Origin of the sequence: Rhodococcus sp. 06-1474-1B, from assembly GCF_002258885.1 — a bacterium.
GTDB classification, from domain to species: Bacteria; Actinomycetota; Actinomycetes; order Mycobacteriales; family Mycobacteriaceae; genus Rhodococcoides; species Rhodococcoides fascians.
This window is the reverse complement of the sequence record NZ_NOYR01000034.1, coordinates 1-112,206: the sequence shown is the minus strand read 5'-3', so window position 1 is coordinate 112,206 and position 112,206 is coordinate 1. Positions and strand designations below refer to the sequence as shown.

124 protein-coding genes and 3 pseudogenes (1 of these 127 only partly in view) are annotated in these 112,206 nt (G+C 64.0%); 64 read left to right on the top strand and 63 right to left on the bottom strand.

The genetic code is table 11. From position 1 onward, the window contains the following. The 3 genes in view from CH266_RS22340 to CH266_RS22330 are tightly spaced (at most 60 nt apart) and all read right to left on the bottom strand, a layout consistent with a single transcriptional unit that may run on beyond the window. Positions 1-950: the 5' portion of an endonuclease/exonuclease/phosphatase family protein gene (locus CH266_RS22340; RefSeq protein ID WP_094716224.1), read on the bottom strand. It extends 31 nt beyond the left edge of the window; 950 of the gene's 981 nt are visible here — the first part of the coding sequence; its start codon is at positions 948-950; the stop codon falls past the left edge of the window. A 14-nt stretch (positions 951-964) separates the two neighbouring features. Further along, positions 965-2,263 carry a lipase family protein gene (locus CH266_RS22335; RefSeq protein ID WP_094716223.1) on the bottom strand — a complete coding sequence of 433 codons (1,299 nt, stop codon included), beginning with the start codon at positions 2,261-2,263 and terminating at the stop codon, positions 965-967. A gap of 60 nt (positions 2,264-2,323) precedes the next feature. Next, complete coding sequence (locus tag CH266_RS22330; protein ID WP_176457181.1) at positions 2,324-3,571, bottom strand: HNH endonuclease signature motif containing protein; 1,248 nt, start codon at positions 3,569-3,571, stop codon at positions 2,324-2,326. Between the two features lie 172 nt (positions 3,572-3,743). Here CH266_RS22330 and CH266_RS22325 point away from each other — a divergent pair, with 172 nt between their 5' ends. The 4 genes from CH266_RS22325 (at position 3,744) to lppU (ending at position 7,729) form a co-directional block, all read left to right on the top strand. After that, complete coding sequence (locus CH266_RS22325; protein ID WP_094716363.1) at positions 3,744-4,646, top strand: TIGR04222 domain-containing membrane protein; 903 nt, start codon at positions 3,744-3,746, stop codon at positions 4,644-4,646. Beyond that, positions 4,619-5,482: a DUF692 domain-containing protein gene (locus tag CH266_RS22320; RefSeq protein WP_094716221.1), complete on the top strand. Its 864-nt coding sequence runs from the start codon at positions 4,619-4,621 to the stop codon at positions 5,480-5,482. Before CH266_RS22325 ends, CH266_RS22320 begins: the two co-directional genes overlap by 28 nt. A 311-nt stretch (positions 5,483-5,793) precedes the next feature. Next, positions 5,794-7,023, top strand: coding sequence for a molybdopterin-dependent oxidoreductase (locus CH266_RS22315; RefSeq protein ID WP_094716362.1), 1,230 nt, complete (start codon positions 5,794-5,796; stop codon positions 7,021-7,023). Between the two features lie 106 nt (positions 7,024-7,129). Beyond that, on the top strand, positions 7,130-7,729 hold the full coding sequence (gene lppU / locus CH266_RS22310; RefSeq protein WP_032367706.1) for an LppU family putative lipoprotein: 600 nt from the start codon (positions 7,130-7,132) through the stop codon (positions 7,727-7,729). Here the strand turns inward: lppU and CH266_RS22305 are convergent. From CH266_RS22305 to CH266_RS22295, 3 genes are read right to left on the bottom strand one after another with little or no spacing between them, the layout of a single operon-like run. Further along, positions 7,726-8,487, bottom strand: coding sequence for a class I SAM-dependent methyltransferase (locus tag CH266_RS22305; protein WP_176457180.1), 762 nt, complete (start codon positions 8,485-8,487; stop codon positions 7,726-7,728). The two genes, lppU and CH266_RS22305, sit on opposite strands and share 4 nt — an antisense overlap. 27 nt (positions 8,488-8,514) lie before the next feature. Beyond that, positions 8,515-8,964, bottom strand: a complete 450-nt coding sequence (locus CH266_RS22300; RefSeq protein ID WP_032367705.1) for an SRPBCC family protein — start codon at positions 8,962-8,964, stop codon at positions 8,515-8,517. 54 nt (positions 8,965-9,018) lie between these two features. After that, entirely contained in the window at positions 9,019-9,972 is a 954-nt protein-coding gene (locus tag CH266_RS22295; protein ID WP_094716219.1) for a D-2-hydroxyacid dehydrogenase, read from the bottom strand. A gap of 23 nt (positions 9,973-9,995) precedes the next feature. Between CH266_RS22295 and CH266_RS22290 the strand changes: the two are divergent. Beyond that, positions 9,996-10,555 (top strand): annotated as a pseudogene (locus CH266_RS22290) (sugar O-acetyltransferase). Here the strand turns inward: CH266_RS22290 and CH266_RS22285 are convergent. Together CH266_RS22285 and CH266_RS22280 are read right to left on the bottom strand one after the other, a co-directional pair. After that, the gene (locus CH266_RS22285; RefSeq protein WP_094716218.1) at positions 10,547-12,130 is read right to left on the bottom strand and encodes an ABC transporter permease; all 1,584 of its coding nucleotides are present in this window, start codon (positions 12,128-12,130) and stop codon (positions 10,547-10,549) included. The pseudogene CH266_RS22290 and the gene CH266_RS22285 overlap by 9 nt on opposite strands. After that, positions 12,127-12,927 carry an ABC transporter ATP-binding protein gene (locus tag CH266_RS22280; protein WP_052056565.1) on the bottom strand — a complete coding sequence of 267 codons (801 nt, stop codon included), beginning with the start codon at positions 12,925-12,927 and terminating at the stop codon, positions 12,127-12,129. The genes CH266_RS22285 and CH266_RS22280 overlap by 4 nt, the downstream gene beginning before the upstream one ends. Positions 12,928-12,962: 35 nt before the next feature. Here CH266_RS22280 and CH266_RS22275 point away from each other — a divergent pair, with 35 nt between their 5' ends. Together CH266_RS22275 and CH266_RS22270 are read left to right on the top strand one after the other, a co-directional pair. Continuing rightward, positions 12,963-13,766, top strand: coding sequence for an SDR family oxidoreductase (locus CH266_RS22275; RefSeq protein ID WP_027495114.1), 804 nt, complete (start codon positions 12,963-12,965; stop codon positions 13,764-13,766). Between the two features lie 32 nt (positions 13,767-13,798). Further along, positions 13,799-15,364: a Na+/H+ antiporter gene (locus CH266_RS22270; RefSeq protein ID WP_094716361.1), complete on the top strand. Its 1,566-nt coding sequence runs from the start codon at positions 13,799-13,801 to the stop codon at positions 15,362-15,364. Here the strand turns inward: CH266_RS22270 and CH266_RS22265 are convergent. Both CH266_RS22265 and CH266_RS22260 read right to left on the bottom strand, forming a co-directional pair. Continuing rightward, a complete protein-coding gene (locus CH266_RS22265; RefSeq protein ID WP_032407910.1) occupies positions 15,361-16,143 on the bottom strand; it encodes a pirin family protein in 783 nt (260 codons plus the stop codon). The genes CH266_RS22270 and CH266_RS22265 overlap by 4 nt on opposite strands. 34 nt (positions 16,144-16,177) lie before the next feature. After that, complete coding sequence (locus CH266_RS22260; RefSeq protein WP_027495111.1) at positions 16,178-16,702, bottom strand: VOC family protein; 525 nt, start codon at positions 16,700-16,702, stop codon at positions 16,178-16,180. An 85-nt stretch (positions 16,703-16,787) separates the two neighbouring features. Between CH266_RS22260 and CH266_RS22255 the strand changes: the two genes are divergently transcribed. Together CH266_RS22255 and CH266_RS22250 are read left to right on the top strand one after the other, a co-directional pair. Next, positions 16,788-17,240, top strand: a complete 453-nt coding sequence (locus CH266_RS22255) for a MarR family winged helix-turn-helix transcriptional regulator (protein ID WP_027495110.1) — start codon at positions 16,788-16,790, stop codon at positions 17,238-17,240. Then, entirely contained in the window at positions 17,237-17,959 is a 723-nt protein-coding gene (locus CH266_RS22250; protein ID WP_048318903.1) for a pirin family protein, read from the top strand. The genes CH266_RS22255 and CH266_RS22250 overlap by 4 nt, the downstream gene beginning before the upstream one ends. A 16-nt stretch (positions 17,960-17,975) precedes the next feature. Here CH266_RS22250 and CH266_RS22245 read toward each other — a convergent pair whose 3' ends face one another. Next, positions 17,976-18,410, bottom strand: coding sequence for a MarR family winged helix-turn-helix transcriptional regulator (locus tag CH266_RS22245; RefSeq protein ID WP_094716217.1), 435 nt, complete (start codon positions 18,408-18,410; stop codon positions 17,976-17,978). 62 nt (positions 18,411-18,472) lie between these two features. Here CH266_RS22245 and CH266_RS22240 point away from each other — a divergent pair, with 62 nt between their 5' ends. The 4 genes from CH266_RS22240 (at position 18,473) to CH266_RS22225 (ending at position 20,151) form a co-directional block, all read left to right on the top strand. Further along, a complete protein-coding gene (locus CH266_RS22240; protein WP_094716216.1) occupies positions 18,473-18,844 on the top strand; it encodes a VOC family protein in 372 nt (123 codons plus the stop codon). Between the two features lie 18 nt (positions 18,845-18,862). Further along, a complete protein-coding gene (locus tag CH266_RS22235) occupies positions 18,863-19,258 on the top strand; it encodes a hypothetical protein (RefSeq protein ID WP_094716215.1) in 396 nt (131 codons plus the stop codon). An 84-nt stretch (positions 19,259-19,342) separates the two neighbouring features. Then, positions 19,343-19,930, top strand: coding sequence for an ArsR/SmtB family transcription factor (locus tag CH266_RS22230; protein WP_255175999.1), 588 nt, complete (start codon positions 19,343-19,345; stop codon positions 19,928-19,930). An 8-nt stretch (positions 19,931-19,938) separates the two neighbouring features. Beyond that, positions 19,939-20,151: a hypothetical protein gene (locus CH266_RS22225; RefSeq protein ID WP_027495104.1), complete on the top strand. Its 213-nt coding sequence runs from the start codon at positions 19,939-19,941 to the stop codon at positions 20,149-20,151. A 10-nt stretch (positions 20,152-20,161) separates the two neighbouring features. Here CH266_RS22225 and CH266_RS22220 read toward each other — a convergent pair whose 3' ends face one another. Next, entirely contained in the window at positions 20,162-20,647 is a 486-nt protein-coding gene (locus CH266_RS22220; RefSeq protein ID WP_094716213.1) for a GNAT family N-acetyltransferase, read from the bottom strand. After that, complete coding sequence (locus CH266_RS22215; protein WP_094716212.1) at positions 20,647-21,588, bottom strand: DUF808 domain-containing protein; 942 nt, start codon at positions 21,586-21,588, stop codon at positions 20,647-20,649. The genes CH266_RS22220 and CH266_RS22215 overlap by 1 nt, the downstream gene beginning before the upstream one ends. Before the next feature lie 181 nt (positions 21,589-21,769). On the opposite strand from CH266_RS22215, the gene CH266_RS22210 reads away from it, so the two are divergent. Both CH266_RS22210 and CH266_RS22205 read left to right on the top strand, forming a co-directional pair. Further along, positions 21,770-22,177 (top strand): hypothetical protein, encoded by a 408-nt coding sequence (locus tag CH266_RS22210; protein ID WP_094716211.1) that lies wholly within the window; start codon positions 21,770-21,772, stop codon positions 22,175-22,177. Further along, entirely contained in the window at positions 22,174-22,371 is a 198-nt protein-coding gene (locus CH266_RS22205; protein WP_094716210.1) for a helix-turn-helix transcriptional regulator, read from the top strand. The genes CH266_RS22210 and CH266_RS22205 overlap by 4 nt, the downstream gene beginning before the upstream one ends. Positions 22,372-22,374: 3 nt before the next feature. On the opposite strand, the gene CH266_RS22200 is transcribed toward CH266_RS22205, so the two are convergent. Both CH266_RS22200 and CH266_RS22195 read right to left on the bottom strand, forming a co-directional pair. Then, a complete protein-coding gene (locus tag CH266_RS22200; RefSeq protein WP_027495099.1) occupies positions 22,375-23,595 on the bottom strand; it encodes a pyridoxal phosphate-dependent aminotransferase in 1,221 nt (406 codons plus the stop codon). Next, a complete protein-coding gene (locus CH266_RS22195; RefSeq protein WP_048318915.1) occupies positions 23,592-24,533 on the bottom strand; it encodes a DMT family transporter in 942 nt (313 codons plus the stop codon). The genes CH266_RS22200 and CH266_RS22195 overlap by 4 nt, the downstream gene beginning before the upstream one ends. Between CH266_RS22195 and CH266_RS22190 the strand changes: the two genes are divergently transcribed. Continuing rightward, on the top strand, positions 24,532-25,926 hold the full coding sequence (locus CH266_RS22190) for an aminotransferase-like domain-containing protein (RefSeq protein WP_032407918.1): 1,395 nt from the start codon (positions 24,532-24,534) through the stop codon (positions 25,924-25,926). The two genes, CH266_RS22195 and CH266_RS22190, sit on opposite strands and share 2 nt — an antisense overlap. On the opposite strand, the gene CH266_RS22185 is transcribed toward CH266_RS22190, so the two are convergent. Continuing rightward, entirely contained in the window at positions 25,919-26,194 is a 276-nt protein-coding gene (locus CH266_RS22185) for a PLD nuclease N-terminal domain-containing protein (protein WP_027495096.1), read from the bottom strand. The two genes, CH266_RS22190 and CH266_RS22185, sit on opposite strands and share 8 nt — an antisense overlap. 180 nt (positions 26,195-26,374) lie before the next feature. On the opposite strand from CH266_RS22185, the gene CH266_RS25975 reads away from it, so the two are divergent. After that, positions 26,375-27,133 carry a luciferase domain-containing protein gene (locus tag CH266_RS25975; protein ID WP_255175998.1) on the top strand — a complete coding sequence of 253 codons (759 nt, stop codon included), beginning with the start codon at positions 26,375-26,377 and terminating at the stop codon, positions 27,131-27,133. A 128-nt stretch (positions 27,134-27,261) separates the two neighbouring features. On the opposite strand, the pseudogene CH266_RS26070 reads toward CH266_RS25975, so the two are convergent. Together CH266_RS26070 and CH266_RS22175 are read right to left on the bottom strand one after the other, a co-directional pair. Beyond that, positions 27,262-27,495, bottom strand: a pseudogene (locus tag CH266_RS26070) (HD domain-containing protein); the annotation flags it as partial. A 193-nt stretch (positions 27,496-27,688) separates the two neighbouring features. Beyond that, a complete protein-coding gene (locus tag CH266_RS22175) occupies positions 27,689-28,309 on the bottom strand; it encodes a TetR/AcrR family transcriptional regulator (protein ID WP_048318918.1) in 621 nt (206 codons plus the stop codon). Between the two features lie 56 nt (positions 28,310-28,365). On the opposite strand from CH266_RS22175, the gene CH266_RS22170 reads away from it, so the two are divergent. Both CH266_RS22170 and CH266_RS22165 read left to right on the top strand, forming a co-directional pair. Continuing rightward, positions 28,366-28,800 carry a PaaI family thioesterase gene (locus CH266_RS22170; RefSeq protein ID WP_045841571.1) on the top strand — a complete coding sequence of 145 codons (435 nt, stop codon included), beginning with the start codon at positions 28,366-28,368 and terminating at the stop codon, positions 28,798-28,800. Positions 28,801-28,839: 39 nt separating this feature from the next. Continuing rightward, positions 28,840-29,301, top strand: coding sequence for a DUF6194 family protein (locus CH266_RS22165; RefSeq protein ID WP_032370017.1), 462 nt, complete (start codon positions 28,840-28,842; stop codon positions 29,299-29,301). Here the strand turns inward: CH266_RS22165 and CH266_RS22160 are convergent, their stop codons facing one another. The 3 genes from CH266_RS22160 to CH266_RS22150 are packed head-to-tail and all read right to left on the bottom strand — an operon-like array spanning position 29,302 to position 31,535. Continuing rightward, positions 29,302-30,213, bottom strand: a complete 912-nt coding sequence (locus tag CH266_RS22160) for a transketolase family protein (RefSeq protein ID WP_255175997.1) — start codon at positions 30,211-30,213, stop codon at positions 29,302-29,304. Further along, the gene (locus CH266_RS22155) at positions 30,214-30,894 is read right to left on the bottom strand and encodes a thiamine pyrophosphate-dependent enzyme (RefSeq protein ID WP_094716207.1); all 681 of its coding nucleotides are present in this window, start codon (positions 30,892-30,894) and stop codon (positions 30,214-30,216) included. A gap of 47 nt (positions 30,895-30,941) precedes the next feature. Further along, positions 30,942-31,535 carry a TIGR03086 family metal-binding protein gene (locus CH266_RS22150; protein WP_369597417.1) on the bottom strand — a complete coding sequence of 198 codons (594 nt, stop codon included), beginning with the start codon at positions 31,533-31,535 and terminating at the stop codon, positions 30,942-30,944. A 103-nt stretch (positions 31,536-31,638) separates the two neighbouring features. On the opposite strand from CH266_RS22150, the gene CH266_RS22145 reads away from it, so the two are divergent. From CH266_RS22145 to CH266_RS22120, 6 genes are all read left to right on the top strand, one after another. Beyond that, on the top strand, positions 31,639-32,571 hold the full coding sequence (locus CH266_RS22145) for a helix-turn-helix transcriptional regulator (protein WP_094716206.1): 933 nt from the start codon (positions 31,639-31,641) through the stop codon (positions 32,569-32,571). Between the two features lie 29 nt (positions 32,572-32,600). Next, positions 32,601-33,023 carry a VOC family protein gene (locus CH266_RS22140; protein ID WP_094716205.1) on the top strand — a complete coding sequence of 141 codons (423 nt, stop codon included), beginning with the start codon at positions 32,601-32,603 and terminating at the stop codon, positions 33,021-33,023. Next, the gene (locus CH266_RS22135) at positions 33,020-33,361 is read left to right on the top strand and encodes a hypothetical protein (RefSeq protein WP_032407926.1); all 342 of its coding nucleotides are present in this window, start codon (positions 33,020-33,022) and stop codon (positions 33,359-33,361) included. The genes CH266_RS22140 and CH266_RS22135 overlap by 4 nt, the downstream gene beginning before the upstream one ends. A gap of 14 nt (positions 33,362-33,375) precedes the next feature. Next, positions 33,376-33,849, top strand: a complete 474-nt coding sequence (locus CH266_RS22130) for a GNAT family N-acetyltransferase (RefSeq protein WP_032389414.1) — start codon at positions 33,376-33,378, stop codon at positions 33,847-33,849. Positions 33,850-33,956: 107 nt separating this feature from the next. Further along, complete coding sequence (locus CH266_RS22125; RefSeq protein WP_032373443.1) at positions 33,957-34,241, top strand: DUF1490 family protein; 285 nt, start codon at positions 33,957-33,959, stop codon at positions 34,239-34,241. Between the two features lie 18 nt (positions 34,242-34,259). Further along, a complete protein-coding gene (locus CH266_RS22120) occupies positions 34,260-36,440 on the top strand; it encodes a heavy metal translocating P-type ATPase (RefSeq protein WP_094716204.1) in 2,181 nt (726 codons plus the stop codon). Between the two features lie 46 nt (positions 36,441-36,486). Here the strand turns inward: CH266_RS22120 and CH266_RS22115 are convergent, their stop codons facing one another. The 9 genes and pseudogenes from CH266_RS22115 to rpsF (CH266_RS22075) form a co-directional block, all read right to left on the bottom strand. Next, entirely contained in the window at positions 36,487-36,744 is a 258-nt protein-coding gene (locus CH266_RS22115) for a DUF3297 family protein (RefSeq protein WP_094716203.1), read from the bottom strand. Between the two features lie 89 nt (positions 36,745-36,833). Then, positions 36,834-37,145, bottom strand: a pseudogene (locus CH266_RS22110) (DnaB-like helicase C-terminal domain-containing protein); the annotation flags it as partial. Positions 37,146-37,331: 186 nt separating this feature from the next. Continuing rightward, positions 37,332-38,102, bottom strand: a complete 771-nt coding sequence (locus CH266_RS22105) for a DUF3800 domain-containing protein (RefSeq protein ID WP_052066687.1) — start codon at positions 38,100-38,102, stop codon at positions 37,332-37,334. Positions 38,103-38,183: 81 nt separating this feature from the next. Further along, the gene (gene dnaB / locus CH266_RS22100; protein ID WP_027495083.1) at positions 38,184-39,578 is read right to left on the bottom strand and encodes a replicative DNA helicase; all 1,395 of its coding nucleotides are present in this window, start codon (positions 39,576-39,578) and stop codon (positions 38,184-38,186) included. A gap of 523 nt (positions 39,579-40,101) precedes the next feature. After that, positions 40,102-42,381 (bottom strand): SulP family inorganic anion transporter, encoded by a 2,280-nt coding sequence (locus CH266_RS22095; protein ID WP_032382642.1) that lies wholly within the window; start codon positions 42,379-42,381, stop codon positions 40,102-40,104. 228 nt (positions 42,382-42,609) lie between these two features. Next, on the bottom strand, positions 42,610-43,065 hold the full coding sequence (rplI, locus tag CH266_RS22090) for a 50S ribosomal protein L9 (protein WP_027495081.1): 456 nt from the start codon (positions 43,063-43,065) through the stop codon (positions 42,610-42,612). Between the two features lie 15 nt (positions 43,066-43,080). Then, on the bottom strand, positions 43,081-43,323 hold the full coding sequence (gene rpsR, locus CH266_RS22085) for a 30S ribosomal protein S18 (protein ID WP_027495080.1): 243 nt from the start codon (positions 43,321-43,323) through the stop codon (positions 43,081-43,083). Positions 43,324-43,365: 42 nt separating this feature from the next. Then, positions 43,366-43,911 (bottom strand): single-stranded DNA-binding protein, encoded by a 546-nt coding sequence (locus tag CH266_RS22080; RefSeq protein WP_027495079.1) that lies wholly within the window; start codon positions 43,909-43,911, stop codon positions 43,366-43,368. Between the two features lie 57 nt (positions 43,912-43,968). Further along, positions 43,969-44,256 (bottom strand): 30S ribosomal protein S6, encoded by a 288-nt coding sequence (rpsF, locus tag CH266_RS22075; protein ID WP_008711385.1) that lies wholly within the window; start codon positions 44,254-44,256, stop codon positions 43,969-43,971. A 161-nt stretch (positions 44,257-44,417) separates the two neighbouring features. On the opposite strand from rpsF (CH266_RS22075), the gene CH266_RS22070 reads away from it, so the two are divergent. The 3 genes from CH266_RS22070 to CH266_RS22060 all read left to right on the top strand — a co-directional run bounded on the left by CH266_RS22070 (position 44,418) and on the right by CH266_RS22060 (position 47,068). Beyond that, positions 44,418-45,821, top strand: a complete 1,404-nt coding sequence (locus CH266_RS22070; protein WP_032382643.1) for a glycosyltransferase family 87 protein — start codon at positions 44,418-44,420, stop codon at positions 45,819-45,821. A 52-nt stretch (positions 45,822-45,873) separates the two neighbouring features. Beyond that, entirely contained in the window at positions 45,874-46,572 is a 699-nt protein-coding gene (locus CH266_RS22065) for a response regulator transcription factor (protein ID WP_094716198.1), read from the top strand. A 151-nt stretch (positions 46,573-46,723) separates the two neighbouring features. Next, positions 46,724-47,068, top strand: coding sequence for a response regulator transcription factor (locus tag CH266_RS22060; protein ID WP_032382644.1), 345 nt, complete (start codon positions 46,724-46,726; stop codon positions 47,066-47,068). 32 nt (positions 47,069-47,100) lie between these two features. Here CH266_RS22060 and CH266_RS22055 read toward each other — a convergent pair whose 3' ends face one another. Continuing rightward, a complete protein-coding gene (locus tag CH266_RS22055) occupies positions 47,101-48,198 on the bottom strand; it encodes a DUF475 domain-containing protein (protein ID WP_032373439.1) in 1,098 nt (365 codons plus the stop codon). Positions 48,199-48,323: 125 nt separating this feature from the next. Further along, complete coding sequence (locus CH266_RS22050; RefSeq protein ID WP_027495074.1) at positions 48,324-48,899, bottom strand: TerD family protein; 576 nt, start codon at positions 48,897-48,899, stop codon at positions 48,324-48,326. Positions 48,900-49,119: 220 nt separating this feature from the next. On the opposite strand from CH266_RS22050, the gene CH266_RS22045 reads away from it, so the two are divergent. The 9 genes from CH266_RS22045 to CH266_RS22005 all read left to right on the top strand — a co-directional run bounded on the left by CH266_RS22045 (position 49,120) and on the right by CH266_RS22005 (position 58,804). Next, positions 49,120-50,199, top strand: a complete 1,080-nt coding sequence (locus CH266_RS22045; RefSeq protein WP_032382655.1) for a hypothetical protein — start codon at positions 49,120-49,122, stop codon at positions 50,197-50,199. Positions 50,200-50,228: 29 nt separating this feature from the next. Beyond that, positions 50,229-51,377 (top strand): HpcH/HpaI aldolase/citrate lyase family protein, encoded by a 1,149-nt coding sequence (locus CH266_RS22040; protein ID WP_032367983.1) that lies wholly within the window; start codon positions 50,229-50,231, stop codon positions 51,375-51,377. Further along, a complete protein-coding gene (locus CH266_RS22035; protein ID WP_094716199.1) occupies positions 51,374-53,707 on the top strand; it encodes a phosphoribosyltransferase in 2,334 nt (777 codons plus the stop codon). The genes CH266_RS22040 and CH266_RS22035 overlap by 4 nt, the downstream gene beginning before the upstream one ends. After that, positions 53,704-54,507, top strand: coding sequence for a hypothetical protein (locus CH266_RS22030; protein WP_057474576.1), 804 nt, complete (start codon positions 53,704-53,706; stop codon positions 54,505-54,507). Before CH266_RS22035 ends, CH266_RS22030 begins: the two co-directional genes overlap by 4 nt. Before the next feature lie 39 nt (positions 54,508-54,546). Next, positions 54,547-55,932, top strand: coding sequence for a PPE domain-containing protein (locus tag CH266_RS22025; RefSeq protein WP_094716200.1), 1,386 nt, complete (start codon positions 54,547-54,549; stop codon positions 55,930-55,932). A 2-nt stretch (positions 55,933-55,934) separates the two neighbouring features. Continuing rightward, complete coding sequence (locus CH266_RS22020; RefSeq protein ID WP_032370034.1) at positions 55,935-56,669, top strand: ESX secretion-associated protein EspG; 735 nt, start codon at positions 55,935-55,937, stop codon at positions 56,667-56,669. Positions 56,670-56,774: 105 nt separating this feature from the next. Then, on the top strand, positions 56,775-57,353 hold the full coding sequence (locus CH266_RS22015; protein ID WP_230592950.1) for a hypothetical protein: 579 nt from the start codon (positions 56,775-56,777) through the stop codon (positions 57,351-57,353). Next, positions 57,353-57,580, top strand: coding sequence for a helix-turn-helix domain-containing protein (locus tag CH266_RS22010; RefSeq protein WP_032370035.1), 228 nt, complete (start codon positions 57,353-57,355; stop codon positions 57,578-57,580). The genes CH266_RS22015 and CH266_RS22010 overlap by 1 nt, the downstream gene beginning before the upstream one ends. Before the next feature lie 90 nt (positions 57,581-57,670). After that, positions 57,671-58,804 (top strand): TerD family protein, encoded by a 1,134-nt coding sequence (locus CH266_RS22005; protein ID WP_255175995.1) that lies wholly within the window; start codon positions 57,671-57,673, stop codon positions 58,802-58,804. Here the strand turns inward: CH266_RS22005 and CH266_RS22000 are convergent. The 3 genes from CH266_RS22000 to CH266_RS21990 form a co-directional block, all read right to left on the bottom strand. Beyond that, positions 58,779-60,227, bottom strand: coding sequence for a glycosyltransferase family 87 protein (locus CH266_RS22000; RefSeq protein ID WP_052053643.1), 1,449 nt, complete (start codon positions 60,225-60,227; stop codon positions 58,779-58,781). The genes CH266_RS22005 and CH266_RS22000 overlap by 26 nt on opposite strands. Before the next feature lie 111 nt (positions 60,228-60,338). Continuing rightward, positions 60,339-62,714: a transglycosylase domain-containing protein gene (locus tag CH266_RS21995; protein ID WP_371828549.1), complete on the bottom strand. Its 2,376-nt coding sequence runs from the start codon at positions 62,712-62,714 to the stop codon at positions 60,339-60,341. A 339-nt stretch (positions 62,715-63,053) separates the two neighbouring features. Next, entirely contained in the window at positions 63,054-63,485 is a 432-nt protein-coding gene (locus tag CH266_RS21990; RefSeq protein ID WP_027495064.1) for a DUF5318 domain-containing protein, read from the bottom strand. A gap of 99 nt (positions 63,486-63,584) precedes the next feature. On the opposite strand from CH266_RS21990, the gene CH266_RS21985 reads away from it, so the two are divergent. Both CH266_RS21985 and CH266_RS21980 read left to right on the top strand, forming a co-directional pair. Beyond that, complete coding sequence (locus CH266_RS21985; RefSeq protein WP_255175996.1) at positions 63,585-64,400, top strand: DUF1707 SHOCT-like domain-containing protein; 816 nt, start codon at positions 63,585-63,587, stop codon at positions 64,398-64,400. Between the two features lie 24 nt (positions 64,401-64,424). Continuing rightward, entirely contained in the window at positions 64,425-65,267 is an 843-nt protein-coding gene (locus tag CH266_RS21980; RefSeq protein WP_032389424.1) for a DUF1707 SHOCT-like domain-containing protein, read from the top strand. Between the two features lie 26 nt (positions 65,268-65,293). On the opposite strand, the gene CH266_RS21975 is transcribed toward CH266_RS21980, so the two are convergent. Genes CH266_RS21975 through CH266_RS21965 form a run of 3 tightly spaced genes read right to left on the bottom strand, consistent with a single transcriptional unit; the run spans position 65,294 to position 66,281 of the window. After that, the gene (locus tag CH266_RS21975; RefSeq protein ID WP_032370038.1) at positions 65,294-65,566 is read right to left on the bottom strand and encodes a DUF4235 domain-containing protein; all 273 of its coding nucleotides are present in this window, start codon (positions 65,564-65,566) and stop codon (positions 65,294-65,296) included. Then, positions 65,563-65,841: a DUF3618 domain-containing protein gene (locus CH266_RS21970; protein ID WP_032367665.1), complete on the bottom strand. Its 279-nt coding sequence runs from the start codon at positions 65,839-65,841 to the stop codon at positions 65,563-65,565. Before CH266_RS21970 ends, CH266_RS21975 begins: the two co-directional genes overlap by 4 nt. After that, positions 65,838-66,281, bottom strand: a complete 444-nt coding sequence (locus CH266_RS21965) for a phage holin family protein (RefSeq protein WP_230074919.1) — start codon at positions 66,279-66,281, stop codon at positions 65,838-65,840. Before CH266_RS21965 ends, CH266_RS21970 begins: the two co-directional genes overlap by 4 nt. Before the next feature lie 197 nt (positions 66,282-66,478). Here CH266_RS21965 and CH266_RS21960 point away from each other — a divergent pair, with 197 nt between their 5' ends. Next, positions 66,479-67,069 (top strand): PadR family transcriptional regulator, encoded by a 591-nt coding sequence (locus CH266_RS21960; RefSeq protein WP_027495058.1) that lies wholly within the window; start codon positions 66,479-66,481, stop codon positions 67,067-67,069. Then, entirely contained in the window at positions 67,062-68,144 is a 1,083-nt protein-coding gene (locus CH266_RS21955) for an inositol-3-phosphate synthase (RefSeq protein WP_027495057.1), read from the top strand. Before CH266_RS21960 ends, CH266_RS21955 begins: the two co-directional genes overlap by 8 nt. Before the next feature lie 95 nt (positions 68,145-68,239). Here the strand turns inward: CH266_RS21955 and CH266_RS21950 are convergent, their stop codons facing one another. Beyond that, entirely contained in the window at positions 68,240-68,590 is a 351-nt protein-coding gene (locus CH266_RS21950; protein ID WP_032389425.1) for a nuclear transport factor 2 family protein, read from the bottom strand. Positions 68,591-68,698: 108 nt separating this feature from the next. Between CH266_RS21950 and CH266_RS21945 the strand changes: the two genes are divergently transcribed. Both CH266_RS21945 and CH266_RS21940 read left to right on the top strand, forming a co-directional pair. Next, positions 68,699-69,133: an MmcQ/YjbR family DNA-binding protein gene (locus CH266_RS21945; protein ID WP_032385219.1), complete on the top strand. Its 435-nt coding sequence runs from the start codon at positions 68,699-68,701 to the stop codon at positions 69,131-69,133. Continuing rightward, positions 69,124-70,008, top strand: coding sequence for a LysR family transcriptional regulator (locus CH266_RS21940; RefSeq protein WP_032385220.1), 885 nt, complete (start codon positions 69,124-69,126; stop codon positions 70,006-70,008). Before CH266_RS21945 ends, CH266_RS21940 begins: the two co-directional genes overlap by 10 nt. On the opposite strand, the gene CH266_RS25565 is transcribed toward CH266_RS21940, so the two are convergent. The 4 genes from CH266_RS25565 to CH266_RS21925 are packed head-to-tail and all read right to left on the bottom strand — an operon-like array spanning position 69,992 to position 73,321. Continuing rightward, the gene (locus CH266_RS25565; protein WP_167327633.1) at positions 69,992-70,165 is read right to left on the bottom strand and encodes a hypothetical protein; all 174 of its coding nucleotides are present in this window, start codon (positions 70,163-70,165) and stop codon (positions 69,992-69,994) included. The genes CH266_RS21940 and CH266_RS25565 overlap by 17 nt on opposite strands. Next, on the bottom strand, positions 70,162-70,983 hold the full coding sequence (locus tag CH266_RS21935) for a carbohydrate ABC transporter permease (RefSeq protein WP_032389427.1): 822 nt from the start codon (positions 70,981-70,983) through the stop codon (positions 70,162-70,164). The genes CH266_RS25565 and CH266_RS21935 overlap by 4 nt, the downstream gene beginning before the upstream one ends. Then, the gene (locus tag CH266_RS21930) at positions 70,980-72,026 is read right to left on the bottom strand and encodes a carbohydrate ABC transporter permease (protein ID WP_176457179.1); all 1,047 of its coding nucleotides are present in this window, start codon (positions 72,024-72,026) and stop codon (positions 70,980-70,982) included. The genes CH266_RS21935 and CH266_RS21930 overlap by 4 nt, the downstream gene beginning before the upstream one ends. Positions 72,027-72,040: 14 nt before the next feature. After that, positions 72,041-73,321, bottom strand: a complete 1,281-nt coding sequence (locus tag CH266_RS21925) for an ABC transporter substrate-binding protein (protein ID WP_032370043.1) — start codon at positions 73,319-73,321, stop codon at positions 72,041-72,043. A gap of 188 nt (positions 73,322-73,509) precedes the next feature. On the opposite strand from CH266_RS21925, the gene CH266_RS21920 reads away from it, so the two are divergent. Then, entirely contained in the window at positions 73,510-74,328 is an 819-nt protein-coding gene (locus tag CH266_RS21920; RefSeq protein ID WP_032389635.1) for a DUF2786 domain-containing protein, read from the top strand. A 3-nt stretch (positions 74,329-74,331) separates the two neighbouring features. On the opposite strand, the gene CH266_RS21915 is transcribed toward CH266_RS21920, so the two are convergent. Beyond that, the gene (locus CH266_RS21915) at positions 74,332-75,141 is read right to left on the bottom strand and encodes a MerR family transcriptional regulator (RefSeq protein WP_080731123.1); all 810 of its coding nucleotides are present in this window, start codon (positions 75,139-75,141) and stop codon (positions 74,332-74,334) included. A 320-nt stretch (positions 75,142-75,461) separates the two neighbouring features. Between CH266_RS21915 and CH266_RS21910 the strand changes: the two genes are divergently transcribed. Further along, positions 75,462-76,271, top strand: a complete 810-nt coding sequence (locus CH266_RS21910; RefSeq protein ID WP_080731123.1) for a MerR family transcriptional regulator — start codon at positions 75,462-75,464, stop codon at positions 76,269-76,271. Positions 76,272-76,274: 3 nt separating this feature from the next. On the opposite strand, the gene CH266_RS21905 is transcribed toward CH266_RS21910, so the two are convergent. Further along, positions 76,275-77,093: a DUF2786 domain-containing protein gene (locus CH266_RS21905; RefSeq protein ID WP_032389635.1), complete on the bottom strand. Its 819-nt coding sequence runs from the start codon at positions 77,091-77,093 to the stop codon at positions 76,275-76,277. A gap of 188 nt (positions 77,094-77,281) precedes the next feature. Here CH266_RS21905 and CH266_RS21900 point away from each other — a divergent pair, with 188 nt between their 5' ends. The 4 genes from CH266_RS21900 to CH266_RS25560 are packed head-to-tail and all read left to right on the top strand — an operon-like array spanning position 77,282 to position 80,611. Beyond that, on the top strand, positions 77,282-78,562 hold the full coding sequence (locus CH266_RS21900) for an ABC transporter substrate-binding protein (protein ID WP_032370043.1): 1,281 nt from the start codon (positions 77,282-77,284) through the stop codon (positions 78,560-78,562). Positions 78,563-78,576: 14 nt separating this feature from the next. Next, on the top strand, positions 78,577-79,623 hold the full coding sequence (locus CH266_RS21895; protein WP_176457179.1) for a carbohydrate ABC transporter permease: 1,047 nt from the start codon (positions 78,577-78,579) through the stop codon (positions 79,621-79,623). Then, positions 79,620-80,441 (top strand): carbohydrate ABC transporter permease, encoded by an 822-nt coding sequence (locus CH266_RS21890; RefSeq protein ID WP_032389427.1) that lies wholly within the window; start codon positions 79,620-79,622, stop codon positions 80,439-80,441. Before CH266_RS21895 ends, CH266_RS21890 begins: the two co-directional genes overlap by 4 nt. Beyond that, positions 80,438-80,611 carry a hypothetical protein gene (locus CH266_RS25560; protein ID WP_167327633.1) on the top strand — a complete coding sequence of 58 codons (174 nt, stop codon included), beginning with the start codon at positions 80,438-80,440 and terminating at the stop codon, positions 80,609-80,611. Before CH266_RS21890 ends, CH266_RS25560 begins: the two co-directional genes overlap by 4 nt. Here CH266_RS25560 and CH266_RS21885 read toward each other — a convergent pair. Together CH266_RS21885 and CH266_RS21880 are read right to left on the bottom strand one after the other, a co-directional pair. Continuing rightward, a complete protein-coding gene (locus CH266_RS21885; protein ID WP_032385220.1) occupies positions 80,595-81,479 on the bottom strand; it encodes a LysR family transcriptional regulator in 885 nt (294 codons plus the stop codon). The two genes, CH266_RS25560 and CH266_RS21885, sit on opposite strands and share 17 nt — an antisense overlap. Then, on the bottom strand, positions 81,470-81,904 hold the full coding sequence (locus CH266_RS21880) for an MmcQ/YjbR family DNA-binding protein (protein WP_032385219.1): 435 nt from the start codon (positions 81,902-81,904) through the stop codon (positions 81,470-81,472). Before CH266_RS21880 ends, CH266_RS21885 begins: the two co-directional genes overlap by 10 nt. 108 nt (positions 81,905-82,012) lie before the next feature. On the opposite strand from CH266_RS21880, the gene CH266_RS21875 reads away from it, so the two are divergent. Next, on the top strand, positions 82,013-82,363 hold the full coding sequence (locus CH266_RS21875) for a nuclear transport factor 2 family protein (RefSeq protein ID WP_032389425.1): 351 nt from the start codon (positions 82,013-82,015) through the stop codon (positions 82,361-82,363). A 95-nt stretch (positions 82,364-82,458) separates the two neighbouring features. On the opposite strand, the gene CH266_RS21870 is transcribed toward CH266_RS21875, so the two are convergent. After that, on the bottom strand, positions 82,459-83,541 hold the full coding sequence (locus tag CH266_RS21870) for an inositol-3-phosphate synthase (protein WP_027495057.1): 1,083 nt from the start codon (positions 83,539-83,541) through the stop codon (positions 82,459-82,461). After that, positions 83,534-84,124, bottom strand: a complete 591-nt coding sequence (locus CH266_RS21865; protein ID WP_027495058.1) for a PadR family transcriptional regulator — start codon at positions 84,122-84,124, stop codon at positions 83,534-83,536. Before CH266_RS21865 ends, CH266_RS21870 begins: the two co-directional genes overlap by 8 nt. A 197-nt stretch (positions 84,125-84,321) precedes the next feature. On the opposite strand from CH266_RS21865, the gene CH266_RS21860 reads away from it, so the two are divergent. The 3 genes from CH266_RS21860 to CH266_RS21850 are packed head-to-tail and all read left to right on the top strand — an operon-like array spanning position 84,322 to position 85,309. After that, the gene (locus CH266_RS21860) at positions 84,322-84,765 is read left to right on the top strand and encodes a phage holin family protein (protein WP_230074919.1); all 444 of its coding nucleotides are present in this window, start codon (positions 84,322-84,324) and stop codon (positions 84,763-84,765) included. Further along, complete coding sequence (locus CH266_RS21855) at positions 84,762-85,040, top strand: DUF3618 domain-containing protein (protein WP_032367665.1); 279 nt, start codon at positions 84,762-84,764, stop codon at positions 85,038-85,040. Before CH266_RS21860 ends, CH266_RS21855 begins: the two co-directional genes overlap by 4 nt. After that, entirely contained in the window at positions 85,037-85,309 is a 273-nt protein-coding gene (locus tag CH266_RS21850; protein WP_032370038.1) for a DUF4235 domain-containing protein, read from the top strand. Before CH266_RS21855 ends, CH266_RS21850 begins: the two co-directional genes overlap by 4 nt. Before the next feature lie 26 nt (positions 85,310-85,335). Here the strand turns inward: CH266_RS21850 and CH266_RS21845 are convergent, their stop codons facing one another. Both CH266_RS21845 and CH266_RS21840 read right to left on the bottom strand, forming a co-directional pair. Then, positions 85,336-86,178: a DUF1707 SHOCT-like domain-containing protein gene (locus CH266_RS21845; protein WP_032389424.1), complete on the bottom strand. Its 843-nt coding sequence runs from the start codon at positions 86,176-86,178 to the stop codon at positions 85,336-85,338. A gap of 24 nt (positions 86,179-86,202) precedes the next feature. After that, positions 86,203-87,018 carry a DUF1707 SHOCT-like domain-containing protein gene (locus tag CH266_RS21840; protein WP_255175996.1) on the bottom strand — a complete coding sequence of 272 codons (816 nt, stop codon included), beginning with the start codon at positions 87,016-87,018 and terminating at the stop codon, positions 86,203-86,205. Positions 87,019-87,117: 99 nt separating this feature from the next. Here CH266_RS21840 and CH266_RS21835 point away from each other — a divergent pair, with 99 nt between their 5' ends. From CH266_RS21835 to CH266_RS21820, 3 genes are all read left to right on the top strand, one after another. Then, the gene (locus CH266_RS21835) at positions 87,118-87,549 is read left to right on the top strand and encodes a DUF5318 domain-containing protein (RefSeq protein ID WP_027495064.1); all 432 of its coding nucleotides are present in this window, start codon (positions 87,118-87,120) and stop codon (positions 87,547-87,549) included. A gap of 339 nt (positions 87,550-87,888) precedes the next feature. Then, positions 87,889-90,264 carry a transglycosylase domain-containing protein gene (locus CH266_RS21825; protein WP_371828549.1) on the top strand — a complete coding sequence of 792 codons (2,376 nt, stop codon included), beginning with the start codon at positions 87,889-87,891 and terminating at the stop codon, positions 90,262-90,264. Between the two features lie 111 nt (positions 90,265-90,375). Then, a complete protein-coding gene (locus CH266_RS21820; protein ID WP_052053643.1) occupies positions 90,376-91,824 on the top strand; it encodes a glycosyltransferase family 87 protein in 1,449 nt (482 codons plus the stop codon). Here CH266_RS21820 and CH266_RS21815 read toward each other — a convergent pair. From CH266_RS21815 to CH266_RS21775, 9 genes are all read right to left on the bottom strand, one after another. Next, positions 91,799-92,932 carry a TerD family protein gene (locus CH266_RS21815; RefSeq protein WP_255175995.1) on the bottom strand — a complete coding sequence of 378 codons (1,134 nt, stop codon included), beginning with the start codon at positions 92,930-92,932 and terminating at the stop codon, positions 91,799-91,801. The genes CH266_RS21820 and CH266_RS21815 overlap by 26 nt on opposite strands. A 90-nt stretch (positions 92,933-93,022) precedes the next feature. Then, on the bottom strand, positions 93,023-93,250 hold the full coding sequence (locus CH266_RS21810; RefSeq protein WP_032370035.1) for a helix-turn-helix domain-containing protein: 228 nt from the start codon (positions 93,248-93,250) through the stop codon (positions 93,023-93,025). Continuing rightward, positions 93,250-93,828: a hypothetical protein gene (locus tag CH266_RS21805; protein ID WP_230592950.1), complete on the bottom strand. Its 579-nt coding sequence runs from the start codon at positions 93,826-93,828 to the stop codon at positions 93,250-93,252. The genes CH266_RS21810 and CH266_RS21805 overlap by 1 nt, the downstream gene beginning before the upstream one ends. 105 nt (positions 93,829-93,933) lie before the next feature. Next, a complete protein-coding gene (locus CH266_RS21800) occupies positions 93,934-94,668 on the bottom strand; it encodes an ESX secretion-associated protein EspG (protein WP_032370034.1) in 735 nt (244 codons plus the stop codon). 2 nt (positions 94,669-94,670) lie between these two features. Then, a complete protein-coding gene (locus CH266_RS21795; protein ID WP_094716200.1) occupies positions 94,671-96,056 on the bottom strand; it encodes a PPE domain-containing protein in 1,386 nt (461 codons plus the stop codon). Between the two features lie 39 nt (positions 96,057-96,095). Beyond that, a complete protein-coding gene (locus CH266_RS21790) occupies positions 96,096-96,899 on the bottom strand; it encodes a hypothetical protein (RefSeq protein ID WP_057474576.1) in 804 nt (267 codons plus the stop codon). Further along, positions 96,896-99,229 (bottom strand): phosphoribosyltransferase, encoded by a 2,334-nt coding sequence (locus CH266_RS21785; protein ID WP_094716199.1) that lies wholly within the window; start codon positions 99,227-99,229, stop codon positions 96,896-96,898. Before CH266_RS21785 ends, CH266_RS21790 begins: the two co-directional genes overlap by 4 nt. Continuing rightward, on the bottom strand, positions 99,226-100,374 hold the full coding sequence (locus CH266_RS21780; protein ID WP_032367983.1) for an HpcH/HpaI aldolase/citrate lyase family protein: 1,149 nt from the start codon (positions 100,372-100,374) through the stop codon (positions 99,226-99,228). Before CH266_RS21780 ends, CH266_RS21785 begins: the two co-directional genes overlap by 4 nt. Before the next feature lie 29 nt (positions 100,375-100,403). Continuing rightward, positions 100,404-101,483, bottom strand: coding sequence for a hypothetical protein (locus CH266_RS21775; RefSeq protein WP_032382655.1), 1,080 nt, complete (start codon positions 101,481-101,483; stop codon positions 100,404-100,406). Positions 101,484-101,703: 220 nt separating this feature from the next. Between CH266_RS21775 and CH266_RS21770 the strand changes: the two genes are divergently transcribed. Both CH266_RS21770 and CH266_RS21765 read left to right on the top strand, forming a co-directional pair. Beyond that, on the top strand, positions 101,704-102,279 hold the full coding sequence (locus tag CH266_RS21770) for a TerD family protein (RefSeq protein WP_027495074.1): 576 nt from the start codon (positions 101,704-101,706) through the stop codon (positions 102,277-102,279). Between the two features lie 125 nt (positions 102,280-102,404). Further along, complete coding sequence (locus CH266_RS21765) at positions 102,405-103,502, top strand: DUF475 domain-containing protein (protein ID WP_032373439.1); 1,098 nt, start codon at positions 102,405-102,407, stop codon at positions 103,500-103,502. Between the two features lie 32 nt (positions 103,503-103,534). Here CH266_RS21765 and CH266_RS21760 read toward each other — a convergent pair whose 3' ends face one another. The 3 genes from CH266_RS21760 to CH266_RS21750 form a co-directional block, all read right to left on the bottom strand. Beyond that, complete coding sequence (locus CH266_RS21760) at positions 103,535-103,879, bottom strand: response regulator transcription factor (RefSeq protein WP_032382644.1); 345 nt, start codon at positions 103,877-103,879, stop codon at positions 103,535-103,537. Between the two features lie 151 nt (positions 103,880-104,030). After that, positions 104,031-104,729 (bottom strand): response regulator transcription factor, encoded by a 699-nt coding sequence (locus tag CH266_RS21755; protein ID WP_094716198.1) that lies wholly within the window; start codon positions 104,727-104,729, stop codon positions 104,031-104,033. A gap of 52 nt (positions 104,730-104,781) precedes the next feature. After that, positions 104,782-106,185 carry a glycosyltransferase family 87 protein gene (locus CH266_RS21750; protein WP_032382643.1) on the bottom strand — a complete coding sequence of 468 codons (1,404 nt, stop codon included), beginning with the start codon at positions 106,183-106,185 and terminating at the stop codon, positions 104,782-104,784. A 161-nt stretch (positions 106,186-106,346) separates the two neighbouring features. Here CH266_RS21750 and rpsF (CH266_RS21745) point away from each other — a divergent pair, with 161 nt between their 5' ends. The 6 genes from rpsF (CH266_RS21745) to dnaB (CH266_RS21720) form a co-directional block, all read left to right on the top strand. Next, positions 106,347-106,634, top strand: a complete 288-nt coding sequence (gene rpsF / locus CH266_RS21745) for a 30S ribosomal protein S6 (protein ID WP_008711385.1) — start codon at positions 106,347-106,349, stop codon at positions 106,632-106,634. Between the two features lie 57 nt (positions 106,635-106,691). After that, complete coding sequence (locus CH266_RS21740) at positions 106,692-107,237, top strand: single-stranded DNA-binding protein (protein ID WP_027495079.1); 546 nt, start codon at positions 106,692-106,694, stop codon at positions 107,235-107,237. 42 nt (positions 107,238-107,279) lie between these two features. Further along, a complete protein-coding gene (rpsR, locus tag CH266_RS21735) occupies positions 107,280-107,522 on the top strand; it encodes a 30S ribosomal protein S18 (protein WP_027495080.1) in 243 nt (80 codons plus the stop codon). Between the two features lie 15 nt (positions 107,523-107,537). Next, positions 107,538-107,993: a 50S ribosomal protein L9 gene (gene rplI, locus CH266_RS21730; RefSeq protein ID WP_027495081.1), complete on the top strand. Its 456-nt coding sequence runs from the start codon at positions 107,538-107,540 to the stop codon at positions 107,991-107,993. A gap of 228 nt (positions 107,994-108,221) precedes the next feature. Further along, positions 108,222-110,501: a SulP family inorganic anion transporter gene (locus CH266_RS21725; RefSeq protein ID WP_032382642.1), complete on the top strand. Its 2,280-nt coding sequence runs from the start codon at positions 108,222-108,224 to the stop codon at positions 110,499-110,501. Positions 110,502-111,024: 523 nt separating this feature from the next. Then, positions 111,025-112,206: replicative DNA helicase (dnaB, locus tag CH266_RS21720; protein WP_094654292.1), on the top strand; the 1,182-nt coding region annotated here is incomplete at its 3' end.

Here is a 112,206-nt window from a genome sequence, read left to right as displayed (position 1 = left end):
ATCAGACCGTGGTGGTCCGATCCCGGGAGGTCGATTCTTTCCAGTGATCGGGCGTGCCCGGAATTGGTGAGAATGTGGTCGATGCCGACGACGGCCGGAGTGCCCTTGTCCGTGGGATAGGTCGGTATCAGCCCCATCCCCAATTGTGCTGCAGCGTCGGCATATCCGGCATCGAGTAGGTTCCTGAACTTCTTGTGCGAATACGTGGTGTTGAAATCACCGCTGACGATGACGGGGCCGCTCGCAGACACCGCCTCGAGATCGCTACGGAGCGTGTCCAATTCGGCGGTCCAGATATCGGCCGGGGTGACGTATGCCGGGCCGGGATGGACGGCCAGCAGCGTCACTGGCTCCGATCCGGGAACGTCGACGGAGGTGGCCAAGTTCACCGGACCGAAGCCATCCAGTTCGCGGTTGTCGGACAGCGGTGTGCGACTGTAGATTCCGGCACCTCCACCACCCGTCGGCAACGCTCGCAGGTAGCTGTACGGAAAGAGTTGCTCCATGCCGGCATCCCGCAGCCCGAGCACCGACGCATCGGTCAGCTCTTGGATCGTCACGACGTCGACGGCGTTGTCGCGTGCCGATCCGACGACGACCGACGGATCGGCGCTGCCCACCATCAGGTTGGCCTGCATCACCCGCAGCCGGACGGCATCGCCGCTCGCCTCGTCCTGAGATGCCGCGTCGGCCACGTACAGAGGTGCGTACGCCACTGCGGCTGCTGCCAACACGACCGCCGACACCGCCGCCAGAATCCATTGCCTACCGATCAGCGCGACGACGGCACCGACCACGACAGCGACGAGCATCAGGGGAACGAACGATGCCAGCGCGATCAGAACATTGATGCGGGTGTCGGTGTAGTACGCCCCCATCGCTACCAGTCCGGTGACGATGCCCAGCGTCGCGATCGTTCCGGTGAGAATCCGTACCCAGGTTCGCTGCATCGCACCGAGAGTAGCTACGCCCTGACGCCGACGGTCAATGCTCGGACGGTTGTCCAGGTCAGAGACATCAAGCCCCGTACAGCCGCGAACGAGAACGCCGTCGACCACACCGTTCTGGTCGCCGGTTCGGCAACAGGAAGGCCGGCAAAGCGATCGGCCAGCCAGTCGAGGGTCAGGGGCGCACTGAGCGGATGCAGCGACAGGTGCTCGCTCAGCCGATCTCGCAGGTAGGTGACGTGTGCGCCGGCTTCGAGATACCGATCGACCTGGCCGTCGACGTCGTCGACGGCAATGATCTGGTCGTGCACGGCCTGCACGACCAGCAGCGGCACCGACGGCGCAGTGCGACCGGGCTGGATGTCCTGGAACACCTGCACGATCTCGGGTAGGGCGAGCAGGTCGGCGAGCGGAATGTCGATGTAGTTGTCGAGATCGTGCCGAGCCAGCCGCCTGACGGCGCGAACGGTCGTCATCGATTCGACGGAATCGAGAATGCGCATTCCGTCCTCGCTCACGTACTGACGCACCACACGATCGAGATCGGGGTAGGTGCGCCGCAGCCCCGCGACAACAAGCGTCGGCAGAGCCGCGTGCAGCGTCGCGTTGAGCCTGGTGAACGCAGAACCCGGATCGCCGACGGGGGAGCCGAGGGCGGCACCGACGAGCTCGAGCTCCGGTGCGTATTCGGGGGCCATCTCCGCGGCCCACGACGTCGCGAGCCCGCCGCCCGAATATCCCCACAATGCGACGGGTGTGCTCTCGTGCAGTTCCAACGACTCGAACGACAGCGCCGCGCGGATCGCGTCGAGTGTGCAGAATCCTGGTTCCTGCGGCGACCCCCAATGTCCGTCCGGTCCCTCGTGGTCGGGGATCGAGATGGTCCATCCGCGGCGCAGGGCATGCAGAACCAGCAGAAACTCGAACTGGGGAACTGCGCCGAGGGCCTTCGAGCCGCGTCGAAGCGCGTAGGACGGGAAGCACGAGGACGCGACGCCGTCGATGGCGCACTGGTACGAGAGCAACACCGGTTCGGCATTCTGCGGCCGCAGCACCGTCGTCACACTGGCCTGCGGTACACCGCCCAGACCGGCGGTGCGGTACAGCAGCTGCCATGCGTCGACTCGCTGTCGCACGTGGCCGAACATCGCGACCTCGACAGGCCTCACCTTGAGAATCGTCCCCGGTAGAGCCGCTTCGTAGCCCTCGGGCGCGGCGTAGAACGGGTCGTTTTCCGGCCTGGTTGCATCCTCGCAGCTCGGCCATTGTTCTACCGGCCAGGACTGTTCGTCCGCCATCGATCTGTCGACGCTCATATCCCACCGCTTCTTGTCCGAGTCTCTTCGTCACACTAACTTGCCCTGAACGGCCCCTTTTCATGCAGCCTGCTGCCAGTTGGTGATCAGAACGTCGGTCGCGTAGCTCAGGTCGAGGCCTTCCCCGCCCCAGTTCGGGACAATGGCGTCGGGTTCGATGTGCTGATATTGCCGCCGGAGGACCTCCGCATCTCCGGACAACGCCGGCGCGTGAACCATCTCTCCTCCCGATGGGTGCCGGAACGTGAATCGTTGGTGGCCGAGGGATTCGATGAGGAAGTAGCCGTCGTGCAGTGCTCGATGGTGTTCGCCGCACAGCAGGACCAGGTTGTCGAGCGACGTCGCACCTCCCCGCGAGCGGTAGGTGACGTGGTGAGCATGCAGAAACCGGGTGCGCCCGCACCCGGGCACCGAGCAGCATCGATCGCGAATGATCAACTGACGCAACTGGGTTCGACTCGGAGCTTTGGCCGTGGTACTCCACCGCACAGTTTTTCCCAGCCGGCCGTGACCGACGACTCGCATGACCGACGAACACAACACCTGGGCGAGAGTTTCGTCGTCCAGACCAGGTCCGTCGTCGAAATGAGCATGATCGCACCCTGCTTCGCTGCTGTCTCCGAGGTGTACCAACACTTCCGCGGCAGGTGAGACGACCGGAGAATCGATGGCGTCACACACCATCTCCGCCATTGCGACGAGCGCAGGAACGGGGTTCGGCGGTGCCGGGGCCGCCCGGTCACCCTCGGATTCCACCTCCGTGCGAGTGCGCTCGTACTCGGCCCTGGTCACCGCGGCCAGAAATCGCTTGCCGTCCTCGGGCCGAAAGCGCGCCGTCACCACGAGCGAGCCGTCCTCGTCGTCCCAGCGCCACCGACCCACACACGGATCGAGGTGGACACCGTTGCCCCTGGTCGGCCGCATCGCCTTCTTCAGACCACGGCAGAGACGTTCGATGTGCGCGGCGGGTGCATCGAGCGCCTTCTGCAACAGTGACGCTTCGTTGTCGGCAGTAGCGACACGGGTCATTGCGCGCACCTTCGAGTACGACACCGTGCCGCTCAGGTACGCAGAGGTGATCAGGGGCAGCTCTCGCATCGCCTTGGCCACCCGCACCTGCTCACGGGCAGTGTGCAGATCGACTCCCGCGCGCCAGGACAACCAGTGCGCACAGGACCTCGTCTCCCACGCGGCCCACCCACGTCGAGCATCGAACTCACCGACCAGGATCAGATACTGCGCAGATGCAGCCGCGATCTGGCCCGCCAGCGCGCATATCTCCGTCTCGATGTCTGCAATCTCGACCATGAATGCCCCCACTCGTCGAATGTATGTTCGACGACAGTACGACGAGGCACCGACAAGAACGGCGGGAAACCGACGCACCCGTCCCCGCGGGGACGTCGTCGGGGTTGCTTTCTCGCCCACGGGCCCGATACTGAGCATCAGATGCTGGATCCGACGGAAAGTGGGTGTAGCCATGAGCGGTTCGGACACCTGGGGCATCCCCAGCACAGACTTTCTCCGCTGGTACCTGCTCGCGGCCGTTCTCGCGATACTCCTGACGATGGCGGGGAACTGGATTGCCGCTCACCGATCGACCCCGGTGACGTCGGCGGGGCGCGTGCTCACACCCCCCGAAGTAGGTGTGCTCACCAGCGACTCCCAGGCGGTGATGGCGTCGTTGGCCATACTTCGCGGTGCCGAGATCATCGACTCGCAAGGAAGGAAGCGCCGCGAGCTGAGCGCCACCGAGCGCACCCAACTGGATTGGTTCACCCGCACCGTCCTCGAACGACTCGGTAGCGGTAAAGCACCCCTGGTTCGCTCCCGACTGGTGGCGAACATGTCCGGCACATGCGCGCAACTGCGGAGCACTCTCGTCGACGAGGGTCTGCTGCACGGCGCACGCGGCTCCGCTGTCACACGGGTATTCCCGGTGCTCTTCGTCATCGCAGTCGGAATTGCCCGCATCGTCGCCGGCACCGCGAACGGCAAGCCCGTCTGGTTTCTCGTCGCGATCGTGCTCGTCCTGTTCGCGGCGGTGCCGGTTCTGCTTCGTCGACGCCGTCGGACAGCTGCGGGCGATACCGAACTACGCCGGCTCCGCGCCGAGAACGACTACCTTTCACCCCGCGCGCGACCGTCCTTCACCGCCTACGGGCCGACTCGTGCCGGAATGTCTGCAGCCATTTTCGGAGCAGGGGCCCTGCTGATGCTCGATCCGGCGATGGCCGGTGCACTCAGCTACGGCACCTCCCAGGCCGGTGGGGCCGCGTCGTTCGGCTTCGGCGGCGACAGCGGAGTCAGCGGAGGCGACGGCGGCAGTAGCAGTTGCGGCGGTGGCGGTGGGGGATGCGGCGGCGGAGGGTGTGGAGGTTGAACATCGACACAGTGCCCGTCGGGCTCGGAATCGGTTGGCGCTCGGAGATATCCGGCATCGTCTCGGAACTCCCGGGGCTGGCGTTCTGCGAGGTCATCGCCGAATCGATCGGTGAGCAGGCACCCGATCGCCTCGTCACCTTGGGAGTTCCCGTCGTCACGCACGGAATCTCGTTGTCCTTGGGCGGTGCCGAGCCGGTGGAACAGCACCGTATCGACCGACTGGCACGAGTGGCATCCATGCTCGGATCCCCGCTGGTGAGCGAGCACATCGCCTTCGTCCGCGCCGACGGCATCGAGGCCGGTCATCTGCTTCCGGTACCACGCACCCACGAAGCCCTGACGGCGCTCGCACGAAACATCGCACGAACGCAGGATGGTGTGCCGGTTCCGCTGGCGGTGGAAAACATTGCAGCCCTATTCGATTGGCCGGAAGACCAATTGACCGAGAGTGAGTTCCTGGCAGAACTCGTCGAGCGGACCGGCGTGAGCCTGGTGCTCGACATCGCCAACGTGTACGCGAACGCACTCAATCGAGGCCGCGACCCGTGGACCGAACTCGAACGCCTGCCGCTGGATCGAATTGCCTACTGCCACATCGCCGGTGGCACGGTCCGTGGCGGCATCTATCACGACACCCACACTGCGCCCGTGCCCGACGAAGTCCTCGAATTACTACGGACCTTTGCGACGGCTGGGCATCGCACGCCCCTGATGCTCGAGCGCGACGGTCACTATCCACCCGAGGCCGAGCTACTCGCAGAACTGGATGCGATCGCGGATGCCGCGGGACTCGATCGCATCACCGGGGTACGGACGTCCGGGTACGCGAGGTGAACGACGACCTGGCGCGCCGTCAAGAAGAGTTGGTGCGCGCTCTCGTGGCAGGTGGGCCACTGCCCGCCGAATTCGATTCTGCGACAGTGGACACTGTCCGAGCGGCGTTGCTGAACAAACGAGCGGCCGAGATCGCAGCACACTATCCGGCACTGCCCTCGGCGTTGGGCGACCGATACGAAATGTTGTTCCGCCGATGGGCGTCGAACCGCCACAAGGTGTCGACGGCCGAGGATGCCGAGGCCTTCTACCGAGCCATGGAACAGGAAGGGGAACTCGCCGCCACACATCCGGGACGGGTCGGGCAGCGAATGCCATACATGGCCGACGCACCCAACCCGCTCGCGCGCTTTCGCAGTCCGCTGCGCAGCACGTGGTTGACGTCGGTGTTCGGCGCGGTGCTGCTCGTTGCGCTGCCGATCGTGATTCTGACGGGCCTACTGTCCTACAGCGCGTACGGGCCGCAGTTCGGCCAGGCCAAACCAGGTGCCGTCGGGTGGTTGCGCTTACCGTTCTTCGACTGGCCGACGAACCCGGCCTGGCTGTACCAGCTGACGCAGGGCCTGCACGTCGGGCTGGGCCTGATCATCGTCCCGCTCGTGATCGCCAAGCTCTGGTCGGTGATGCCCAAGCTCGTCGAACTGCCGCCGGTACGGTCGCCGGCACATGCACTCGAACGACTGTCGCTGCTGGCACTCGTCGGAGGCCTGCTGTTCGAGATCGTGACCGGCGTGCTGAACATCCAGTACGACTACGTGTTCGGCTTCGACTTCTACGCCGCTCACTACTTCGGTGCCTGGGTTTTCATCGCCGGATTCCTGGTGCACCTCGGCCTCAAGGTGCCGCTGATGTGGCGGACCCTTCGATCGGAATCGTTGATGGACGTCCTGCGCGCCCGCAACGAAGCGCCGAGCCGGCCACACCAGACCATGAGCCGACGCGGTGCGATCGGATTGGTCGCCGCCGGAATGGGTTTCGTGGCCGTGTTGACGGTGGGGCAGACCGTCGGCGGCGTCCTACGCAAGGCAGCAATTCTCCTTCCGCGGGGACGTTCGTACGGCGACGGGCCCAACGACTTTCAGATCAATCGCACTGCCGAGGCGGCCGGGGTCACCGAAGAACAGACGGGCGCAGACTGGACACTGTCCGTCGAAAGTACTTCGGAGAACATGGAACCGGTGGTTCTCTCCCGCGGCAGGCTGCTGTCGATGACTCAGCACACCGCCGAACTTCCCATCGCCTGTGTCGAAGGATGGTCGACCACGCAGAGTTGGACGGGCGTTCCGTTGGCCGAACTCGCAGCATTGGCAGGTGTACCCGCACCCAGGTCCGCGGAAGTCATCTCGATAGAACAGGGTGGCCCATTCGGTCGTGCTGTGCTGCAGGGTAATCAAGCGCTCCATCCCGATTCACTGTTGGCATTGAAAGTCAACGGCGTCGATATCTCGCTCGATCACGGCTACCCGGCACGCGTCATCGTTCCCGCGCTTCCCGGTGTGCACAACACCAAGTGGGTGGCGCGCATCGTGTTCCGTTCGTGACTTTGCAAAACCGCCCGGATGGTCGAGAATCTTTCATCGGTGGCCCGCGGGGCTGCCGACGAAGGAATGCTCCTTCGCCTGGACGAGTCCAAAAGGTCATGCCACGATGCACGCACTATCTCGAGGCCTTCTCGCCGCGGGTGCAGCCCTCACGCTGATGCTCGCCGCGGGCTGTTCGTCGTCCGACGCCGGCACCGCCGTTGCCGCAGACACCACCGCCTCCAGCAGCTCCGCAGCCCCCACCACCACCGACAACGTGTCCGGCCAGGAAGGCATCGACGCCGGTGGCTCCACCGACATCGACGTCGAGATCGGCCAGTGCGTCAAGCTCGGTGGCACGATGACGGCCGCCGAAATCGACAACGCCGAATGCGGCAGCATGGAGTCCAACTACAAGGTCATCGCCAAAGCCGCAGAGAACGAGCAGTGCCCCACCGACGTCAATCAGACGTACTACGAGACTCTGAACGGTGTCGAGCAGGGCGCACTGTGCCTCGACGTCGACTGGGTGATCGACGGCTGCATGAGCGTGCCGAGTACCGGAATGGACGAGCCCGCCCGCGTCGATTGCGCAGACCCCAGCGCGACGAGCGTCGAGAAGGTCACCGAGATCAAGACCGGTACCGCGGACCCCAACGACTGCCCCGAAGGCGGATTCGCCTACGAAGCACGGCAATTCGTCGTCTGCACCACGACGGTGGCCTAGCCTCGAGTCGCCGTCATCATCTGCGTGACGTACTGATAATCCAGGTGGCCGTGGCTGTCGATAGCCGCATGAACCGCTCGGAGCACTTCCTGCCGACGTGTGTCGGTGAGAATCAGGTGACTCGAGTACGTCGCGGCCATGGCGCAGAATTCGTCCGCGGAGTAACGCTGAACCCACTCGTACGTCGACGTGGACCAGGGGCCGAAGCCGGCCGCGCGGGGTACCGCGGTCTCGGATTGCACGCCGAGGGAGTGCGCCAACAGCGGTGCGGCGTCCGGCTCGGTGGCGATGTACGCAGCGCGTACCGACTCCCACACCGGGCCGTCGAGCTGACCGGGCATGTTCCACCACAACCGAAGTGATCCCCCGGGCACCAACGCACGAGCCGCCACCGCGGCTCCTCGACCGGGGTCGACCCAGTGCCACGCTTGAGCGGCCACGACGACGTCGAACGATGAAGGCGCGCCGACGAAGTCCTCGAACCGGGAGACCTGAACATCGACGTCCATGTTCTCGGTGCGGCGTCGGATCACCTCGGCCATACCCGAATCCGGCTCGACCGCAACCACCGAAGCGCCGCGTTCGGCCAACGCGACGGTGGCTTTTCCGGTGCCGGCTCCCGCTTCCAACACGCGGGTCGCACCGCCGGCAAGAACATCCGTGTACAGCGCCGCCGGGTATCCAGGGCGAGCCCGGTCGTACTCCTCGGCGACTCTGCCGAAGCTCAATCCGCGGGGTCGTTCCGGCTCGTCCGTCACGTTAGCCAGAGTACCGATTATTCGGGACTACCGATGTTCGGCCGATTCCAGCTGCGACCGCAATGTGGACTCGGTGTGCCGAATCGCCTGCCCGACGACGGGCTCCACGACGGCCCCGAGAACTTTGCCGGCGATGCCCCCGGGCAGGCTGTAACGGAAGATGACATCGAGGCGGGTCCGGCCCTCATCCAGGTCCGTGAAAGACCAGGTCGAGGAGTTTGACAGGCCTTCGACCGATTCGAGCGTGAGTCGCTCGTTCTCGACCCATTCGGTGACGCGGACTATCGAATTCAACGATTTGGGGCCGATCTGCATGGTTGCGTCGTATGTCGCCCCGAGACCGGAGGTGGTCTCACTCCTCGGCTCGAACCGCGTGATCCCGAACATCCACCGCGGGACGTTTCGATAGTCGTCGAGGTAGGCGAAAGCCGCATCGCGGGGTGTCGACGCGACCGCCGAATGGTTTATCTCACGCATTCCACCGACACTAATACACGCGACGGCGTGTTACACATAGATTGACGTCGGCTTCTACCGGCGGACGTAGCCCGCCTGCTTGTCCACCACATTGACCAGGGACTCGTTCCGCCGGTACCTATCGAGATTGTCCTCGAACAGCGTCCACAGCCGATCGGCGAAGTCGTCGGCGTCACCGGCCAGATGCGCCGTCAGAATCACGTTGTCGAGCTCCCACAGCGGACTCGACGCCGGAAGTGGCTCGACCTCGAAGACATCCAACACAGCCCATCCGATCGCCCCGGAATCCAACGCCTCACACAAGGCCTGTTCGTCGACAACGGGACCACGGGCAATGTTGACCAGCCCCGCGTCGTGACGCATCGCCCCGAGCACCTCTGCATTCACGAGCCCGCGAGTCTTCTCGGTCAGCGGCGCGGACAGCACCACCACGTCGTATTCACCTGCGTAGGACGGTAACTCGTCCACCGAACGAACTCTCTCGAACTCCGCATCTCCCGGCCGCTCGGATGTACCGGCCGCGTCGACACGCATGCCGAGTGCACCGAGAACGCGACCGATGGCGCGGCCGATCGAACCCGGACCGACGACCAGCACCCTTCGATTGTGGATTCCACTGGTGAGGCGATGTTCCCAGACCCGTTCGCGTTGCCGCCGAAGCGCTTCGGGCAGCTTCTTCATCGACGCCAGAACGCCCGCAGCGACGTATTCGGCGATCGCACGATCGAGAATGCCGCCGGAGTTGGTCAGCACCCACGGACTGTCCCGCAGCACCGGATCCAGCACCCGATCGACCCCGGCGCTCGACACGTGAATCCAGCGAAGCTTGTCGGCGCGCGGCCACACATCCTGCAGGTCGACTGCCTCGAACGTGCGAAACAGTAGAACCTCCGCCCACGACACCGCATCGACGAGTTCGGGGATCGTGCAGCTCCGGAAGTGGACTCCGCCGATCGACGGGAAGGCCTTTCGGTCCGAATCACTCTCGACCACGAGCACATTGATCACGGGACAAAGATAGCCTCTGGTCCATGAGCGAGAATCGGGACCGGATGTTGCGCGGCGAACTCTATCGAGACAATGATCCCGACTTGGTGGCGTCTCGGGTGTCGTGTGGAAGCTGCTCGACAGATTCAACGCAACCGAGGCGGACCAGGACGCAGAAAGACGTGAACTGCTCGGCGAACTACTTGGTTCCATCGGAACGGACTCGTGGATCATGCCGCGCTTCCAATGCGACTACGGCACATACATTTCCATCGGGTCCAACAGCTTTCTGAACTACGACGCCATTCTGTTGGACTGCGCGCCCATCACCATCGGGAACGACGTCTCGATCGGTCCACGGGCCCAGCTACTGACGGCGCTGCATCCCATGGAGGACCACGATGCTCGTCGATCTCGTTGGGAGAGCGCCCTTCCCATCACCATCGGAGACAATGTCTGGCTCGGCGGAGGCGTCATCGTCTGTCCCGGAGTCACGATCGGAGAGAACTCGGTGATCGGAGCCGGAAGTGTCGTCACCCGCGACGTACCGCCGCATACGTTCGCTGCAGGCAACCCGTGTCGGGCGATCCGCGCACTACCGTGAGATCACCGAGTTCAGGATTCTGTCGGAGTCACGAACCAGCGTGCCGACTGCCATTCGCGCGCCCCACCACATCCCCAGCCAGCCGATCGCTACGGCCACCGGGATGGACAGATACGCCCACGCTCCCGGAAGGAGCAGTGCGAGAAGCAGTGCGGGCACGACCGACACGGCCAGGACCACTATCCCGAGGATGAGGAATACGAATGCATTTCCGGTGAACGACCCCCGGGTGTTCATCGAAAACGACTTCGTAGCTTCGGGCACCGGGTAGGCACCGCGTACGGAGTTCACGGCGGTCAGACCGGCGCTGACTCCGAGCATCGAGATCGTCACGGCGACAGGGATCTCCAGTCGGTCGAGCCCGAGATCTCCGAACACTCGAACCACCACGACCGGCACGATCGCGAACGGGGTCGCGACCAGCAACCAGGCGATCTGCCGACCACGGATGTCGTCGGGGAGGGCCTGCGGAATCATCACCAGGTGCCACATCGAACCGCCGTCGAGACCGTACGAATTCGATCCCGCACCCATCGCCATGAAGATCGCGATCCACGCACCCCAGGCTGCGCTGAACGGAATCGAGTCGGTCACCAGCGGGCCGATGCCGGCCAGCACTGCGAAAATCAGCACCGACAGCAGCTGACTCCGACGACGCATGTCACCGCGCCACAGGGACAGCTCTCGCGTCACTACCGCCCCGACGCGCGTTGCCCGCCACCCTGTTGCACCGTCGCGCCCCTTCTCTGCCGTCTGCTTACGGGTCGATCCCGACGACGTCGAGACACGTCCCTCGAAGTGGCGTAGAACCAGTCGCTGCCAGGCCCACACCAGTGCGACGTCCAGCAGCAGCAATCCCACCACCGCGCCGATCGCCAACAGCCACTTGCCCTCCAGCACAGCATCGACGCCGGTGATGCCCCAGCCGAAGGGAATCGAATGGGCCAGTGTGAGCGGCCACGTCACCTCACCCGACAGCACACGATCGAGATTCTGCGTGATGGGGAACTGCAGGAAGTACAGGCCTCCGAAGACAGCGCCGAACGCCAGCAACGCGAATTCGCGGCTGCGGCGACTCTTGAGTAGTTGCGACATGGCCAGCGTCACCACCCGCGACAGCGTCACGAAGAACACCACCGTCGCGGGCCAGGCCACGAGCGCCAGAGGCACTGCGGCAACCGACCGCGACAGAGCGTAGATCGGAATGGACGCCGTCGCGACGACCGTCAGCGGAACCACCATGCCGATCACCGACGTGGTCAGCAGTGCACGGGCCAGTCGCGCAGGATCGACGGACAGCAATTGGAAGTGGCGGGGCTGGATGTTGTCGTCGGAGATACCCGACAGCACCGGGAAGAGCACCCAACTCAGGCCCGTCAGGGTCAGTCCGAGGCTTGCGGTGCCGCCCACCAATACCTGCGACGCGCCGGTTCGGGCCGCCATCACGCATGCGAGAACCGCGAGGGCCAGCCCCAGCAACCCGAACACGGTCTTGACCACTGCTTGTCCGCCCTTGAACTGCCTGCGGTAGAGCGTGATTCGCATCTGCAGGACGGTGCGACCGACCGACTTCACGAGCGCATCCAGGACAAGCCGTCCGGGTTCTGGTCTCGGGATCCGACGAGGCGCACGAAGGCGTCGTCGAGGGTGCCACCGGCGCGGACGTCGTCGACCGTTCCCGCCGCCACGACTCGACCACCGGTGATGACACCGACGTGGGAGCACAGCCGTTCCACGAGGGCCATGACGTGACTGGACAGAATCACCGAGCCACCGGAGCGAACGAACTGAATCAGGATGTTGCGGATCGTCGTGGACGAGATGGGATCGACGGCTTCGAAGGGCTCGTCCAACACCAAGAGGCGAGGCCCGTGCAACAGCGCCGACGCCAGTCCGATCTTCTTGGTCATTCCGGCGGAATAGTCGGCGATGACGGTTCCGCCGGCATCGGCGAGACCCAACGCGTTCAGTAGCTCGTCGCGACGTTGCGCGATGACGTCCTCCGGCATCGCGCGCAGTCGACCGATGTAGGTCAGGAGCTCGTGGCCGGTGAACTGGGAAGGCAATGTCAGTCCGTCGGGTAGCACGCCGAGCAGCTCCTTCGCCGCTATCGGATCGGCCCAGACGTCACGCCCGAAAACGAGGCTTCGGCCGTACTGCGGTCTGAGCAGCCCGACCGCCATGGACAGACATGTCGTCTTACCAGCACCGTTGGGGCCGACCAACCCGAACATCGACCCGGGCGGAACCATCAACGACAGGTCGTCGACCGCAATCTTCGGGCCGAAGGCCATGCACATGTGCTCGAGCAGCAAAGCGGGAGGATTCGTTTGCACGGGTAACAGACTAACCGGTATGGGCGTTTTCGTCATGCGCTACGAACCGACTGCACCGGTACCATCTGGGCATGAATCGCACCGCAGTGGTCACCGGAGCTTCGTCGGGCATCGGAAGGGCCGTCGCGTCGGCGCTGGTCGCCCGCGGCTACCGAGTTATCGGCACTTCTCGGAATCCGGATTCGATGACCTCCGATCAACGGGCAGCAGGCGTCGAGTATCGCGCTCTCGATCTCACCGATTCCGCGTCGATCACCGCATTCGTGACCGAACTCGGCGCCGTCGATGTTCTGGTCAACAATGCCGGAGAGAGCCAGTCCGGGCCCTTCGAGGAACTGCCGACCGACGCCATCGAGCGATTGTTCCAATTGAACGTGTTCGGCGCAGTGACGCTGTCGCAGAACGTCATTCCCGGCATGCGTGAGCGCGGGTACGGCCGCATCGTCATGGTCGGGTCGATGCTTGCGAGCTTTCCGCTCGCCTACCGCTCCTCGTACGCGTCGACGAAAGCAGCCATCAAGGGCTTCTCCGACGCCGCGCGGCTGGAACTCTCTCCGTTCGGCGTGTGGATGACCACCGTGGAGCCGGGATCGATCAACACCGGAATCAGCGAACGACGCACCAAGTACATCGCCGCGGATTCGGTCCACCGAGACGACTTCCACACAGCGATCTCGTCATTGGATCGAAAGGAGGGAACCGGAATCTCCGCCGAGGACGTCGCCGAAGTAGTACTGAAGGCCATCGAGGCCGACAAGCCGAAACCCTTGTACGCCAGAGGAAGCAACGCACCGGTCGTGTTTCTGGCGCGACGGTTGCTGCCGGCGACATTCATGGAGAAGACGATTGCGAAGATGTTCGGGTTGAAGAGATAGTTTGAACCCCTGACCTGGTGGAATACAGCCGGGTGATAGAAACTCTGGGCCTGGTCCTGGCGGCGACGGGTCTGATCGTCGCCGCGCAGGTGATCTCGAAGAAGACGGCGCTGCCTGCGGCAGCGTTGTTGACCTTGGCCGGCCTCGCCGTCTCGGCGTCGGCGTTGCCCGACATCGTTCTCGACCCCGAAGTCGTGCTTACTCTGGTGATTCCGCCGCTGCTCTACAGCGCCGCGCTGAACTCCTCGTTGATCGCGATCCGCCGCAACGTCTGGACGATCCTGAGTCTGTCGGTCGCCCTCGTGGTGGCGACCGCTGCCCTCGTGGGCGTCGGCATGTGGTTGCTCGTTCCGGGCATCACCCTGGCCGCCGGTATGGCGCTCGGTGCCGCGGTTGCGCCGCCGGACCCGGTCGCCGCCCTTGCGGTAGGTCGTCGCGCCGGTATCCCACCGAAACTCGTCACCCTCATCGAAGGTGAGGGACTGCTGAACGACGCGACGGCGCTGACGATGCTGACCGTCGCGATCGCCGCAATATCCAGTCAGGACATGACCTTCGTCCACGCGGGTGGGTTGTTCGTGTTGGCTGCGGCCGGCGGCATCGTCGTCGGATTGGTCGTCGCCCTGCTGATTCGCCTCGTACAGCGCTACGTTCACGATTCGCTGCTGCTCAACATCGTGTCGCTGGCGACGCCGTTCGTGGCGTACCTGGCGGCAGAGGAAGTTCACGCCTCGGGTGTTCTCGCCGTGGTCGTCGCGGCTCTGGTGATCGGGCACCACACCCGCCACGCCATCTCCGGGGCCAGCCGACTGCAGACCAGCGCTGTGTGGCGACTGATCGATCTGCTGCTCGAGGGCTTCGTATTTCTGCTCATCGGTGAGCAACTGCCCACCGTGGTCGGCGGCCTCTCGGCCTACTCGGGAACGACCATCGCTCTCGCGGTCACGGTCACTCTGGCCGGCGTGCTCCTACTGCGTCCGCTGTGGTTGCTCACGACCGGGCTGTCCCCACGCGAGGCGGTGGTGATGAGCTGGGCCGGCACCCGCGGCGTCATCACCGTCGCCGCGGTGTTCACGCTCCCTCTGACGATCGACTCGGGCGAGCCGTTCGAGAGCCGAGACCTGTTGCTGTTCTGCGCATTTCTCGTCGTGCTGGTGACGGTCGTTGGACAGGGCCTCACGTTCGCTCCACTGGTCCGCAAGCTGAACGTCGTCGCGGACCCCGCCGCAGAGGCGCGTCTGCGAAACGAAGCACGTGAGGGATCGGCCAAAGCTGCACTGTCACAGCTCGATCGCATCGCCGACGAAGAGAACCTCGACGACGAAGGCCGGGAGATCCTGCGGAGCGAACTCGAGCATCGCATCGACCGGTACCACCGTCGACTCGATCATCTCGACGAGACGGACGTCGGCGACGCGGTCATCTCACCGGAACAGATTGCAGCGATGAGTACGCGCCGCCGAATCCTCGATGTGGAGCGAGAAGAGTTGCTCTGCTGGCGCGATGCCGGCCGGCTACCGGACAACAGCATGCGCAGCCTCGAACACGAACTCGACCACGAGGAGCATTCGTTCCGCCCACACCGAGAGACCGATTAACCGGCGATCGCGGCGTGCATCTCCCAGACGATCACTTCGGCACCGCTGGCAGTGCTCAGTTTCTGACCGCCGCCTCCGCTGACGCGCACGGCGTCGCCCTGCGCGAGGGGTCCGACTCCCTCGAGCATCGCCTCACCCTCGGCCACGAAGATGTGCACGAACGGTGCATCGGGAATCTCCACCGGAGCCTGCCCGGGCTGTAGGCGCGCCACGTGCATGGCGGCGTACTTGTTCTTGATGCGAATGGCGGCGTGATCGGCATGGTCGGGCATGCCGGATGCGACGGGAACCAGACCGCCACTGAGCAATTCGTTGTCGATCTCGAGCTGCTCGTAGCCCGGGGTGATGCCCTGCTCGTCGGGCACGACCCACATCTGGACGAAGCGAACAGGATCGCCGTGCTTGCCCGAGTACGAGCCGGCAGTATCGCCGAGTCGCCACGAATCGTTCTTCTCCGAGTGCAGAATTCCGGTGCCCGCACTCATGCGTTGCGCGAGGCCGGGGTAGATGACTCCGGAGTGGCCCATCGAATCCTGGTGCACCAGCGATCCCTGCAGAACCCAGGTGATGATCTCCATGTCGCGGTGCGGGTGGGTATCGAATCCCATTCCCGGGGTGACGATGTCGTCGTTGTTGACCATGAGGACGCCGTGGTGGGTGTTACTGCGATCGAAGTGGTTGCCGAACGAGAAGGAATGCTTGGAGTCCAGCCAGCCGATCTTGGTCTTGAATCGGTCGTCGGCGCGGCGGAGGTCGAGTGTGGTTGCTGCAGAGGTCATGTCATTGCCTCGAATCTCGAAAGTAGGTGGGTTCTCAGAGAACGTGCGAGCCGTACATCTCACCGAGCGGATCGGCGATCAGTTCGAGCCGCGCACCGTCGGGGTCGCGGAAGTAGAGCGAGACCTCGCTGTGCTCGATCAATTCGATTCCCGCGTCGATCAGCTTGGTGCGCAGGTGCTCCCAGCGGGTGGGCTCGACACTGATGGCCACGTGATGCAAACCGCCCAGCACCTCCGCGTACGGGCCGACGTCGAGTCCGGGGAAGTCGAAGAAGGCCAGCAGGTTGCTGTTGCCGATGTCGAAGAAGAAGTGCGACGAACCCGGGTAGTCACGGTTCTCGATGAGCTCGGTCAGAGGGAACTCGAGCAGGTCTTGATAGAACCGCACGGTCGCCTCGACATCGCTGCTGACCAATGCCGTGTGATGAAGTCCGCGGGCAGACGATGCCGGACGCTCGCCTGCAGGCTTCATGTACTGCTGACGAATGCGATCCCGCTGTTCGGCGTGCTCCTGCGCGCGGCGTGTCTCGTCTGCAGTCAGTTCGTTGGTCTCGGTCATCGCTTCGGCCTCCGGTCAAGTAGTTGCTTCGTCAACTACCGAGAACAGTACACCGGTTAGTTGCGTTGTCAACTAGCATGGGGGCATGGACTCACCACGGTGGCTCGGTGCCGACGAACAGCAGGCCTGGCGCGCATACCTCGATGCGACGCGGCTGCTGCTTCGCGACCTCGACAATCAACTCACACGCGACTCCGGGATCTCCTTCACCGACTTCGAGCTGCTGGTCGTGCTGTCCGAAGCGCCCGACCGTCGCCGACGAATGAGCGAACTGGCCGACGCCGTCACCACGACTCGCAGCGGCGTCACCAGAGCCATCAGCAGACTCGTCGACAACGGCTGGGTCACACGCGTCAAATGCGACGACGACAAGCGAGGAATGTCCGCCGAACTCACCGAAGCGGGCATGAACACCCTCGCCGCCGCCAGCCCGGGACACGTCGAAGCAGTACGAGAGAAAATGTTCGATCTGGTTGACCCGAACGATCTCGCGGCTCTGACCCGAACTTTCACGGCGATGCGGAACCACGCATCGTGACCGTGACTCACATACCCGGTGCGCAACGCCATCACTGGTGGAACGAGTGGCTCGATTCCAAGCAGTCGTTTCCCGCCACCGGCAATTACGACCTCGCGGCCAATGCGCACGGGCTGCTGATGGTGCACAACGAGGACACGGTGTTTCCCGGCGAAGGTTTCGACTCCCATCAGCACGAGAACATGGAGATCGTCACGTGGGTGCTGGAAGGGACGCTGAAACATACTGACTCCGAGGGTAATTCGGGGCTGATCTACCCCGGCCTCGTTCAACGCATGAGTGCCGGAACCGGAATTCGGCACACCGAGACCAATGCGTCGAGCCGGACCAGCAGAGAAAAGTTGCGCGTGGTGCAGATGTGGATCCCACCCGACACCGATGGAACCGATCCCTCGTACGAAGAGCTGGACGTACAGGACCAGCTGGCGAACGGCGAGCTGGTTCCGGTGGCGTCCGGCATGCCGGGTCGGGGCGGCGTTCGGATCGGCAACCGCTACGCGACGCTGCATGCCGCCCGACTCGCACCGGGGGAGTCCGTCACCGTCCCTGACGCGCCGTACGGTCACGTCTTCGTCGCCGACGGTTCCGCAGTGTTCGAGACCGTCGGAGACGTTGCCCAGGGTGACGCGGTACGACTCACCGCCACCGGAGGTCACCGTGTGACAGCATCGACGGCGAGCGAGATCTTGATCTGGGAAATGCACGCCGGCTTCGCCTGACCGAGAACCACCGAGGTTACGACTGCTCGCGCCCGTCCAGAGCCTCGGCACACGTAACAAGGTTGCGGTGCAGCACTTCTCGCGCGCTCTTCGACAGCGACGCAATCATGGCGTGTTCCACCGCAGCGACAGCGGCCGACGCTTGCCGCAGGCGCTCCCTGCCCAGGGTCGTCACGTACAGACGCTGGTCTCGACCTACCCCCTCGATCTCCACCAGGCCGCCGCGCGTGAGCCCGGCCAGCAGTTGATGGGTTGCCTGCCTGCTGACGAATACCGCGCGCGCGAGTTCGGCGTTGGTCAGTCCCGGTTTGTGCGCGAGGAGTTCGAGGCTCGAGTACTGCGAGACGGTGATATCGAGATCGCGTAGGCACTCGTCCATCGCCGAACGCAGGGCGGACGTGGCCCGCTTGAGGGCGTAACCGATCGAGGTGTCGACATCCACTTGACTCATGTCAACATCTTGACATACATTCAGTTCGTCAAGAACTTGACGAATTACCGAAAGGACACGACATGACCGTTGCAACCGTTTCCGGACCGAGCTTCCTCTCCCTCCAAGTACGCGACCTCGCCGTCAGTGCAGACTTCTACGAATCGCAGCTGGGCCTCGTCCGCGCACCCCAGGCACCACCCGGCGCAGTGGTGTTCACCACCTCACCGATACCGTTCGCCGTCCGAAACCCCGCTCCCGAAACAGATCTCGACAGTGGTCAGCCGGGACTCGGAGTTGCCCTCTGGCTGGTGTGCGACGACGCCGAAGCGCTCCACGACAATCTCGTCGCCGCCGGCGTGACGATCGTGACCGCCCCCTTCGACGGCCCCTTCGGAATGACCTTCGTCCTACGTGACCCCGACGGATACGCCGTCACCGTGCACAGCAGTTAGCCCCGAAGTCATCGACAAATGTGGGACCCTGAGCGCGGATGCCACCTCCGACGCGTAGGGAACACGACCATCATCGAGCGCCTGAAGAACCGCCTCATCGAGTCGGCGAACGCATCTCGAAAAGCCGCGAAACCGCCCGGGCCGATCCTGCTGGTGTTCACCACGATCGCCGCCGTCACGTGGGTATGCGTGTCCAGGAACTGGTGGCCGTCCCCGTACGGCGATCCGACAGGGCCCGACCAGTTCCTCCTCGGACTGATTGCAACCGTGTCGCTGCTGATCATCGGCCTGATCTGGGCCATTCGCACCCTCCACGTCGTCGGCCAGGATCGACGATGGTCTTGGTGGATAGTGCCCGCTCCGATCGTCGTCGGCATCGGGACGACGCTGTTGATGCTGACGCCGTCGGCGTAGTTCCGTACATGGCACCCACCGATACAGCCGGACGGAGTCCGAAAGAACTATTGCGAAATATTTCTTTCGGGTTATGGTTGTTGCATGAGCCCACCACCTCCCGGTAGGACGCCGCGCAAGCTGACAGACATGTCCGAGCTGAAAGCGCTGACGCATCCCATCCGGTTACGTCTGCTCTATGCACTCCGCGCCAACAAGTCGATGACTGCGACCCAGCTGGGCGATCTGGTGGACGAGTCACCCGCCTCGGTGAGCTATCACCTGCGCAAGCTCGCCGAGCACGGTTTCGTCAAAGAGGTACAGAACGGCTCGGACAAGCGCCAACGTTGGTGGTCGGAGGCCAATGATGAGGGCTTCAGCTGGTCCGAGAACGACTTCTCCGACTCGCCCGAGTCACTGTCGGTTGCCAAGGCGTCCAAGGACTCCTGGTTGGCGCACCAGTGGTCTCGGCTGCGTGATTTCGACCGGACTTCCGAGTCGTGGGGCCATGAGTGGGTATCGGCGGCCTTCAGCTCCGACGACGTCCTGCGGCTCACCGCCGAGGAGACGAAGAAGATGGGCACGGAGATGCGCGCCGTCATCGACAAATGGCGTCGACACGGCGAGAACGCGACCTCGGGGGAGCGGGAACACGTGATGGTGCTGATGCACGGATTCCCCACTACACCTTAGGAGTTGGCATGTATCCGTTCGATCCGCACACGTACCTCTTCTTGGCCGAGCAAGATCGCGATCGGCATGTGCTTCTGGCCGAGCGGCGCAGACTCGCTGCTGCGCAGAAGCGCCTCCGCCGAGATGAACTCCGCGTTCAGAAGGCGTGGGACGAGTTGACCGCATCGCTCGCCGATGTCTCCCTGTCCGAGCGACGGGTCCTCGAGCTGGCTCGTCGGTGACGAAAGCTGTTCAAAGCAGTCGCTTTTCCAGCCATACCTCGGCATACGGCTCGGCGTTGAATGCCGGCACCTCCCGATAGCCGAGCTTGAAGTACAGGCCCCGGGCCTCGACGAGGTCCGCTCGCGTATCCAATCGCATTGTCTTGCGGCGCGATTGGCGGACCGATTCTTCGACGAACTCGACGACCGACGCCCCGACGCCGTTTCCACGGGCACGCGCGTCGATGAAGACCCGAGTCAGCTCTGCGATGTCGTCGGAGACGAAACGAGCACCACCGCAACCGACCAGTGTCGAGCCCAGGTATGCGACCACGAACAGACCCGAATCACCCACGAGATCGTCACTCGGCTCGTCGACCATGACTCGTCGTACTTCCTCGTCCGACGCCTCGCGGCCGTAGAAGCGTCCGACGATATCGACGTTGTAGCGAAACAGGATGTCGAGCGCCGGCTCCGAGGAGGGATGAACGACAGCGAACGTCGCCGATACAGGCACTACTTCGCGGCGGCCCGTTTGGCGAGCACCTTGGAGATCCCGAGCTGCGCAACAACGATGATGCAGCCGACGATCGCACCGATGACTGCCGACGCAAGAGTGTTGACGATCCACGCCAGCACTCCGCCGACACCCGCGACCCCACGCACCGCATCCTCACCGTGGTGCACCAGCTCGTAGATAGGGTGAAAACCGAGCTCGTCGATGCCCACGAGAAGGATGTGCCCACCGACCCACAGCATGGCTGCGGTGCCGACGACCGACAGCACTGCCATCACCTTCGGCATGCCCTTGACCAGTCCGCGGCCGAACTTCTCGACGAACCCGGACGAGCCCTCGGCCAGCTTCAGACCGATGTCGTCCATTTTGACGATGAGTGCGACGACGCCGTAGACGACGATGGTGATGACCACCGCGACGACCGCCAAGATGATGAGGCGACTCCAGAAGCCCTCGCTCGCAATGGTGTCGAGAGCGATGACCATGATCTCGGCGGAGAGAATCAGGTCGGTCCGAACGGCACCGGACACCACGCTGTCCTCGTCCCGCGGCTCGTCCTCTGCCTCGGCGTGATGATCGCCGTGGCCGAACAGCGCTACCCAGATCTTGTGCGCTGCCTCGTAGCTGAGGTAGCAGCCACCGAGCATCAGAATGGGCGTCAGCAGCCATGGGAGGAACTGACTGAGCAGCAGGGCGATCGGCAGAATGATCAGCAGCTTGTTCCGAAGCGAGCCGACGGCGATGCGCTTGATGATCGGGAGCTCCCGCTCGGCCGCGAGGCCACGAACGTACTGAGGCGTCACCGCTGCGTCGTCGATCACGACACCGGCGGCCTTGGCCGTCGCTTTGCCGGTAGCGGCTCCCACGTCGTCGATCGATGCTGCCGCCAGCCGTGCCAGCGCAGCCACGTCGTCGAGCAGGGCTACCAGTCCGCCGGCCATCAGTGATCTCCGAGTGAAGACGAATGCACGATCAGGCTCCTAGGGCTGAGTACGACGCCGAAATCCGGCAATCCACGTGCTCGAACCATACCGCCAGTAGCTTGCTGCGGACCACACATCGGAGTGGGATGTATGGTTTCCTATACGTATAGCAAGCTATACCAACGAACGGAGCATTCAGGTGAGACTCAGATGGATATCGGTCGCCGCTGTCGGCCTGGCCACTGCATCGGCGACGGCACTGCTCGCCTGGCTCGTGTCACCCATCGCGCCAGGGGTTTCCGCGCTGGTGTTCGGCGTCACCGCGCTGCCCTTCGGCGCGATGCTGGGCTGGATACTGTTCGTCGCGCCGGTCACCACCGACCAGACCTACACCTCGGGCGACAGCATCGAAAGCCATTGGACGACATCCGCGTCCAGCGGCACAGCCACCGATCTGGTGACCGTACTGGGTCTGACTCTTGCGGTGGTGTCCATCGCAAGAGTCGACCCCCCGGCCACGCTGCTTCTGACGGGCTTGCTGTTGGCTGCGTTCGCATCGTTCACTGCGCGGTACGCGTTCGCGCGCTACCGGGCCCTGTCCGAGTGAAGAACGATGTTCGACGTCGTCGCACCGAGAAGGGGTGGTCTCAGAGCGAATTGGCCGAGCGAATCGACGTCACCCGACTGACGATCATCTCCATCGAGAAGGAGCGGTTCGACCCGAGCCTGCCCGTTGCCTTCCGCCTTGCCGCAGCATTCGACTGCACGATCGAGGAGTTGTTCGAGCCGGATTCGACTTGAGCACTACTGCGAGTACGAACTCATGAAGTTGCCGAGCCGCTCTAGTGCGGTCGAGAGATCGTCCACGTTGGGCAAGGTGACGAGCCGGAAGTGGTCGGGCACATCCCAATTGAACGCTCGCCCGTGACTGACCAGGATTTTCTCGGATTCGAGCAAGTCGAGGACGAACTTCTCGTCGTCGACGATCCCGAAACGGTCGGTGTCGAGCTTGGGGAACATGTACAGCGCGCCCGCAGCCTGCACACAGCTGATTCCGTCGATGGAGTTCAGCATGCGATGCGCCAGATCCCGCTGCGCGGTCAATCTGCCCGTCGGCAGCAGGAGGTCCTCGATCGATTGGCGGCCGCCGAGCGCCGTCTGTATTGCATGTTGTGCAGGCACATTCGCGCACATGCGCATGTTGGACAGCAACGTGATGCCCTCGATGAAACTCGCCGCACGGCGTCGCGGACCGGTGATCGCCAGCCACCCGGCACGAAAACCACACACTCGGTAGGCCTTCGACAACCCCGAATAGGTCAGGCACAGCACATCTTTACCGGTGAGAGTTGCGAGATTGGTCATCTCGGAACCGTCGTACACGATCTTCTCGTAGATCTCGTCGGCGAGCAGAATCAGATCGTGCTCGCGCGCGAGGTCGACGAAACGCTGCAGAACGTCGCGTGAGTACACCGCACCAGTGGGGTTGTTGGGATTGATCACGACGATGGCCCGGGTACGGGTGGTGATCTTCGATTCCAGATCCTCGAAGTCCGGAGCCCAGTCCTGAGTCTCGTCTGCCAAGTAATGGACCGGTGTGCCTCCGGCGAGAGCCACCGAGCCCGTCCACAGCGGGTAGTCGGGGGAGGGGATCAGCACCTCGTCCTCGGGGTTGCACAGCGCCTGCATCGTCATGGTGATCAGCTCGGAGACCCCGTTGCCCAGGTAGACGTCGCCGACGTCGAGGTCGCTCAGGCCCTTGGTCTGGTAGTACTGCACCACCGCGGTGCGCGCCGAGAACAGGCCCCGCGAGTCGGAATATCCCTGCGCGGTAGGCAGATTGCGAATCATCGCCATCATGATCTCGTCGGGTGCCTCGAAACCGAACGGGGCCGGGTTACCCACGTTGAGGCGCAGGATCTTGTGCCCCTGCTCCTCGAGTTCCTCGGTCTTGTCCAGAATGCGGCCACGAATGTCGTAGCGAACATTCTCGAGCTTGCGTGCCTGATCGATCGATCGCGTCATGACGAAAGTTCCTCCTGTCGAACGGACGGCGACATCCGAGTTCGGACCGCCACTGTTGCACATACGATGACCGCTGCTCCACCCACGACCACCGGCCACGTCAGTCCCTCGTGGAGCAGAATCGCGGCCCAGCAGATCGTCAGCACCGGCTGAACGAGCTGCACCTGGCTCACGCTCGACATCGGACCGATGGCCAACCCCCGATACCAGGCGAAGAACCCCAGATACATACTCACGACGGCCAGATAGGCGAACGCAGCCCACTCCGAGACGCCTCCGCTCGTGGGTTGATGCCACCACGCGAACGCCGTCATCGCTCCGGTCACCGGAACAGAGACGACGAGCGCCCACGAGACCGTCTGCCACGCTCCCAGTTCACGCGCAAGCAGCCCGCCCTCCGCATATCCCACCGCGGCCGCCACGACGGCTCCGAGGAGAAGCAGATCCGACCACCCCAGTCCGGCGACCTCGCCGCCCTGAACGGCCGCGAATCCGACAGCGACCGCAGCACCCATGGCCGCAACCAACCAGAACATCGGCCGGACGCGTTGCCGCTCGCGGACGACGGCGAAGGCCGCGGTCGCAGCCGGCAGAAGCGCGATGACGACGGCACTGTGGCCGGCGGAGGCGGTGGTCAGAGCGAACGACGTGAGCACGGGGAAACCGATGACGACCCCGGCCGCGATGACACCCAGTCGAACCCATTGCCGTCCGCGTGGCAACCGTTGCGAGGTCAGGGCCAAGGCGGCAGCAGCGAGGGCCGCGGCGACGACGGCGCGTCCGGACCCGACGAACAGCGGCGACAGGCCACCGGTCACGGCGATCCGAGTCAGCGGCACGGTGAACGAGAACGCCGTGACACCGGCCAATCCCCACAAGAGGCCGGCTCGGGATAGCAGCCCCGGCGCGAGCTGGGTAGCGCTACTATGCTGTGTCATGTCCGACGATAGCAGTTCCCGGATCGTGTCTGCACTGCGAACCTGGATCGCAACCGCCCCGCCCGAGGCGAAGCTGCCATCCACTCGTGCGCTGGTGGCCCAGCATTCGGCCAGCCCCGTGACGGTACAGAAAGCACTGCGCACCCTCATTTCGCAGGGAGTCATCGAAACACGGCCTGGCGTCGGAACATTCGTAAAGACCGTGCACACGGCCCGCCCGAACGACTACGGGTGGCAGACTGCCGCGCTCGGTGCACCCGGAAACAGATTGCAACTCCCAGCCGCACTGCAGTCCACGTCGAGTGACGTGATCGCTCTGCATTCCGGTTACCCGGCCCGAGAACTGTTGCCGGAGCGACTCGTTCACGCTGCTTTCACCCGAGCCTCACGCACCGACGCAGTGGTTGCCCGGCCACCGACCGCAGGTCTGCCCGAGCTTCGAGCTTGGTTCGCCGCGGAACTCGGCGCTTCCACCCCGCTGGGCGTCACGCCGCCCTCGGCCAGCGACGTGGTCATCATCCCGGGCAGCCAGACCGGCCTGAGCACGGCCTTTCGGGCGCTCGTCGGTGCGGGACGCCCACTTCTTATGGAATCACCGACGTACTGGGGAGCGATTCTGGCGGCAACGCAGGCAGGCGTTCGCGTGGTCCCGGTCCCCACCGGGGTCGACGGACCCGACCCGGACGCGCTGGAGCAGGCATTCGCCGAGTCCGGCGCGCGGGCGTTCTACGCTCAACCGACCTTCGCAAGCCCCACTGGAGCGCAGTGGTCTCCGGACCTGTCCGAACGTGTGCTCGACATCGTTCGACGACACGGCGCGTTCCTGATCGAGGACGACTCCGCCCACGATTTCGGGATCACCGCCGAACCCAGCCCATTGGCCGCACGAGACGACGGCGGACATGTGGTGTACCTGCGTTCGCTGACCAAGGTCGTATCACCGTCGATTCGGTTGGCAGGCTTGATCGCTCGTGGCCCGGCTCACGAACGTATCCTCGCCGACACGGGAGCCGAATCGATGTACGTCAGCGGCATCCTGCAGACCGTCGCTCTCGACGTCGTCACCCAACCCGCCTGGCGCACACACCTACGACGCCTACGCACGCAACTCGAAGCTCGTCGAGACCTATTGGCCCACAGCCTGATCGAGTTCGCTCCTCGCGGTCATCTCGACCGGATCCCCCGGGGCGGACTCAATCTGTGGATGCGCCTGCGTGACGACATCGACCTGGAAGACGTTGTGCACAAATGCAAATTGGCGGGTGTCATCGTCGGTGCGGGAGACGATTACTTCCCGGCCGAACCCACCGGCAAGTTCCTGCGGTTGAACTACGCGGGCTCGAACGCCGGTGAGTTCCCGGATGCGGCACGCACGATCGGATCGGTCATCTGAGACTGTTCGACGCTTCGACGGCGAACGTCGAGGTGCGGCCCCATACGAACCAGACCAGAGGCCCGAGAAACGGAAACGCGAGCACGACGAAGATCCACACCGCACGGCCTGCGACACTGTAATTGGGTGAGCGAAGGATGCTGACGAGCGCGGCGACGAACAGAACGACCGCGCCGAGCACTGCCACCAAGACGATGGTTCCCAGCCCGAACCCGAGTACCTGCTCGGTGGTCGAGTGTTGTTGTGAAAGTAGTACTGCGGCGTGCATGACGGTTCCTCTGCTGTGCTTGTTCTTCGCTGTTTCGTTGACGACCACAACGCTATGGACCCGAACGTTCCTGCACATCGGTCTGCACGTGTATCTCGTCGTACATCGGACGATGTAGGCCTACCGCCGGAGTCGTCGCGCAGTTACCGTGGTGCGGACGTATCCGACCTGGGGGGACTTGTGCAGACCGTCAAGAACGACTACACGACGTGGAGGGCCCTGGGGCCGGGCGGCTTACCGGCCAACGTCGGTGGGTGGTTGATCGCCACCGCGCTACGACCGTTGTCCAGACGTGACCTTATGACCGTCGCCGGCGCGTCGCCCGCAGGCCGGCACTGGCACCTCGAACCGCGCCGAGGACCACGGCCGACGATCGCCCCGTACCCGATTCCACATCGCCAGCTCACCGACCGTGCTACGCCCGTACTGACAGACAGGATCACCGGCGCAGTTACTACCGAAGCGCGCACGAACAATCGATACCACCTGGCGCGCAGCCACTTCGAGAGGCGAGGGGACGCGCTGTATCTGACGGATGTCACCACTGCTGCACCGTGGATTTCGCGAACCAACGGCGAGATACTCCACGTCCACGAGACCGAAGGATCGATGCACGTCGTCATGCAGCCCGAAGATGCTCAGACCGTCATCTCCGCGGGCTGGGGTGAGCTACACCCCCTCGCCGGACGCCCTGGCCTCGGACTTCCCGAAACCTACGTCTTCCTCTACGCACCGAGAGATTCCGACGACGCGAATCGAACAGATCATCCATCGCGCAACAGCTACTTCGACGATATGACCCTGCGCTCCAGGGGGTTCGCCTTCATCGCCGGGTACATTCCTGAGCGCCACAAGGTCGCAGCCGTCGACTGCGGTCTCCTTCTCGATTCGATCTTCATCCTGGATGCGAAGTCTGCGGCGAAACCTTCTCGCGTATAGCTGGATTCGATGACATCGACGCAGTGCGGATCGAGGTCTCGAATCCGACGGCCACTGACGTCCAGGTGTGCCGCATCGTGCAGCAGGGCCGCCTCCGATCCCATCGGTGTCTCGACGTCCATGTGCCTGGCTACAGTCTCGTGGACGATCTGCGCCGTTCGGTCGTCGCCTTCGTGTCGGCGGACGAACTCTTCGGCTCTCCCGGCTCCGATCACCGCGAAACATCCAGCCACCGGGTTCTGTTCTGCGCCGAGAGCTATGTCGTGCAACAGGCACGCGACGTACAGCGCCTCCCGATCCGGCCGTAGACCGTCGATGACCGCAAACGCCGACGCGTACTGCCAGCACCGCACGCTGTGCATCAACATGGGCTCACTGAGGCACTCTCTGGCCTCCTCCAGTGCTTCCCGGCACAACCGTGAATCCGGAGCATCGACTGTGTGCCATGCGGAACCCGCCGAACGTCGCCGGGGACCGAGCACGGTACCGGGCAACATCGTGAGTTGTTCTCGCACAGCAGCTGCCACTATTCGCGCACGATGACCTGCGCTCAGCTCACCGGGTTTCATCGGGTGTTCCCTTCAGGTGGCGGAGCATATCCGCCCGCGTGATCGCGAGCATGGCGTCGAGCATGGATCGATCGACGATGCGTCGTTGATGCAGTGACACAGCACCGTTCATCGCCGCCCAGGCATTCAGAACCAGTGCACGGGGGAGGACGTCGGCACCGGCGTCCTCCACCGCACGCGTCACCGAATCGATGAGTTCACCGAGCGCAGTGTCGATCTTTTCCTTCGCCTCACCGACCGACGCGGACTCGGACTTGTCCACATCCGTCAGCGCCAGCAGCCGCAACGCCAATGGATCGTCGCGGTGAAACGCGATGTAGCGATCGAGGAACTCGGCAACGACGTGCGCAGAATCGACCGCATCGGTGGGGGCAGTCATTTGCTCAGCGTGGCTCTGGGCGGTTCGCCACGCGAGAGCGGCGTAGATGTCCACCTTGCCGGCGGGGAAGTTTGCGTAGATCGAACTCACCGCCACATCGGCTGCGGTGGCCAGCATCTCGATCGTCGTTGCCCGATATCCGTGGCGTAGGAAGAGCGAACGAGCGCCGTCGAGCACCGCAGTGTGTGTTCGACGCTTCCGCTTGTCGGTGGGGGTATCCAAGACCATAAGCTTATCGTACTCTGATTCCGATATCGGAATCCAATTACGATAGAGGGGTAGCGATGACAGCCAACGAAGTACTGACACCGGACAGCGGCAGCGCCGCGATGACCATGTTTCTCCCGCAATCACCGTTCGTGCAGCAACTGGGCATCGAGCTGGTCGACATCGACGAGGGCACAGCTCGACTGCGGCTGCCGTACCGCGACGAGCTGTCCACCGTCGGCCAGATGCTGCACGGCGGCGTGATCGCCGGCTGTATCGATATCGGGATCATGACCGCAGCATGGGCCGGATCCGCAGTGCCCCAGAAGCTTCGGGGCGTCACGGTCTCCATGTCTGTGCAGTTCATGGAACCGGTATATGCCGAGGGCGTCGATATAGTCGGTACTCGGATACACGCGGGTCGGAGCCTGAAGACGTGTCGAGTCGACATCGTCGGGACCGAATCCGGCCGCCTCGTCGCAACCGGCACGGGAACCTACAAAGTCGGCTGAACTCTGGGCAGAGACCGCAGAACATGTGACGATCGATGAATGACACTCGATGACATCGTAAATCTGGTCGGCAGCTTCGACGGCACGTTGGCGCAGCTGCCTCGGGAGGGTGATGGGACTCCGGAACTCGCATGGGGCGATGTGTTCTTCTACTACTCGCCGGACGGAACTGTTCCGTCGTCCACCCAGCCGTTCGCGACCATCGTGACGAAGAACTATCCGGGTGACGAGTTGTCCCGGCTGGACCGGCCCGACGCGTTCCGTGTCAATGTCATTGCAGGAAAGCAGGAGTTCGAGCGGCTATTGGGAGTGCCCCCACGCGAAGCAGCCCACGCACCCCAGGCCGATACCGACGACACCCTTGCCGCCCACCCTCAGTACGGCACTGCGGGCTGGTTGTCGGTGGTCAACCCGTCTTCGCAGACCGAATCGCAGATCGGGGAACTCCTCGAATCTGCGTACAGCGTCACCAAGGACAGGTACGAGCGCCGCCGACACTGATCACTCGAAGAAGTCGTCCATCGATCGGGATAGTCCTTCGATGTCGAGGCCGTTGGCTCGGTCGTGTTGGGCCACCGTTCCGTACTTCCTACGCTCTCCAGGCTCCACCCCGATCCCCAGTACGCGATGCCGTATGTCTGCCATCGCTCGATCGATCTGCGGCACAGAGGTTCCCGCGAGATAGGGCTCGACGATCATGATGTCCGGCGCAGTCAGCGTTTCTCGAAGAGTCGTACCGTCGAAGGGCCTGATCGTCGACGCGTGCAGCACGGTGACGTCACGTCCACGGGCCGCGGCCAGGACCCGGTCCGTCATCGGACCGACCGAGATCACAGTGCCCGAATTACCCTGTTGCAGAACGGTCATCGAACCTCCGGGTCGACCGTACGAGTGATCGTTCGAGACGCCGTCAAGCCTGATGTAAACGCGGTCGTCGGATGCAGCCGCACCGCGCAGCATCCATTCGACCTCGTCGACGTGCCCGGGCACGTGCACCGTCCACCCGTCCAGGGTGTCCAGCAGTGCGACATCGCGTTGGCCGAAGTGCGTCTCACCGCCTTGCGGCCACCCGTAGGAGCCGCCCGAGCTCACCAGGATCGCGCCGACATCCTGATGTCCCAGATCGAGTTTCACCTGCTCGAAGGGTCGCTCGATCAGAAACGGTGGAAAGGTGTGCACGATCGGACGCATTCCGGCGAGCGACATACCGCCTGCGACACCGATCATCGCCTGCTCTCGAATACCCACGTTGACCACACGCGATCGGATGTCAGGAGTGATGTGCGGTTCGAGATAGGCGGCGCCGATCTCGGCCAGTACCAGCACGACTCGCTCGTCCTGCACCAACAACTCCGGCAGCAGTCGGTAGAAGGACTCGCGTTGATCCGCGGTCCTCTTCATCGTCGACGTCACTCAGTTCTCCTTCTTCTCCACGTGGGCGACCACCACATGCGGCCGGTCGCCGCGATCGATGCGAAACGCCCGCCGGAGCGCGCTGTGGTCCCTCCCGTCGACGTCGGAGGTCGACCACCCCTCGACGGCGAAGCGCGACGCGATGCCACCGGGCCAACCCAGACCAGCCGAATCGTTGTCGATCACCACGGTGGTCAGGTTGCCCAGCTGCGACCGGCCGGCGAATTGGATGGCTTCCATGTTGCTGCCCTCGTCGAGCTCGGCGTCACCGATCAGCACGAACACCTGAGCCTGGCTTCGCTGAATCTGCAGCGCCACAGCAGTTCCGGCTGCCAGCGCCAGACCATGACCGAGTGATCCCGATCCGATGTCGACCCCGGGAATCAGCGTGCGGTCCGGATGATTGCCCAGCGGTGAGTGGTAGCTGCCGAACGACGCAAGCTCGTTCGGCGTCAGAAAGCCCCGTGCAGCGAGTACTGCGTAGTACGCCATCGGGCCGTGCCCCTTGGAGAGGTAGAACCTGTCGCGATCGGGATCGTCGGGCTGTGCCGCGTCGAGACGAAGAATGTCGGAGTACAGCACCCACAGCACGTCCAGCGTGGATGTGGCGCTCGCACCGTGCTTTTCGTCGCCGGTCATCAGCGTCATGAGTTGAGGCAACTCTTCGAAAGTCATCTGCATGGGACCACCCTGCAACCTCGAGTGCACTCGAGGTCAAGAGCGACGTACTACACCCAGCCGTCCGACGACCGTCCCGCGAAGTTCGCCAGGCGTTCCAACGGCCCTGCCTCGGAACGGGGTTCCACGATGGGCCCGAAGGGGACTCCTGGAATCCGACTCTCCGCCGGCAGCAGTGCTCGAAGTTCCACGGCGACCGGATCGACGACAGCCGGGTCGGCGTGGGCCGGTTGTCCTGTCGCAACGGCAAGATCCCATCCGTGCACCAGTAACTCCCGCGCATATCCCCACACAGCCGATCGCCCCGGTACCTCACCCCACGGGACCGCGACCGGGGCATCGAGCAATGCATCGTCGGCCCACGCGGCACGGGCTTGCGTCACCGACGTGTCGAAGGATGCGGCGTCATGATCGGAGCACAAGGGCGACACAGAGTCCGGACTCCCGAGTTCGGCGATCGCAATCAGCCTTCGGACCGTGGCAACGAGATGGCCTGCCAGCGTCCGGACATCGAACTCGTCGCACGGAGTGGGAAGGTTCAGTTGGTCGGCGCGCACGCCTGTGAGCAGACCGCTCACCCATGCGGCGGACGTGAAGTACACCTCGCGCGGATCCGCCTGCTGCGTGGTCTCGATGGTGTTCACTGTCGATCCTTCCGTTTCGCGGCCACCGGGTGTGGCCTGCTGGGTAGAAGTAGATCGGGTAAACATGACATCTTCTGTCATGTTTTGGTGAGAGACTTTTCGGGTGCGCGCAGACCGGTTGTTGTCCATCGTCATGCTGCTCCAACATCGGGGCAGACTGAACGCTGCCGACATTGCCGCCCAGCTCGAAGTATCCACGCGCACCGTGTTGCGTGACATCGAAGCGTTGTCTTCGGCGGGCATTCCGGTCTACACCGATCGCGGTCGCGGTGGTGGCATCAGTCTGCTGCAGGGCTATCGCACCGAGCTGACCGGTCTGACGGCCGCCGAGGCGACGGCATTGCTCGCTTCCGGCGCGGGACGCGTCGCCACCCCGGCGTTCGCAAGCGCCATGCGCAAGGTGATCGCAGCGATACCCGACGCTCACCGAGCAGCGGCAAGCACTGCCTCACAACGAATCCTGGTACGCCCCGACGGTTTCGCGTATCCCCACGAACCGGAAGAACATCTGGTGGAACTCCAACGGGTCGTCATAGACGGTGTGCGGATAAGAATCACGTATCGCGATCGCAGCGGTTCGATGAACGATCGAATCCTTGACCCAATCGGGCTCGTCTACGCCGGCGATCACTGGTACCTACTCGCCGGGCGTGACGGCACCGAACGTGTCTACCGGGTATCGCGGATCGACGAACTGACTGTGCTCGACGAGCAGGCTCACCGCGCTTCCACCGTGGACCTGGAGGCCGCCTTCACCGCACACTGGAAGTCGTTCCGTGCGAGTTTGGTCGAGACCGAAATCACCTGCACAGTCGAGGAATCAGCGTGGCTTTCGTTGTCCAAGAACGTAGTACGAGTCATTGACGAGAGGATCCATCACGACGGAAAGCGACTGGTAGTGATCGTGTTCTCCGGACACAATCACGCCCTCGGTGCACTGTGGAACTGCGGACCCGGCGTAGAAGTTCTGCAGCCCACAGCAATCCGGGAGGAACTAGCTGCTCGGGCATTCGAGACCTACGAGCTGTACAGGTGAGGATTCCAGCACGTCCGTATTCTCCTGACATGCCGATTTCACATCTCGCTGTCGCAGGGACATCCGTCGACTGCGCAGAGCCAGGAGAACTTGCACAGTTCTACCTGGCGCTCCTTGGAGGCGAGGTGCTGTGGGACAACGACGAAAGTGCCGCAGTACAAACGATGTCAGGTGTTCGCATCGTCGCGCAGAAAGTCGAGAATTATCGACCACCCGTCTGGCCCTCGGCGGCGATCGTGCACCTCGACTTGGACGCCGGCGGACGTCTCTCCGAAGCCGTCGATTACGCACTGGACTGCGGCGCGACGGAAGCGCTCGACCAGCCCGATTTCCGATGGAGGGTGCTGCTGGACCCGGCCGGTCATCCCTTCTGCATCACCACGGAGGTCTGGGACGACGGAGACGCTGACGCATTGTCCGAACAGGGCTGCGATGACACGATGGACCGATGAACGCCCGTCAGCGACCGTGGACTCGATATCTGTTGGTCATCTGGCTGACGTGCATCTCCTTCCTGGTCATTTCCGACGTGTTGACCGAGCCGTCCATCTGGACCTGGATCAAGTTGGCTCTACTGGCCATGGCCGTGCCCTGGTTCCTGTACCGGTATTGGCGTCCCGCGCCTGTCTGCACCGTACAAAAGATCGGCCCCGAGTCCGTACCCGCCGAGGACGTCGACGCCGTTGTCGACGAACACGGGCGCACCGTCAAGGCCATTCGCTCGCTGCGTGAACTACATCCCGGCCTCGGCTTGGGTGACGCGAAGAACCTGGTTCGACCTGAACTCTGACGAAGGAACGGGCGATGATGGACATGGACGGTACACACGTAGTTCGTGACCGGGACGGCTTCGACGAGGCCGCAACACTGCTGGTCGACTTCAATCGCGAATACGACGACCCTGCACCCGAACCGAATTGGCTTGCAACGCATCTCGATCGACTGGTGCAGTCCGGTGATACCAGCGTGCTGACGTTCGGGTCTCCCGCGATCGGGGTGGCGGTCCTTCGATTTCGCATCGGAACGTGGAGCTCGAACATCGAGGCTTACCTGGCCGAGTTCTACGTTCAGCCCAGCCAGCGCGGAAAGGGCTACGGCACGACGTTTCTCGACGACGTCATCGAGCACGTCCGCAGCCGTGGCGCGACCTACCTCGATCTGAACACCTCGGAGGACGACGAGGCAGCTCGACACGTGTACGAGAAACGCGGATTCGACTGCCACGAGGGACGCGGAAGCGGCCCCAAGGCCCTGTACTACGAACTCGAACTCGAATGATCGGTTGTCGTAGAAGAAGTCCGAAACGTCCAGGAATCGCCACAGCCCGAGAAAACGAATACGATTGCCAATAACAGCGGTCCGGATCGATCCCGAGGAGTTCAATCATGGCGTTTCCGATCATCGTCGCGAAGGCAGTATCGACGGTCGTGACGGGTGCAGTCGGCGTCGCCGCATACAACGGTGCCAAGAAGCTGTACGAGAAGGCCCCCGTCCGCAAGGCTGCGGTGTCGGCCACCGAGCTCGGTCTACGCGCAGCGCGCAAGGCCGAGGTTCACGCGGAATCGGCCCGACTGGCCGTATCCGACGTCGTTGCCGAGGCCCGGGACCGGATCGGCGAAGAGGTTCCGCCGCCCACGGCCTCCGATGCGGGCCACGGCCACGCGCACTGACCGGGACTGCTTTCGATTATGACGACCCTCGCCCAACGCCCCCTCGACATCGACGCGACCCACGCTGACGGCATCGAAATCCTCTCCGACGCTGCCGGACGCATGCGACTGCGCGTCGACTGGCTCCGCTCGAGCCCGGGCCGTGCCGTTGCGGTCGAGGACCACGTGGACAAGATCCGCGGAGTGCGCGCCGTTCATGCGTACCCGCGGACGGCGTCGGTCGTCATCTGGTACTCCCGCACACGAATCGACAGGGCCGAACTCTTCGACGCGGTGAATGCGGGGCGCTCGACGAATTGGGCCCTGGTACCGGTCCGTAGTCCGCGCTCAGCTGACGTCACCAGCGGCGACGTGCTGCGGATGACCATCGGCGGCGCGGCACTGGTCCTTCTCGGTCTTCGCCGCTACGCGTTCCGTCGGCCGCCCATCCTCGGCCCCACCAGCCGTCTCGTTGCCACCGGCGCAACGATCTTCACCGGCTACCCGTTCCTCAAGGGAGCCGTGCGCTCGCTGGCCGGCAACAGGACCGCAGGAACCGACGCACTCGTCAGCGCCGCAACCGTGGCCAGCCTCGTGCTGCGCGAGAACGTCGTCGCCCTCACCGTGCTGTGGCTCCTGAACATCGGCGAGTACCTGCAGGAATTGACCCTCAAGCGAACTCGACGCGCGATCTCCGATCTGCTGACCGGCACACAGGACACCGCCTGGATCAGGCTGCCCGACGGCTCCGAGATCTCCGTCGACGTCGATCGACTCGAGATCGGCGACGAGGTCGTCGTCCACGACCACGTGGGCGTTCCCGTCGACGGCACCGTGGTCGACGGTGACGCAGTGGTGGATCAGTCCGCGATCACCGGCGAGACCTTGCCGGTATCGATCGTCGCCGGAGACCGTATTCATGCGGGATCCGTCGTCGTCCGTGGCCGCCTCGTCGTGCGCGCATCCGCCGTCGGTCGCGACACTACGATCGGCCGCATCATTTCTCGCGTCGAGGAGGCGCAGGAAGATCGTGCACCGATTCAGACTGTTGGGGAGAACTTTTCACGACGCTTCGTCCCTGCGTCCTTCATCCTGTCGGCGCTGACCCTCGTCGTCACCCGCGATGTACGACGTGCCATGACGATGCTGCTCGTGGCGTGCCCGTGCGCGGTGGGGTTGTCCACGCCGACCGCCATCAGCGCAGCCATCGGAAACGGTGCTCGCAGAGGCATTCTCATCAAGGGCGGATCGCACCTCGAACAGGCCGGCAGGGTCGACGCCTTCGTGTTCGACAAGACCGGAACCCTCACGGTGGGACGCCCCGTAGTGACCAATGTCGTGTCGTTCCAGGACGATTGGGAACCGGAGCAGGTGCTGGCCTACGCGGCGAGCTCCGAGATCCACTCGCGACATCCTCTGGCAGAGGCTGTCATTCGGAGTACCGAGGAACGACACATCGTCATCCCGCCGCACGAGGAGTGCGAGGTGATCGTCGGACTCGGCATGCGGACGGTCGCAGACGGACGGACGCTGCTCCTGGGCAGTCCATCCCTGCTGCGCAGCGAGAACGTCGCGGTGTCCGAGGATGCGCAGCAATGGGTTTCGCGGCTGCAGGACGAGGCCGAGACTCCGCTGCTGTTGGCCGTCGACGGCGTACTCGTCGGCTTGATCAGTCTCCGCGACGAAGTCCGTACCAACGCATCCGCCGTTCTGAACGCGCTTCGAGCCGACGGTGTCGAGCGCATCATCATGCTCACCGGCGACCACCCGAAGACAGCGGCGGCGGTCGCCGCGGAACTTGGTATCACCGAGTGGCGGGCCGAAGTGATGCCCGACGAAAAGCTCGAAGCCGTCCGAGAACTGCAGGACGCAGGCTACGTCGTGGCGATGGTCGGTGACGGCACCAACGATGCCCCTGCTTTGGCCGTCGCCGATATCGGAATCGCGATGGGGTTGGCGGGCACCGATGTTGCCGTCGAGACCGCGGACGTGGCACTGGCGAGCGACGACTTGTCGCGTCTGCTCGACGTACGTGACCTCGGCCGGCATTCCGTATCGGTCATCCGTCAGAACTACGGAATGTCCATCGCCGTCAACGCTCTCGGCTTGGCGGTCAGCGCCGGTGGTGCGCTGTCCCCAGTGCTGGCGGCAATCCTGCACAACGCCTCGTCGGTCGCGGTGGTCGGCAACAGTTCGCGATTGATCCGATACCGACTCTGATCAGTAGGTACCGAACGCCAGGGCGAGGTGTCCGGTACCTACTTCGCTATTTTGCGTCGCGGAAGTACGGTTCGACCGTGCCCTTGAGCTTGACTAGCATGGGGTTTCCGTAGCGATCCTTCGCGGTCGGGACCTCGACACGCACCCAACCCTCGGACACGTTGTATTCGCGAATGCTCGTCTTCTCGACGCCGTTGAAGCGAATGCCCACGTCGCGGCGAAGAACCTCTTCGTTGTAGAAGCGGCTGCTCGGATCGATCGAGAGATGATTCGGTGGAACGTCTGCGTTCTGGTCCTCGGGCATGATTACTTTCGTCGATGTGCTGCGTTGGGTGCTGGGGTCTGAACCCCATGAAGAATACGCGACCCAGCGTTGGACCAGCGCCGCTGTCCCTAGCCCCGTGCCATGTCCACGAATCTGGACAGGTGCAGCTGGTGCGCCACAGTGATTGTCGCCGTCGGACCGTTACGGTGCTTGCCGAGGATCAGGTCGGCCTCACCGCCGCGGGGGTCGTCTCGCTCGATGGCGTCGGGGCGGTGCAGCAGAATCACCATGTCGGCGTCCTGCTCCAGTGAGCCGGACTCACGGAGGTCCGAGACCATCGGCTTTTTGTCGGTTCGCTGCTCGGGACCACGGTTGAGCTGGCAGACCGCGACCACCGGGCATTCGAGTTCCTTGGCCAACAGCTTGAGCTGACGGGAGAAAGTCGGTCCGTAAGCCTTGCACGTCGCTGACGTAGCAGGTTGAGCTGCACCCCTCGTTCCGAAACTTCCGTGACGCCACCGCTTGACTATTTTGGCTCCAGCATGGTGTCCTGAAGTTGCTAGCTGAGCCGGCCGCATGGCCGAGGTAGGTTAGCCGTCAAGGGGCCTCCGAGAGGAGGCCCCTCTTCATTTCGGCGGAAACAAGTAAATTCCGTCGCCTCGCTGCGAGACTTTGTTGACATGAATCGGCGCAAGCAGGTCCCACATCTCGTCGTTGCAGATCTTCGCCGTTCGTCCGTTGCGGGGAAGCGCTTTTACGGAAGCAGCGTAGGCAACCAGGTCCGCGAGCTGTATGAAATAGGACTGCTGCGAATCCCTAGGCACAGAATCCTCGATGATGTGACGCGCATTGACTCGGTCGCCTACTGCGGACCATGTAATGCGCCGAAACCGGCGAACCAACTTTCGCACCTCGTCGTTCTGACCGATGTCGTGGACGATCACGATCGGAACGCCGCTCGAATCACTACGCTTACGCAATCGTTCCAATAGATACGTCCAAGATCTATCGAATACGTCGAGGTCACGCTTCTGCACCAGGTCCTTGCGAATCGAGATTGCGAAGACTCCGGACGACACGGCGACCAGAGTTCTAAAATGCCGCTGGTACAGGTCGCGCATTTGCCCATCTCCTAGACCGAGATCGCGGTAGACCTTTTTCACCCCGACAATATGGTTCGCCTTCGCTTCCTGCCTCATCGGAATCTGGTACAAATCGCGCACGGCCCGTCGCATTTCGATCACACGATCTAGCCTTGTCGTCCAATCGTCGGCTGGAACTAAGACACATCCGAGCGTGAACGTCGTTGAACCGCCAGTACCCATGCCGGTGTCACCGGACTCGTCGATGTATGCGAACTCCAAGCGTGGTCCGACAAACTGATCCGAAAGTTGCATCAAGGCAGTCAAATGGCAGTCGGACGAACAGCAACGACCTGAATGCACGTACGAACGCGCTCAGCCCAAAAGAACATCGCCTTAGCCCCGCGCCATGTCCACGAATCGGGACAGGTGCAGCTGGTGCGCCACAGTGATTGTCGCCGTCGGGCCGTTACGGTGCTTGCCGAGGATCAGGTCGGCCTCGCCGCCGCGGGGGTCGTCGCGCTCGATGGCGTCGGGGCGGTGCAGCAGAATCACCATGTCGGCGTCCTGCTCCAGTGAGCCGGACTCACGGAGGTCCGAGACCATCGGCTTTTTGTCGGTTCGCTGCTCGGGACCACGGTTGAGCTGGCAGACCGCGACCACCGGGCATTCGAGTTCCTTGGCCAACAGCTTGAGCTGACGGGAGAAGTCCGAGACCTCCTGCTGACGCGACTCGACCTTCTTGCCGGACGACATCAGCTGAAGGTAGTCCACCACAATGAGTTTCAGGCCGTTGCGCTGCTTCAGGCGTCGCGCCTTGGCTCGAATTTCCATCATCGTCAGGTTGGGCGAATCGTCGACGAAAAGCGGTGCTTCGCTGATCTCGCTCATGCGACGGGCCAGCTTGGTCCAGTCGTCGTCGGTCATCTTTCCGGAACGCATGTCACCGAGCTTGATCTTCGCTTCCGCGGACAGCAGACGCATGACGATCTCGGTGCGACTCATCTCCAGAGAGAAGATGACACTGGGCATGCCGTGCTTGATGGAGCACGAACGCATGAAATCCATACTTAGGGTCGACTTACCCACGCCAGGCCTCGCCGCGACGATAATCATCTGACCAGGGTGAAGGCCGTTCGTGATCTCGTCGAGTTCGGCGAATCCCGTCGGCACGCCGAGGGAGATGCCGCCGCGGCTGGCGATGGAGTCGATTTCGTCCATCGTGGGCTGCAGCAGCTCTTCGAGGGGGAGGAAGTCCTCGGAGGTGCGTCGCTCGGTGACCTCGTACACCTCTGCCTGTGCGCGGTCGACGACCTCGGCGACGTCCTGACCGTCGGCTCCGGCGTAACCGAACTGCACGATGCGGGTACCGGCTTGCACGAGCCGCCGGAGAATGGACTTCTCCGCCACGATCTCGGCGTAGTACCCGGCGTTGGCGGCGGTGGGCGTCGTCTGAGTCAGCGTGATCAGGTACGGCGGGCCGCCGATGCGCTTGAGCTCGCCGCGGCGATCCAGCTCGGCCGAGACGGTCACCGGGTCGGCAGGCTCACCGCGGCTGTAGAGGTCGAGAATGGCGTCGTAGACGTTCTGGTGTGCCGGCCGGTAGAAGTCGCCCGGACGGAGCACCTCGAGCACGTCGGCGATGGCATCCTTGCTCAGCAGCATGCCACCCAACACGGACTGTTCGGCGGCCATGTCCTGTGGCGGCTGTCGCCCGAAGTCTTCGCCCGGACCTTCGCTGGAGGAGGAGCCGGAGTAGTCGGACTGTCCTCGATCGTCCACAACTGCCACGCGAACCGGCCGTCCTCTCCCCATAGTCCGAGCACGGCCGGGTAACACCCGGACGTGCGGTCAAGCAAGTTCTACCCCCGGGCACCGACAGGTCCTGTTCGGTACCGGATCCGCGCTGCCCCGGCACCGTTCGACGGCATCGAGAGAGACGCTGGAGGGACGTTAAGCGGTATCGCCAGGAGTCACAACACAGGCTGTGGATGGATCTGTGGATGAAATGTGGACGAGGTTGAACAACGGTGTTGACCGTCTGGGGATAACCTGGGTATAACTTTTGGACTTTGAACCATTCCCGCACGTCAAGGCGTGTACATAAAGTTTCTTGCCTGTGCATCGTTCTGGGGGCGGCGTGTCGGCCGAATTGACAACTCGGGCGTGTTGAGTAAATGCCGAGTGAACTCCATGGTGAAGTACGTCACACCGGCTGGAAATTGGCACCGAAAAAGTCTTAATGCTGGTTTTCGAGCCGACGGGCCCGATCCCCGTCGGGAATCGGGCCCTCGTACTTCGCTCGAACAGACCGTCAGAGATCGGCCTTCTGCGGGCACAGCGCCGGGTCGAGAACAGTGATCTCCTTCGTACCGATCTGCAGCACCCGGGCCGACGGGATGTCGAAGAAGAGACCGGTGATCCGCAGACGACCCTCCGCGTTCGCGCGTCCCACCACCCGGTGACGGGTCAACGTCTGCAGCTGCACCGCCACATTGACCATCGCGAGCTGGTCGGCCTCGCCGAAGCCCAACTCCGCCGCTTGACGGCCCACCGCGTGCCCACTGCGGAACGCCTCCAGGCTGGCTCTTCCGTGCCCGAGCCACTCGGCCACCGACGGGTCGGCGGCGTTCTCCGCCCCGCCGAGAATGGCCTTCATGGCACCACAACCGGAATGGCCACACACCACAACCGACGACGTACCCACTTCGTCGACGCCGAAGGCAAGAGCTGCCTCCACCGAACAGTCCTGACCTTGGGTGGGGATCATGTTGCCGACGTTGCGCACGGTGAACAGGTCACCGGGGCCGCTGCTGGTGATCGTGTTCGGCATGACGCGTGAGTCGACGCAGCAGAGGAACAGCGTGTCCGGGTCCTGAGACTCGGTCAGTCCTTCCAGGTGCGGACGAATGTTGGGGGCATGAGTGCGGTGGTATTCGGCCACTCCGCTCAACACCGGACGCAGAGCGGCAGGCGAATCCTCCTGCGTGTCGTCGCTCTTGAGCTGCCACGCCCGCCACGGTGCCAACGAGCTGCGCACCGTGGCAGATCCGCGCCGCGGTGGCCCTTCGGTGGCCGCAGCCATCGACGCCGTGCCCACCTCCTCGACGCGCACGGAACCACCGGTCGCCTCGTGTTGGCGGACCCACTCGTTCAACGCGTCGTGCACAGCATGGTCGAGGAAGTCGACTCCGAGATGGACGGTGACAGACGTGCCTGCGGGCACCGTGGCCAACACACGAGTCAGTCGCGGCAGCGCGAGGAAGCTCAGCGAGCCCTCCATCGTCACCCGCCAGGTTCCGTCGACCGTTTCCTCGGCCCGAATCTTCGCCAGCACCACGCGTCGCAGAACCAGGATGATCGAGAGCGCCAGGCCGATCAGCACTCCCTCGAGCAGGTTGAGCGCCACGACACCCAGCACCGTGACTGCGTAGACAGCGATGTCACCGGTCTTGTTGGCGATCTTGATGTCGGCCAGTTTGATGAGCTGCACACCGATCATCACGAGCAACCCGGCGAGCGCCGCGAACGGCACGAGCTCGACGATCGAAATGAACAGCACCGAGAAGATCAGGATCCACACGCCGTGCAGAATCGCCGACGCACGAGACTTGGCACCGACCTTGACGTTGGTCGCGCTACGCACGATGACGCCGGTGATCGGCAGGCCACCGATGGCACCGGAGGCCATGTTGCCCGCACCCTGCGCCATCAATTCGCGGTCGAAGTTGGTGCGCTCACCGCTGTGCATCTTGTCGACGGCCACAGCGGACAGCAGGCTCTCGACGCTGGCGATCAGCGCGATGGTGATGACACCGGTGGCGAATGCGCCCCACTGACCGTCGGGCATGATCGGGAAGCTCAGAGACTCGATGAGGTTGCCCGGCAACTCGATTCGCTCGACGTCGAGCGAGAAAAAGATCGAGACCGCGGTTGCAGTGACCACTGCAACCAGTGCCGCAGGCACTTTGGAAACCTTGGCCATCACACTGGACACGCCAGCCAGTCGCGGCCACGAGAACATCAGCACGACGACGATGCCGCCGACGACGATGGACGGCCATTGGCCGTCGGCCACGGAACGCGGAATGGCGAGGAGGTTCTGCACCGCGGAGCTTTCGGATTCTCCACCGAGCAGCACGTGAATCTGTTGCAGCGCAATGGTTATACCGATGCCGGCGAGCATCGCGTGAACGACCACCGGCGAAATGGCAAGTGCACTACGAGCAATGCGGCTCATGCCCAGAAGAACCTGGACGAGGCCGGCCAACACCGTGATGGCACATGTTGTGGCCCAACCGAATTGATTGACCAACTCGGCGACCACCACAGTCAGACCCGCAGCCGGACCACTGACCTGCAACGGCGATCCGCCGAGAATACCGGCGAGAATGCCGCCGACCACAGCGGCGATGAGGCCGGCCATGATGGGAGCGCCGGAGGCGACAGCGATACCGATCGAAAGTGGCACTGCCACAAGGAAAACGACCAGCGAGGCCGGTAGGTCGTACTTGATTATCGACCCGACCCGAGACGGCGGCTCGGATCGGGTCTTCGGACTGGGTTCTGAATCGTGCTCTGCTGTCGTTGTCACGGCAGTTCCTCCGGGCGTCTAGGCGTCAGGTCGGTCGATCGTGTTCCGGCTTGGAATGTCGCCCCCAAGTAAAGGGTACGCAAACCTCGGCCGAAGGTGGCACCGAGAGAGATCCTTCACAATTTGGAAACCGTTGTGACAGTTGAATTTTGTGAGATGGCACGAAAAAACCCCACGAACCGAAGTTCGTGGGGTTTCTTGCAGCCGTTTCGGGCCGAAAGCTGAAAATCAGCTTCCGACGACCTCCAGCTTGAACTTGGCGGTCACGTCGGGATGCAGGTTCACGACGATGTCGTGCTTGCCCGTGCTCTTGACGTGAGCCTTCGGCAGATCGATGCTGCGCTTGTCGACGACCGGTCCACCGGCAGCCTTGAGTGCAGAAGCGACGTCCGACGCGGTGACCGAGCCGAACAGCTTGCCCGAGTCGCCGGCAGTCTTGACAGACAGCGTGACGGACTCGAGGCCCTCGATGGCCTGCTTCAGCTCGTTGGCGTGCTCGAGGCCGCGAACGGCCCGAGCTTCCTGAGCGCGGCGAATGCCGTCGACCTGCTTCTGAGCTCCACGGGTGGCCTGGATGGCCAATCCGCGGGGCAGCAGGAAGTTACGGCCGTAGCCGTCCTTGACCTCTACGGTGTCGCCAGGCGCACCGAGGTTGTCCACATCAGCGGTGAGGATCAGTTTCATACCAATCGCCCCTTTCTATCGAGCCGTCGCGGCGTAAGGCAGCAGTGCTACCTCACGCGAGTTCTTCACGGCAACGGCCACGTCACGCTGATGCTGGACGCAGTTGCCGGTGACACGGCGAGCACGGATCTTTCCGCGATCGCTGACGTACTTACGCAGCAACGTCGTGTCCTTGTAATCGATCGCCGTGTTCTTTTCCTTGCAGAAGGAACACGCCTTCTTCTTGAGCACCTTGTCGCGCAATGGCGGTTTGGGCATGGGTCTTTCTCCGTTACATCTGGTTGTTCTCGATCGAAGGATCTAGAACGGTGGCTCTTCGTCTCCGCCACGTCCGCCGAAGGAGCCCGACGCCGCCGGGGCACTGCCCCAGGGATCGTCTCCACCGGAACCGGAGTTGGACGAGGAGTTCGAGCGGCCGCCGCCCGATCCGCCGGAGGAACCCGAGCCGGAGTTGAAGCCGCCTCCGCCGCCACCTCCACCGCGATTGGCCTTGTTGACCTTTGCGGTGGCGTAGCGAAGTGAAGGTCCGATCTCGTCGACTTCGAGCTCGACGACTGTCCGCTTCTCACCCTCGCGCGTCTCGTACGAACGCTGCCGCAGCCGTCCGCTCACGATCACTCGTGAGCCTCGGGTCAGACTCTCGGCAACGTTCTCCGCTGCCTCGCGCCAGATGTTGCAGCGCATGAAGAGCGCGTCGCCGTCTTTCCATTCGTTCGTCTGACGATCGAATGTGCGCGGGGTGGATGCAACCGTGAAGTTGGCAACTGCCGCACCGGCGGGGGTGAATCGAAGTTCTGGATCAGCCGTCAAGTTTCCGATGACGGTGATGACGGTCTCGCCTGCCATGGTTCCTCTTTCAGTAGTAAGCGTTGTGAGTGCCAGCCTAGGGCCGGACACCGACAATTACTTGCCCTGTCGCAGGACCTTCGTACGCAACACGGACTCGTTGAGTCCGAGCTGACGATCCAGCTCGCTGACGGTGGCAGGCTCGGCGTTGAGGTTCACAACGGCGTAGATGCCCTCGGCATGCTTGAGGATCTCGTAAGCCAGACGACGCTTGCCCCATACATCGACCTTGTCGACGGTGCCGCCATCCTTGCGAACGACGTTGAGGAACGTATCGAGCGACGGAGCGACAGTGCGCTCGTCCAGATTGGGGTCGAGAATGACCATCAATTCGTAATGACGCATAAGACCTCATCACCTCCTGTGGACTAGTGAAAACGGCCACGGACTATCCGTGGCAGGAGGGTCGTTGCGTCAGCAACCCCTCGAAGATACACGAGAGGGCCCTGACCTGCTAATTCCCTCTGGGCGCACAGTCGGGCATTCGCTCGTCATACTCTTGCACCATGCGATCCGGGGTCCGCGCCAGTCCGACGACGGTTGTCGTGGTCGTCGCGATGGCAGCAATCGGGTTGATTCTGGGATATCTGAACAAGGCCCGCTGCGCCGTCGCACCGTTCGACGAGTCCGGACGCAGCACGGTGTTCGACGTCATCAAGGACTCGTCCGTCTGCTACTCCGACATCCAGTTCCTGTGGCTCGGTCGCGATATCGACAATCACATATTTCCCTACATCCACGGGGCCATCACGAGCGACGGAATCCTCACCGGAGGGACGGTCGAGTATCCGGTTCTGAGCGGTCTGCTGATGTGGCTCGGCGCGATCCCGGCCCACACCGACGCGCAGTTCCTGTTGACCTCGGCACTGATCCTTGCGCCGTTCGGGCTTCTCACCGCTTGGATGCTCGGGCGGATGGCCGGCTGGCCGGCGCTGCTGTGGTCCATCTCCCCACCCCTGGTGATGTATGCCTTCCACAACTGGGAGCTACCGGTCGTCGCCTCTGCGGTAGGTGCGATCTTCGTCATGACATTGCCGATTGCATTGCGGCGCAAGGCAATTGCGGCTTCGGTACTGCTGGCGATCGGCTTCTGCCTCAAGATCTATCCGGGCGCGTTCGTGCTCCCGCTCATTGCCTATGTCGTCACCGGCGGAACGAACGGTCGAGAAAAACCGGAGACCGTCCGTGGCCGCTACGACATACGCGGCGGCCTGCAGGTCGCCGGAGCCGCGATCGCCACCGTGGTCGCGGTCAACCTGCCGTTCGCCGTCATCGGTTACGAGGGCTGGCGCGCGTCCTTCACCTTCCAGTCGCTGCGCCAGGCGGACCTGACGACCAACTCCATCTGGTACTGGGGGCTGCGTCACCTCTACGTCAACGACCGCATGACGCCCGACGCGTACAACGACGCCGAAGCGTCGTTCCAGAAAGTCGTCGACGTGGCCTCGCCGCTCCTGGTGTTCGTCGCGTTCGCGATCGCGCTGTGGCTCGGCTTCCGGCGCGCGAACGTGATCGGCACCTATCCCTGGGTCGCCGTGAGCGGGTCGATGCTGTGCGGCTTCATGCTGCTGCACAAGGTGCACTCGCCTCAGTACACGCTGTGGCTGCTTCCCTTCCTCGTGTTGCTTCGGGTCCCCTGGGGAATCGTCGTCGCTTACTTGGTGGTCGATCTGTCGATGGGAATCGGCGTGTTCAAGTACTTCGCTGCGCTGGCCTCCGGCGTCGACGCCAACGACGAGGAATTCTTCGTACTCGTCGGAGTGTGGGGGCGAGCGCTGCTGCTGGTGGTGCTGTTCGTGATGTTCGCCCGCGCTCGCCTGCGGTTTGCCCAACCGGGCGAAACCGACTCGGAGTCGGTAACGTCGCCTCGTTCGTCGACGACATCTGTGACGGCATCACCGAGGCACTAGCGCTTCGGGAAACAGGGCGCTGGGGAAATAGCGCGCAGAGCGGGGCGGGAACATGGCACAGGTGTCGCAATCTCAGGGAAGTACCGAGGACGGCACTGCCGCGGTACGTCGGATCGGTTTGATCGAGGACCACGAATCCGTCGCGCTCGGCCTCAAGGCCATGCTGGCGGACGAACCCGATCTCGATCTCGTGATCATGGCCTCCACCGTGGACGAATTGCTCGCCCACCGAGAGCAGCTCGACCTGGTGGTACTCGATCTGCGCCTCGGCGACGGATCTTCTCCGCGCTCGAACGTGGAACAGCTACACGCCGCGGGATCACGAGTGCTGGTGTACACCGGTGCCGAGAACGCATTCCTGGTTCGGTCCGCTGCACGCGCGGGAGTGCTCGGCGTGGTGCGCAAGTCCGCGCCCGCATCGGCCATCGTGTCCGCGATCCGGCGAGCCGCGAGCGGCGGGCAGGTGGTCACCACGGACTGGGCCGCGGCGATCGACGGCGATCCACAACTGCCCGACGTCGGTCTGAGCCCACGTCAACGCGAGGTACTTGCCCTCTACGCGTCGGGCGAGAAGGCAGGACGCGTCGCCCGCCTGGCCGGACTGTCGGAACAGACCGTGAACGACTATCTCGTGCGTATCCGCAACAAATACGCCGAGGCCGGGCGTCCGACACCGACCAAAACCGATCTGTACAAACGCGCGGTCGAAGACGGGTGGCTCCCGATGCCCGAGCTCCCCTCGCAGGACTGATGACCGGTTGGAGCGCGACTCATGACGCATCGTCAGAGTTGACGGTTCAAATGCCCATAGAAATCAGGGCAGCGAGTCTGTGATCGACCTGTGAGAATGAGTTGGCTCAGGTTTAGACCGTCTCAACCTGCCTCGGCCCTCGGGAGAACTGATGTCCGCACTGCTCGATCCCATGCCCTCGGAACACAGCGACTCCATCTCTGCCGCACCGCTCGCTCGCGGTCTGATCAGCCTGGTGCCGCCCACTGAGCAGCTGGACACGTTCCCCACGCGGCCCGGCCTGACCGACCGTGAGATCGAGGTACTGCTCTGCTGGATTCGCCTCGACTCCAAGACCGAGGTCGCCAAGGCACTGTTCCTGTCACTGGGAACCGTCAACACCCACTTGACGCGCATCCGCGCGAAATACACCTCTGTCGGACGGTCCGCCCCGACCAAGGCCGCCCTGGTGGCCCGGGCCCTGCAGGACGGACTCGTCGACATCTCGGAGCTGTAAGTCTTCGAGCTGTTGCGGTTCGAGAGCGTAGGTCAGACGTGGACTTCGGTGTCCACGCCTTCGCTCTCGAGACGCTTGTTGCGTCGGATGCTGCTGATCAGTGCGGCACCGATGAAGAGGATTCCGACGAAGCCGGTGATCAGTTCGTTGATGTGAACGCCGATCGACACGAGCAGGATGAGGGCCAAGGCACCGATGGCCCAGTGCGCGCCGTGCTCGAGGTAGACGTAGTCCGACAACGTTCCCTTGCGAACGAGGAACACCGTGATCGAGCGAACGAACATGGCACCGATGAAGCCGAGGCCGAGCGCGATGATGATCGGGTCCGCGGTGATGGCGAAGGCTCCGATGACACCGTCGAACGAGAACGACGCGTCGAGGACCTCGAGGTAGAGGAACAGGAAGAAACCGGCCTTGCCGGTCGCCTTCGCCAGTTCGCTCGGGCCGCCGGAGGACTCTTCGCCCTCTTCCTCGATGTGGAACAGTTCGCCGAGACCGTTGACGGCAATGTACGTGATCATGCCGAGCACACCGGAGACCATGACGGTGGAAATCTTGTCGTCGTCGGCGAGGAATTCGGCGCTGAGCACGAGCAGCAGGCCCGCGACGACAACGGACAGCTGATCGAGGCGACCGATCCGGGCGAGAGGCTTCTCCAGCCAGCTCAGCCACGTGATCTCGCGATCCTCGAAGATGAAGCCGAGGAAGAGCATCAGCAGGAACATGCCGCCGAAGGCTGCGATCTGTGGATGTGCGTCGGTGAGGAGCGTTTCGTAACTGGGCGAACCGTCCGGGAAGGTCGCGGCACCGTCGGCGGGCGGGTTGAGTGCCAGGTCGATGGCGGCGACCGGACCGAGGCCCGACGCGGCCCAGACGATGACCAGCGGGAACAGCAACCGCATGCCGAACACGGCGATGACGATGCCGATGGTGAGGAAGATCTTCTGCCAGAACTCACTCATCCGTCGCAACACGGTGGCGTTGATGACGGCGTTGTCGAAGGACAGGGACACTTCGAGCACGCCGAGGATGAGGACGAGAATCATCGCCTCGAGTCCGCCGTATAAGAAGGCCACGATGACGGACACGATGGTGACCGCAATCGACCAGCCGAAGATTCTCATAACCACGTCAGTGGCCTTTCTGGCTAGGAGCAGAGCCCGCAGGCGCGACCAAGTTGGGGGACGAAACGGAAAAACCCCCGCCCATCATGAATGACGAGGCGGGGGTATCCCCAATCTTGGGAGTGCCTTTACTAGACGTTTACTCCGAAGTCCCGGGCGATGCCTGCGAGTCCGGACGCGTAGCCCTGGCCGACTGCGCGGAACTTCCACTCCGCGCCGTTGCGGTACAGCTCGCCGAAGACCATCGCGGTCTCGGTCGAGGCATCCTCGCTGAGGTCGTAGCGAGCGAGCTCGGAGTTGTCGGCCTGGTTGATGACGCGAATGAACGCGTTGCGCACCTGACCGAACGACTGCGAGCGAGCGTCCGCATCGTAGATCGACACGGGGAACGTGATGGTCTCGATCTCCGGCGGCACAGCGGCGAGATCGACCTTGATCTGCTCGTCGTCTCCGTCGCCTTCACCGGTCGTGTTGTCCCCGGTGTGCTCGATGGAGCCGTCGGGAGACTTCAAGTTGTTGAAGAACACGAAGTGCCCGTCGCTCAGGGCCTTCTTCGTCGAGTTCAATGCGATGGCGCTGGCATCGAGGTCGAAGTCGGTGCCCGTCGTCGTGCGGATGTCCCAACCGAGGCCGACCACGACCGCGGTCAGGTTCGGTGCTGCCTTGGTGAGCGAGACATTGCCACCCTTGCTGAGGCTGACGCCCATTGAGAGGTCCTTTCGCAATTGGTTTCCCGTTACGGGTACAACCGTAGTGGGAATGTCCGGTTTCTGGACGTACTCGACCAACGAGCGCGGTGATGCGGAGGTTCCCGTCGGTAGTATCGAACAGGTGACAAGTCGCTGGCCTGGGGTGTTTCGCCGAGGTTCCGAATCGGACGCCGCCGCGCGTCGTTCCCAGGACGCCGCTGTCGCCGCCTTTCTCGACATGGACAAGCGACAGTCCATCGCATCCGCCGGCGTCGAGGCATCCACCGCGCTGCGTCCGGAGGACGGACTCGCCCGCCGATGGTTCGATACCGAGAAGCTGTGTTTCGACGCGGGAGCGGCGTATCTCGCTGCCGTCGAACAGTTCGACGGAATCACCACTGCCGCCGCGAGGTCGGCATTCGACAACGCGACGCGACTGCTCCACGACGCCAGTGTCGCCGTCGATCGTTTCTACGAGGCTCATCGCAGCACTCTCGAGCACGCCTCGGCACAGTTCGCGGCCACCCCGCGCCTGGTGCAGGACGCACTGGCCGAGGCGGACGCTGCGCGGTCCACCGTCGACGAGCAGTACGCCACCTATCCATCACTGCGGCAGGCCTGGAACGAACTGGATGCCGCCACAACACAATTGAACGATGTTCGACGGGATCCGCTGCGTGCGCGAGAGCAGGCCACCGTCGTCCGGGACAGATCCACTGCGTTGCGCGAGGCGGTTCGCTCGGCTCCCGGACGCCAGCAGGAGGCCCGGACCGCACTGGTCTCGGTGCGGACCCGAATCGAAGCCGTACGAACGAGATCCGAGGGGATCGCGCCGGCCTTCTCGAGTTTGCTTCGCGAATTCAATGCCAAGAGTTCGGCAGATCTGTCGCACAACGAACGATCGAGTGTGCGCCACATCGAACAGGCCGACGAGGATCTGCGAGCGGCCCGTTCGGCGCTCGACACGGGCAACCCCGAGCAGGCCTTGGATCTCGTCGCCCAGGCCCGGTCGCACCTGACCGATGCCGAGCACCTGGTCGATGCCGTCACCGATCGTGTTCGCCTGCTGCGCGCAGTCAAAGCCGATCCGAGCGAGACCGAGAACAAGGTCCGGTTCAAACTTCGTGACGCTCAACAACTCGCGATCAATCGCGGTCTGGTTGCCGAATGGGGCTCGGTGCTGGATGCTCAGCTCGCCCGGATCGACAGGGCGAGCAACGCACTGACGGGTACCCATCCCGACTACTGGTCATATCTGCAGGATCTGGCTACCATTTCGGACTTCATCGCAGGCGTGATCGAACGCATGCGCAGCTAGCACCGACCGCATTCACACGAAGGATCATGGTGCAACACTTTCGCCATCTCGACGCCGACACCCGCGAACGCATGTTCTTCCTGCAGCCGGAGGACATCGCGGTCAGCGACGGAAACAACGTCGTAGCAACAGCACTCGGTGCAACGCTGTACATCCCCGCGACCCGTGCGGACCTGACCGCGACGGTGCACAAGCGCACCGACGAGGGCGTTCGATCGATCGTGATCGATCTCGAAGATGCAGTCGCAGATCATGATCTGCAGTACGCGGTGGAGAACACCATCCGAACTCTGAACGAACTCTCGGGTTCGAATGCACTGGTGTTCGTCCGAGCCCGCACGGCCCAACAGATTCGGACGGTCTGCGCCGGTCTCGCTCCTGGGGCCGCTGGACTTGCCGGTTTCGTCGTACCGAAGTTCACCTCGGCAACCGGAGCCGAGTACCTCGACGAGATTCTTGCCGCATCCACCGCGCACGACACCCGCTTGTTGGCGATGCCGGTTCTCGAGTCGGCCGAGGTGGTCCACCGCGAAACACGCGACACCGAACTCGTTGCCATCCGAGAACTACTGGGAAAATACCGAGACATCGTGCTGGCCGTCCGCATCGGAGCCACCGACATGTGCGGCACCTTCGGCATTCGCCGCGACCGTGACCTGACGATCTACGACGTCCGCGTCGTAGCCGACGTCATCAGCGCGATCGTCAATCACCTGGGCCGCAACGACGGATCGGGATTCGTCATCACCGGGCCGGTGTGGGAGTACTTCGCAGACCACGAACGCATGTTCCGGCCACTGCTGCGCCAGACGCCGTTCGTCGACCAGGAGGCCGTGCGCTTCCGGCAGCAACTGGTCAGCAGCGACTTGGACGCACTGCTGCGCGAGGTCGCCCTCGACCGCGCCAACGGTATCCAGGGCAAGACGGTCATCCATCCATCCCACGTTCCTGCCGTGCACGCATTGTCCGCAGTGACGCACGAGGAATACCACGACGCCCTCGACATTCTGGCCTCCGATCAGGGCGGCGCGCAGGCCTCCGGCTACCGGAACAAGATGAACGAGCTGGGACCACATCGCAATTGGGCGAAACAGACGATGGTTCGCGCCCGGGCATTCGGGGTCACCAACGAAGGGATCACGTTCGTGGACCTACTGACGGCGCTGGCTCAGCGATGACCGACAACCCGGCCGACGGCATCGCCCTGACCGACACCGGCTCCTCGTCGTCGTGGACGGCACGACAACTGGTGCGTCCCGGCCTACGCCGCAATCCCCGACGGGCACATCTGTTGGTGTCCACTGTGCTCGGCAAACACATACCCGTGGATCCGGACGTCGTCATCGGTGCCGGCGATGAATTGGCCGGCCTGGTCGCTGCGGCGGTCGGCGGCTCCGACGTCGATGTTCTTGGATTCGCCGAGACGGCAACGGGATTGGGTCACACGGTGGCAACCGCCCTCGATGCGCGCTGCTATGTGCACTCGACCCGCCGCACGGTCCCGGGCATGACGGTGCACGGAGAGTTCGAGGAAGGGCACTCGCACGCCACCGACCATCTGCTGATGCCGACCTCGGCGGACCTGCTCGGCGGCGAACTACCCCTCGTTCTCGTCGACGACGAGATCTCGACCGGAGCCACCGCACTCGATGCGCTCCGCCAGATCCATTCCACGGCTGCGCGTTCCCACTACGTCATCGCATCCCTGGTGGACATGCGTACCGCCGAGCATCTCGACGCGACCGCAGCAACGGCCGCCGAACTGGGCGTCGTGATCGACAACGTCAGCCTCGCTCAGGGATCGGTCGAGCTGGCACCCGGGCTCGTGGAGACGGTACTGGACCTTCCCGATCCGACGTTCAATCCGATTGCTGTACAACCTGGTTCGGTACACCGCATCGACGCGCACTGGCCCGCAGCTCTACCCGACGGCGGCCGCCACGGCTTCCTCAGGTCTGATGCAGCCGGGTTCGACGACGCGATCGAAGCAGTCGCGGCCACCGTCGACGCGTCGCTCCCCGACTCGGGTGCCGTCGTGGTCGTCGGCCACGAGGAGCTGATGTACCTGCCGTTACGCCTGGCGGCAGCGCTGCAACGACGCGGACACAGCGCACTGTTCCAGACGACCACCCGCTCGCCCGCCTACGTACTCGACGTGGCGGGCTACCCACTGCGCCGGGGCTTCGAATTCGCAGCACCCGAGGACGAATCCTCTCTGCGCTACCTCTACAACGCCGACGCGCCGGCCGACTCGACCCTGGTGTTCGTCGCCGATGCCCCCGCAGATACCGACGCACTCACCGCCGCGGCGGGGACACTCGCGGCGGCGGGCACCGACGTGCTGGTCGTGGTCGTCACCGGTGCCGATCCGCAGGCGCTCGAGATCGCCAGACGTGCCCGTCCGCTGCGTGGGCCCGAGTTCGGCTCGTACGCGCCGGACGAGGTGACCTGGCTACTCAAAGACCTGTCGGGGATCTCGCTGGAAGCGGCAACGGCGGAGCGCGAGAGGGCGATTCAGGCCGGCACGGCGCACTATGCCGAATCGCTGCCGGTCGAATTCCAACCCGATCTCGCGTATCGCGAACTGTTCGAGAAGGTACTGCACGAGAGTGCGGCGCGGCTCGCGGTCGCCGTCGGAACCGTCACCGAGGTGGTGCTCGCCGAGCGCGGACACGACATCGTGCTCGCATCACTGGCGCGGGCCGGTACTCCGGTGGGAATTCTGATGCGGCGCTGGGCTTTCGCCGCCCACGGCATCGAGATACCGCATTACGCCGTCTCGATCGTGCGTGATCGGGGTATCGACAGCGTCGCTCTGCGCTACCTCGCCGAGCACCACGATTCACGCTCGGTGGTGTTCGTGGACGGCTGGACCGGCAAAGGTGCCATTGCACGCGAACTCACAGCGGCACTAAGCGACTTCCCTGGGGCGGACTTCGACGACGATCTGGCCGTGCTCGCCGATCCCGGACACTGCGCTCGCACCTACGGGACCCGAGACGACTTCCTCATCGCCTCGGCCTGCCTGAATTCGACCGTCTCGGGCCTCGTTTCGCGAACAGTGCTCAACGACAGCCTGATTCGTCCCGGAGACTTCCACGGCGCGAAGTACTATGCGGATCTCGCACCCGACGACGTGTCGCGGCATCTACTCGACGCGGTGACGGCTCGATTCGACGACGTGCGTGACGAGGTCGCGGAGACGGTGTCGTCGGTGCTCGCGTCCGACAGGACTCCCACCTGGTCGGGATGGGCATCGGTGGAGAAGGTCCGCCAGGAGTACGGCATCTCGCACGTCAACTTCGTCAAGCCCGGTGTCGGCGAGACCACGCGGGTGCTGCTACGCCGAGTACCGTGGCGCGTGTTGGTGCGCGACGCGAATGCTCCGGAGCACCAACATATTCGGATGCTCGCCGAAGCCAGGGGAGTACCGGTCGACGTGGTACCCGACCTCGCCTACTCGTGCATGGGTCTGATCAAGAACGTCTCCACCGAGGATGCCTCGTGAGCGCCCTCGTCGCCGTCGACCTCGATCGCACGATGATCTTCTCCGAAGGCGCGCTCGGTGTGCCCCTGGACGAGACGTTCGAGTGCGTGGAGGTGTACGAGGGCAAACCGTTGTCGTACATGAGCACTCGGTCGATGTCGCTGCTCCGCGGGTTGAGCGAGAGCGTCCCCGTGGTTCCGACGACGACGCGGACCATCGAACAGTTCCAGCGCATCGACTTGCCGGGTGCCCCGTGGCGGTACGCCATCACCAGCAACGGTGGCAACATTCTCGTCGACGGTGAGCCGGATACGGCCTGGCGCAAGGGCTTCGATCTGGACCTGGCCGGCATCGGCGCAGAGTTGAGATCGAGGGTCTCCGAAGACTGGGTGCTCAAATACCGCGAGGCCGACGGCCTGTTCTGCTACCTCGTCGTCGACGTCACCGCCGTCCCGCCGGACTTCGTCTCGGACTGGTCGCAGTGGTGCGCGGCACGCGACTGGAACGTCTCCCAGCAGGGTCGCAAGATCTACACGATGCCCAACGCGGTGTGCAAGAGCTCCGCCGTGGCCGAGGTCCGTGCCAGGCTGGTTCAGGACGGTTCCCTGGATGCCGAGGCCGGCGTGTTCGCTGCCGGTGACGGCGCACTCGACGCCGAGATGCTCATGGCCGCCGACGAGGCAGTTAGGCCGCGGCACGGCGAGCTCGAACTGCTGGGGTTCACCCGCCCCGGGTTGACCGTCACCGATTCCTCCGGCGTACGGGCCAGCGAGGAAATTCTCGAGTGGCTGCGGAACCGAACCACTGCGCACCGCGTCTAACAGTTCGTCGGGGGGACAGGCGCGTGGCAAGGGGTGGGCATGGCGAATCCGTACGAGGAACTCGAAGCGACGATCGACGGGATAGTCACCAACATATTCGTGACCCCGGTGGGGCCCGAGCTCGTCGGCACCATGCTCGGGGAGGCGTTCGAGAAAGCGAACGGGGCATTCGACTACCGCGGTGACTACGAACCCAACGAAGTGACGATCACCGAACCGTTCGAGGTGATGTCACACGAGGACATCGCGGGCATGGTCGGGTCGTTGGCCATCGGTCCCATTGCGACTTCGTCGAAGAACTGGAACGACCTCTCGGCCGCCGCCGGCTCCGGATCCGACGGCTTCCGAACGGGAATCGAGGCGGCCATGGCGTCGGGCTGGTCCGGGCCGATGTCCGACGCCGTGCGCGGCGGCGTAGGCGATTACGTCTCGTCGGCGTCCGCGCTGGCCACGTCGATGAGCCTGATTGGGAACAAGCTGCTCGAAGCACACGCGGGATTCGAGCAGACCAAGTCGAGAATGCCGCCGGTGGTCGCGTCCGAGGCCAGCACCCTGATCGGTTCCCTGCTCCCCGTTCCGTTCGCTACCAAAACGGCGACGGCAGTGCAGGAGGAGCAGCAGAACGAAGCGCGTCGGATCATGCGATCGGTGTACGTACCGGGCGTGGTGCTGTCCGACACCAACGTTCCGGTATTGCCAACGGCGCACAATCCCGTCGACGGCGGAGGCGGTGGTTCCACCGGCGGCTGGGCAGGCGGTTTCCCGGCAGGCAGTTTCCCGGCCGCCAGTGGGAGCGGCGGTGCGACGTCCGGTGGGGGCGCAGGCTCGGCAGGAACCCCCGATCCCGCAGCGCAGGCGGCCGCGCAGCAGACCGATGCCGGCACCGCGACGCCTGGACAATCGGGCCCCGGGCAACCGGGTTCGAGTCCATCCGGACCGCTGCCGCCTGCAGATCGGTCCGGGGAGACCCGGGCCGCCGCAGCCGGTGGCCCCGGAAATGCTCCCGGGGGACTCGGAAGCAACGTGGGAGGCGGCGGTTCCTCGGGGACAGGATCCCCGGGTGCCGGCTACGGCGGCTCAGGCTACGGCGGCTCAGGCTACGGCGGCTCGGGCTACGGCGGCTCGGGCTACAACGGATCCGCCGGCGGTGTGGGTTCCGGTACAGGTTACGGCGGCTCTGTTCTCGGGTCTCCGATCGGTTCCGGCGGTTCCAGCGGCGGCCCGGGCGGCACGAGTGCGGCGGCGGCCGGTCGAGCAGGGGCTCACGGTATGCCCGGAGTGGGCGGTATGGGCGCGGCGGGAGGTCGTGGCACCGGCGACAACGACGGCGAACACACCACTCCCGGCTACTTGATCGACGTGGGCAACGGCAGCGAACTGATCGGTGACCTGCCACTCGTCGCACCCCCGGTGCTCGGCGGCTGACGGTGACGCAGTGGACCATGCACGGCATGGATTTCGCGATGCTCTGCAGTCGATTCGGACGGGATCGGTTGCCCTACCCTCTGGCCGTCACCGTCGACGTCGATACCGAGGATCAGCTCCGACAGCTGCGGTGCGAAGCGTCGGCGAGGATCGACGCGCTGGTGGACGAGCGGCTCGAGGCAGCCATCGGAGTGGTGATCGACCCCGCTGTGCGCATCGAATGCCGAAGCGACACACACGACTTCGGGCACAGCCCGGTGCGCGTTCATGCAGCGGTGACCCACGATCTCGCGGTCGTCCTCACCCAACGACCTGGGCCGGACTGTTCGGTCACGATCGACACGGTGACCCCGGCATCTGCCCCCGTACGGATCGCCGAGTCCGTGCCGACCGTGCAGGCCGGACGCCGTGCGGCCGCGACCCTCGAACATCCCTGCACTGCAACCACATCGAGCGGAGCAATCCTGTCCACGGCCACTCGAAACGCGACTGCGGACGAGAAATTCGAGGCGTTTTTCGCCCGACCGCGATCGGCAGTCGGCGAGGTGATCGTCGCGCGCGGCGCCACCTACGACCACCGCCGCGATACCGATGCCGTCTCGTTCTTCTGGATGGACTTCGACGGAGACGGCCGCTACCTCGTTCGGTCCCACGCGTCGATCGACGTAGTACCCGCCGATTCCACCCGATTGGTCGCGGAAATCGGGCGGCAGTTGGAGTCGGCCTTACGCCGATGACACAGCCCACCCCTTGACACCGTATCGATTTTCGATAGGTTAACGATATTCGTTGTTATCGACTATCGATATGGAGGCGGCGGGATGGCATACGGACTGGGTTCCATGAGGACCAACAAGTGGGCGATGGTGTTCTACGGAGCACTGGCCGTGGGCTGGACCGGCTGGAAAATGTGGAAATACCACTCCTCGGACTACGTCAGCGCCACGGTCGAACCCGAGTGGAACACCCCGCCGGTGGAGTTGTTCGGAGGCCAGTTGCAACCGGGGAACTCGGTCGAGCTGAGCGTCCCGAAAGCCGAAATCGTACGACTGCTGGGCTTCATCGACGTGATGCGCTACGGATCCCTCGCCGTCGGACTGGTGATCATCCTGGTGGGCCTGCTGTTCTTCTACCGCTTCTGCGATCGCGTCATCGCCGGGAATCCCTTCACCAACGCCGCACGCACCGACGTCGTAGTGATCGGCGCGTGCATTCTCGCCTACCCCATCATCACTGGGTTCACGAACATGCTGGGCACCAACAGCGTCGTCGGTGCGCTCGAGCTGAGCGGGACCGTGGACACCGCTCGACCGGCCACCGGTCTCTGGATCGCAATCTTCGTGTCCACATTCCTGCAATTCGTCTACGCCACCATCGCCCAGGGCTCCAAGCTCGCTCGTGATGCCGATGGTCTGGTCTGATGGCCGAGGAGTTCGTCGACCATCTCGTCGTGTGTCATCTCGGCGAGATCCTCGAAGCCCGCGGCATGACGCTCGCCGAGCTGTCGCGTCTGGCGGGGGTCAGCGTCGTGAATCTGTCGGTACTCAAGAACGACCGCGCCAAGGCCATCCGATTCTCCACCTTGACCGCCGTATGCCGGGTGCTCGGCTGCACCCCGGGTGACCTGTTCGCCCTCCGCCAGATCTGACCGACAGGCCTTCGCGGTCACATCAGTCGGACAAATCGACCAAGTACATTGGATGACGGTAACCAGCACTTCGAGAGAGAGTCCACCACATTGTCTGCTCCGGCCGGTCAACCGTTGTCCAAGGGTCAGAACGGCCCCCTCACCGTCGGCGACGTCGTCGTGTCCATCGCCCTGGCAGTGCCGGCCGATCTGTCTGCACTTCTGGTCACCGACGCCGGAAAGGTGCGCACGGACGCCGATTTCGTGTTCTTCAATCAGCCGACCGGTCCCGGTGTTCGCCTCGAACCAGGGCAGGGCGGGCCGGCGCGGCTCGCCGTCTCGCTCGGCGCAGTTCCGTCCGACATCGAGCAGATCCGTGCGGTCATCACCCTCGACGACGCATCGAGCAACTTCGGCCGATCGGCACCCCCGGTCGCGCGAGTCAGTGACACAGCGGGAAATGTGTTGTACGAGTACACGATCGACGGCCTCAGCTCCGAATCCATCGTCATCGCGCTGGAGATCTACCGCCGCCAGGGGAGCTGGAAAGTGCGCGCCGTGGGGCAGGGATACGCGGGTGGTTTCGCTGCGTTGGTGACCGATCACGGTGTCTCCGTGGACGACGCGCAGGCTCCGGAAGTCAGTCTCACCAAGTCCAAGCCCGTCAGTCTGTCCAAGGGCCAGAAGGTCACTCTCCGCAAGGACGGCGGAGTTGCCCTGACGGTCATTCGCATGGGCCTCGGCTGGGACCCGGTGACGACCCCGAAGAAGGGTGGACTGTTCGGCGGCGGGGGCCGTGCGGCGAACATCGACTTGGACGCGTCGGCGATCATGCTGGCAGATCGCAACGTCAACGATGTCGTGTACTACGGCCAGCTCAACGCCAAGGACGGGTCGATCACGCACAAGGGAGACAACCTGACCGGTGAGGGCGAGGGCGACGACGAGGTCATCGTCGTCGATCTGACGCGAGTACCCCAGCACGTCACCGGCATCGTCTTCACGGTCACCTCGTACCGCGGCCAGACGTTCGAGCAGGTCGCCAATGCGTTCTGCCGGCTGGTCGACAACACCACCAACACCGAACTCGCCCGCTTCACCCTGCAGGGCGGCATGCCGTTCACCGGATTGGTGATGGCGAAGGTCTACCGCCAGGGCAGTGAATGGAAGCTACAGGCCATCGGCGACGGCATCCAGGCCAAGCACGCCGGTGAAGCCGTCAAGCAGCTCGGCCGCTATATGTGACCGCACGCCGACCGGTTCGATCTGCAGCGCCGTCGAGCACGCCACCGAGCGGGTCGACGGCGCTGCCGTTTCGAATGAGATCCTCCGACGGCCGGTAGATCTGCCGAACGATCAACGCGCACAGGCCGATCACTGCGATATCGCGCACGACCACGGTGGCGGTGAACCACTGTTCGGGCAGCCCCTTGTTGTCCACGCCCAGGTAGTAGTACATCCGGGGGAACCAGACGAACGCGTCGATTGCCATCCACGCCAACAGGATTCGACGATGCGGTAGAGCCAGCACCGCGAGAGGGACCAGCCACAGCGAGTACTGGGGACTCCACACCTTGTTGGTCAGCAGGAACCCGGCCACCACCAGAAACACCAACTGGGCCAGCCTCGGCCGGGTCGGAGCCGTCGTACCGATGTAGGCGATCAGCGCACACACGACGGCGAAGAGCAGCAGCGTGACTGCGTTGAGAACCATCGGCTTGTCCCCCGGATAGAGGGGGCCGTCGAAGCCCGTCCATCCGGTGAAGGAAGTGACGACGTTGTACAGCGAATCGGGGTCGGCTCCGCGCTCGGAGTTGAGCCGGAAGAACTCGTACCACCCCGTCGGATACAGCAGGGCCAGTGGAAGATTGACCGCAAGCCAGGCCCCGAGGGCAGCCGCTGCGGTCAGCCCCCACTCGCGCATGCGGCCGGCCCGCCAGCACAACACCAGCAGCGGCCCGAGGAACAACAGAGGATAGAGCTTGGTGGCACCGCCGAGACCCAGCAGTATGCCGGCCAGTACGGGCCGCTTCTTGGCCCAGGCCAGCAGACCGGTGAGCGCGAATGCCGTTGCGAGAGCGTCGAAGTTGGTGAATCCATGCACGATCACCAGCGGTGAGGCAGCCACCAGGGCAGCGTCCCAGATGCGTCGCCCCGCCGAGATCGCCGTCGCCCACACGGTGACCAGCCACGCGACGGCCAATCCCAGAGCGACGACGTTGAAGTAGACGACCACAGGCAGGGCTTGCGGCAGGAAACTCAGTGAGTTCCATGCCTTTCCGACGACCATCGAGCCGTACTGGTACAGGCCGGCAATGACCGGATATTCCATGTACCGGATCTGACTCGACCCGTCGGCCTTCGTTTCTTCCCAGGACTTCTTGTACGGAAACGCGCCTTGGTCGAGCCGCTCGGCACCGTAGAGCGGCACGGTGTCCGAATAGCACATCGCCACGTACTGGCGACTGCCGCTCCAGTCGAGTCCGAGTTCACCGTTCGGACCCACCGGTGCCTGTTGAATGCACGCTGCCTTGGCGAACCAGCCGAAGCAGAGAAAGACCACAGCGAGCAACAGGATGACCCGCAGCGCAGTGAACCACCGTTGCCGACCGACCAGAGCGTGCGCGCCCACCGGCCCGCCGATGACCGAGGACAGTTCCTCGGTCATCGGATCGGTACGGCTGGGTGCGTCACGGTCCGTTGCACTCGCCGTGTCCAGGCGACCAGGACTGGCAAGGGCTCTGCCCTTGCGCTCGGGTTCGGTCGTCACCGTTCGGTGCTACTGGCCGGGAGTCGCCGGTTCGGGGGCTGCCGGCTCGGGTGCTGCCGGTGGCTGTGCGGGCTGAGCCGGGGCCAGACCCGGCAGCGGAATGGTGACGCCCGGCAGAATCTCGACCTGACGCGGCGTGATGACCACCGGCGGCGAAATCTCCGTCGGGATCGGCAGAGTCACGGGCGGCGGCGCGGACGGAGCCACCGTCGTGACCGGTGCGGCCGGTGCCGAGTACTGCGGGACACCTGCCTGACCGGCGATGGCCTCGGGCGTCGGGAACGTCTCGTTCGAGGTGCCCTCGAGCGTGCCGTCCATCGTCGCCTTCCAGATGTCCGACGGTATGCCCGATCCGTAGATCGGACCGCCGTAACTGTTCTCGAGCGGCAAGCCCTGCTCGGTACCGACCCACACCGCCGTCGACAGTGACGGGGTGTACCCGACCATCCAGGCGTCCTTGTTCTGTCCGGTATCACCGAGCTGCGCGGTACCGGTCTTCGCCGCCGATTGACGACCACCCGCGAGGTTGTGACCGTTGGAGTACCCGGCGATCGGACGCATCGCCGACGTCACGTTGTCGGCCACCGCCGCCGAGACGACCTGCTGACCGGCCTCGGGTGCACGATCGAGCAACACCGTGCCGTCGGCCGTGACGACCTTCTGCACGAAGTGCGGGGTGTGGTAGACGCCGGAGGCTGCCAGTGTGGCGTAGGCCGAGGCCATATCGATCACCCGCGACTGGTACTGGCCGAGCACGATTCCGTAGTTCGGGCCCGCGTTGTCGGGCTCGGTCAGCGTGGGGCCGACGCCCTCGATCTCCTGCGGGATACCGAGCTTGTGTGCCATGTCCGCGATCGCCTGCGGGCCGTTGTCCATGCCCAGCATCATGCGGTAGAAGCTCGTGTTCAGCGACCGCTTGAGGGCTTCGGCGATGGTGCACGTGCCACAGGATTCGCCCTCGACGTTGCTGATCTGGATGCCGTTGACGTCGAGCGAGGAACTGTCGTACATCTTCGACAGCGGAATGCCCTGGTCCAAGGCAGCGGCGAGGCCGAACACCTTGAACGACGATCCGGTCTGCAACCCGGACTGCGCGAAGTCGAAACCGCGCCCGTCCGCGCCGCCGTAGTACGAGCGGACCGCGCCACTGCGCGGATCGATCGACACCGACGCCGTGCGCAGCTCCGACGGCTCACCCTGCAGGTTGTTGTCCACGGCCTCGACCGCGGCGGCCTGCGCCCTCGGATCGATCGTCGTCGTGATCTGCAGACCCTCGGTGTTCAGATCCTGATCACTGACCCCGACAGCCGACAACTCACGCAGTACCTGCGCCTTGATCAGACCGTTGGGACCTGCGTCGGCGGCATCACCCGAATCGACCTGAGAAATGGGGACCCACTGCGGATACTGCATCGCCGCACGCTGAGTCGGATCGAGCTGGCCCTGCGAGACCATGCCGTCAAGCACGTAGTTCCACCGCGACTGAGCACCGGTGGGGTTGACTTCCGGATCGAGTCCGGACGGCTGCTGGATGGTCGCAGCCAGTACTGCGCCTTCCTCGACCGAGAGCTGATCCACGGATTTGCCGAAGTACGCCGTCGACGCGGCAGCGATGCCATAAGCGCCACGACCGAAATAGATGGTGTTCAGATACGCCGCGAGAATGTCGTCCTTGGACCATTGGCGAGCCATCTTCGACGAGATGACCAGCTCGCGCATCTTTCGCGTCAACGTCCGCTCGGAGCCGACCACCGCATTCTTGACGTACTGCTGGGTGATCGTGGAACCGCCGCCCGCGCTGTCACGTCCGAGAACGTTGTCGCGCAGGGCACGGCCGAAGCCGGTCACCGAGAACCCGGGATTGGAATAGAAGTCGCGATCCTCCGCCGAGAGCACGGCGTTACGCACGTGCTCCGGAATCTGGTCGATCGTGACATCGGTTCGGTTGCCCTCGGGTGGCACCACCTTGCCGAGCACGCTCGACCCGTCGGAGGCGAAGATCGTCGCAACCTGATTGGTCCTGAGGTCACCGGGCCGCGGGACGTCCACCAGCGTGTACGCCACCATGAACAGCAGAATCGGCACTATCAGGCCCAAGGCGACCAACGCATACAACGTGCGTCGAACTACCCGCCACTTGGACTTCTTCTTCGTTTTCGCGGCGGAACCTCTTTCGGGGGGCTCGGGCGGTTCGTTGCCCGAGGAGCTAGCTGATGGATCGTTCGGTTCGTGTGGCGGCGGGACGGATCCCGATCGAGTGACACCTGCCGCGGCGTAGCGACCGTCACCGGACGGTCGACCCTGCGGTGGCATCGGACGCTGACCCGGAGGCGGACCCGGACGTTGGCCGGCGGGAGGCATCGGCGGTCGACCCTGCGGTGGCATCGGACGCTGCCCAGGAGGGGGCCCGGGGCGCTGGCCCGGAGGCGGTACCGGACGCTGACCCGGAGGTGGCATCGGCGGTCGACCCTGCGGTGGCATCGGACGCTGCCCGGGAGGCGGTAGCGGACGCTGACCCGGAGGAGGTACCGGACGACGTCCGGGCGGATCGGAATGGCGGCTGCCGCGCGGTGGTCCGGGCACGTCGGGGCGCCGTCCGGAGTCGCTACGGCCAGGTTCGTTGTTACCCGGGTTGTTGTCGTAGGGGGAACTCACGTACGAATCTCCAGTAATCTCGGCGGCCGCGTCGAATTCTCGGTGGCTGGGTTCAGCGAAGCGATTGTGTCATTCACTCGCAGTTCGACGGTTCGGTTGACGGGATCCCGATCGTGGGCGACGGGGTTGCTTGGGTGCGGGCACGGCCCCGAGGACGTAGGACTGGACGAGGTGATTCCAGCTGCACGAGCGGCAGACCTCGACCACATGGACCGAAAATTCCTCTTGGGTGGCAGCCAGCCGGCCGAGTTCGTCGGCCGTTCTCGCGGAGCCGGACAGGGGTCCGAGCTTCTCGCCGAACACCCACGACACCAGCGTGAGCTGCTCCTTCCGGCAGATCGGGCACACTACGTCGCTGCCGCGGCCGTGGAACTTGGCGGCACGTAGAAGATAGGGATCTGCATCGCAGACCGCTGCCACGCCCGTCCTACCGGAGTAGACCTCGGCCAGCAGCGACCGACGCTGAAGGGCGTAGTCCACCACCTGTCGCTGAAGTCGCACGAGAACCAGAGTACGTGCGGCAGTGTCGATGGAGACCTGCGATCCCCGCCTGGACGACGATCGACCCCCATTCCTGGGCCGAGAAACTATGCTCCACCTGTGCCGACGCGACTGTCACCCAGTACGCGAGCGCGTGATGTGGATCGCACCGACACTTGCGCCACGTTGGACGAAGCACTCGCCGATGGCCAGCTGTCCGATTTCGAGCACGCCGCAAGGATCGATCTGGCGAAGGAAGCCGACACGATCGCCGATCTGCACGCCCTCATCGAGGACCTTCAGAACGACACCGACCTGCCGCCGATGGCCGACCCGATCGAGTTCGCGCATCCGATCACGACGGCAAAGGGCTCACGCCTGGGCTTCATGGCCGTCGCGGTCCCTGCCGTTGCCGCCCTCGTGGCGCTCACCTTCGGCATTCGCGCGTGCTCGAACACCGATGACCCCGAATCGGGTCTCGGGTCGGCCGGGTACAAGAATCCTGCAGTCGTCGTAGATATCGTCGATGCACTGCAACAGAAGATCGGCACGTCGGTGGTCGACAGACTCGGGCTGTACGACGACTACGCCGTCATTTCGGCACCCGCACCCGGGGTGCCACAGAAACAGGTCAGCTACACCTATCGCGACGGCGTGATCGACGACTACGACGACAACTTCTCGAGCACCCGCGACTTCGACGAACCTCAGATCGACCTGGCGACGGTCGATCTGACGAAGGCAGCGGGGATCATCGCCGGTGCCCGCGAGAGCTTGAACATGAGTCGCATCGACAGCTACAACGTGAGCTTCCACGGCAGCGACAACGGCCCGCAAATTTCCGTCTCCGCCGACAACACCGACCAGGAAAGCGGAACTCTCCTATTCGATCCCGCAGGCAACTTCCTGCGTGTCACGCCGTTTTCGTTCGGCTGATCAGTCCGGAAAGGAAGCCCGCAGGTGGCACCACGACCCGATTTTCGCGCTCGCGACATAGACCGCGCGCTGACCGCCACCGTTCTGGATTCCGCATACGCCGACGGCCAGCTCACCTTCGACGAGCACCGCCTACGTAGCGAACGTGCGCGGGTGGCCATCACCCTGCGCGATCTGCGACGACTGGTCTCCGACCTACAAATCGACGTCGACCTTCCGGAACCACCGCCGCGAACATCCGAGCCGAAGAACCGGCTACTGCTGGCACTCGGCTCGGTCGTCATCGTGACTGTAGGGCTAGTGGTGTTTCTGTCGACCAGGACCGGCGAACAACCGGTTCCGACTGCTGCCGTCGTCGCATCCACGTCGACGCGCAGCGTGACCCCCACCGTGCCGATGGACCTGCCGGTCGACGTCACCCCGATAGTCGCTCGCCCGTTCGTTTTCGACACGGCAGCCGGACTCGACGATTTCCGAGAACGCTACGTGCAACGTTTCGGCAGTTCGCAGGTTCTCGAGGTGTTCATTCAGATGGACGGCAACCGTGCCGACGTCTATCGCCCGACGGCAGAGGGCCGACGAGAGCGCGTGTTCGTCTCCGGGGGGTTCGAGATGTATCACGAGACCGACGCGCCAGACGCGCAAGAGGCTCTCTTCGACTGGGCCACAATTGATTCCGCAGTTCTGGCCGGCCTCGTCGCGGGAACGCCCGAGGCCGTCGGGGTTCCGGACGCCGCCGTCGAGTACGTCATGATCACCGATTCCCGCGGCGAGCAGCGCATCTCGATCACCGCACACAACGACGACGATCAGGGTGGCCGCGTCGAAGCGGACTTCGCGGGCAACATCGTCTCGGTAAGCCGATAGACGCCGCGAATCATGTTGCGTGTCGGCTACTTCGGGCTCTCGTGCGTGATGGCGCGGTAACCGGTTGCCCCTGCCCTGTCGACTGCGGCCTTGACGACGCCGAACACCGCACCGTGGACGGCTGCCGCGATCAGCACCTCTCGGACGGAGCGATTCAGATCTTTCGGGTCGGGGGCCGCCGCGTCGTCGTCGCCGACGTGCTTCCACACCTGCTTGAACACCGCGCCGGCCGCCAGCCCGCCGAGCACACTCGTCGCCAACGACATCGGTCTGTAGAACGCCTTCGATACTGCACTCATCGAAACACCTTTCTCGTACGTCGGCGACGAAGAAGAACCGTCACCAACACTGCGGTCACCACGAAGCCCACGGCCCCTGCGGCAGTGCCGGGCCTACTGCGCACCGCATCGGAGGCACGTGTCGCCTGTCGAGAGGCCTCGTTGCCCACTCGAGTGGGGATGTCGGCTTTGGCCGCGAGAGCGGCGACGGTGTCGGCCAGTTCGGAACGCTGTTCCTCGATGCTGGGCGGCTGATCGGAGTTGCCGGGAACACTGTGCGCCGGTGTGTCGGTCATCGGATTCCCTCCTTCACTGCGGTGATGTCGTCGCCGATACGTGCTGCGGTGTCCGCGGGAATCGGCGGCAAGGCCTTCTTGGCCCGGGACGCGCCGACTGCGGCCAGAATGCCCCCGATCGCCAGCACCGCGATCGCGACGATCAGCGCCGCGAGCCATGCGGACAACACTGTCGCCAGTCCGAGCACTGCGGTAGCGATCAAGGTGGCGAGCCCGAGGAACAGCAGCAACGCACCCGCGCCGGAGATTCCGACGCCTACCCCGAGGCGGCTTCCCTTGCTCTTGACTTCGGCGAGTCCGGCGTCGATCTCGGTCCGGACGAGCGTCGAGACCTGAGTCGTCAGTCGCTCGATCAGTTGCACAGTCGACAGGTCCGCCACGTGGGAGCCCCGCTCGGACTCGGCGTTCGACAGCGGGGGCGGTTGATCGTTTTCGTGCATGATGCGCTCCTTCGATGTGGTGCCGTCCTGTGTCGATACCCGCGAAGAACCCCGAAAAACACGTCCGTAAATGCCGATTCGCGCGACGTAACCGGCCATTGGTTTGTCACTTCATGTATCGGCGCGATACATTCTCCGATAGTGTGGCTCATCGCATCGCCAGGATGTGATCGTTGGATTCGAGAAGGGGGAGTTGCATGCTCGAACTCGCAATTCTCGGACTGCTTCTCGAATCACCCATGCACGGTTACGAGCTTCGCAAGCGGCTGACCGGCCTGCTCGGAGCATTTCGTGCGTTTTCGTACGGATCGCTGTACCCGGCGCTCCGTCGACTACAAACCGACGGGCTCATCGCCGAGGACGCCGGTCCCGAACTGCTCGTGAAAAGACGAGCAAAACGGGTGTACGTGCTCACCCCCCTCGGCAGGGAACGATTTGCCGAACTGGTGGCCGACACCGGACCGCAGAACTACACCGACGACGGATTCGGCGTACATCTGGCCTTCTTCAGTCGAACCCCGGCAGAAGCTCGGGTCCGCATTCTCGAAGGCAGACGACGCCAGGTCGAGGAGCGCCGAGAAGGCCTCCGCGACGCTGTGGCCAAGGCGAACGGAACACTCGACCGCTACACCCGGCAACTCCACCAGCTCGGTCTCGAATCGAGCGAACGCGAGGTGCGCTGGCTCAACGAAGTCATCGCAGCCGAGCAAGCCGCCCCCAACCCAGCACCGTCCCACACAGCACCAAACAGGACAGTCAAGACAGAAGGAGAACCCGACCATGGGTGAGAACAACAACGCAATCCGCGTGGCCATTGTGGGTGTGGGCAACTGCGCCTCATCCCTGGTCCAGGGTGTCGAGTACTACAAGGACGCAGACGAGAACGCCACCGTTCCCGGCCTGATGCACGTCATGTTCGGCAAGTACCACGTCCGCGACGTCGAGTTCGTCGCCGCGTTCGACGTCGACGCCAAGAAGGTCGGCTTCGACCTCTCCGAGGCCATCTTCTCCAGCGAGAACAACACCATCAAGATCGCCGACGTGCCCCCGAAGGACGTCCACGTCCTGCGCGGACCGACCCTCGACGGCCTCGGAAAGTACTACCGCGAGACCATCACCGAGGCCGACGGCGAAGCAGTCGACGTCGCACAGGCACTGCGTGACGCCAAGGTCGACGTCCTCGTGTCCTACCTCCCCGTCGGATCCGAAGAAGCCGACAAGTTCTACGCACAGGCCGCCATCGACGCAGGCGTCGCCTTCGTCAACGCCCTCCCCGTCTTCATCGCCTCCGACCCCGTCTGGGCCAAGAAGTTCGAGGACGCTGGCGTCCCCATCGTCGGCGACGACATCAAGAGCCAGGTCGGTGCCACCATCACCCACCGCGTCATGGCGAAGCTGTTCGAAGACCGCGGCGTGCAGCTCGACCGCACCATGCAGCTCAACGTCGGCGGCAACATGGACTTCCTCAACATGCTCGAGCGCACCCGCCTCGAGTCGAAGAAGATCTCCAAGACCCAGGCCGTCACGTCGAACCTGCAGAAGGAATTCAACGCCAAGGACGTCCACATCGGACCGTCCGACCACGTCGGCTGGCTCGACGACCGCAAGTGGGCCTACGTCCGCCTCGAAGGCCGCGCCTTCGGTGACGTTCCCCTGAGCCTCGAATACAAGCTCGAGGTCTGGGACTCACCCAACTCCGCCGGTGTCATCATCGACGCAGTCCGCGCCGCGAAAATCGCCAAGGACCGCGGCATCGGTGGACCGGTCATCCCGGCTTCCGCATACCTGATGAAAAGCCCGCCGAAGCAGCTGGCCGACGACGTCGCTCGCGAACAACTCGAAGCCTTCATCATCGACGCGTAATTCTCCGCGGCACCGACGCCCGCCGGTCCACTCAACGTGACATTGACCCCCGAAAAGGCCACCAAATGTCACATTGAGTACCGGCGGGCGTTCGTCTATCCCGCCTCGACGATGGCGCGCGGGTCGAAGGTCACCCTGATTTCGGTGATTTTGCCGTTCTCGATTCGTTGCCAGTTCGCGGTGGGGGCCGGGGGTGCGATCGACGTGTGCAGCTCGAACCACGTCAGCACGTTCGAGCCATCGACGAAGACGTGCGCGATGTCGATGTCGGCGACGATCTGCGACATTCCCTTCAACCCGGCGACGCATTCTTCGCCGCTGTCGGCGGTGCCCAGTGGCCCCCGAAACGTGGCGTCTTCGTGCAGGATCGACGCCAGAGTGTCGAAGTCCTTCGCCTTCCAGGCCTCGAAGTAGGTTGCTGCAATTTGTGCGGGTGTCTGTGTCATGGATTCGAGTCTCGAACCGGCGCAGTCAGAAGTCCAACAGTTGGTTCCGATCATAACCAGAACTTTTACTCATAGCCGCAGCTAGACGCTACGCGCTATGGTTCTCGCGTGGCCATCGATCCCACCTCGAAGCATCCGATTCTCGAACGCGTTCGCGCTCTGGCGTTCGCGTACCCCGACGTGACCGAGAAGGTTTCGCACGGCAGGCCGACCTTCCGCACGACCTCGGTGTTCGTCTACTTCGGCGGTGGCGTCAAAGGCGGCGATCAGTTCGATCTGTCGATCATCGTCAAATGCGAGAGCGCCGAGGAGCAGCGAGCCTGCGAACTCGAGCCGCGCTACTTTCATCCCGCCTACCTCGGACCCGCAGGCTGGGTGGGGTTCGACCTGAGCAGTGACCGCAAAGACAAGGCCGACAGCGATGTCTGGGCCGAAGCCGCCGAACTGATCGACTGCAGCTACCGCGTCACCGCGCCGAAGCGCGCGATAGCCCGCCTCGATGCCGGCGAAGGTCCCGATCTGGGAGTACAGCAATGGAACTGAGGCAGCTCGAGTATTTCGTCGCGGTGGCCGAGGAAGCGAACTTCACCCGCGCTGCCGCCCGCGTTCACATCAGTCAATCGGGGGTCAGCGCGCAGATCAGGGCGCTCGAGCGCGAACTCGGGGCCGAGCTGATCGACAGATCCGGCGGCACAGCCACTTTGACCACAGCCGGCCAGGCGGCGTTGCCGCAGGCCCGCGCGACACTCGCCGCGGCAGGATCCGTCAAACAATCCGTCGACGATGTGACGGGCCTACTGCGCGGCAGACTGAGCGTCGGTATGGTCACCGCCTGCACCGTTCCCCCACTGTTCGACGCGTTGGCGGGCTTCCACGCGGCACATCCCGGCGTCGACATTGCTTTGCGCGAGGGTAATTCGGACGATCTCGTCGCGGATGTTCGATCCGGCGAGCTGGATCTTGCGTTGGTCGGTCTCGCTTCTCGGACCCCCGCCGGACTCGAATCGATGGTGGTGATCGACGAGCGGATCGTTGCCGCCGTGCCGGCGGAGCATCCACTGGCGGCGCAGAAGGACGCGACACTCGCCGAGGTGTGCGAATATCCGATCGTTGCCCTTCCGCCGGGCACCGGAATTCGTGCGGTGTTCGACAGGGACTGCGCCGGGGGAGGTCTGTCACCGTCGATCACGTTGCAGGCCAGCGCACCTGACGCGGTAGCCGACCTCGCCACCCGCGGTTTGGGGGTCGGGATTCTCAGCCGGTCGATGGCCGAATTCTACGGCGACCGGCTCGTCGCGATCGAGCTGACCGACTCGCACACCGCCGCCCTGCTGGCCCTGGTGTGGCGCAGCGCGATGAGTCCGGCACTGGCCGAACTGGTGGGCATCGCGACGACGAGTTTCAGCGAATCTTCTTGACGGTGAACCACAGTGCGACCAGCAAGCCGAGCAGCGCTACGGACGGCAGCACGCCGGGATCACCTCCGATGATCCCGGCTACGGCGAAACCGAGAGCTACCAGCGCAAAGAACCCGAGAATGCCTGCCAACAACTGCAGGTGGTCCTGCGCCGTCACGACTTGACGCCGCCCGCCGTCAGTCCGGAGATGATGCGGCGCTGGAACAGCAGCACCATGATCACCAGTGGAATCGCAACGATGGTGCCCGCGGCCATGATCGCGGCATACGGCACCACGAGCGGATCGTTGCCGGTGAACCGCGCGATGGCGACGGTCACCGGTTCGGTCTTGTCACTCGAGAGCTGACTGGCCAGCAGGTACTCGTTCACTGCGGCGATGAACGCGAGAATCGCGGTGGTGAACAAGGCAGGCGCGGCGAGCGGGAGCATCACCAGGCGGAATGCCTGGAATCGTCCGGCACCGTCGATCCGCGCGGCTTCTTCGAGCTCCCAGGGCAATTCGGCGAAGAACGCCGCCAGCGTATAGATCGTCAGCGGTAGGACGAACGAGATGTTCGGGATGACCATCGCCTGGTAGCTGCCGATCCAGCCGATGTTGGTGAAGAACTGGAACAGCGGGGTCACCAATGCGACGACGGGGAACATCGACGCACCCAGGATGATGCCCGTCACCACGTACTTGAAGCGAAAGTCGATGCGCGAGAGTGCGTATGCGGTGAAGATGCCGAAGACCAACGCGATCAGTGTGGTCGCGCCGCCCACGATCAGACTGTTGCCCACCGCACGAAGAAAATTGTTGCCGTTTGCCGTCGACAACGCGTTCTCGAAGTTCTCCCACGTGACGTGCGTCGGCCACGGCGTCGTGTCGAAGGTGTAGCGCGGGTCGCGGAATGCGGTGACGACCATCCAATAGAACGGTGCCAGTCCCCAGACGAGAATGACGACGACGCCGAGATAGATGCGAGCTTGCTTCATCGGCCGGGCCCCTTGCGCTGATTGTCCTGAGTGGCAACGGCATTGGCACCGAGGAACTTCACCAGGATGAACGCCACGACGAAGATCATGATGAACGAGATCGTCGACAACGAGGCAGCGCTGTTGAATCCCTGCCGAATCTGATCCACCACCAGGATCGAAATGGTTCGGGTGGCGGGATTGCCCTCGGTGAGGATCGCCGGCAAGTCGTACATACGCAGCGCGTCCATGGTGCGGAACAGAACTGCCACCATCAACGCGGGCTTGACCAACGGCAGTGTGATCTTGGTGAACCGCTGCCACGCCGACGCCCCGTCGACGCGGGCCGCCTCGTAGACGTCGGCGGGAATCATCTGCAACCCGGCCAAAATCAACAGCGCCATGAACGGCGTCGTCTTCCACACGTCGGCGATGATGACGGCGAAACGAGCGGGCCACGCGTCGCCGGTCCACAGAATGTTGGTTCCCAGAATGCGATTGGCGACACCGTCGTACGCGAAGATGAAGTACCAGAGCTTGGCCGTGACCGCCGTCGGGATCGCCCAGGGGATCAGGATTGCCGCTCGCAACAGGGCGCGTCCGGCGAAGGTCTTGCCCATGATGACGGCCATTCCGAAGCCGATGACCACCTCGATGGACACCGTGACGACCGTGAAGAACGCGGTGTTTCCGACGGCGCCCCAGAACTGCGACCCCAGCGTTCCCGGCGGGCAGGGCACCAACGTGCCCGACGCCGAAGTGCATTGCTGCAGGATCCAGTGCGTGTAGTTGTCGAAGCCGGCAGATCCACCGGTGACGAACATGCCGGTGACGGGATCGAGACCGGGATCCTTGGAGAAGGACATCACCAGGGCCCGGATCACCGGGTAGACGATGACGATCGCGAGGATCACCATCGTCGGTGCGATCAACAGCCAGGCCCGACCCTGCGTCAGGCCGAACCGCTTGTTCTTGGACCGCACATGCCGACCGCGGCCGGGGGACGAGCCCCCGGCCGCGGTGGTTGCGGCGGCCCCACTGGTCACACCAGCAGGTACAGCCATTGGTTCTCCCGAAATCAGTTGGCGCCGGCGGTTTCGATACCGGCCTGCATGTCCGTGATCGCCTGGTCGACGCTCTTCTCACCCTTGATGGCGGCAGAGACGTTGTCCTGCACGGCCTTCGAGACGGCCGGGTAGAACGGGGTGACGGGACGCGGAACGGCGTTCTCGATGGATGCCTTCAATGCGGGAAGGTACGGCATCGCGGCGATCAGTGCGGGATCGTCGTACAGCGAGGAGAGCACGGGCGGCAAAGCACCCTCGGCGATGATGCGCTGCGCCTTCTCGCCCTGCATGAAGCGCAGGAAGTCGGCAGCAGTGGCCTTGTTCTCGGAGTACGCGCTGATCGCGGCGTTGTATCCGCCGAGCGTCGAGGTGCCCACGCCGGTGACGCCGGGAAGCGGTGCGACCGCGTACTTTCCGACCACAGCCGAACCTTCTTCTGCGGCGGTGCCGTAGACGTACGGCCAGTTGCGCAGGAACAGTGTCTTTCCGTCCTGGAACGCCTGCTGGCTGTCGGACTCCTTGAACGTGGTGTCCTGGGCCGGGATGACGCCGGTCTCGAACGCGGTGACCAGAGTCTGCAGTCCGGCCTTGGCTTCCGGGCTGTTGACGGTGGGGGTCTTGCCGTCTTCGCCGACGATCGATCCGCCGTGCGCGTTGATGATCTCCGACGCGTTGGCCGTCAGACCCTCGTAGGGGGCGAATTGCCCTGCGTAGCAGTCGATGTTGTTGTCGCGGGCGACCTGGCAGTCCTCGGTGAGCTCGGCCCAGGTGGTGGGTGCTTCGGGGAGCAGATCACTGCGGTAGTAGAGCAGTCCGCCGTTGGTGTTCTTCGGCGCGGCGTACTGCTTGCCGTTGTAGGTCGCACTCGCGACGGTCGCCGGAAGAACGCCTGCGTTGTCGAGTGCGAATTCGCCCTCGAGCGGCACGAGCCAGCCCTTGGCCGCGAACTCGGCGGTCCAGACGACGTCGAGTGCCATGACGTCGTAGTCGCTCTGCTGCGCCTGGAGCTGCTGAACGAAGTCGTCGTGGGCCTGATCGGCGTCGGCGGACTGCTCCTTGAAGGTGACCTGCTGATCAGGGTTGGCGGCGTTCCACTCCGAGATGATCTGCTGGACGACACCGGTCTCGGTGGTGTCCTGGCCCTCGACATAGGTGATAGGTCCACGGCCGTCGGCATTTTCGGATGCAGCACCCGAATCGCCGCTCGAACCGCTGTCGCTCGAACATCCGGTGAGCGTCAGCAGCGTGGCTGCTGTCGCAACCACTGCCACCTTCGTGATCAAAGACGCCATTGTTTTCTCCACTTACTTCTACGCGGTGGTATGCGCCCGGAGATGGGCACGCAGAATCGTTCTGTGATGCTCCCCCGACACATATGTCGATGGGTACTGTGGCACACAACTCACCGCGTAGGGGTCATTATCGAGTTCCTGAATCGGTCAACCCGGACGTGTCGGAGGTGCCCGGTACCCTTTCGCTCATGAGTTCGGACAAGATGCTGACGCGAATCGGCGGGTTGCTGCGTCAGGCGGAGTCCACCGACAACCCCCACGAGGCCGAGGCCTTCATGGAGGCCGCGCAGCGTTTGGCCACGTCGGCGTCGGTGGATCTGGCGGTGGCGCGTTCGCACAGCGCATCCCGCGAACGGCAGGCGACGCCGACTCAGAAGGTCATCCCCATCGGTGAACCGGGCAAGCGTGGACTCAAGACCTACGTTCAACTGTTCGTCGCCATCGCCCACGCAAACGATGTGCAGTGCGACGTAGCCAGATCATCGACGCAGGTCTTCGCCTACGGTTTCGACTCGGACATCGAGACCACCGAGGCCTTGTACTCGTCTCTACTGATCCAGATGGTCCGAGCGTCCGACGCGTACATCAAGTCCGGTGCGTACAAATCCGAGACGGCCATCCGCACCGTCACCGAGGTCAAGAATCGTCGCCGCTACACCCGACGCGAGGAAGTGCCCGTCGCCGCCGTCACGGCACGTCTGAACTTCCAGACGGCATTCGCGTCGCGCATCGGTCAACGGCTCGCGGAGGTCAAGAAGGACACCGAGGCCAAGGCCATCGCGCAGGAGACTTCCGGTGCCGGAACCGCTCTGGTGTTGCGAGACAAAGAGATCGAGCTACGCGACTACTACCGACAGACGTCCACCGCACGCGGGCACTGGCGAGGCCAGAGCGCGAACGCCGGGTACTCGGAGGGCGCACGGAGGGCCGGCGATCGAGCGGGACGAAACGCTAGGATCGGTGCCCACGCAGAGATCGGCGGAGCAAGCCGGCAGCTGGGACGCTGACTGCTACGTGGCCGGTGATGCCGTGAACACCGGCCATCCGATGTCGGTACGCCAGAGCGTCGAGTTCTCGGTATCCCGCGGCCCGACGACGTAGACCTCGCGAACCGGCCCCGCAATGGCGAGGCCGTTGGTCTCCACGTGCACCCCGAGCGCACCGTACGTGACGTCGATGTCGTCGTGGGGTCCGTGATGAACCGTCACCGCGAGTTCGACGGGAGGCAGCGTCATCGGCCGAACTCGGCCGACGGACGGCGCGTCGATGGTGGGAACGAAGACGGTCAGCTCACCCCGCCCGTCGGTGAAGAGTTCGTTGTCGTACAGCCCGCCCGGCGGCCCGGTGGTGTCCGATACGACCGCGTCGATCTCGGCCATCGCGTCCGCATACCAGCCCAGCACGTCGGACGCGTCGACCACCTCGGAAATTGCTGCGACAGAACATTGTTCGCTGAGAACGCGTCGGACATCGATCGCAGGTGGAGTGGGATCGAGCAACCGGCGCAGCGCCGTCACGGCTGATCTGGTGTCGTCCAACTGACGCTCGAGTCGAGTGAGATGTTCGGTGATCAGTCGAGCGCGGGCATCGGGATCGGGTGTCTGCACGATTGCCCGCACCTCCCGCTCCGGCATCTGCATCTTCCGGAATCGACCAATGATCTGCGCGACCCCGACCTGATCGGTGGCGTAGTACCGATAGCCCGAGTAGTCGTCGACCGTCGCGGGTTCGAGCAGACCCGACTCGTGATAGCGACGCAGGGTCTTCACCGACAAATGGGTGATTCGAGAGAACTCGCCGATCGTGAGCAATCCGTTCATGTCGATATTCTCGCCCCTCCCCGTGGGGGAGAGTCGACTCTCCAGGGGGAGGGGTGACGCCGGATGTAGCCGAGGCCGCCGCAAACGCGCGCGCGTTCGCCAGGTGCGCGCGGAATAGCCCCGAATTCGAGGCGAATCCACTCGCGTATGACAAACGCGCGCGCGTTTGTCATACGCGAGTGGATTCGCCTCGAATTCGGGGCTATTCCGCGCGCACCTGGCGAACGCGCGCGCGTTTGCGGCGGCCTCGGCTACATCCGGCGTCACCCCTCCCCCTGGAGAGTCGACTCTCCCCCACGGGGAGGGGCGAGAATATCGACATGAACGGATTGCTCACGATCGGCGAGTTCTCTCGAATCACCCATTTGTCGGTGAAGACCCTGCGTCGCTATCACGAGTCGGGTCTGCTCGAACCCGCGACGGTCGACGACTACTCGGGCTATCGGTACTACGCCACCGATCAGGTCGGGGTCGCGCAGATCATTGGTCGATTCCGGAAGATGCAGATGCCGGAGCGGGAGGTGCGGGCAATCGTGCAGACACCCGATCCCGATGCCCGCGCTCGACTGATCACCGAACATCTCACTCGACTCGAGCGTCAGTTGGACGACACCAGATCAGCCGTGACGGCGCTGCGCCGGTTGCTCGATCCCACTCCACCTGCGATCGATGTCCGACGCGTTCTCAGCGAACAATGTTCTGTCGCAGCAATTTCCGAGGTGGTCGACGCGTCCGACGTGCTGGGCTGGTATGCGGACGCGATGGCCGAGATCGACGCGGTCGTATCGGACACCACCGGGCCGCCGGGCGGGCTGTACGACAACGAACTCTTCACCGACGGGCGGGGTGAGCTGACCGTCTTCGTTCCCACCATCGACGCGCCGTCCGTCGGCCGAGTTCGGCCGATGACGCTGCCTCCCGTCGAACTCGCGGTGACGGTTCATCACGGACCCCACGACGACATCGACGTCACGTACGGTGCGCTCGGGGTGCACGTGGAGACCAACGGCCTCGCCATTGCGGGGCCGGTTCGCGAGGTCTACGTCGTCGGGCCGCGGGATACCGAGAACTCGACGCTCTGGCGTACCGACATCGGATGGCCGGTGTTCACGGCATCACCGGCCACGTAGCAGTCAGCGTCCCAGCTGCCGGCTTGCTCCGCCGATCTCTGCGTGGGCACCGATCCTAGCGTTTCGTCCCGCTCGATCGCCGGCCCTCCGTGCGCCCTCCGAGTACCCGGCGTTCGCGCTCTGGCCTCGCCAGTGCCCGCGTGCGGTGGACGTCTGTCGGTAGTAGTCGCGTAGCTCGATCTCTTTGTCTCGCAACACCAGAGCGGTTCCGGCACCGGAAGTCTCCTGCGCGATGGCCTTGGCCTCGGTGTCCTTCTTGACCTCCGCGAGCCGTTGACCGATGCGCGACGCGAATGCCGTCTGGAAGTTCAGACGTGCCGTGACGGCGGCGACGGGCACTTCCTCGCGTCGGGTGTAGCGGCGACGATTCTTGACCTCGGTGACGGTGCGGATGGCCGTCTCGGATTTGTACGCACCGGACTTGATGTACGCGTCGGACGCTCGGACCATCTGGATCAGTAGAGACGAGTACAAGGCCTCGGTGGTCTCGATGTCCGAGTCGAAACCGTAGGCGAAGACCTGCGTCGATGATCTGGCTACGTCGCACTGCACATCGTTTGCGTGGGCGATGGCGACGAACAGTTGAACGTAGGTCTTGAGTCCACGCTTGCCCGGTTCACCGATGGGGATGACCTTCTGAGTCGGCGTCGCCTGCCGTTCGCGGGATGCGCTGTGCGAACGCGCCACCGCCAGATCCACCGACGCCGACGTGGCCAAACGCTGCGCGGCCTCCATGAAGGCCTCGGCCTCGTGGGGGTTGTCGGTGGACTCCGCCTGACGCAGCAACCCGCCGATTCGCGTCAGCATCTTGTCCGAACTCATGAGCGAAAGGGTACCGGGCACCTCCGACACGTCCGGGTTGACCGATTCAGGAACTCGATAATGACCCCTACGCGGTGAGTTGTGTGCCACAGTACCCATCGACATATGTGTCGGGGGAGCATCACAGAACGATTCTGCGTGCCCATCTCCGGGCGCATACCACCGCGTAGAAGTAAGTGGAGAAAACAATGGCGTCTTTGATCACGAAGGTGGCAGTGGTTGCGACAGCAGCCACGCTGCTGACGCTCACCGGATGTTCGAGCGACAGCGGTTCGAGCGGCGATTCGGGTGCTGCATCCGAAAATGCCGACGGCCGTGGACCTATCACCTATGTCGAGGGCCAGGACACCACCGAGACCGGTGTCGTCCAGCAGATCATCTCGGAGTGGAACGCCGCCAACCCTGATCAGCAGGTCACCTTCAAGGAGCAGTCCGCCGACGCCGATCAGGCCCACGACGACTTCGTTCAGCAGCTCCAGGCGCAGCAGAGCGACTACGACGTCATGGCACTCGACGTCGTCTGGACCGCCGAGTTCGCGGCCAAGGGCTGGCTCGTGCCGCTCGAGGGCGAATTCGCACTCGACAACGCAGGCGTTCTTCCGGCGACCGTCGCGAGTGCGACCTACAACGGCAAGCAGTACGCCGCGCCGAAGAACACCAACGGCGGACTGCTCTACTACCGCAGTGATCTGCTCCCCGAAGCACCCACCACCTGGGCCGAGCTCACCGAGGACTGCCAGGTCGCCCGCGACAACAACATCGACTGCTACGCAGGGCAATTCGCCCCCTACGAGGGTCTGACGGCCAACGCGTCGGAGATCATCAACGCGCACGGCGGATCGATCGTCGGCGAAGACGGCAAGACCCCCACCGTCAACAGCCCGGAAGCCAAGGCCGGACTGCAGACTCTGGTCACCGCGTTCGAGACCGGCGTCATCCCGGCCCAGGACACCACGTTCAAGGAGTCCGACAGCCAGCAGGCGTTCCAGGACGGAAAGACACTGTTCCTGCGCAACTGGCCGTACGTCTACGGCACCGCCGCAGAAGAAGGTTCGGCTGTGGTCGGAAAGTACGCGGTCGCACCGCTTCCCGGCGTCACCGGCGTGGGCACCTCGACGCTCGGCGGATACAACGCCGCGATCAGCGCGTACTCCGAGAACAAGGCCACTGCTGCCGACTTCCTGCGCTTCATGCAGGGCGAGAAGGCGCAGCGCATCATCGCCGAGGGTGCTTTGCCGCCCGTGCTCTCCTCGCTGTACGACGATCCCGCACTGATCGCCGCGATGCCGTACCTTCCCGCATTGAAGGCATCCATCGAGAACGCCGTTCCGCGTCCCGTCACCCCGTTCTACCCGGCCGTCTCGAAGGCCGTGCAGGACAACGTCTCTGCCGCCATCAAGGGTGAGAAGAGCGTCGACCAGGCGATCACGGACATGCAGGCCGGTATCGAAACCGCCGGCGCCAACTGATTTCGGGAGAACCAATGGCTGTACCTGCTGGTGTGACCAGTGGGGCCGCCGCAACCACCGCGGCCGGGGGCTCGTCCCCCGGCCGCGGTCGGCATGTGCGGTCCAAGAACAAGCGGTTCGGCCTGACGCAGGGTCGGGCCTGGCTGTTGATCGCACCGACGATGGTGATCCTCGCGATCGTCATCGTCTACCCGGTGATCCGGGCCCTGGTGATGTCCTTCTCCAAGGATCCCGGTCTCGATCCCGTCACCGGCATGTTCGTCACCGGTGGATCTGCCGGCTTCGACAACTACACGCACTGGATCCTGCAGCAATGCACTTCGGCGTCGGGCACGTTGGTGCCCTGCCCGCCGGGAACGCTGGGGTCGCAGTTCTGGGGCGCCGTCGGAAACACCGCGTTCTTCACGGTCGTCACGGTGTCCATCGAGGTGGTCATCGGCTTCGGAATGGCCGTCATCATGGGCAAGACCTTCGCCGGACGCGCCCTGTTGCGAGCGGCAATCCTGATCCCCTGGGCGATCCCGACGGCGGTCACGGCCAAGCTCTGGTACTTCATCTTCGCGTACGACGGTGTCGCCAATCGCATTCTGGGAACCAACATTCTGTGGACCGGCGACGCGTGGCCCGCTCGTTTCGCCGTCATCATCGCCGACGTGTGGAAGACGACGCCGTTCATGGCGCTGTTGATTTTGGCCGGGTTGCAGATGATTCCCGCCGACGTCTACGAGGCGGCCCGCGTCGACGGGGCGTCGGCGTGGCAGCGGTTCACCAAGATCACACTGCCGTTGGTCAAGCCCGCGTTGATGGTGGCAGTTCTGTTCCGCACCATGGACGCGCTGCGTATGTACGACTTGCCGGCGATCCTCACCGAGGGCAATCCCGCCACCCGAACCATTTCGATCCTGGTGGTGGATCAGATTCGGCAGGGATTCAACAGCGCTGCCTCGTTGTCGACGATCTCGTTCATCATGATCTTCGTCGTGGCGTTCATCCTGGTGAAGTTCCTCGGTGCCAATGCCGTTGCCACTCAGGACAATCAGCGCAAGGGGCCCGGCCGATGAAGCAAGCTCGCATCTATCTCGGCGTCGTCGTCATTCTCGTCTGGGGACTGGCACCGTTCTATTGGATGGTCGTCACCGCATTCCGCGACCCGCGCTACACCTTCGACACGACGCCGTGGCCGACGCACGTCACGTGGGAGAACTTCGAGAACGCGTTGTCGACGGCAAACGGCAACAATTTTCTTCGTGCGGTGGGCAACAGTCTGATCGTGGGCGGCGCGACCACACTGATCGCGTTGGTCTTCGGCATCTTCACCGCATACGCACTCTCGCGCATCGACTTTCGCTTCAAGTACGTGGTGACGGGCATCATCCTGGGTGCGTCGATGTTCCCCGTCGTCGCATTGGTGACCCCGCTGTTCCAGTTCTTCACCAACATCGGCTGGATCGGCAGCTACCAGGCGATGGTCATCCCGAACATCTCGTTCGTCCTACCGCTGACGATCTATACGCTGGCGGCGTTCTTCGCCGAATTGCCCTGGGAGCTCGAAGAAGCCGCGCGGATCGACGGTGCCGGACGATTCCAGGCATTCCGCCTGGTGATGCTCCCGCTCGCCGCGCCTGCCTTGTTCACCACCGCGATTCTCGCGTTCATCGCCGCAGTGAACGAGTACCTGCTGGCCAGTCAGCTCTCGAGTGACAAGACCGAACCGGTGACCGTCGCCATCGCGCGGTTCACCGGCAACGATCCGCTCGTGGTGCCGTATGCCGCGATCATGGCCGCGGGCACCATCGTTGCGATTCCACTGGTGATCATGGTGCTGCTGTTCCAGCGCCGCATCATCTCCGGACTGACGGCGGGCGGCGTCAAGTCGTGACGGCGCAGGACCACCTGCAGTTGTTGGCAGGCATTCTCGGGTTCTTTGCGCTGGTAGCTCTCGGTTTCGCCGTAGCCGGGATCATCGGAGGTGATCCCGGCGTGCTGCCGTCCGTAGCGCTGCTCGGCTTGCTGGTCGCACTGTGGTTCACCGTCAAGAAGATTCGCTGAAACTCGTCGTCGCGATGCCCACCAGTTCGGCCAGTGCCGGACTCATCGCGCTGCGCCACACCAGGGCCAGCAGGGCGGCGGTGTGCGAGTCGGTCAGCTCGATCGCGACGAGCCGGTCGCCGTAGAATTCGGCCATCGACCGGCTGAGAATCCCGACCCCCAAACCGCGGGTGGCGAGGTCGGCTACCGCGTCAGGTGCGCTGGCCTGCAACGTGATCGACGGTGACAGACCTCCCCCGGCGCAGTCCCTGTCGAACACCGCACGAATTCCGGTGCCCGGCGGAAGGGCAACGATCGGATATTCGCACACCTCGGCGAGTGTCGCGTCCTTCTGCGCCGCCAGTGGATGCTCCGCCGGCACGGCGGCAACGATCCGCTCGTCGATCACCACCATCGATTCGAGTCCGGCGGGGGTCCGAGAAGCGAGACCGACCAACGCAAGATCCAGCTCGCCGGATCGAACATCCGCGACGAGATCGTCCGAATTACCCTCGCGCAAAGCAATGTCGACGCCGGGATGTGCCGCGTGGAAGCCCGCCAACGCGTCGAACAGTGGGGGAACGGTGCAGGCGGTGACCATACCGACGCTCAGTCTGCCGCGCAGTAGGCCCGTCACATCGTCGACGGATTGTTTGACGGATCCTGCCGCGGCGAGTGTCGCGCGGGCCTGCGGCAACGCCGCCTGGCCGGCTGTGGTCAAAGTGGCTGTGCCGCCGGATCTGTCGATCAGCTCGGCCCCGAGTTCGCGCTCGAGCGCCCTGATCTGCGCGCTGACCCCCGATTGACTGATGTGAACGCGGGCGGCAGCGCGGGTGAAGTTCGCTTCCTCGGCCACCGCGACGAAATACTCGAGCTGCCTCAGTTCCATTGCTGTACTCCCAGATCGGGACCTTCGCCGGCATCGAGGCGGGCTATCGCGCGCTTCGGCGCGGTGACGCGGTAGCTGCAGTCGATCAGTTCGGCGGCTTCGGCCCAGACATCGCTGTCGGCCTTGTCTTTGCGGTCACTGCTCAGGTCGAACCCCACCCAGCCTGCGGGTCCGAGGTAGGCGGGATGAAAGTAGCGCGGCTCGAGTTCGCAGGCTCGCTGCTCCTCGGCGCTCTCGCATTTGACGATGATCGACAGATCGAACTGATCGCCGCCTTTGACGCCACCGCCGAAGTAGACGAACACCGAGGTCGTGCGGAAGGTCGGCCTGCCGTGCGAAACCTTCTCGGTCACGTCGGGGTACGCGAACGCCAGAGCGCGAACGCGTTCGAGAATCGGATGCTTCGAGGTGGGATCGATGGCCACGCGAGAACCATAGCGCGTAGCGTCTAGCTGCGGCTATGAGTAAAAGTTCTGGTTATGATCGGAACCAACTGTTGGACTTCTGACTGCGCCGGTTCGAGACTCGAATCCATGACACAGACACCCGCACAAATTGCAGCAACCTACTTCGAGGCCTGGAAGGCGAAGGACTTCGACACTCTGGCGTCGATCCTGCACGAAGACGCCACGTTTCGGGGGCCACTGGGCACCGCCGACAGCGGCGAAGAATGCGTCGCCGGGTTGAAGGGAATGTCGCAGATCGTCGCCGACATCGACATCGCGCACGTCTTCGTCGATGGCTCGAACGTGCTGACGTGGTTCGAGCTGCACACGTCGATCGCACCCCCGGCCCCCACCGCGAACTGGCAACGAATCGAGAACGGCAAAATCACCGAAATCAGGGTGACCTTCGACCCGCGCGCCATCGTCGAGGCGGGATAGACGAACGCCCGCCGGTACTCAATGTGACATTTGGTGGCCTTTTCGGGGGTCAATGTCACGTTGAGTGGACCGGCGGGCGTCGGTGCCGCGGAGAATTACGCGTCGATGATGAAGGCTTCGAGTTGTTCGCGAGCGACGTCGTCGGCCAGCTGCTTCGGCGGGCTTTTCATCAGGTATGCGGAAGCCGGGATGACCGGTCCACCGATGCCGCGGTCCTTGGCGATTTTCGCGGCGCGGACTGCGTCGATGATGACACCGGCGGAGTTGGGTGAGTCCCAGACCTCGAGCTTGTATTCGAGGCTCAGGGGAACGTCACCGAAGGCGCGGCCTTCGAGGCGGACGTAGGCCCACTTGCGGTCGTCGAGCCAGCCGACGTGGTCGGACGGTCCGATGTGGACGTCCTTGGCGTTGAATTCCTTCTGCAGGTTCGACGTGACGGCCTGGGTCTTGGAGATCTTCTTCGACTCGAGGCGGGTGCGCTCGAGCATGTTGAGGAAGTCCATGTTGCCGCCGACGTTGAGCTGCATGGTGCGGTCGAGCTGCACGCCGCGGTCTTCGAACAGCTTCGCCATGACGCGGTGGGTGATGGTGGCACCGACCTGGCTCTTGATGTCGTCGCCGACGATGGGGACGCCAGCGTCCTCGAACTTCTTGGCCCAGACGGGGTCGGAGGCGATGAAGACGGGGAGGGCGTTGACGAAGGCGACGCCTGCGTCGATGGCGGCCTGTGCGTAGAACTTGTCGGCTTCTTCGGATCCGACGGGGAGGTAGGACACGAGGACGTCGACCTTGGCGTCACGCAGTGCCTGTGCGACGTCGACTGCTTCGCCGTCGGCCTCGGTGATGGTCTCGCGGTAGTACTTTCCGAGGCCGTCGAGGGTCGGTCCGCGCAGGACGTGGACGTCCTTCGGGGGCACGTCGGCGATCTTGATGGTGTTGTTCTCGCTGGAGAAGATGGCCTCGGAGAGGTCGAAGCCGACCTTCTTGGCGTCGACGTCGAACGCGGCGACGAACTCGACGTCGCGGACGTGGTACTTGCCGAACATGACGTGCATCAGGCCGGGAACGGTGGCGTTCTCGTCTGCGTCCTTGTAGTACTCGACACCCTGGACCAGGGATGAGGCGCAGTTGCCCACACCCACAATGGCCACGCGGATTGCGTTGTTGTTCTCACCCATGGTCGGGTTCTCCTTCTGTCTTGACTGTCCTGTTTGGTGCTGTGTGGGACGGTGCTGGGTTGGGGGCGGCTTGCTCGGCTGCGATGACTTCGTTGAGCCAGCGCACCTCGCGTTCGCTCGATTCGAGACCGAGCTGGTGGAGTTGCCGGGTGTAGCGGTCGAGTGTTCCGTTCGCCTTGGCCACAGCGTCGCGGAGGCCTTCTCGGCGCTCCTCGACCTGGCGTCGTCTGCCTTCGAGAATGCGGACCCGAGCTTCTGCCGGGGTTCGACTGAAGAAGGCCAGATGTACGCCGAATCCGTCGTCGGTGTAGTTCTGCGGTCCGGTGTCGGCCACCAGTTCGGCAAATCGTTCCCTGCCGAGGGGGGTGAGCACGTACACCCGTTTTGCTCGTCTTTTCACGAGCAGTTCGGGACCGGCGTCCTCGGCGATGAGCCCGTCGGTTTGTAGTCGACGGAGCGCCGGGTACAGCGATCCGTACGAAAACGCACGAAATGCTCCGAGCAGGCCGGTCAGCCGCTTGCGAAGCTCGTAACCGTGCATGGGTGATTCGAGAAGCAGTCCGAGAATTGCGAGTTCGAGCATGCAACTCCCCCTTCTCGAATCCAACGATCACATCCTGGCGATGCGATGAGCCACACTATCGGAGAATGTATCGCGCCGATACATGAAGTGACAAACCAATGGCCGGTTACGTCGCGCGAATCGGCATTTACGGACGTGTTTTTCGGGGTTCTTCGCGGGTATCGACACAGGACGGCACCACATCGAAGGAGCGCATCATGCACGAAAACGATCAACCGCCCCCGCTGTCGAACGCCGAGTCCGAGCGGGGCTCCCACGTGGCGGACCTGTCGACTGTGCAACTGATCGAGCGACTGACGACTCAGGTCTCGACGCTCGTCCGGACCGAGATCGACGCCGGACTCGCCGAAGTCAAGAGCAAGGGAAGCCGCCTCGGGGTAGGCGTCGGAATCTCCGGCGCGGGTGCGTTGCTGCTGTTCCTCGGGCTCGCCACCTTGATCGCTACCGCAGTGCTCGGACTGGCGACAGTGTTGTCCGCATGGCTCGCGGCGCTGATCGTCGCGATCGCGGTGCTGGCGATCGGGGGCATTCTGGCCGCAGTCGGCGCGTCCCGGGCCAAGAAGGCCTTGCCGCCGATTCCCGCGGACACCGCAGCACGTATCGGCGACGACATCACCGCAGTGAAGGAGGGAATCCGATGACCGACACACCGGCGCACAGTGTTCCCGGCAACTCCGATCAGCCGCCCAGCATCGAGGAACAGCGTTCCGAACTGGCCGACACCGTCGCCGCTCTCGCGGCCAAAGCCGACATCCCCACTCGAGTGGGCAACGAGGCCTCTCGACAGGCGACACGTGCCTCCGATGCGGTGCGCAGTAGGCCCGGCACTGCCGCAGGGGCCGTGGGCTTCGTGGTGACCGCAGTGTTGGTGACGGTTCTTCTTCGTCGCCGACGTACGAGAAAGGTGTTTCGATGAGTGCAGTATCGAAGGCGTTCTACAGACCGATGTCGTTGGCGACGAGTGTGCTCGGCGGGCTGGCGGCCGGCGCGGTGTTCAAGCAGGTGTGGAAGCACGTCGGCGACGACGACGCGGCGGCCCCCGACCCGAAAGATCTGAATCGCTCCGTCCGAGAGGTGCTGATCGCGGCAGCCGTCCACGGTGCGGTGTTCGGCGTCGTCAAGGCCGCAGTCGACAGGGCAGGGGCAACCGGTTACCGCGCCATCACGCACGAGAGCCCGAAGTAGCCGACACGCAACATGATTCGCGGCGTCTATCGGCTTACCGAGACGATGTTGCCCGCGAAGTCCGCTTCGACGCGGCCACCCTGATCGTCGTCGTTGTGTGCGGTGATCGAGATGCGCTGCTCGCCGCGGGAATCGGTGATCATGACGTACTCGACGGCGGCGTCCGGAACCCCGACGGCCTCGGGCGTTCCCGCGACGAGGCCGGCCAGAACTGCGGAATCAATTGTGGCCCAGTCGAAGAGAGCCTCTTGCGCGTCTGGCGCGTCGGTCTCGTGATACATCTCGAACCCCCCGGAGACGAACACGCGCTCTCGTCGGCCCTCTGCCGTCGGGCGATAGACGTCGGCACGGTTGCCGTCCATCTGAATGAACACCTCGAGAACCTGCGAACTGCCGAAACGTTGCACGTAGCGTTCTCGGAAATCGTCGAGTCCGGCTGCCGTGTCGAAAACGAACGGGCGAGCGACTATCGGGGTGACGTCGACCGGCAGGTCCATCGGCACGGTGGGGGTCACGCTGCGCGTCGACGTGGATGCGACGACGGCAGCAGTCGGAACCGGTTGTTCGCCGGTCCTGGTCGACAGAAACACCACTAGCCCTACAGTCACGATGACGACCGAGCCGAGTGCCAGCAGTAGCCGGTTCTTCGGCTCGGATGTTCGCGGCGGTGGTTCCGGAAGGTCGACGTCGATTTGTAGGTCGGAGACCAGTCGTCGCAGATCGCGCAGGGTGATGGCCACCCGCGCACGTTCGCTACGTAGGCGGTGCTCGTCGAAGGTGAGCTGGCCGTCGGCGTATGCGGAATCCAGAACGGTGGCGGTCAGCGCGCGGTCTATGTCGCGAGCGCGAAAATCGGGTCGTGGTGCCACCTGCGGGCTTCCTTTCCGGACTGATCAGCCGAACGAAAACGGCGTGACACGCAGGAAGTTGCCTGCGGGATCGAATAGGAGAGTTCCGCTTTCCTGGTCGGTGTTGTCGGCGGAGACGGAAATTTGCGGGCCGTTGTCGCTGCCGTGGAAGCTCACGTTGTAGCTGTCGATGCGACTCATGTTCAAGCTCTCGCGGGCACCGGCGATGATCCCCGCTGCCTTCGTCAGATCGACCGTCGCCAGGTCGATCTGAGGTTCGTCGAAGTCGCGGGTGCTCGAGAAGTTGTCGTCGTAGTCGTCGATCACGCCGTCGCGATAGGTGTAGCTGACCTGTTTCTGTGGCACCCCGGGTGCGGGTGCCGAAATGACGGCGTAGTCGTCGTACAGCCCGAGTCTGTCGACCACCGACGTGCCGATCTTCTGTTGCAGTGCATCGACGATATCTACGACGACTGCAGGATTCTTGTACCCGGCCGACCCGAGACCCGATTCGGGGTCATCGGTGTTCGAGCACGCGCGAATGCCGAAGGTGAGCGCCACGAGGGCGGCAACGGCAGGGACCGCGACGGCCATGAAGCCCAGGCGTGAGCCCTTTGCCGTCGTGATCGGATGCGCGAACTCGATCGGGTCGGCCATCGGCGGCAGGTCGGTGTCGTTCTGAAGGTCCTCGATGAGGGCGTGCAGATCGGCGATCGTGTCGGCTTCCTTCGCCAGATCGATCCTTGCGGCGTGCTCGAAATCGGACAGCTGGCCATCGGCGAGTGCTTCGTCCAACGTGGCGCAAGTGTCGGTGCGATCCACATCACGCGCTCGCGTACTGGGTGACAGTCGCGTCGGCACAGGTGGAGCATAGTTTCTCGGCCCAGGAATGGGGGTCGATCGTCGTCCAGGCGGGGATCGCAGGTCTCCATCGACACTGCCGCACGTACTCTGGTTCTCGTGCGACTTCAGCGACAGGTGGTGGACTACGCCCTTCAGCGTCGGTCGCTGCTGGCCGAGGTCTACTCCGGTAGGACGGGCGTGGCAGCGGTCTGCGATGCAGATCCCTATCTTCTACGTGCCGCCAAGTTCCACGGCCGCGGCAGCGACGTAGTGTGCCCGATCTGCCGGAAGGAGCAGCTCACGCTGGTGTCGTGGGTGTTCGGCGAGAAGCTCGGACCCCTGTCCGGCTCCGCGAGAACGGCCGACGAACTCGGCCGGCTGGCTGCCACCCAAGAGGAATTTTCGGTCCATGTGGTCGAGGTCTGCCGCTCGTGCAGCTGGAATCACCTCGTCCAGTCCTACGTCCTCGGGGCCGTGCCCGCACCCAAGCAACCCCGTCGCCCACGATCGGGATCCCGTCAACCGAACCGTCGAACTGCGAGTGAATGACACAATCGCTTCGCTGAACCCAGCCACCGAGAATTCGACGCGGCCGCCGAGATTACTGGAGATTCGTACGTGAGTTCCCCCTACGACAACAACCCGGGTAACAACGAACCTGGCCGTAGCGACTCCGGACGGCGCCCCGACGTGCCCGGACCACCGCGCGGCAGCCGCCATTCCGATCCGCCCGGACGTCGTCCGGTACCTCCTCCGGGTCAGCGTCCGCTACCGCCTCCCGGGCAGCGTCCGATGCCACCGCAGGGTCGACCGCCGATGCCACCTCCGGGTCAGCGTCCGGTACCGCCTCCGGGCCAGCGCCCCGGGCCCCCTCCTGGGCAGCGTCCGATGCCACCGCAGGGTCGACCGCCGATGCCTCCCGCCGGCCAACGTCCGGGTCCGCCTCCGGGTCAGCGTCCGATGCCACCGCAGGGTCGACCGTCCGGTGACGGTCGCTACGCCGCGGCAGGTGTCACTCGATCGGGATCCGTCCCGCCGCCACACGAACCGAACGATCCATCAGCTAGCTCCTCGGGCAACGAACCGCCCGAGCCCCCCGAAAGAGGTTCCGCCGCGAAAACGAAGAAGAAGTCCAAGTGGCGGGTAGTTCGACGCACGTTGTATGCGTTGGTCGCCTTGGGCCTGATAGTGCCGATTCTGCTGTTCATGGTGGCGTACACGCTGGTGGACGTCCCGCGGCCCGGTGACCTCAGGACCAATCAGGTTGCGACGATCTTCGCCTCCGACGGGTCGAGCGTGCTCGGCAAGGTGGTGCCACCCGAGGGCAACCGAACCGATGTCACGATCGACCAGATTCCGGAGCACGTGCGTAACGCCGTGCTCTCGGCGGAGGATCGCGACTTCTATTCCAATCCCGGGTTCTCGGTGACCGGCTTCGGCCGTGCCCTGCGCGACAACGTTCTCGGACGTGACAGCGCGGGCGGCGGTTCCACGATCACCCAGCAGTACGTCAAGAATGCGGTGGTCGGCTCCGAGCGGACGTTGACGCGAAAGATGCGCGAGCTGGTCATCTCGTCGAAGATGGCTCGCCAATGGTCCAAGGACGACATTCTCGCGGCGTATCTGAACACCATCTATTTCGGTCGTGGCGCTTATGGCATCGCTGCCGCGTCGACGGCGTACTTCGGCAAATCCGTGGATCAGCTCTCGGTCGAGGAAGGCGCAGTACTGGCTGCGACCATCCAGCAGCCGTCCGGACTCGATCCGGAAGTCAACCCCACCGGTGCTCAGTCGCGGTGGAACTACGTGCTTGACGGCATGGTCTCGCAGGGCCAGCTCGATCCGACTCAGCGTGCGGCGATGCAGTATCCGCAGTGGGTCCCCATTTCTCAGGTCGATTCGGGTGATGCCGCCGACGCAGGTCCCAACGGTCTGATCAAGGCGCAGGTACTGCGTGAGTTGTCGGCTGTCGGGGTCAGTGATCAGGATCTGAACACCGAGGGTCTGCAGATCACGACGACGATCGATCCGAGGGCGCAGGCCGCCGCGGTCGAGGCCGTGGACAACAACCTGCAGGGTGAGCCGTCGGAGCTGCGCACGGCGTCGGTGTCGATCGATCCGCGCAGTGGCGCGGTCCGCTCGTACTACGGCGGCGCGGACGGGCGCGGTTTCGACTTCGCGCAGTCCGGGTTGCAGACCGGATCGTCGTTCAAGGTGTTCGGCCTCGCCGCTGCCTTGGACCAGGGCATTCCGCTGTCGAAGATGTACGACAGTTCCTCGCTCGACGTCAACGGCATCCAGATCAGCAACGTCGAGGGCGAATCCTGTGGCACGTGCACCATCGCCGAAGCCCTCAAGCGGTCGCTGAACACGAGCTTCTACCGCATGATGCTGGGCATGGACAACGGCCCGCAGGCGATCGCGGACATGGCACACAAGCTCGGTATCCCGCAGGAGATCGAGGGCGTCGGCCCCACGCTGACCGAGCCCGACAACGCGGGCCCGAACTACGGAATCGTGCTCGGCCAGTACCAGTCGCGGGTGATCGATATGGCCTCGGCCTACGCCACACTGGCAGCCTCCGGCGTCTACCACACCCCGCACTTCGTGCAGAAGGTCGTCACGGCCGACGGCACGGTGTTGCTCGATCGTGCACCCGAGGCCGGTCAGCAGGTCGTCTCGGCGGCGGTGGCCGACAACGTGACGTCGGCGATGCGTCCGATCGCCGGGTACTCCAACGGTCACAACCTCGCGGGTGGTCGTCAATCGGCGGCGAAGACCGGTACCGCGCAGCTCGGTGATACCGGACAGAACAAGGACGCCTGGATGGTCGGGTACACCCCGTCACTGTCGACGGCGGTGTGGGTCGGTACCGAGCAGGGCTTGCCGCTCGAGAACAGTTACGGCGGTCCGATCTACGGATCGGGCATACCGTCGGACATCTGGAAGGCGACGATGGACGGCACGCTCGAGGGCACCTCGAACGAGACGTTCCCGACGCCCGAGGCCATCGCCGGTCAGGCAGGTGTCCCGCAGTACTCGGCACCGGCCGCACCGGTCACGACGGTGGCTCCGTCCGCGCCGCCGCCCGTGACTCTGCCGATCCCGACGGAGATTTCGCCGCCGGTGGTCATCACGCCGCGTCAGGTCGAGATTCTGCCGGGCGTCACCATTCCGCTGCCGGGTCTGGCCCCGGCTCAGCCCGCACAGCCACCGGCAGCACCCGAGCCGGCAGCCCCCGAACCGGCGACTCCCGGCCAGTAGCACCGAACGGTGACGACCGAACCCGAGCGCAAGGGCAGAGCCCTTGCCAGTCCTGGTCGCCTGGACACGGCGAGTGCAACGGACCGTGACGCACCCAGCCGTACCGATCCGATGACCGAGGAACTGTCCTCGGTCATCGGCGGGCCGGTGGGCGCGCACGCTCTGGTCGGTCGGCAACGGTGGTTCACTGCGCTGCGGGTCATCCTGTTGCTCGCTGTGGTCTTTCTCTGCTTCGGCTGGTTCGCCAAGGCAGCGTGCATTCAACAGGCACCGGTGGGTCCGAACGGTGAACTCGGACTCGACTGGAGCGGCAGTCGCCAGTACGTGGCGATGTGCTATTCGGACACCGTGCCGCTCTACGGTGCCGAGCGGCTCGACCAAGGCGCGTTTCCGTACAAGAAGTCCTGGGAAGAAACGAAGGCCGACGGGTCGAGTCAGATCCGGTACATGGAATATCCGGTCATTGCCGGCCTGTACCAGTACGGCTCGATGGTCGTCGGAAAGGCATGGAACTCACTGAGTTTCCTGCCGCAAGCCCTGCCTGTGGTCGTCTACTTCAACGTCGTCGCTCTGGGATTGGCCGTCGCGTGGCTGGTCACCGTGTGGGCGACGGCGATCTCGGCGGGGCGACGCATCTGGGACGCTGCCCTGGTGGCTGCCTCACCGCTGGTGATCGTGCATGGATTCACCAACTTCGACGCTCTCGCAACGGCATTCGCGCTCACCGGTCTGCTGGCCTGGGCCAAGAAGCGGCCCGTACTGGCCGGCATACTGCTGGGTCTCGGCGGTGCCACCAAGCTCTATCCTCTGTTGTTCCTCGGGCCGCTGCTGGTGTTGTGCTGGCGGGCCGGCCGCATGCGCGAGTGGGGGCTGACCGCAGCGGCTGCCCTCGGGGCCTGGCTTGCGGTCAATCTTCCACTGGCCCTGCTGTATCCGACGGGGTGGTACGAGTTCTTCCGGCTCAACTCCGAGCGCGGAGCCGACCCCGATTCGCTGTACAACGTCGTCACTTCCTTCACCGGATGGACGGGCTTCGACGGCCCCCTCTATCCGGGGGACAAGCCGATGGTTCTCAACGCAGTCACGCTGCTGCTCTTCGCCGTCGTGTGTGCGCTGATCGCCTACATCGGTACGACGGCTCCGACCCGGCCGAGGCTGGCCCAGTTGGTGTTTCTGGTGGTGGCCGGGTTCCTGCTGACCAACAAGGTGTGGAGTCCCCAGTACTCGCTGTGGCTGGTCCCTCTCGCGGTGCTGGCTCTACCGCATCGTCGAATCCTGTTGGCGTGGATGGCAATCGACGCGTTCGTCTGGTTCCCCCGGATGTACTACTACCTGGGCGTGGACAACAAGGGGCTGCCCGAACAGTGGTTCACCGCCACCGTGGTCGTGCGCGATATCGCAGTGATCGGCCTGTGCGCGTTGATCGTTCGGCAGATCTACCGGCCGTCGGAGGATCTCATTCGAAACGGCAGCGCCGTCGACCCGCTCGGTGGCGTGCTCGACGGCGCTGCAGATCGAACCGGTCGGCGTGCGGTCACATATAGCGGCCGAGCTGCTTGACGGCTTCACCGGCGTGCTTGGCCTGGATGCCGTCGCCGATGGCCTGTAGCTTCCATTCACTGCCCTGGCGGTAGACCTTCGCCATCACCAATCCGGTGAACGGCATGCCGCCCTGCAGGGTGAAGCGGGCGAGTTCGGTGTTGGTGGTGTTGTCGACCAGCCGGCAGAACGCATTGGCGACCTGCTCGAACGTCTGGCCGCGGTACGAGGTGACCGTGAAGACGATGCCGGTGACGTGCTGGGGTACTCGCGTCAGATCGACGACGATGACCTCGTCGTCGCCCTCGCCCTCACCGGTCAGGTTGTCTCCCTTGTGCGTGATCGACCCGTCCTTGGCGTTGAGCTGGCCGTAGTACACGACATCGTTGACGTTGCGATCTGCCAGCATGATCGCCGACGCGTCCAAGTCGATGTTCGCCGCACGGCCCCCGCCGCCGAACAGTCCACCCTTCTTCGGGGTCGTCACCGGGTCCCAGCCGAGGCCCATGCGAATGACCGTCAGGGCAACTCCGCCGTCCTTGCGGAGAGTGACCTTCTGGCCCTTGGACAGACTGACGGGCTTGGACTTGGTGAGACTGACTTCCGGAGCCTGGGCGTCGTCCACGGAGACACCGTGATCGGTCACCAACGCAGCGAAACCACCCGCGTATCCCTGCCCCACGGCGCGCACTTTCCAGCTCCCCTGGCGGCGGTAGATCTCCAGCGCGATGACGATGGATTCGGAGCTGAGGCCGTCGATCGTGTACTCGTACAACACATTTCCCGCTGTGTCACTGACTCGCGCGACCGGGGGTGCCGATCGGCCGAAGTTGCTCGATGCGTCGTCGAGGGTGATGACCGCACGGATCTGCTCGATGTCGGACGGAACTGCGCCGAGCGAGACGGCGAGCCGCGCCGGCCCGCCCTGCCCTGGTTCGAGGCGAACACCGGGACCGGTCGGCTGATTGAAGAACACGAAATCGGCGTCCGTGCGCACCTTTCCGGCGTCGGTGACCAGAAGTGCAGACAGATCGGCCGGCACTGCCAGGGCGATGGACACGACGACGTCGCCGACGGTGAGGGGGCCGTTCTGACCCTTGGACAACGGTTGACCGGCCGGAGCAGACAATGTGGTGGACTCTCTCTCGAAGTGCTGGTTACCGTCATCCAATGTACTTGGTCGATTTGTCCGACTGATGTGACCGCGAAGGCCTGTCGGTCAGATCTGGCGGAGGGCGAACAGGTCACCCGGGGTGCAGCCGAGCACCCGGCATACGGCGGTCAAGGTGGAGAATCGGATGGCCTTGGCGCGGTCGTTCTTGAGTACCGACAGATTCACGACGCTGACCCCCGCCAGACGCGACAGCTCGGCGAGCGTCATGCCGCGGGCTTCGAGGATCTCGCCGAGATGACACACGACGAGATGGTCGACGAACTCCTCGGCCATCAGACCAGACCATCGGCATCACGAGCGAGCTTGGAGCCCTGGGCGATGGTGGCGTAGACGAATTGCAGGAATGTGGACACGAAGATTGCGATCCAGAGACCGGTGGCCGGTCGAGCGGTGTCCACGGTCCCGCTCAGCTCGAGCGCACCGACGACGCTGTTGGTGCCCAGCATGTTCGTGAACCCAGTGATGATGGGGTAGGCGAGAATGCACGCGCCGATCACTACGACGTCGGTGCGTGCGGCGTTGGTGAAGGGATTCCCGGCGATGACGCGATCGCAGAAGCGGTAGAAGAACAGCAGGCCCACCAGGATGATCACCAGTCCGACGGCGAGGGATCCGTAGCGCATCACGTCGATGAAGCCCAGCAGTCGTACGATTTCGGCTTTCGGGACGCTCAGCTCGACCGAGTTCCCCGGTTGCAACTGGCCTCCGAACAACTCCACCGGCGGGGTGTTCCACTCGGGTTCGACCGTGGCGCTGACGTAGTCCGAGGAGTGGTATTTCCACATTTTCCAGCCGGTCCAGCCCACGGCCAGTGCTCCGTAGAACACCATCGCCCACTTGTTGGTCCTCATGGAACCCAGTCCGTATGCCATCCCGCCGCCTCCATATCGATAGTCGATAACAACGAATATCGTTAACCTATCGAAAATCGATACGGTGTCAAGGGGTGGGCTGTGTCATCGGCGTAAGGCCGACTCCAACTGCCGCCCGATTTCCGCGACCAATCGGGTGGAATCGGCGGGTACTACGTCGATCGACGCGTGGGACCGAACGAGGTAGCGGCCGTCTCCGTCGAAGTCCATCCAGAAGAACGAGACGGCATCGGTATCGCGGCGGTGGTCGTAGGTGGCGCCGCGCGCGACGATCACCTCGCCGACTGCCGATCGCGGTCGGGCGAAAAACGCCTCGAATTTCTCGTCCGCAGTCGCGTTTCGAGTGGCCGTGGACAGGATTGCTCCGCTCGATGTGGTTGCAGTGCAGGGATGTTCGAGGGTCGCGGCCGCACGGCGTCCGGCCTGCACGGTCGGCACGGACTCGGCGATCCGTACGGGGGCAGATGCCGGGGTCACCGTGTCGATCGTGACCGAACAGTCCGGCCCAGGTCGTTGGGTGAGGACGACCGCGAGATCGTGGGTCACCGCTGCATGAACGCGCACCGGGCTGTGCCCGAAGTCGTGTGTGTCGCTTCGGCATTCGATGCGCACAGCGGGGTCGATCACCACTCCGATGGCTGCCTCGAGCCGCTCGTCCACCAGCGCGTCGATCCTCGCCGACGCTTCGCACCGCAGCTGTCGGAGCTGATCCTCGGTATCGACGTCGACGGTGACGGCCAGAGGGTAGGGCAACCGATCCCGTCCGAATCGACTGCAGAGCATCGCGAAATCCATGCCGTGCATGGTCCACTGCGTCACCGTCAGCCGCCGAGCACCGGGGGTGCGACGAGTGGCAGGTCACCGATCAGTTCGCTGCCGTTGCCCACGTCGATCAAGTAGCCGGGAGTGGTGTGTTCGCCGTCGTTGTCGCCGGTGCCACGACCTCCCGCCGCGCCCATACCGCCCACTCCGGGCATACCGTGAGCCCCTGCTCGACCGGCCGCCGCCGCACTCGTGCCGCCCGGGCCGCCGCTGGAACCGCCGGAACCGATCGGAGACCCGAGAACAGAGCCGCCGTAACCTGTACCGGAACCCACACCGCCGGCGGATCCGTTGTAGCCCGAGCCGCCGTAGCCCGAGCCGCCGTAGCCTGAGCCGCCGTAGCCTGAGCCGCCGTAGCCGGCACCCGGGGATCCTGTCCCCGAGGAACCGCCGCCTCCCACGTTGCTTCCGAGTCCCCCGGGAGCATTTCCGGGGCCACCGGCTGCGGCGGCCCGGGTCTCCCCGGACCGATCTGCAGGCGGCAGCGGTCCGGATGGACTCGAACCCGGTTGCCCGGGGCCCGATTGTCCAGGCGTCGCGGTGCCGGCATCGGTCTGCTGCGCGGCCGCCTGCGCTGCGGGATCGGGGGTTCCTGCCGAGCCTGCGCCCCCACCGGACGTCGCACCGCCGCTCCCACTGGCGGCCGGGAAACTGCCTGCCGGGAAACCGCCTGCCCAGCCGCCGGTGGAACCACCGCCTCCGCCGTCGACGGGATTGTGCGCCGTTGGCAATACCGGAACGTTGGTGTCGGACAGCACCACGCCCGGTACGTACACCGATCGCATGATCCGACGCGCTTCGTTCTGCTGCTCCTCCTGCACTGCCGTCGCCGTTTTGGTAGCGAACGGAACGGGGAGCAGGGAACCGATCAGGGTGCTGGCCTCGGACGCGACCACCGGCGGCATTCTCGACTTGGTCTGCTCGAATCCCGCGTGTGCTTCGAGCAGCTTGTTCCCAATCAGGCTCATCGACGTGGCCAGCGCGGACGCCGACGAGACGTAATCGCCTACGCCGCCGCGCACGGCGTCGGACATCGGCCCGGACCAGCCCGACGCCATGGCCGCCTCGATTCCCGTTCGGAAGCCGTCGGATCCGGAGCCGGCGGCGGCCGAGAGGTCGTTCCAGTTCTTCGACGAAGTCGCAATGGGACCGATGGCCAACGACCCGACCATGCCCGCGATGTCCTCGTGTGACATCACCTCGAACGGTTCGGTGATCGTCACTTCGTTGGGTTCGTAGTCACCGCGGTAGTCGAATGCCCCGTTCGCTTTCTCGAACGCCTCCCCGAGCATGGTGCCGACGAGCTCGGGCCCCACCGGGGTCACGAATATGTTGGTGACTATCCCGTCGATCGTCGCTTCGAGTTCCTCGTACGGATTCGCCATGCCCACCCCTTGCCACGCGCCTGTCCCCCCGACGAACTGTTAGACGCGGTGCGCAGTGGTTCGGTTCCGCAGCCACTCGAGAATTTCCTCGCTGGCCCGTACGCCGGAGGAATCGGTGACGGTCAACCCGGGGCGGGTGAACCCCAGCAGTTCGAGCTCGCCGTGCCGCGGCCTAACTGCCTCGTCGGCGGCCATGAGCATCTCGGCGTCGAGTGCGCCGTCACCGGCAGCGAACACGCCGGCCTCGGCATCCAGGGAACCGTCCTGAACCAGCCTGGCACGGACCTCGGCCACGGCGGAGCTCTTGCACACCGCGTTGGGCATCGTGTAGATCTTGCGACCCTGCTGGGAGACGTTCCAGTCGCGTGCCGCGCACCACTGCGACCAGTCCGAGACGAAGTCCGGCGGGACGGCGGTGACGTCGACGACGAGGTAGCAGAACAGGCCGTCGGCCTCGCGGTATTTGAGCACCCAGTCTTCGGAGACCCTCGATCTCAACTCTGCGCCGATGCCGGCCAGGTCCAGATCGAAGCCCTTGCGCCAGGCCGTATCCGGCTCACCGTCGACGAGAATGTTGCCACCGTTGCTGGTGATGGCGTACCGCCACGGGGCACCCGGCAAGTCGATGCGCTGGAACTGTTCGATGGTCCGCGTCGTCGTCGGAACCACGGGGACGCTCTCGCTCAACCCGCGGAGCAGCGACATCGACCGAGTGCTCATGTACGACAACGGTTTGCCCTCGTACACCTCCACGCACTCGAACGTCTCGTCCAGGGGCACACCGAGCGCGCCTTCGGAGAAGATCATCGTGCGATCGAGGTCGACGGCGACGAGGGCGCTCACGAGGCATCCTCGGTGGAGACGTTCTTGATCAGACCCATGCACGAGTAGGCGAGGTCGGGTACCACGTCGACCGGTACTCCCCTGGCTTCGGCGAGCATCCGAATATGTTGGTGCTCCGGAGCATTCGCGTCGCGCACCAACACGCGCCACGGTACTCGGCGTAGCAGCACCCGCGTGGTCTCGCCGACACCGGGCTTGACGAAGTTGACGTGCGAGATGCCGTACTCCTGGCGGACCTTCTCCACCGATGCCCATCCCGACCAGGTGGGAGTCCTGTCGGACGCGAGCACCGACGACACCGTCTCCGCGACCTCGTCACGCACGTCGTCGAATCGAGCCGTCACCGCGTCGAGTAGATGCCGCGACACGTCGTCGGGTGCGAGATCCGCATAGTACTTCGCGCCGTGGAAGTCTCCGGGACGAATCAGGCTGTCGTTGAGCACTGTTCGCGAAACGAGGCCCGAGACGGTCGAATTCAGGCAGGCCGAGGCGATGAGGAAGTCGTCTCGGGTCCCGTAGGTGCGAGCGCAGTGTCCGGGATCGGCGAGCACGGCCAGATCGTCGTCGAAGTCCGCCCCAGGGAAGTCGCTTAGTGCCGCTGTGAGTTCGCGTGCAATGGCACCTTTGCCGGTCCAGCCGTCCACGAACACCACCGAGCGTGAATCGTGGTGCTCGGCGAGGTAGCGCAGAGCGACGCTGTCGATACCCCGATCACGCACGATCGAGACGGCGTAATGCGGTATCTCGATGCCGTGGGCGGCGAAAGCCCAGCGCCGCATCAGAATTCCCACCGGAGTACCGGCCCGCGCCAGTGATGCGAGCACGATGTCGTGTCCGCGCTCGGCGAGCACCACCTCGGTGACGGTTCCGACGGCGACCGCGAGCCGCGCCGCACTCTCGTGCAGTACCTTCTCGAACAGTTCGCGATACGCGAGATCGGGTTGGAATTCGACCGGCAGCGATTCGGCATAGTGCGCCGTGCCGGCCTGAATCGCCCTCTCGCGCTCCGCCGTTGCCGCTTCCAGCGAGATCCCCGACAGGTCTTTGAGTAGCCAGGTCACCTCGTCCGGCGCGTACGAGCCGAACTCGGGCCCACGCAGCGGACGGGCACGTCTGGCGATCTCGAGCGCCTGCGGATCGGCACCGGTGACGACCACGACCAGCACGTCGGTGCCCGCCGCCGCGAGTGTCCCCGCCGCGGCGGTGAGTGCGTCGGTATCTGCGGGGGCATCGGCGACGAACACCAGGGTCGAGTCGGCCGGCGCGTCGGCGTTGTAGAGGTAGCGCAGAGAGGATTCGTCCTCGGGTGCTGCGAATTCGAAGCCCCGGCGCAGTGGGTAGCCCGCCACGTCGAGTACGTAGGCGGGCGAGCGGGTGGTCGTCTGGAACAGTGCGCTGTGTCCGCGTCGTTGCAGCGCTGCCGCCAGGCGTAACGGCAGGTACATCAGCTCCTCGTGGCCGACGACCACGACGGCACCCGAGTCGGGGAGCGACGCGTCGACGGTGGCCGCGACTGCTTCGATCGCGTCGTCGAACCCGGCTGCATCAGACCTGAGGAAGCCGTGGCGGCCGCCGTCGGGTAGAGCTGCGGGCCAGTGCGCGTCGATGCGGTGTACCGAACCAGGTTGTACAGCAATCGGATTGAACGTCGGATCGGGAAGGTCCAGTACCGTCTCCACGAGCCCGGGTGCCAGCTCGACCGATCCCTGAGCGAGGCTGACGTTGTCGATCACGACGCCCAGTTCGGCGGCCGTTGCTGCGGTCGCGTCGAGATGCTCGGCGGTACGCATGTCCACCAGGGATGCGATGACGTAGTGGGAACGCGCAGCCGTGGAATGGATCTGGCGGAGCGCATCGAGTGCGGTGGCTCCGGTCGAGATCTCGTCGTCGACGAGAACGAGGGGTAGTTCGCCGCCGAGCAGGTCCGCCGAGGTCGGCATCAGCAGATGGTCGGTGGCGTGCGAGTGCCCTTCCTCGAACTCTCCGTGCACCGTCATGCCCGGGACCGTGCGGCGGGTCGAGTGCACATAGCAGCGCGCATCGAGGGCGGTTGCCACCGTGTGACCCAATCCCGTTGCCGTCTCGGCGAATCCAAGAACATCGACGTCGGAGCCGCCGACCGCCGCAGCGACCAGGCCGGCCAATTCATCGCCGGCACCGATGACGACGTCCGGATCCACGGGTATGTGTTTGCCGAGCACAGTGGACACCAACAGATGTGCCCGTCGGGGATTGCGGCGTAGGCCGGGACGCACCAGTTGTCGTGCCGTCCACGACGACGAGGAGCCGGTGTCGGTCAGGGCGATGCCGTCGGCCGGGTTGTCGGTCATCGCTGAGCCAGCGCCGTCAGTAGGTCCACGAACGTGATCCCTTCGTTGGTGACCCCGAATGCCCGGGCGCGAACCATCGTCTGTTTCGCCCAATTGCGATGTGGTCCCAGCTCGTTCATCTTGTTCCGGTAGCCGGAGGCCTGCGCGCCGCCCTGATCGGAGGCCAGAATGTCGAGGGCGTCGTGGTATTCCTCGTGCGTCACTGCGGACAATGCGTGCACGGCAGGAACGTGGGATGGATGGATGACCGTCTTGCCCTGGATACCGTTGGCGCGGTCGAGGGCGACCTCGCGCAGCAGTGCGTCCAAGTCGCTGCTGACCAGTTGCTGCCGGAAGCGCACGGCCTCCTGGTCGACGAACGGCGTCTGGCGCAGCAGTGGCCGGAACATGCGTTCGTGGTCTGCGAAGTACTCCCACACCGGCCCGGTGATGACGAATCCCGATCCGTCGTTGCGGCCCAGGTGATTGACGATCGCGCTGATGACGTCGGCTACGACGCGGACGTCGTAGATCGTCAGGTCACGGTCGCGGCGAATGCCGAAGGTGCCGCACATGTCGGTGGCTCCGATGCGGACGGCCAGCACGATGTCTCGGTATTTTCCCAGTAGTTCTCGGATGGCAACGAGTTCGGTGTCGCGTGTTTCGCGGTGGACCACCTCGGCCGACTCGAGAACCGGCATCGCCAACAAGCGGGTGTCGTGCGCGGTGGATGCGGCAAGAATCTCGTCGAGGTACTCGGCTCCGGTTGCCGAGGTGAACTTCGGTACGACGAAACCGGCAAGTCCAGCGGCCCCAGGAGCGAGACCGGCGCAGACCGTCCGAATCTGTTGGGCCGTGCGGGCTCGGACGAACACCAGTGCATTCGAACCCGAGAGTTCGTTCAGAGTTCGGATGGTGTTCTCCACCGCGTACTGCAGATCATGATCTGCGACTGCATCTTCGAGATCGATCACGATCGATCGAACGCCCTCGTCGGTGCGCTTGTGCACCGTCGCGGTCAGGTCCGCACGGGTCGCGGGGATGTACAGCGTTGCACCGAGTGCTGTTGCTACGACGTTGTTTCCGTCGCTGACCGCGATGTCCTCCGGCTGCAGGAAGAACATGCGTTCGCGGGTGTCGGCGTCGAGATGGCGAAAGTGTTGCACCATGATCCTTCGTGTGAATGCGGTCGGTGCTAGCTGCGCATGCGTTCGATCACGCCTGCGATGAAGTCCGAAATGGTAGCCAGATCCTGCAGATATGACCAGTAGTCGGGATGGGTACCCGTCAGTGCGTTGCTCGCCCTGTCGATCCGGGCGAGCTGAGCATCCAGCACCGAGCCCCATTCGGCAACCAGACCGCGATTGATCGCGAGTTGTTGAGCGTCACGAAGTTTGAACCGGACCTTGTTCTCGGTCTCGCTCGGATCGGCTTTGACTGCGCGCAGCAGGCGAACACGATCGGTGACGGCATCGACCAGGTGCTCGGCATCGGTCAGGTGCGACCGGGCCTGGGCGACGAGATCCAAGGCCTGCTCGGGGTTGCCCGTGTCGAGCGCCGAACGGGCCGCTCGCAGATCCTCGTCGGCCTGTTCGATGTGGCGCACACTCGATCGTTCGTTGTGCGACAGATCTGCCGAACTCTTGGCATTGAATTCGCGAAGCAAACTCGAGAAGGCCGGCGCGATCCCCTCGGATCTCGTTCGTACGGCTTCGATTCGGGTCCGCACCGAGACCAGTGCGGTCCGGGCCTCCTGCTGGCGTCCGGGAGCCGAGCGAACCGCCTCGCGCAACGCAGTGGATCTGTCCCGGACGACGGTGGCCTGCTCTCGCGCACGCAGCGGATCCCGTCGAACATCGTTCAATTGTGTTGTGGCGGCATCCAGTTCGTTCCAGGCCTGCCGCAGTGATGGATAGGTGGCGTACTGCTCGTCGACGGTGGACCGCGCAGCGTCCGCCTCGGCCAGTGCGTCCTGCACCAGGCGCGGGGTGGCCGCGAACTGTGCCGAGGCGTGCTCGAGAGTGCTGCGATGAGCCTCGTAGAAACGATCGACGGCGACACTGGCGTCGTGGAGCAGTCGCGTCGCGTTGTCGAATGCCGACCTCGCGGCGGCAGTGGTGATTCCGTCGAACTGTTCGACGGCAGCGAGATACGCCGCTCCCGCGTCGAAACACAGCTTCTCGGTATCGAACCATCGGCGGGCGAGTCCGTCCTCCGGACGCAGCGCGGTGGATGCCTCGACGCCGGCGGATGCGATGGACTGTCGCTTGTCCATGTCGAGAAAGGCGGCGACAGCGGCGTCCTGGGAACGACGCGCGGCGGCGTCCGATTCGGAACCTCGGCGAAACACCCCAGGCCAGCGACTTGTCACCTGTTCGATACTACCGACGGGAACCTCCGCATCACCGCGCTCGTTGGTCGAGTACGTCCAGAAACCGGACATTCCCACTACGGTTGTACCCGTAACGGGAAACCAATTGCGAAAGGACCTCTCAATGGGCGTCAGCCTCAGCAAGGGTGGCAATGTCTCGCTCACCAAGGCAGCACCGAACCTGACCGCGGTCGTGGTCGGCCTCGGTTGGGACATCCGCACGACGACGGGCACCGACTTCGACCTCGATGCCAGCGCCATCGCATTGAACTCGACGAAGAAGGCCCTGAGCGACGGGCACTTCGTGTTCTTCAACAACTTGAAGTCTCCCGACGGCTCCATCGAGCACACCGGGGACAACACGACCGGTGAAGGCGACGGAGACGACGAGCAGATCAAGGTCGATCTCGCCGCTGTGCCGCCGGAGATCGAGACCATCACGTTCCCCGTGTCGATCTACGATGCGGACGCTCGCTCGCAGTCGTTCGGTCAGGTGCGCAACGCGTTCATTCGCGTCATCAACCAGGCCGACAACTCCGAGCTCGCTCGCTACGACCTCAGCGAGGATGCCTCGACCGAGACCGCGATGGTCTTCGGCGAGCTGTACCGCAACGGCGCGGAGTGGAAGTTCCGCGCAGTCGGCCAGGGCTACGCGTCCGGACTCGCAGGCATCGCCCGGGACTTCGGAGTAAACGTCTAGTAAAGGCACTCCCAAGATTGGGGATACCCCCGCCTCGTCATTCATGATGGGCGGGGGTTTTTCCGTTTCGTCCCCCAACTTGGTCGCGCCTGCGGGCTCTGCTCCTAGCCAGAAAGGCCACTGACGTGGTTATGAGAATCTTCGGCTGGTCGATTGCGGTCACCATCGTGTCCGTCATCGTGGCCTTCTTATACGGCGGACTCGAGGCGATGATTCTCGTCCTCATCCTCGGCGTGCTCGAAGTGTCCCTGTCCTTCGACAACGCCGTCATCAACGCCACCGTGTTGCGACGGATGAGTGAGTTCTGGCAGAAGATCTTCCTCACCATCGGCATCGTCATCGCCGTGTTCGGCATGCGGTTGCTGTTCCCGCTGGTCATCGTCTGGGCCGCGTCGGGCCTCGGTCCGGTCGCCGCCATCGACCTGGCACTCAACCCGCCCGCCGACGGTGCCGCGACCTTCCCGGACGGTTCGCCCAGTTACGAAACGCTCCTCACCGACGCACATCCACAGATCGCAGCCTTCGGCGGCATGTTCCTGCTGATGCTCTTCCTCGGCTTCATCTTCGAGGATCGCGAGATCACGTGGCTGAGCTGGCTGGAGAAGCCTCTCGCCCGGATCGGTCGCCTCGATCAGCTGTCCGTTGTCGTCGCGGGCCTGCTGCTCGTGCTCAGCGCCGAATTCCTCGCCGACGACGACAAGATTTCCACCGTCATGGTCTCCGGTGTGCTCGGCATGATCACGTACATTGCCGTCAACGGTCTCGGCGAACTGTTCCACATCGAGGAAGAGGGCGAAGAGTCCTCCGGCGGCCCGAGCGAACTGGCGAAGGCGACCGGCAAGGCCGGTTTCTTCCTGTTCCTCTACCTCGAGGTCCTCGACGCGTCGTTCTCGTTCGACGGTGTCATCGGAGCCTTCGCCATCACCGCGGACCCGATCATCATCGCGCTCGGCCTCGGCTTCATCGGTGCCATGTTCGTTCGCTCGATCACGGTGTTCCTCGTTCGCAAGGGAACGTTGTCGGACTACGTCTACCTCGAGCACGGCGCGCACTGGGCCATCGGTGCCTTGGCCCTCATCCTGCTCGTGTCGATCGGCGTTCACATCAACGAACTGATCACCGGCTTCGTCGGAATCCTCTTCATCGGTGCCGCACTGATCAGCAGCATCCGACGCAACAAGCGTCTCGAGAGCGAAGGCGTGGACACCGAAGTCCACGTCTGACCTACGCTCTCGAACCGCAACAGCTCGAAGACTTACAGCTCCGAGATGTCGACGAGTCCGTCCTGCAGGGCCCGGGCCACCAGGGCGGCCTTGGTCGGGGCGGACCGTCCGACAGAGGTGTATTTCGCGCGGATGCGCGTCAAGTGGGTGTTGACGGTTCCCAGTGACAGGAACAGTGCCTTGGCGACCTCGGTCTTGGAGTCGAGGCGAATCCAGCAGAGCAGTACCTCGATCTCACGGTCGGTCAGGCCGGGCCGCGTGGGGAACGTGTCCAGCTGCTCAGTGGGCGGCACCAGGCTGATCAGACCGCGAGCGAGCGGTGCGGCAGAGATGGAGTCGCTGTGTTCCGAGGGCATGGGATCGAGCAGTGCGGACATCAGTTCTCCCGAGGGCCGAGGCAGGTTGAGACGGTCTAAACCTGAGCCAACTCATTCTCACAGGTCGATCACAGACTCGCTGCCCTGATTTCTATGGGCATTTGAACCGTCAACTCTGACGATGCGTCATGAGTCGCGCTCCAACCGGTCATCAGTCCTGCGAGGGGAGCTCGGGCATCGGGAGCCACCCGTCTTCGACCGCGCGTTTGTACAGATCGGTTTTGGTCGGTGTCGGACGCCCGGCCTCGGCGTATTTGTTGCGGATACGCACGAGATAGTCGTTCACGGTCTGTTCCGACAGTCCGGCCAGGCGGGCGACGCGTCCTGCCTTCTCGCCCGACGCGTAGAGGGCAAGTACCTCGCGTTGACGTGGGCTCAGACCGACGTCGGGCAGTTGTGGATCGCCGTCGATCGCCGCGGCCCAGTCCGTGGTGACCACCTGCCCGCCGCTCGCGGCTCGCCGGATCGCGGACACGATGGCCGATGCGGGCGCGGACTTGCGCACCACGCCGAGCACTCCCGCGCGTGCAGCGGACCGAACCAGGAATGCGTTCTCGGCACCGGTGTACACCAGCACTCGTGATCCCGCGGCGTGTAGCTGTTCCACGTTCGAGCGCGGAGAAGATCCGTCGCCGAGGCGCAGATCGAGTACCACCAGGTCGAGCTGCTCTCGGTGGGCGAGCAATTCGTCCACGGTGGAGGCCATGATCACGAGATCGAGATCGGGTTCGTCCGCCAGCATGGCCTTGAGGCCGAGCGCGACGGATTCGTGGTCCTCGATCAAACCGATCCGACGTACCGCGGCAGTGCCGTCCTCGGTACTTCCCTGAGATTGCGACACCTGTGCCATGTTCCCGCCCCGCTCTGCGCGCTATTTCCCCAGCGCCCTGTTTCCCGAAGCGCTAGTGCCTCGGTGATGCCGTCACAGATGTCGTCGACGAACGAGGCGACGTTACCGACTCCGAGTCGGTTTCGCCCGGTTGGGCAAACCGCAGGCGAGCGCGGGCGAACATCACGAACAGCACCACCAGCAGCAGCGCTCGCCCCCACACTCCGACGAGTACGAAGAATTCCTCGTCGTTGGCGTCGACGCCGGAGGCCAGCGCAGCGAAGTACTTGAACACGCCGATTCCCATCGACAGATCGACCACCAAGTAAGCGACGACGATTCCCCAGGGGACCCGAAGCAACACGAGGAAGGGAAGCAGCCACAGCGTGTACTGAGGCGAGTGCACCTTGTGCAGCAGCATGAAGCCGCACAGCATCGACCCGCTCACGGCGACCCAGGGATAGGTGCCGATCACGTTCGCGCGCCGGAAGCCGAGCCACAGCGCGATCGCGAACGCGACGAACACCAGGAGCGGCGAGGCCACGTCGACGACTTTCTGGAACGACGCTTCGGCGTCGTTGTACGCGTCGGGCGTCATGCGGTCGTTGACGTAGAGGTGACGCAGCCCCCAGTACCAGATGGAGTTGGTCGTCAGGTCCGCCTGGCGCAGCGACTGGAAGGTGAAGGACGCGCGCCAGCCCTCGTAACCGATGACGGCGAACGGCAGGTTGACCGCGACCACGGTGGCGATCGCGGCTCCGGCGACCTGCAGGCCGCCGCGTATGTCGTAGCGGCCACGGACGGTCTCCGGTTTTTCTCGACCGTTCGTTCCGCCGGTGACGACATAGGCAATGAGCGGGAGCACGAACGCGCCCGGATAGATCTTGAGGCAGAAGCCGATCGCCAGCAGTACCGAAGCCGCAATTGCCTTGCGCCGCAATGCAATCGGCAATGTCATGACGAAGATCGCACCTACCGCAGAGGCGACGACCGGTAGCTCCCAGTTGTGGAAGGCATACATCACCAGGGGTGGGGAGATGGACCACAGCAGCGCCGGCCAGCCGGCCATCCGCCCGAGCATCCAAGCGGTGAGAAGCCCGAACGGCGCAAGGATCAGTGCCGAGGTCAACAGGAACTGCGCGTCGGTGTGGGCCGGGATCGCGCCGAGCCACATCAGCAGACCGCTCAGAACCGGATACTCGACCGTCCCTCCGGTGAGGATTCCGTCGCTCGTGATGGCCCCGTGGATGTAGGGAAATATGTGATTGTCGATATCGCGACCGAGCCACAGGAACTGGATGTCGGAGTAGCAGACGGACGAGTCCTTGATGACGTCGAACACCGTGCTGCGTCCGGACTCGTCGAACGGTGCGACGGCGCAGCGGGCCTTGTTCAGATATCCCAGAATCAACCCGATTGCTGCCATCGCGACGACCACGACAACCGTCGTCGGACTGGCGCGGACCCCGGATCGCATGGTGCAAGAGTATGACGAGCGAATGCCCGACTGTGCGCCCAGAGGGAATTAGCAGGTCAGGGCCCTCTCGTGTATCTTCGAGGGGTTGCTGACGCAACGACCCTCCTGCCACGGATAGTCCGTGGCCGTTTTCACTAGTCCACAGGAGGTGATGAGGTCTTATGCGTCATTACGAATTGATGGTCATTCTCGACCCCAATCTGGACGAGCGCACTGTCGCTCCGTCGCTCGATACGTTCCTCAACGTCGTTCGCAAGGATGGCGGCACCGTCGACAAGGTCGATGTATGGGGCAAGCGTCGTCTGGCTTACGAGATCCTCAAGCATGCCGAGGGCATCTACGCCGTTGTGAACCTCAACGCCGAGCCTGCCACCGTCAGCGAGCTGGATCGTCAGCTCGGACTCAACGAGTCCGTGTTGCGTACGAAGGTCCTGCGACAGGGCAAGTAATTGTCGGTGTCCGGCCCTAGGCTGGCACTCACAACGCTTACTACTGAAAGAGGAACCATGGCAGGCGAGACCGTCATCACCGTCATCGGAAACTTGACGGCTGATCCAGAACTTCGATTCACCCCCGCCGGTGCGGCAGTTGCCAACTTCACGGTTGCATCCACCCCGCGCACATTCGATCGTCAGACGAACGAATGGAAAGACGGCGACGCGCTCTTCATGCGCTGCAACATCTGGCGCGAGGCAGCGGAGAACGTTGCCGAGAGTCTGACCCGAGGCTCACGAGTGATCGTGAGCGGACGGCTGCGGCAGCGTTCGTACGAGACGCGCGAGGGTGAGAAGCGGACAGTCGTCGAGCTCGAAGTCGACGAGATCGGACCTTCACTTCGCTACGCCACCGCAAAGGTCAACAAGGCCAATCGCGGTGGAGGTGGCGGCGGAGGCGGCTTCAACTCCGGCTCGGGTTCCTCCGGCGGATCGGGCGGCGGCCGCTCGAACTCCTCGTCCAACTCCGGTTCCGGTGGAGACGATCCCTGGGGCAGTGCCCCGGCGGCGTCGGGCTCCTTCGGCGGACGTGGCGGAGACGAAGAGCCACCGTTCTAGATCCTTCGATCGAGAACAACCAGATGTAACGGAGAAAGACCCATGCCCAAACCGCCATTGCGCGACAAGGTGCTCAAGAAGAAGGCGTGTTCCTTCTGCAAGGAAAAGAACACGGCGATCGATTACAAGGACACGACGTTGCTGCGTAAGTACGTCAGCGATCGCGGAAAGATCCGTGCTCGCCGTGTCACCGGCAACTGCGTCCAGCATCAGCGTGACGTGGCCGTTGCCGTGAAGAACTCGCGTGAGGTAGCACTGCTGCCTTACGCCGCGACGGCTCGATAGAAAGGGGCGATTGGTATGAAACTGATCCTCACCGCTGATGTGGACAACCTCGGTGCGCCTGGCGACACCGTAGAGGTCAAGGACGGCTACGGCCGTAACTTCCTGCTGCCCCGCGGATTGGCCATCCAGGCCACCCGTGGAGCTCAGAAGCAGGTCGACGGCATTCGCCGCGCTCAGGAAGCTCGGGCCGTTCGCGGCCTCGAGCACGCCAACGAGCTGAAGCAGGCCATCGAGGGCCTCGAGTCCGTCACGCTGTCTGTCAAGACTGCCGGCGACTCGGGCAAGCTGTTCGGCTCGGTCACCGCGTCGGACGTCGCTTCTGCACTCAAGGCTGCCGGTGGACCGGTCGTCGACAAGCGCAGCATCGATCTGCCGAAGGCTCACGTCAAGAGCACGGGCAAGCACGACATCGTCGTGAACCTGCATCCCGACGTGACCGCCAAGTTCAAGCTGGAGGTCGTCGGAAGCTGATTTTCAGCTTTCGGCCCGAAACGGCTGCAAGAAACCCCACGAACTTCGGTTCGTGGGGTTTTTTCGTGCCATCTCACAAAATTCAACTGTCACAACGGTTTCCAAATTGTGAAGGATCTCTCTCGGTGCCACCTTCGGCCGAGGTTTGCGTACCCTTTACTTGGGGGCGACATTCCAAGCCGGAACACGATCGACCGACCTGACGCCTAGACGCCCGGAGGAACTGCCGTGACAACGACAGCAGAGCACGATTCAGAACCCAGTCCGAAGACCCGATCCGAGCCGCCGTCTCGGGTCGGGTCGATAATCAAGTACGACCTACCGGCCTCGCTGGTCGTTTTCCTTGTGGCAGTGCCACTTTCGATCGGTATCGCTGTCGCCTCCGGCGCTCCCATCATGGCCGGCCTCATCGCCGCTGTGGTCGGCGGCATTCTCGCCGGTATTCTCGGCGGATCGCCGTTGCAGGTCAGTGGTCCGGCTGCGGGTCTGACTGTGGTGGTCGCCGAGTTGGTCAATCAATTCGGTTGGGCCACAACATGTGCCATCACGGTGTTGGCCGGCCTCGTCCAGGTTCTTCTGGGCATGAGCCGCATTGCTCGTAGTGCACTTGCCATTTCGCCGGTGGTCGTTCACGCGATGCTCGCCGGCATCGGTATAACCATTGCGCTGCAACAGATTCACGTGCTGCTCGGTGGAGAATCCGAAAGCTCCGCGGTGCAGAACCTCCTCGCCATTCCGCGTTCCGTGGCCGACGGCCAATGGCCGTCCATCGTCGTCGGCGGCATCGTCGTCGTGCTGATGTTCTCGTGGCCGCGACTGGCTGGCGTGTCCAGTGTGATGGCCAAGGTTTCCAAAGTGCCTGCGGCACTGGTTGCAGTGGTCACTGCAACCGCGGTCTCGATCTTTTTCTCGCTCGACGTCGAGCGAATCGAGTTGCCGGGCAACCTCATCGAGTCTCTGAGCTTCCCGATCATGCCCGACGGTCAGTGGGGCGCATTCGCCACCGGTGTCATCACCATCGCGCTGATCGCCAGCGTCGAGAGCCTGCTGTCCGCTGTGGCCGTCGACAAGATGCACAGCGGTGAGCGCACCAACTTCGACCGCGAATTGATGGCGCAGGGTGCGGGCAACATGGCCTCCGGTGCCATCGGTGGCCTGCCGATCACCGGCGTCATCGTGCGTAGCGCGACCAACGTCAAGGTCGGTGCCAAGTCTCGTGCGTCGGCGATTCTGCACGGCGTGTGGATCCTGATCTTCTCGGTGCTGTTCATTTCGATCGTCGAGCTCGTGCCGTTCGCGGCGCTCGCCGGGTTGCTCGTGATGATCGGTGTGCAGCTCATCAAACTGGCCGACATCAAGATCGCCAACAAGACCGGTGACATCGCTGTCTACGCAGTCACGGTGCTGGGTGTCGTGGCGCTCAACCTGCTCGAGGGAGTGCTGATCGGCCTGGCGCTCTCGATCATCCTGGTTCTGCGACGCGTGGTGCTGGCGAAGATTCGGGCCGAGGAAACGGTCGACGGAACCTGGCGGGTGACGATGGAGGGCTCGCTGAGCTTCCTCGCGCTGCCGCGACTGACTCGTGTGTTGGCCACGGTGCCCGCAGGCACGTCTGTCACCGTCCATCTCGGAGTCGACTTCCTCGACCATGCTGTGCACGACGCGTTGAACGAGTGGGTCCGCCAACACGAGGCGACCGGTGGTTCCGTGCGCGTCGAGGAGGTGGGCACGGCGTCGATGGCTGCGGCCACCGAAGGGCCACCGCGGCGCGGATCTGCCACGGTGCGCAGCTCGTTGGCACCGTGGCGGGCGTGGCAGCTCAAGAGCGACGACACGCAGGAGGATTCGCCTGCCGCTCTGCGTCCGGTGTTGAGCGGAGTGGCCGAATACCACCGCACTCATGCCCCCAACATTCGTCCGCACCTGGAAGGACTGACCGAGTCTCAGGACCCGGACACGCTGTTCCTCTGCTGCGTCGACTCACGCGTCATGCCGAACACGATCACCAGCAGCGGCCCCGGTGACCTGTTCACCGTGCGCAACGTCGGCAACATGATCCCCACCCAAGGTCAGGACTGTTCGGTGGAGGCAGCTCTTGCCTTCGGCGTCGACGAAGTGGGTACGTCGTCGGTTGTGGTGTGTGGCCATTCCGGTTGTGGTGCCATGAAGGCCATTCTCGGCGGGGCGGAGAACGCCGCCGACCCGTCGGTGGCCGAGTGGCTCGGGCACGGAAGAGCCAGCCTGGAGGCGTTCCGCAGTGGGCACGCGGTGGGCCGTCAAGCGGCGGAGTTGGGCTTCGGCGAGGCCGACCAGCTCGCGATGGTCAATGTGGCGGTGCAGCTGCAGACGTTGACCCGTCACCGGGTGGTGGGACGCGCGAACGCGGAGGGTCGTCTGCGGATCACCGGTCTCTTCTTCGACATCCCGTCGGCCCGGGTGCTGCAGATCGGTACGAAGGAGATCACTGTTCTCGACCCGGCGCTGTGCCCGCAGAAGGCCGATCTCTGACGGTCTGTTCGAGCGAAGTACGAGGGCCCGATTCCCGACGGGGATCGGGCCCGTCGGCTCGAAAACCAGCATTAAGACTTTTTCGGTGCCAATTTCCAGCCGGTGTGACGTACTTCACCATGGAGTTCACTCGGCATTTACTCAACACGCCCGAGTTGTCAATTCGGCCGACACGCCGCCCCCAGAACGATGCACAGGCAAGAAACTTTATGTACACGCCTTGACGTGCGGGAATGGTTCAAAGTCCAAAAGTTATACCCAGGTTATCCCCAGACGGTCAACACCGTTGTTCAACCTCGTCCACATTTCATCCACAGATCCATCCACAGCCTGTGTTGTGACTCCTGGCGATACCGCTTAACGTCCCTCCAGCGTCTCTCTCGATGCCGTCGAACGGTGCCGGGGCAGCGCGGATCCGGTACCGAACAGGACCTGTCGGTGCCCGGGGGTAGAACTTGCTTGACCGCACGTCCGGGTGTTACCCGGCCGTGCTCGGACTATGGGGAGAGGACGGCCGGTTCGCGTGGCAGTTGTGGACGATCGAGGACAGTCCGACTACTCCGGCTCCTCCTCCAGCGAAGGTCCGGGCGAAGACTTCGGGCGACAGCCGCCACAGGACATGGCCGCCGAACAGTCCGTGTTGGGTGGCATGCTGCTGAGCAAGGATGCCATCGCCGACGTGCTCGAGGTGCTCCGTCCGGGCGACTTCTACCGGCCGGCACACCAGAACGTCTACGACGCCATTCTCGACCTCTACAGCCGCGGTGAGCCTGCCGACCCGGTGACCGTCTCGGCCGAGCTGGATCGCCGCGGCGAGCTCAAGCGCATCGGCGGCCCGCCGTACCTGATCACGCTGACTCAGACGACGCCCACCGCCGCCAACGCCGGGTACTACGCCGAGATCGTGGCGGAGAAGTCCATTCTCCGGCGGCTCGTGCAAGCCGGTACCCGCATCGTGCAGTTCGGTTACGCCGGAGCCGACGGTCAGGACGTCGCCGAGGTCGTCGACCGCGCACAGGCAGAGGTGTACGAGGTCACCGAGCGACGCACCTCCGAGGACTTCCTCCCCCTCGAAGAGCTGCTGCAGCCCACGATGGACGAAATCGACTCCATCGCCAGCCGCGGCGGCATCTCCCTCGGCGTGCCGACGGGATTCGCCGAACTCGACGAGATCACGAACGGCCTTCACCCTGGTCAGATGATTATCGTCGCGGCGAGGCCTGGCGTGGGTAAGTCGACCCTAAGTATGGATTTCATGCGTTCGTGCTCCATCAAGCACGGCATGCCCAGTGTCATCTTCTCTCTGGAGATGAGTCGCACCGAGATCGTCATGCGTCTGCTGTCCGCGGAAGCGAAGATCAAGCTCGGTGACATGCGTTCCGGAAAGATGACCGACGACGACTGGACCAAGCTGGCCCGTCGCATGAGCGAGATCAGCGAAGCACCGCTTTTCGTCGACGATTCGCCCAACCTGACGATGATGGAAATTCGAGCCAAGGCGCGACGCCTGAAGCAGCGCAACGGCCTGAAACTCATTGTGGTGGACTACCTTCAGCTGATGTCGTCCGGCAAGAAGGTCGAGTCGCGTCAGCAGGAGGTCTCGGACTTCTCCCGTCAGCTCAAGCTGTTGGCCAAGGAACTCGAATGCCCGGTGGTCGCGGTCTGCCAGCTCAACCGTGGTCCCGAGCAGCGAACCGACAAAAAG

Coding starts and splice junctions, on each gene's coding strand:
- CH266_RS22335 (WP_094716223.1), bottom strand. CDS start 2,263: ATGAGCGTCGACAGATCGATGGCGGACGAACAGTCCTGGCCGGTAGAA.
- CH266_RS22330 (WP_176457181.1), bottom strand. CDS start 3,571: ATGGTCGAGATTGCAGACATCGAGACGGAGATATGCGCGCTGGCGGGC.
- CH266_RS22325 (WP_094716363.1), top strand. CDS start 3,744: ATGAGCGGTTCGGACACCTGGGGCATCCCCAGCACAGACTTTCTCCGC.
- CH266_RS22320 (WP_094716221.1), top strand. CDS start 4,619: ATGCGGCGGCGGAGGGTGTGGAGGTTGAACATCGACACAGTGCCCGTC.
- CH266_RS22315 (WP_094716362.1), top strand. CDS start 5,794: ATGCCATACATGGCCGACGCACCCAACCCGCTCGCGCGCTTTCGCAGT.
- lppU (WP_032367706.1), top strand. CDS start 7,130: ATGCACGCACTATCTCGAGGCCTTCTCGCCGCGGGTGCAGCCCTCACG.
- CH266_RS22300 (WP_032367705.1), bottom strand. CDS start 8,964: ATGCGTGAGATAAACCATTCGGCGGTCGCGTCGACACCCCGCGATGCG.
- CH266_RS22280 (WP_052056565.1), bottom strand. CDS start 12,927: ATGACGAAAACGCCCATACCGGTTAGTCTGTTACCCGTGCAAACGAAT.
- CH266_RS22275 (WP_027495114.1), top strand. CDS start 12,963: ATGAATCGCACCGCAGTGGTCACCGGAGCTTCGTCGGGCATCGGAAGG.
- CH266_RS22265 (WP_032407910.1), bottom strand. CDS start 16,143: ATGACCTCTGCAGCAACCACACTCGACCTCCGCCGCGCCGACGACCGA.
- CH266_RS22260 (WP_027495111.1), bottom strand. CDS start 16,702: ATGACCGAGACCAACGAACTGACTGCAGACGAGACACGCCGCGCGCAG.
- CH266_RS22255 (WP_027495110.1), top strand. CDS start 16,788: ATGGACTCACCACGGTGGCTCGGTGCCGACGAACAGCAGGCCTGGCGC.
- CH266_RS22245 (WP_094716217.1), bottom strand. CDS start 18,410: ATGAGTCAAGTGGATGTCGACACCTCGATCGGTTACGCCCTCAAGCGG.
- CH266_RS22240 (WP_094716216.1), top strand. CDS start 18,473: ATGACCGTTGCAACCGTTTCCGGACCGAGCTTCCTCTCCCTCCAAGTA.
- CH266_RS22235 (WP_094716215.1), top strand. CDS start 18,863: ATGTGGGACCCTGAGCGCGGATGCCACCTCCGACGCGTAGGGAACACG.
- CH266_RS22230 (WP_255175999.1), top strand. CDS start 19,343: ATGAGCCCACCACCTCCCGGTAGGACGCCGCGCAAGCTGACAGACATG.
- CH266_RS22225 (WP_027495104.1), top strand. CDS start 19,939: ATGTATCCGTTCGATCCGCACACGTACCTCTTCTTGGCCGAGCAAGAT.
- CH266_RS22215 (WP_094716212.1), bottom strand. CDS start 21,588: ATGGCCGGCGGACTGGTAGCCCTGCTCGACGACGTGGCTGCGCTGGCA.
- CH266_RS22200 (WP_027495099.1), bottom strand. CDS start 23,595: ATGACGCGATCGATCGATCAGGCACGCAAGCTCGAGAATGTTCGCTAC.
- CH266_RS22190 (WP_032407918.1), top strand. CDS start 24,532: ATGTCCGACGATAGCAGTTCCCGGATCGTGTCTGCACTGCGAACCTGG.
- CH266_RS22195 (WP_048318915.1), bottom strand. CDS start 24,533: ATGACACAGCATAGTAGCGCTACCCAGCTCGCGCCGGGGCTGCTATCC.
- CH266_RS22185 (WP_027495096.1), bottom strand. CDS start 26,194: ATGCACGCCGCAGTACTACTTTCACAACAACACTCGACCACCGAGCAG.
- CH266_RS22175 (WP_048318918.1), bottom strand. CDS start 28,309: ATGGTCTTGGATACCCCCACCGACAAGCGGAAGCGTCGAACACACACT.
- CH266_RS22170 (WP_045841571.1), top strand. CDS start 28,366: ATGACAGCCAACGAAGTACTGACACCGGACAGCGGCAGCGCCGCGATG.
- CH266_RS22165 (WP_032370017.1), top strand. CDS start 28,840: ATGACACTCGATGACATCGTAAATCTGGTCGGCAGCTTCGACGGCACG.
- CH266_RS22155 (WP_094716207.1), bottom strand. CDS start 30,894: ATGCAGATGACTTTCGAAGAGTTGCCTCAACTCATGACGCTGATGACC.
- CH266_RS22140 (WP_094716205.1), top strand. CDS start 32,601: ATGCCGATTTCACATCTCGCTGTCGCAGGGACATCCGTCGACTGCGCA.
- CH266_RS22135 (WP_032407926.1), top strand. CDS start 33,020: ATGAACGCCCGTCAGCGACCGTGGACTCGATATCTGTTGGTCATCTGG.
- CH266_RS22130 (WP_032389414.1), top strand. CDS start 33,376: ATGATGGACATGGACGGTACACACGTAGTTCGTGACCGGGACGGCTTC.
- CH266_RS22125 (WP_032373443.1), top strand. CDS start 33,957: ATGGCGTTTCCGATCATCGTCGCGAAGGCAGTATCGACGGTCGTGACG.
- CH266_RS22120 (WP_094716204.1), top strand. CDS start 34,260: ATGACGACCCTCGCCCAACGCCCCCTCGACATCGACGCGACCCACGCT.
- CH266_RS22115 (WP_094716203.1), bottom strand. CDS start 36,744: ATGCCCGAGGACCAGAACGCAGACGTTCCACCGAATCATCTCTCGATC.
- CH266_RS22105 (WP_052066687.1), bottom strand. CDS start 38,102: ATGCAACTTTCGGATCAGTTTGTCGGACCACGCTTGGAGTTCGCATAC.
- rplI (WP_027495081.1), bottom strand. CDS start 43,065: ATGAAACTGATCCTCACCGCTGATGTGGACAACCTCGGTGCGCCTGGC.
- rpsR (WP_027495080.1), bottom strand. CDS start 43,323: ATGCCCAAACCGCCATTGCGCGACAAGGTGCTCAAGAAGAAGGCGTGT.
- CH266_RS22080 (WP_027495079.1), bottom strand. CDS start 43,911: ATGGCAGGCGAGACCGTCATCACCGTCATCGGAAACTTGACGGCTGAT.
- rpsF (WP_008711385.1), bottom strand. CDS start 44,256: ATGCGTCATTACGAATTGATGGTCATTCTCGACCCCAATCTGGACGAG.
- CH266_RS22070 (WP_032382643.1), top strand. CDS start 44,418: ATGCGATCCGGGGTCCGCGCCAGTCCGACGACGGTTGTCGTGGTCGTC.
- CH266_RS22065 (WP_094716198.1), top strand. CDS start 45,874: ATGGCACAGGTGTCGCAATCTCAGGGAAGTACCGAGGACGGCACTGCC.
- CH266_RS22060 (WP_032382644.1), top strand. CDS start 46,724: ATGTCCGCACTGCTCGATCCCATGCCCTCGGAACACAGCGACTCCATC.
- CH266_RS22050 (WP_027495074.1), bottom strand. CDS start 48,899: ATGGGCGTCAGCCTCAGCAAGGGTGGCAATGTCTCGCTCACCAAGGCA.
- CH266_RS22045 (WP_032382655.1), top strand. CDS start 49,120: ATGGACAAGCGACAGTCCATCGCATCCGCCGGCGTCGAGGCATCCACC.
- CH266_RS22035 (WP_094716199.1), top strand. CDS start 51,374: ATGACCGACAACCCGGCCGACGGCATCGCCCTGACCGACACCGGCTCC.
- CH266_RS22025 (WP_094716200.1), top strand. CDS start 54,547: ATGGCGAATCCGTACGAGGAACTCGAAGCGACGATCGACGGGATAGTC.
- CH266_RS22015 (WP_230592950.1), top strand. CDS start 56,775: ATGAGGACCAACAAGTGGGCGATGGTGTTCTACGGAGCACTGGCCGTG.
- CH266_RS22010 (WP_032370035.1), top strand. CDS start 57,353: ATGGCCGAGGAGTTCGTCGACCATCTCGTCGTGTGTCATCTCGGCGAG.
- CH266_RS22000 (WP_052053643.1), bottom strand. CDS start 60,227: ATGACCGAGGAACTGTCCTCGGTCATCGGCGGGCCGGTGGGCGCGCAC.
- CH266_RS21995 (WP_371828549.1), bottom strand. CDS start 62,714: ATGCCACCGCAGGGTCGACCGCCGATGCCTCCCGCCGGCCAACGTCCG.
- CH266_RS21975 (WP_032370038.1), bottom strand. CDS start 65,566: ATGAGTGCAGTATCGAAGGCGTTCTACAGACCGATGTCGTTGGCGACG.
- CH266_RS21970 (WP_032367665.1), bottom strand. CDS start 65,841: ATGACCGACACACCGGCGCACAGTGTTCCCGGCAACTCCGATCAGCCG.
- CH266_RS21965 (WP_230074919.1), bottom strand. CDS start 66,281: ATGCACGAAAACGATCAACCGCCCCCGCTGTCGAACGCCGAGTCCGAG.
- CH266_RS21960 (WP_027495058.1), top strand. CDS start 66,479: ATGCTCGAACTCGCAATTCTCGGACTGCTTCTCGAATCACCCATGCAC.
- CH266_RS21955 (WP_027495057.1), top strand. CDS start 67,062: ATGGGTGAGAACAACAACGCAATCCGCGTGGCCATTGTGGGTGTGGGC.
- CH266_RS21950 (WP_032389425.1), bottom strand. CDS start 68,590: ATGACACAGACACCCGCACAAATTGCAGCAACCTACTTCGAGGCCTGG.
- CH266_RS21940 (WP_032385220.1), top strand. CDS start 69,124: ATGGAACTGAGGCAGCTCGAGTATTTCGTCGCGGTGGCCGAGGAAGCG.
- CH266_RS21935 (WP_032389427.1), bottom strand. CDS start 70,983: ATGAAGCAAGCTCGCATCTATCTCGGCGTCGTCGTCATTCTCGTCTGG.
- CH266_RS21930 (WP_176457179.1), bottom strand. CDS start 72,026: ATGGCTGTACCTGCTGGTGTGACCAGTGGGGCCGCCGCAACCACCGCG.
- CH266_RS21925 (WP_032370043.1), bottom strand. CDS start 73,321: ATGGCGTCTTTGATCACGAAGGTGGCAGTGGTTGCGACAGCAGCCACG.
- CH266_RS21920 (WP_032389635.1), top strand. CDS start 73,510: ATGAGTTCGGACAAGATGCTGACGCGAATCGGCGGGTTGCTGCGTCAG.
- CH266_RS21915 (WP_080731123.1), bottom strand. CDS start 75,141: ATGAACGGATTGCTCACGATCGGCGAGTTCTCTCGAATCACCCATTTG.
- CH266_RS21910 (WP_080731123.1), top strand. CDS start 75,462: ATGAACGGATTGCTCACGATCGGCGAGTTCTCTCGAATCACCCATTTG.
- CH266_RS21905 (WP_032389635.1), bottom strand. CDS start 77,093: ATGAGTTCGGACAAGATGCTGACGCGAATCGGCGGGTTGCTGCGTCAG.
- CH266_RS21900 (WP_032370043.1), top strand. CDS start 77,282: ATGGCGTCTTTGATCACGAAGGTGGCAGTGGTTGCGACAGCAGCCACG.
- CH266_RS21895 (WP_176457179.1), top strand. CDS start 78,577: ATGGCTGTACCTGCTGGTGTGACCAGTGGGGCCGCCGCAACCACCGCG.
- CH266_RS21890 (WP_032389427.1), top strand. CDS start 79,620: ATGAAGCAAGCTCGCATCTATCTCGGCGTCGTCGTCATTCTCGTCTGG.
- CH266_RS21885 (WP_032385220.1), bottom strand. CDS start 81,479: ATGGAACTGAGGCAGCTCGAGTATTTCGTCGCGGTGGCCGAGGAAGCG.
- CH266_RS21875 (WP_032389425.1), top strand. CDS start 82,013: ATGACACAGACACCCGCACAAATTGCAGCAACCTACTTCGAGGCCTGG.
- CH266_RS21870 (WP_027495057.1), bottom strand. CDS start 83,541: ATGGGTGAGAACAACAACGCAATCCGCGTGGCCATTGTGGGTGTGGGC.
- CH266_RS21865 (WP_027495058.1), bottom strand. CDS start 84,124: ATGCTCGAACTCGCAATTCTCGGACTGCTTCTCGAATCACCCATGCAC.
- CH266_RS21860 (WP_230074919.1), top strand. CDS start 84,322: ATGCACGAAAACGATCAACCGCCCCCGCTGTCGAACGCCGAGTCCGAG.
- CH266_RS21855 (WP_032367665.1), top strand. CDS start 84,762: ATGACCGACACACCGGCGCACAGTGTTCCCGGCAACTCCGATCAGCCG.
- CH266_RS21850 (WP_032370038.1), top strand. CDS start 85,037: ATGAGTGCAGTATCGAAGGCGTTCTACAGACCGATGTCGTTGGCGACG.
- CH266_RS21825 (WP_371828549.1), top strand. CDS start 87,889: ATGCCACCGCAGGGTCGACCGCCGATGCCTCCCGCCGGCCAACGTCCG.
- CH266_RS21820 (WP_052053643.1), top strand. CDS start 90,376: ATGACCGAGGAACTGTCCTCGGTCATCGGCGGGCCGGTGGGCGCGCAC.
- CH266_RS21810 (WP_032370035.1), bottom strand. CDS start 93,250: ATGGCCGAGGAGTTCGTCGACCATCTCGTCGTGTGTCATCTCGGCGAG.
- CH266_RS21805 (WP_230592950.1), bottom strand. CDS start 93,828: ATGAGGACCAACAAGTGGGCGATGGTGTTCTACGGAGCACTGGCCGTG.
- CH266_RS21795 (WP_094716200.1), bottom strand. CDS start 96,056: ATGGCGAATCCGTACGAGGAACTCGAAGCGACGATCGACGGGATAGTC.
- CH266_RS21785 (WP_094716199.1), bottom strand. CDS start 99,229: ATGACCGACAACCCGGCCGACGGCATCGCCCTGACCGACACCGGCTCC.
- CH266_RS21775 (WP_032382655.1), bottom strand. CDS start 101,483: ATGGACAAGCGACAGTCCATCGCATCCGCCGGCGTCGAGGCATCCACC.
- CH266_RS21770 (WP_027495074.1), top strand. CDS start 101,704: ATGGGCGTCAGCCTCAGCAAGGGTGGCAATGTCTCGCTCACCAAGGCA.
- CH266_RS21760 (WP_032382644.1), bottom strand. CDS start 103,879: ATGTCCGCACTGCTCGATCCCATGCCCTCGGAACACAGCGACTCCATC.
- CH266_RS21755 (WP_094716198.1), bottom strand. CDS start 104,729: ATGGCACAGGTGTCGCAATCTCAGGGAAGTACCGAGGACGGCACTGCC.
- CH266_RS21750 (WP_032382643.1), bottom strand. CDS start 106,185: ATGCGATCCGGGGTCCGCGCCAGTCCGACGACGGTTGTCGTGGTCGTC.
- rpsF (WP_008711385.1), top strand. CDS start 106,347: ATGCGTCATTACGAATTGATGGTCATTCTCGACCCCAATCTGGACGAG.
- CH266_RS21740 (WP_027495079.1), top strand. CDS start 106,692: ATGGCAGGCGAGACCGTCATCACCGTCATCGGAAACTTGACGGCTGAT.
- rpsR (WP_027495080.1), top strand. CDS start 107,280: ATGCCCAAACCGCCATTGCGCGACAAGGTGCTCAAGAAGAAGGCGTGT.
- rplI (WP_027495081.1), top strand. CDS start 107,538: ATGAAACTGATCCTCACCGCTGATGTGGACAACCTCGGTGCGCCTGGC.